Source organism: Bacillus sp. KS1, assembly GCF_020075515.1.
Classification (GTDB): Bacteria; Bacillota; Bacilli; order Bacillales; family Bacillaceae; genus Bacillus; species Bacillus velezensis.
Genome location: NZ_JACAWW010000004.1, coordinates 228,788 through 344,130, shown reverse-complemented (window position 1 = coordinate 344,130; position 115,343 = coordinate 228,788). Strand labels below are relative to the sequence as shown.

111 protein-coding genes, 1 other RNA gene, 2 pseudogenes, 1 riboswitch and 1 other annotated feature (2 of these 116 running past the window's edge) are annotated in these 115,343 nt (G+C 47.6%); of the genes and pseudogenes, 81 read left to right on the top strand and 33 right to left on the bottom strand.

Annotated elements, in window-relative coordinates:
- The 5 genes from HWY38_RS02100 to HWY38_RS02080 form a co-directional block, all read left to right on the top strand.
- Nucleotides 1-146 carry the 3' end of a FadR/GntR family transcriptional regulator gene (locus HWY38_RS02100; protein WP_017418877.1) on the top strand. The gene continues 574 nt to the left of window position 1, outside the view, so the window shows 146 of its 720 coding nt (coding positions 575-720); its start codon lies beyond the left edge, outside the window; its stop codon occupies nt 144-146.
- A 30-nt stretch (nt 147-176) separates the two neighbouring features.
- On the top strand, nt 177-1,367 hold the full coding sequence (locus tag HWY38_RS02095) for a PLP-dependent aminotransferase family protein (protein ID WP_224181165.1): 1,191 nt from the start codon (nt 177-179) through the stop codon (nt 1,365-1,367).
- A 183-nt stretch (nt 1,368-1,550) separates the two neighbouring features.
- Nucleotides 1,551-2,267: a (Fe-S)-binding protein gene (locus tag HWY38_RS02090; RefSeq protein ID WP_224181164.1), complete on the top strand. Its 717-nt coding sequence runs from the start codon at nt 1,551-1,553 to the stop codon at nt 2,265-2,267.
- Between the two features lie 27 nt (nt 2,268-2,294).
- Entirely contained in the window at nt 2,295-3,725 is a 1,431-nt protein-coding gene (locus HWY38_RS02085) for a LutB/LldF family L-lactate oxidation iron-sulfur protein (protein WP_007407375.1), read from the top strand.
- Complete coding sequence (locus HWY38_RS02080) at nt 3,725-4,447, top strand: lactate utilization protein C (RefSeq protein WP_224181163.1); 723 nt, start codon at nt 3,725-3,727, stop codon at nt 4,445-4,447. The genes HWY38_RS02085 and HWY38_RS02080 overlap by 1 nt, the downstream gene beginning before the upstream one ends.
- A 201-nt stretch (nt 4,448-4,648) precedes the next feature.
- Here HWY38_RS02080 and HWY38_RS02075 read toward each other — a convergent pair.
- A pseudogene (locus tag HWY38_RS02075) lies at nt 4,649-5,134 on the bottom strand (T7SS effector LXG polymorphic toxin); the annotation flags it as partial.
- A gap of 400 nt (nt 5,135-5,534) precedes the next feature.
- On the opposite strand from HWY38_RS02075, the gene HWY38_RS02070 reads away from it, so the two are divergent.
- Nucleotides 5,535-6,305, top strand: coding sequence for a putative immunity/bacteriocin fusion bifunctional protein (locus HWY38_RS02070; RefSeq protein ID WP_045208954.1), 771 nt, complete (start codon nt 5,535-5,537; stop codon nt 6,303-6,305).
- A 118-nt stretch (nt 6,306-6,423) separates the two neighbouring features.
- A complete protein-coding gene (locus tag HWY38_RS02065; protein WP_045208953.1) occupies nt 6,424-6,708 on the top strand; it encodes a hypothetical protein in 285 nt (94 codons plus the stop codon).
- Nucleotides 6,709-7,034: 326 nt separating this feature from the next.
- On the opposite strand, the gene HWY38_RS02060 is transcribed toward HWY38_RS02065, so the two are convergent.
- The 3 genes from HWY38_RS02060 to HWY38_RS02050 form a co-directional block, all read right to left on the bottom strand.
- Nucleotides 7,035-8,363, bottom strand: coding sequence for a GntP family permease (locus HWY38_RS02060; protein ID WP_042635503.1), 1,329 nt, complete (start codon nt 8,361-8,363; stop codon nt 7,035-7,037).
- A gap of 26 nt (nt 8,364-8,389) precedes the next feature.
- Nucleotides 8,390-9,934, bottom strand: a complete 1,545-nt coding sequence (gene gntK, locus HWY38_RS02055) for a gluconokinase (protein ID WP_224181162.1) — start codon at nt 9,932-9,934, stop codon at nt 8,390-8,392.
- A 172-nt stretch (nt 9,935-10,106) separates the two neighbouring features.
- On the bottom strand, nt 10,107-10,964 hold the full coding sequence (locus HWY38_RS02050) for a MurR/RpiR family transcriptional regulator (RefSeq protein WP_224181161.1): 858 nt from the start codon (nt 10,962-10,964) through the stop codon (nt 10,107-10,109).
- Nucleotides 10,965-11,465: 501 nt separating this feature from the next.
- Here HWY38_RS02050 and HWY38_RS02045 point away from each other — a divergent pair.
- The 3 genes from HWY38_RS02045 to HWY38_RS02035 all read left to right on the top strand — a co-directional run bounded on the left by HWY38_RS02045 (nt 11,466) and on the right by HWY38_RS02035 (nt 14,060).
- On the top strand, nt 11,466-12,353 hold the full coding sequence (locus HWY38_RS02045) for a Cof-type HAD-IIB family hydrolase (RefSeq protein WP_012118493.1): 888 nt from the start codon (nt 11,466-11,468) through the stop codon (nt 12,351-12,353).
- Nucleotides 12,350-13,018 (top strand): YczE/YyaS/YitT family protein, encoded by a 669-nt coding sequence (locus HWY38_RS02040; RefSeq protein WP_224181160.1) that lies wholly within the window; start codon nt 12,350-12,352, stop codon nt 13,016-13,018. Before HWY38_RS02045 ends, HWY38_RS02040 begins: the two co-directional genes overlap by 4 nt.
- 67 nt (nt 13,019-13,085) lie before the next feature.
- The gene (locus tag HWY38_RS02035) at nt 13,086-14,060 is read left to right on the top strand and encodes a LacI family DNA-binding transcriptional regulator (RefSeq protein ID WP_224181159.1); all 975 of its coding nucleotides are present in this window, start codon (nt 13,086-13,088) and stop codon (nt 14,058-14,060) included.
- Between the two features lie 29 nt (nt 14,061-14,089).
- Here HWY38_RS02035 and HWY38_RS02030 read toward each other — a convergent pair whose 3' ends face one another.
- Nucleotides 14,090-15,397, bottom strand: coding sequence for an N-acetylglucosamine-6-phosphate deacetylase (locus HWY38_RS02030; RefSeq protein ID WP_224181158.1), 1,308 nt, complete (start codon nt 15,395-15,397; stop codon nt 14,090-14,092).
- A gap of 681 nt (nt 15,398-16,078) precedes the next feature.
- Nucleotides 16,079-16,318 (top strand) — a binding site (T-box leader).
- 61 nt (nt 16,319-16,379) lie between these two features.
- Between HWY38_RS02030 and HWY38_RS02025 the strand changes: the two genes are divergently transcribed.
- A complete protein-coding gene (locus tag HWY38_RS02025; protein WP_007613881.1) occupies nt 16,380-17,720 on the top strand; it encodes an amino acid permease in 1,341 nt (446 codons plus the stop codon).
- Nucleotides 17,721-17,754: 34 nt separating this feature from the next.
- Here the strand turns inward: HWY38_RS02025 and HWY38_RS02020 are convergent, their stop codons facing one another.
- Nucleotides 17,755-18,672: a DMT family transporter gene (locus tag HWY38_RS02020; protein WP_224181157.1), complete on the bottom strand. Its 918-nt coding sequence runs from the start codon at nt 18,670-18,672 to the stop codon at nt 17,755-17,757.
- A gap of 97 nt (nt 18,673-18,769) precedes the next feature.
- Between HWY38_RS02020 and HWY38_RS02015 the strand changes: the two genes are divergently transcribed.
- On the top strand, nt 18,770-19,648 hold the full coding sequence (locus tag HWY38_RS02015; protein WP_218791385.1) for a LysR family transcriptional regulator: 879 nt from the start codon (nt 18,770-18,772) through the stop codon (nt 19,646-19,648).
- A gap of 34 nt (nt 19,649-19,682) precedes the next feature.
- On the opposite strand, the gene HWY38_RS02010 is transcribed toward HWY38_RS02015, so the two are convergent.
- Nucleotides 19,683-20,090 (bottom strand): hypothetical protein, encoded by a 408-nt coding sequence (locus HWY38_RS02010; protein WP_140957664.1) that lies wholly within the window; start codon nt 20,088-20,090, stop codon nt 19,683-19,685.
- 321 nt (nt 20,091-20,411) lie between these two features.
- Between HWY38_RS02010 and HWY38_RS02005 the strand changes: the two genes are divergently transcribed.
- A complete protein-coding gene (locus HWY38_RS02005; RefSeq protein ID WP_007409952.1) occupies nt 20,412-21,419 on the top strand; it encodes an LLM class flavin-dependent oxidoreductase in 1,008 nt (335 codons plus the stop codon).
- A 35-nt stretch (nt 21,420-21,454) separates the two neighbouring features.
- On the opposite strand, the gene HWY38_RS02000 is transcribed toward HWY38_RS02005, so the two are convergent.
- Complete coding sequence (locus tag HWY38_RS02000) at nt 21,455-22,543, bottom strand: GntR family transcriptional regulator (RefSeq protein WP_038459907.1); 1,089 nt, start codon at nt 22,541-22,543, stop codon at nt 21,455-21,457.
- A gap of 256 nt (nt 22,544-22,799) precedes the next feature.
- Here HWY38_RS02000 and HWY38_RS01995 point away from each other — a divergent pair, with 256 nt between their 5' ends.
- The 17 genes from HWY38_RS01995 to HWY38_RS01915 all read left to right on the top strand — a co-directional run bounded on the left by HWY38_RS01995 (nt 22,800) and on the right by HWY38_RS01915 (nt 42,463).
- Nucleotides 22,800-24,194, top strand: coding sequence for a sugar porter family MFS transporter (locus tag HWY38_RS01995; RefSeq protein ID WP_032876389.1), 1,395 nt, complete (start codon nt 22,800-22,802; stop codon nt 24,192-24,194).
- A gap of 264 nt (nt 24,195-24,458) precedes the next feature.
- The gene (gene cggR, locus HWY38_RS01990) at nt 24,459-25,493 is read left to right on the top strand and encodes a gapA transcriptional regulator CggR (RefSeq protein WP_003151607.1); all 1,035 of its coding nucleotides are present in this window, start codon (nt 24,459-24,461) and stop codon (nt 25,491-25,493) included.
- 33 nt (nt 25,494-25,526) lie between these two features.
- Complete coding sequence (gap, locus tag HWY38_RS01985) at nt 25,527-26,534, top strand: type I glyceraldehyde-3-phosphate dehydrogenase (RefSeq protein ID WP_003151611.1); 1,008 nt, start codon at nt 25,527-25,529, stop codon at nt 26,532-26,534.
- 322 nt (nt 26,535-26,856) lie between these two features.
- A complete protein-coding gene (locus HWY38_RS01980; protein WP_022553807.1) occupies nt 26,857-28,041 on the top strand; it encodes a phosphoglycerate kinase in 1,185 nt (394 codons plus the stop codon).
- A gap of 25 nt (nt 28,042-28,066) precedes the next feature.
- Nucleotides 28,067-28,828 (top strand): triose-phosphate isomerase, encoded by a 762-nt coding sequence (gene tpiA, locus HWY38_RS01975; RefSeq protein ID WP_003151618.1) that lies wholly within the window; start codon nt 28,067-28,069, stop codon nt 28,826-28,828.
- On the top strand, nt 28,821-30,356 hold the full coding sequence (gene gpmI / locus HWY38_RS01970; RefSeq protein WP_003151620.1) for a 2,3-bisphosphoglycerate-independent phosphoglycerate mutase: 1,536 nt from the start codon (nt 28,821-28,823) through the stop codon (nt 30,354-30,356). The genes tpiA and gpmI overlap by 8 nt, the downstream gene beginning before the upstream one ends.
- Nucleotides 30,357-30,383: 27 nt before the next feature.
- Nucleotides 30,384-31,676: a phosphopyruvate hydratase gene (eno, locus tag HWY38_RS01965; protein WP_007409956.1), complete on the top strand. Its 1,293-nt coding sequence runs from the start codon at nt 30,384-30,386 to the stop codon at nt 31,674-31,676.
- Between the two features lie 168 nt (nt 31,677-31,844).
- Nucleotides 31,845-33,125: a M28 family peptidase gene (locus tag HWY38_RS01960; RefSeq protein WP_224181412.1), complete on the top strand. Its 1,281-nt coding sequence runs from the start codon at nt 31,845-31,847 to the stop codon at nt 33,123-33,125.
- 265 nt (nt 33,126-33,390) lie between these two features.
- On the top strand, nt 33,391-34,725 hold the full coding sequence (locus HWY38_RS01955) for a nucleotide sugar dehydrogenase (protein ID WP_003151628.1): 1,335 nt from the start codon (nt 33,391-33,393) through the stop codon (nt 34,723-34,725).
- A gap of 48 nt (nt 34,726-34,773) precedes the next feature.
- Complete coding sequence (locus HWY38_RS01950) at nt 34,774-35,904, top strand: DegT/DnrJ/EryC1/StrS family aminotransferase (RefSeq protein WP_014305849.1); 1,131 nt, start codon at nt 34,774-34,776, stop codon at nt 35,902-35,904.
- Complete coding sequence (locus HWY38_RS01945) at nt 35,901-36,830, top strand: NAD-dependent epimerase/dehydratase family protein (RefSeq protein WP_224181156.1); 930 nt, start codon at nt 35,901-35,903, stop codon at nt 36,828-36,830. The genes HWY38_RS01950 and HWY38_RS01945 overlap by 4 nt, the downstream gene beginning before the upstream one ends.
- The gene (locus tag HWY38_RS01940; RefSeq protein ID WP_224181155.1) at nt 36,796-38,061 is read left to right on the top strand and encodes an aminotransferase class V-fold PLP-dependent enzyme; all 1,266 of its coding nucleotides are present in this window, start codon (nt 36,796-36,798) and stop codon (nt 38,059-38,061) included. Before HWY38_RS01945 ends, HWY38_RS01940 begins: the two co-directional genes overlap by 35 nt.
- Nucleotides 38,062-38,072: 11 nt before the next feature.
- The gene (locus tag HWY38_RS01935) at nt 38,073-38,954 is read left to right on the top strand and encodes a GNAT family N-acetyltransferase (RefSeq protein WP_224181154.1); all 882 of its coding nucleotides are present in this window, start codon (nt 38,073-38,075) and stop codon (nt 38,952-38,954) included.
- Nucleotides 38,927-39,685 (top strand): WbqC family protein, encoded by a 759-nt coding sequence (locus HWY38_RS01930; protein ID WP_038459888.1) that lies wholly within the window; start codon nt 38,927-38,929, stop codon nt 39,683-39,685. The genes HWY38_RS01935 and HWY38_RS01930 overlap by 28 nt, the downstream gene beginning before the upstream one ends.
- A complete protein-coding gene (locus HWY38_RS01925) occupies nt 39,648-40,325 on the top strand; it encodes a PIG-L deacetylase family protein (RefSeq protein WP_224181411.1) in 678 nt (225 codons plus the stop codon). The genes HWY38_RS01930 and HWY38_RS01925 overlap by 38 nt, the downstream gene beginning before the upstream one ends.
- A 7-nt stretch (nt 40,326-40,332) precedes the next feature.
- A complete protein-coding gene (locus HWY38_RS01920) occupies nt 40,333-41,253 on the top strand; it encodes a sugar phosphate isomerase/epimerase family protein (RefSeq protein ID WP_224181153.1) in 921 nt (306 codons plus the stop codon).
- Nucleotides 41,228-42,463: an MFS transporter gene (locus HWY38_RS01915; protein WP_224181152.1), complete on the top strand. Its 1,236-nt coding sequence runs from the start codon at nt 41,228-41,230 to the stop codon at nt 42,461-42,463. The genes HWY38_RS01920 and HWY38_RS01915 overlap by 26 nt, the downstream gene beginning before the upstream one ends.
- A 43-nt stretch (nt 42,464-42,506) precedes the next feature.
- Here HWY38_RS01915 and HWY38_RS01910 read toward each other — a convergent pair whose 3' ends face one another.
- The gene (locus tag HWY38_RS01910) at nt 42,507-42,968 is read right to left on the bottom strand and encodes a GNAT family N-acetyltransferase (RefSeq protein WP_007613857.1); all 462 of its coding nucleotides are present in this window, start codon (nt 42,966-42,968) and stop codon (nt 42,507-42,509) included.
- A 132-nt stretch (nt 42,969-43,100) separates the two neighbouring features.
- On the opposite strand from HWY38_RS01910, the gene HWY38_RS01905 reads away from it, so the two are divergent.
- Entirely contained in the window at nt 43,101-44,891 is a 1,791-nt protein-coding gene (locus HWY38_RS01905; RefSeq protein WP_224181151.1) for a zinc ribbon domain-containing protein, read from the top strand.
- A gap of 39 nt (nt 44,892-44,930) precedes the next feature.
- Here HWY38_RS01905 and HWY38_RS01900 read toward each other — a convergent pair whose 3' ends face one another.
- Nucleotides 44,931-45,641: a zinc ribbon domain-containing protein gene (locus HWY38_RS01900; RefSeq protein ID WP_088461684.1), complete on the bottom strand. Its 711-nt coding sequence runs from the start codon at nt 45,639-45,641 to the stop codon at nt 44,931-44,933.
- Between the two features lie 437 nt (nt 45,642-46,078).
- On the opposite strand from HWY38_RS01900, the gene HWY38_RS01895 reads away from it, so the two are divergent.
- Complete coding sequence (locus tag HWY38_RS01895; protein ID WP_007409973.1) at nt 46,079-46,711, top strand: NAAT family transporter; 633 nt, start codon at nt 46,079-46,081, stop codon at nt 46,709-46,711.
- 20 nt (nt 46,712-46,731) lie between these two features.
- Here HWY38_RS01895 and HWY38_RS01890 read toward each other — a convergent pair whose 3' ends face one another.
- Complete coding sequence (locus HWY38_RS01890; protein WP_014418904.1) at nt 46,732-47,289, bottom strand: GbsR/MarR family transcriptional regulator; 558 nt, start codon at nt 47,287-47,289, stop codon at nt 46,732-46,734.
- Nucleotides 47,290-47,549: 260 nt separating this feature from the next.
- Here HWY38_RS01890 and opuCA point away from each other — a divergent pair, with 260 nt between their 5' ends.
- The 4 genes from opuCA to opuCD are packed head-to-tail and all read left to right on the top strand — an operon-like array spanning nt 47,550 to nt 50,986.
- The gene (gene opuCA, locus HWY38_RS01885) at nt 47,550-48,689 is read left to right on the top strand and encodes an osmoprotectant ABC transporter ATP-binding protein OpuCA (RefSeq protein ID WP_003151651.1); all 1,140 of its coding nucleotides are present in this window, start codon (nt 47,550-47,552) and stop codon (nt 48,687-48,689) included.
- Nucleotides 48,690-48,709: 20 nt separating this feature from the next.
- Nucleotides 48,710-49,363, top strand: a complete 654-nt coding sequence (locus HWY38_RS01880; RefSeq protein ID WP_003151654.1) for an ABC transporter permease — start codon at nt 48,710-48,712, stop codon at nt 49,361-49,363.
- Nucleotides 49,364-49,400: 37 nt separating this feature from the next.
- Nucleotides 49,401-50,294 carry an osmoprotectant ABC transporter substrate-binding lipoprotein OpuCC gene (gene opuCC, locus HWY38_RS01875; RefSeq protein WP_224181410.1) on the top strand — a complete coding sequence of 298 codons (894 nt, stop codon included), beginning with the start codon at nt 49,401-49,403 and terminating at the stop codon, nt 50,292-50,294.
- Nucleotides 50,295-50,311: 17 nt separating this feature from the next.
- A complete protein-coding gene (gene opuCD, locus HWY38_RS01870; protein WP_012118473.1) occupies nt 50,312-50,986 on the top strand; it encodes a glycine betaine/carnitine/choline/choline sulfate ABC transporter permease OpuCD in 675 nt (224 codons plus the stop codon).
- Nucleotides 50,987-51,020: 34 nt separating this feature from the next.
- On the opposite strand, the gene HWY38_RS01865 is transcribed toward opuCD, so the two are convergent.
- Nucleotides 51,021-51,554, bottom strand: a complete 534-nt coding sequence (locus HWY38_RS01865; RefSeq protein ID WP_025285285.1) for a GbsR/MarR family transcriptional regulator — start codon at nt 51,552-51,554, stop codon at nt 51,021-51,023.
- Nucleotides 51,555-51,839: 285 nt separating this feature from the next.
- Between HWY38_RS01865 and HWY38_RS01860 the strand changes: the two genes are divergently transcribed.
- The 9 genes from HWY38_RS01860 (at nt 51,840) to HWY38_RS01820 (ending at nt 59,683) form a co-directional block, all read left to right on the top strand.
- Complete coding sequence (locus HWY38_RS01860; RefSeq protein ID WP_014418902.1) at nt 51,840-52,985, top strand: betaine/proline/choline family ABC transporter ATP-binding protein; 1,146 nt, start codon at nt 51,840-51,842, stop codon at nt 52,983-52,985.
- A gap of 16 nt (nt 52,986-53,001) precedes the next feature.
- The gene (locus HWY38_RS01855) at nt 53,002-53,655 is read left to right on the top strand and encodes an ABC transporter permease (RefSeq protein ID WP_224181150.1); all 654 of its coding nucleotides are present in this window, start codon (nt 53,002-53,004) and stop codon (nt 53,653-53,655) included.
- A 14-nt stretch (nt 53,656-53,669) separates the two neighbouring features.
- Nucleotides 53,670-54,587, top strand: a complete 918-nt coding sequence (locus tag HWY38_RS01850; RefSeq protein ID WP_374761541.1) for an osmoprotectant ABC transporter substrate-binding protein — start codon at nt 53,670-53,672, stop codon at nt 54,585-54,587.
- 18 nt (nt 54,588-54,605) lie between these two features.
- Nucleotides 54,606-55,283 (top strand): ABC transporter permease, encoded by a 678-nt coding sequence (locus HWY38_RS01845; RefSeq protein WP_224181149.1) that lies wholly within the window; start codon nt 54,606-54,608, stop codon nt 55,281-55,283.
- A gap of 110 nt (nt 55,284-55,393) precedes the next feature.
- Complete coding sequence (locus tag HWY38_RS01840) at nt 55,394-56,107, top strand: lantibiotic protection ABC transporter ATP-binding protein (RefSeq protein WP_224181148.1); 714 nt, start codon at nt 55,394-55,396, stop codon at nt 56,105-56,107.
- Nucleotides 56,104-56,838: a lantibiotic immunity ABC transporter MutE/EpiE family permease subunit gene (locus HWY38_RS01835; protein ID WP_224181147.1), complete on the top strand. Its 735-nt coding sequence runs from the start codon at nt 56,104-56,106 to the stop codon at nt 56,836-56,838. Before HWY38_RS01840 ends, HWY38_RS01835 begins: the two co-directional genes overlap by 4 nt.
- Complete coding sequence (locus tag HWY38_RS01830; protein ID WP_224181146.1) at nt 56,835-57,605, top strand: lantibiotic immunity ABC transporter MutG family permease subunit; 771 nt, start codon at nt 56,835-56,837, stop codon at nt 57,603-57,605. Before HWY38_RS01835 ends, HWY38_RS01830 begins: the two co-directional genes overlap by 4 nt.
- Nucleotides 57,606-57,626: 21 nt before the next feature.
- Nucleotides 57,627-58,289, top strand: coding sequence for a response regulator transcription factor (locus HWY38_RS01825; protein WP_007613820.1), 663 nt, complete (start codon nt 57,627-57,629; stop codon nt 58,287-58,289).
- Nucleotides 58,280-59,683, top strand: coding sequence for a sensor histidine kinase (locus HWY38_RS01820; protein ID WP_224181145.1), 1,404 nt, complete (start codon nt 58,280-58,282; stop codon nt 59,681-59,683). Before HWY38_RS01825 ends, HWY38_RS01820 begins: the two co-directional genes overlap by 10 nt.
- Nucleotides 59,684-59,767: 84 nt before the next feature.
- Here HWY38_RS01820 and HWY38_RS01815 read toward each other — a convergent pair whose 3' ends face one another.
- The 3 genes from HWY38_RS01815 to HWY38_RS01805 form a co-directional block, all read right to left on the bottom strand.
- Entirely contained in the window at nt 59,768-60,085 is a 318-nt protein-coding gene (locus tag HWY38_RS01815) for a winged helix-turn-helix transcriptional regulator (protein ID WP_007613812.1), read from the bottom strand.
- Between the two features lie 81 nt (nt 60,086-60,166).
- Nucleotides 60,167-60,598, bottom strand: coding sequence for a helix-turn-helix domain-containing protein (locus HWY38_RS01810; RefSeq protein ID WP_003151674.1), 432 nt, complete (start codon nt 60,596-60,598; stop codon nt 60,167-60,169).
- Nucleotides 60,599-60,622: 24 nt separating this feature from the next.
- Nucleotides 60,623-61,033: a helix-turn-helix domain-containing protein gene (locus tag HWY38_RS01805; RefSeq protein WP_003151677.1), complete on the bottom strand. Its 411-nt coding sequence runs from the start codon at nt 61,031-61,033 to the stop codon at nt 60,623-60,625.
- A gap of 190 nt (nt 61,034-61,223) precedes the next feature.
- Between HWY38_RS01805 and HWY38_RS01800 the strand changes: the two genes are divergently transcribed.
- The 8 genes from HWY38_RS01800 to HWY38_RS01765 all read left to right on the top strand — a co-directional run bounded on the left by HWY38_RS01800 (nt 61,224) and on the right by HWY38_RS01765 (nt 67,404).
- Nucleotides 61,224-61,409 (top strand): helix-turn-helix domain-containing protein, encoded by a 186-nt coding sequence (locus HWY38_RS01800; RefSeq protein WP_087920807.1) that lies wholly within the window; start codon nt 61,224-61,226, stop codon nt 61,407-61,409.
- A gap of 123 nt (nt 61,410-61,532) precedes the next feature.
- Nucleotides 61,533-61,763 carry a preprotein translocase subunit SecG gene (gene secG / locus HWY38_RS01795; protein ID WP_003151681.1) on the top strand — a complete coding sequence of 77 codons (231 nt, stop codon included), beginning with the start codon at nt 61,533-61,535 and terminating at the stop codon, nt 61,761-61,763.
- Nucleotides 61,764-61,881: 118 nt separating this feature from the next.
- Nucleotides 61,882-62,622 (top strand): alpha/beta hydrolase, encoded by a 741-nt coding sequence (locus HWY38_RS01790; RefSeq protein ID WP_007409986.1) that lies wholly within the window; start codon nt 61,882-61,884, stop codon nt 62,620-62,622.
- Between the two features lie 18 nt (nt 62,623-62,640).
- Nucleotides 62,641-64,974 (top strand): ribonuclease R, encoded by a 2,334-nt coding sequence (gene rnr, locus HWY38_RS01785; RefSeq protein WP_021494134.1) that lies wholly within the window; start codon nt 62,641-62,643, stop codon nt 64,972-64,974.
- A 139-nt stretch (nt 64,975-65,113) separates the two neighbouring features.
- On the top strand, nt 65,114-65,584 hold the full coding sequence (gene smpB, locus HWY38_RS01780) for an SsrA-binding protein (RefSeq protein ID WP_003151688.1): 471 nt from the start codon (nt 65,114-65,116) through the stop codon (nt 65,582-65,584).
- Nucleotides 65,585-65,752: 168 nt separating this feature from the next.
- Nucleotides 65,753-66,115: a transfer-messenger RNA gene (gene ssrA / locus HWY38_RS01775) on the top strand.
- 74 nt (nt 66,116-66,189) lie between these two features.
- Complete coding sequence (locus HWY38_RS01770; protein ID WP_015240594.1) at nt 66,190-66,495, top strand: barstar family protein; 306 nt, start codon at nt 66,190-66,192, stop codon at nt 66,493-66,495.
- 114 nt (nt 66,496-66,609) lie between these two features.
- A complete protein-coding gene (locus HWY38_RS01765; RefSeq protein WP_032876460.1) occupies nt 66,610-67,404 on the top strand; it encodes an SDR family NAD(P)-dependent oxidoreductase in 795 nt (264 codons plus the stop codon).
- Between the two features lie 38 nt (nt 67,405-67,442).
- Here the strand turns inward: HWY38_RS01765 and HWY38_RS01760 are convergent, their stop codons facing one another.
- Nucleotides 67,443-68,333: a LysR family transcriptional regulator gene (locus tag HWY38_RS01760; RefSeq protein ID WP_224181144.1), complete on the bottom strand. Its 891-nt coding sequence runs from the start codon at nt 68,331-68,333 to the stop codon at nt 67,443-67,445.
- Between the two features lie 150 nt (nt 68,334-68,483).
- On the opposite strand from HWY38_RS01760, the gene HWY38_RS01755 reads away from it, so the two are divergent.
- The 10 genes from HWY38_RS01755 to azoRB all read left to right on the top strand — a co-directional run bounded on the left by HWY38_RS01755 (nt 68,484) and on the right by azoRB (nt 76,372).
- Nucleotides 68,484-69,023, top strand: a complete 540-nt coding sequence (locus HWY38_RS01755; RefSeq protein ID WP_044801832.1) for a GNAT family N-acetyltransferase — start codon at nt 68,484-68,486, stop codon at nt 69,021-69,023.
- Complete coding sequence (locus HWY38_RS01750; protein WP_224181143.1) at nt 69,020-69,832, top strand: amino acid ABC transporter substrate-binding protein; 813 nt, start codon at nt 69,020-69,022, stop codon at nt 69,830-69,832. The genes HWY38_RS01755 and HWY38_RS01750 overlap by 4 nt, the downstream gene beginning before the upstream one ends.
- Before the next feature lie 25 nt (nt 69,833-69,857).
- Nucleotides 69,858-70,670 carry an amino acid ABC transporter substrate-binding protein gene (locus HWY38_RS01745; RefSeq protein WP_224181142.1) on the top strand — a complete coding sequence of 271 codons (813 nt, stop codon included), beginning with the start codon at nt 69,858-69,860 and terminating at the stop codon, nt 70,668-70,670.
- A gap of 22 nt (nt 70,671-70,692) precedes the next feature.
- Nucleotides 70,693-71,415 (top strand): amino acid ABC transporter permease, encoded by a 723-nt coding sequence (locus HWY38_RS01740; protein ID WP_224181141.1) that lies wholly within the window; start codon nt 70,693-70,695, stop codon nt 71,413-71,415.
- 15 nt (nt 71,416-71,430) lie between these two features.
- Nucleotides 71,431-72,138 carry an amino acid ABC transporter permease gene (locus HWY38_RS01735; protein ID WP_224181140.1) on the top strand — a complete coding sequence of 236 codons (708 nt, stop codon included), beginning with the start codon at nt 71,431-71,433 and terminating at the stop codon, nt 72,136-72,138.
- A complete protein-coding gene (locus HWY38_RS01730) occupies nt 72,135-72,914 on the top strand; it encodes an amino acid ABC transporter ATP-binding protein (protein ID WP_224181139.1) in 780 nt (259 codons plus the stop codon). Before HWY38_RS01735 ends, HWY38_RS01730 begins: the two co-directional genes overlap by 4 nt.
- Entirely contained in the window at nt 72,911-73,918 is a 1,008-nt protein-coding gene (locus HWY38_RS01725) for an LLM class flavin-dependent oxidoreductase (RefSeq protein WP_224181138.1), read from the top strand. The genes HWY38_RS01730 and HWY38_RS01725 overlap by 4 nt, the downstream gene beginning before the upstream one ends.
- An 11-nt stretch (nt 73,919-73,929) precedes the next feature.
- Complete coding sequence (locus HWY38_RS01720; RefSeq protein ID WP_224181137.1) at nt 73,930-74,217, top strand: glutaredoxin family protein; 288 nt, start codon at nt 73,930-73,932, stop codon at nt 74,215-74,217.
- The gene (locus HWY38_RS01715) at nt 74,214-75,542 is read left to right on the top strand and encodes an LLM class flavin-dependent oxidoreductase (protein WP_224181136.1); all 1,329 of its coding nucleotides are present in this window, start codon (nt 74,214-74,216) and stop codon (nt 75,540-75,542) included. Before HWY38_RS01720 ends, HWY38_RS01715 begins: the two co-directional genes overlap by 4 nt.
- A 194-nt stretch (nt 75,543-75,736) precedes the next feature.
- Nucleotides 75,737-76,372 carry an FMN-dependent NADH-azoreductase AzoRB gene (gene azoRB / locus HWY38_RS01710; protein ID WP_003151719.1) on the top strand — a complete coding sequence of 212 codons (636 nt, stop codon included), beginning with the start codon at nt 75,737-75,739 and terminating at the stop codon, nt 76,370-76,372.
- Nucleotides 76,373-76,416: 44 nt separating this feature from the next.
- Here the strand turns inward: azoRB and HWY38_RS01705 are convergent, their stop codons facing one another.
- Nucleotides 76,417-77,457 carry an oxidoreductase gene (locus tag HWY38_RS01705; protein WP_224181135.1) on the bottom strand — a complete coding sequence of 347 codons (1,041 nt, stop codon included), beginning with the start codon at nt 77,455-77,457 and terminating at the stop codon, nt 76,417-76,419.
- Between the two features lie 137 nt (nt 77,458-77,594).
- Between HWY38_RS01705 and csoR the strand changes: the two genes are divergently transcribed.
- The 6 genes from csoR (at nt 77,595) to HWY38_RS01675 (ending at nt 84,154) form a co-directional block, all read left to right on the top strand.
- On the top strand, nt 77,595-77,900 hold the full coding sequence (gene csoR, locus HWY38_RS01700) for a copper-sensing transcriptional repressor CsoR (protein ID WP_003151723.1): 306 nt from the start codon (nt 77,595-77,597) through the stop codon (nt 77,898-77,900).
- A 75-nt stretch (nt 77,901-77,975) separates the two neighbouring features.
- Nucleotides 77,976-78,182, top strand: coding sequence for a copper chaperone CopZ (copZ, locus tag HWY38_RS01695; protein ID WP_015240581.1), 207 nt, complete (start codon nt 77,976-77,978; stop codon nt 78,180-78,182).
- Nucleotides 78,183-78,265: 83 nt separating this feature from the next.
- Nucleotides 78,266-80,695 (top strand): heavy metal translocating P-type ATPase, encoded by a 2,430-nt coding sequence (locus tag HWY38_RS01690; RefSeq protein ID WP_224181134.1) that lies wholly within the window; start codon nt 78,266-78,268, stop codon nt 80,693-80,695.
- A 149-nt stretch (nt 80,696-80,844) separates the two neighbouring features.
- The gene (locus tag HWY38_RS01685; protein WP_224181133.1) at nt 80,845-82,956 is read left to right on the top strand and encodes a heavy metal translocating P-type ATPase; all 2,112 of its coding nucleotides are present in this window, start codon (nt 80,845-80,847) and stop codon (nt 82,954-82,956) included.
- A gap of 117 nt (nt 82,957-83,073) precedes the next feature.
- Complete coding sequence (locus HWY38_RS01680) at nt 83,074-83,745, top strand: DsbA family protein (protein WP_032876501.1); 672 nt, start codon at nt 83,074-83,076, stop codon at nt 83,743-83,745.
- Nucleotides 83,735-84,154, top strand: a complete 420-nt coding sequence (locus HWY38_RS01675; protein ID WP_007410015.1) for a disulfide oxidoreductase — start codon at nt 83,735-83,737, stop codon at nt 84,152-84,154. The genes HWY38_RS01680 and HWY38_RS01675 overlap by 11 nt, the downstream gene beginning before the upstream one ends.
- Nucleotides 84,155-84,187: 33 nt before the next feature.
- Here HWY38_RS01675 and HWY38_RS01670 read toward each other — a convergent pair whose 3' ends face one another.
- Nucleotides 84,188-84,988: a zinc-dependent metalloprotease gene (locus HWY38_RS01670; RefSeq protein ID WP_007410016.1), complete on the bottom strand. Its 801-nt coding sequence runs from the start codon at nt 84,986-84,988 to the stop codon at nt 84,188-84,190.
- A gap of 222 nt (nt 84,989-85,210) precedes the next feature.
- On the opposite strand from HWY38_RS01670, the gene HWY38_RS01665 reads away from it, so the two are divergent.
- The 5 genes from HWY38_RS01665 (at nt 85,211) to HWY38_RS01645 (ending at nt 94,416) form a co-directional block, all read left to right on the top strand.
- Complete coding sequence (locus HWY38_RS01665) at nt 85,211-85,819, top strand: trimeric intracellular cation channel family protein (protein WP_032876509.1); 609 nt, start codon at nt 85,211-85,213, stop codon at nt 85,817-85,819.
- 191 nt (nt 85,820-86,010) lie between these two features.
- Nucleotides 86,011-88,326 carry an RNA polymerase recycling motor HelD gene (helD, locus tag HWY38_RS01660; RefSeq protein ID WP_224181132.1) on the top strand — a complete coding sequence of 772 codons (2,316 nt, stop codon included), beginning with the start codon at nt 86,011-86,013 and terminating at the stop codon, nt 88,324-88,326.
- A gap of 174 nt (nt 88,327-88,500) precedes the next feature.
- Nucleotides 88,501-90,309: an assimilatory sulfite reductase (NADPH) flavoprotein subunit gene (locus tag HWY38_RS01655; protein WP_224181131.1), complete on the top strand. Its 1,809-nt coding sequence runs from the start codon at nt 88,501-88,503 to the stop codon at nt 90,307-90,309.
- Nucleotides 90,310-90,336: 27 nt separating this feature from the next.
- Nucleotides 90,337-92,052, top strand: a complete 1,716-nt coding sequence (cysI, locus tag HWY38_RS01650) for an assimilatory sulfite reductase (NADPH) hemoprotein subunit (RefSeq protein WP_224181130.1) — start codon at nt 90,337-90,339, stop codon at nt 92,050-92,052.
- A gap of 348 nt (nt 92,053-92,400) precedes the next feature.
- Nucleotides 92,401-94,416 carry a Na+/H+ antiporter gene (locus HWY38_RS01645; protein WP_224181129.1) on the top strand — a complete coding sequence of 672 codons (2,016 nt, stop codon included), beginning with the start codon at nt 92,401-92,403 and terminating at the stop codon, nt 94,414-94,416.
- A 36-nt stretch (nt 94,417-94,452) separates the two neighbouring features.
- Here HWY38_RS01645 and HWY38_RS01640 read toward each other — a convergent pair whose 3' ends face one another.
- Nucleotides 94,453-94,938: a stress protein gene (locus HWY38_RS01640; protein WP_224181128.1), complete on the bottom strand. Its 486-nt coding sequence runs from the start codon at nt 94,936-94,938 to the stop codon at nt 94,453-94,455.
- A 221-nt stretch (nt 94,939-95,159) separates the two neighbouring features.
- Between HWY38_RS01640 and HWY38_RS01635 the strand changes: the two genes are divergently transcribed.
- Nucleotides 95,160-95,990 (top strand): aldo/keto reductase, encoded by an 831-nt coding sequence (locus HWY38_RS01635; protein ID WP_007410023.1) that lies wholly within the window; start codon nt 95,160-95,162, stop codon nt 95,988-95,990.
- 32 nt (nt 95,991-96,022) lie between these two features.
- Here the strand turns inward: HWY38_RS01635 and HWY38_RS01630 are convergent, their stop codons facing one another.
- The 7 genes from HWY38_RS01630 to modA all read right to left on the bottom strand — a co-directional run bounded on the left by HWY38_RS01630 (nt 96,023) and on the right by modA (nt 102,655).
- Nucleotides 96,023-97,168 carry an ABC transporter permease gene (locus HWY38_RS01630; protein ID WP_224181127.1) on the bottom strand — a complete coding sequence of 382 codons (1,146 nt, stop codon included), beginning with the start codon at nt 97,166-97,168 and terminating at the stop codon, nt 96,023-96,025.
- 1 nt (nt 97,169) lies between these two features.
- A complete protein-coding gene (locus HWY38_RS01625; protein WP_224181126.1) occupies nt 97,170-98,264 on the bottom strand; it encodes an ABC transporter permease in 1,095 nt (364 codons plus the stop codon).
- A 23-nt stretch (nt 98,265-98,287) separates the two neighbouring features.
- Complete coding sequence (locus HWY38_RS01620; protein ID WP_015240573.1) at nt 98,288-99,223, bottom strand: ABC transporter ATP-binding protein; 936 nt, start codon at nt 99,221-99,223, stop codon at nt 98,288-98,290.
- A 119-nt stretch (nt 99,224-99,342) separates the two neighbouring features.
- On the bottom strand, nt 99,343-100,446 hold the full coding sequence (locus HWY38_RS01615) for a sensor histidine kinase (protein ID WP_024085790.1): 1,104 nt from the start codon (nt 100,444-100,446) through the stop codon (nt 99,343-99,345).
- A 5-nt stretch (nt 100,447-100,451) separates the two neighbouring features.
- Nucleotides 100,452-101,099: a response regulator transcription factor gene (locus HWY38_RS01610; protein WP_224181125.1), complete on the bottom strand. Its 648-nt coding sequence runs from the start codon at nt 101,097-101,099 to the stop codon at nt 100,452-100,454.
- Nucleotides 101,100-101,193: 94 nt separating this feature from the next.
- Nucleotides 101,194-101,877, bottom strand: coding sequence for a molybdate ABC transporter permease subunit (modB, locus tag HWY38_RS01605; protein WP_088461657.1), 684 nt, complete (start codon nt 101,875-101,877; stop codon nt 101,194-101,196).
- Nucleotides 101,858-102,655 (bottom strand): molybdate ABC transporter substrate-binding protein, encoded by a 798-nt coding sequence (gene modA, locus HWY38_RS01600; protein WP_029325841.1) that lies wholly within the window; start codon nt 102,653-102,655, stop codon nt 101,858-101,860. Before modA ends, modB begins: the two co-directional genes overlap by 20 nt.
- 117 nt (nt 102,656-102,772) lie before the next feature.
- Here modA and HWY38_RS01595 point away from each other — a divergent pair, with 117 nt between their 5' ends.
- Nucleotides 102,773-103,699 (top strand): substrate-binding domain-containing protein, encoded by a 927-nt coding sequence (locus HWY38_RS01595; RefSeq protein ID WP_044801810.1) that lies wholly within the window; start codon nt 102,773-102,775, stop codon nt 103,697-103,699.
- A gap of 30 nt (nt 103,700-103,729) precedes the next feature.
- On the opposite strand, the gene HWY38_RS01590 is transcribed toward HWY38_RS01595, so the two are convergent.
- Nucleotides 103,730-105,586, bottom strand: coding sequence for an LTA synthase family protein (locus HWY38_RS01590; RefSeq protein WP_224181124.1), 1,857 nt, complete (start codon nt 105,584-105,586; stop codon nt 103,730-103,732).
- Between the two features lie 42 nt (nt 105,587-105,628).
- The gene (locus tag HWY38_RS01585; RefSeq protein ID WP_003151759.1) at nt 105,629-106,111 is read right to left on the bottom strand and encodes a metal-dependent hydrolase; all 483 of its coding nucleotides are present in this window, start codon (nt 106,109-106,111) and stop codon (nt 105,629-105,631) included.
- A 183-nt stretch (nt 106,112-106,294) separates the two neighbouring features.
- Here HWY38_RS01585 and sspJ point away from each other — a divergent pair, with 183 nt between their 5' ends.
- Entirely contained in the window at nt 106,295-106,435 is a 141-nt protein-coding gene (gene sspJ / locus HWY38_RS01580; protein ID WP_007410034.1) for a small acid-soluble spore protein SspJ, read from the top strand.
- 122 nt (nt 106,436-106,557) lie between these two features.
- A riboswitch (Lysine riboswitch) is annotated at nt 106,558-106,738 on the top strand.
- A 110-nt stretch (nt 106,739-106,848) separates the two neighbouring features.
- Nucleotides 106,849-108,261 carry an amino acid permease gene (locus HWY38_RS01575; protein WP_007613722.1) on the top strand — a complete coding sequence of 471 codons (1,413 nt, stop codon included), beginning with the start codon at nt 106,849-106,851 and terminating at the stop codon, nt 108,259-108,261.
- Nucleotides 108,262-108,312: 51 nt separating this feature from the next.
- On the opposite strand, the pseudogene HWY38_RS01570 reads toward HWY38_RS01575, so the two are convergent.
- A pseudogene (locus HWY38_RS01570) lies at nt 108,313-109,226 on the bottom strand (class I SAM-dependent methyltransferase).
- 146 nt (nt 109,227-109,372) lie between these two features.
- Entirely contained in the window at nt 109,373-110,311 is a 939-nt protein-coding gene (locus HWY38_RS01565) for an iron-hydroxamate ABC transporter substrate-binding protein (RefSeq protein ID WP_224181123.1), read from the bottom strand.
- A gap of 247 nt (nt 110,312-110,558) precedes the next feature.
- Here HWY38_RS01565 and HWY38_RS01560 point away from each other — a divergent pair, with 247 nt between their 5' ends.
- From HWY38_RS01560 to HWY38_RS01550, 3 genes are read left to right on the top strand one after another with little or no spacing between them, the layout of a single operon-like run.
- Nucleotides 110,559-111,596 (top strand): FecCD family ABC transporter permease, encoded by a 1,038-nt coding sequence (locus HWY38_RS01560; RefSeq protein WP_029973587.1) that lies wholly within the window; start codon nt 110,559-110,561, stop codon nt 111,594-111,596.
- Nucleotides 111,596-112,606 carry a FecCD family ABC transporter permease gene (locus tag HWY38_RS01555; RefSeq protein ID WP_224181122.1) on the top strand — a complete coding sequence of 337 codons (1,011 nt, stop codon included), beginning with the start codon at nt 111,596-111,598 and terminating at the stop codon, nt 112,604-112,606. Before HWY38_RS01560 ends, HWY38_RS01555 begins: the two co-directional genes overlap by 1 nt.
- 18 nt (nt 112,607-112,624) lie before the next feature.
- Nucleotides 112,625-113,428, top strand: a complete 804-nt coding sequence (locus tag HWY38_RS01550; protein ID WP_150941415.1) for an ABC transporter ATP-binding protein — start codon at nt 112,625-112,627, stop codon at nt 113,426-113,428.
- Between the two features lie 37 nt (nt 113,429-113,465).
- Here the strand turns inward: HWY38_RS01550 and HWY38_RS01545 are convergent, their stop codons facing one another.
- From HWY38_RS01545 to HWY38_RS01535, 3 genes are all read right to left on the bottom strand, one after another.
- Nucleotides 113,466-113,888 (bottom strand): YrvL family regulatory protein, encoded by a 423-nt coding sequence (locus HWY38_RS01545; RefSeq protein ID WP_224181121.1) that lies wholly within the window; start codon nt 113,886-113,888, stop codon nt 113,466-113,468.
- 64 nt (nt 113,889-113,952) lie between these two features.
- Complete coding sequence (locus HWY38_RS01540) at nt 113,953-115,113, bottom strand: oxalate decarboxylase family bicupin (RefSeq protein ID WP_007410043.1); 1,161 nt, start codon at nt 115,111-115,113, stop codon at nt 113,953-113,955.
- A 117-nt stretch (nt 115,114-115,230) separates the two neighbouring features.
- Nucleotides 115,231-115,343, bottom strand: partial view of a YvrJ family protein gene (locus tag HWY38_RS01535; protein WP_012118419.1) — the 3' portion only. It continues 43 nt past the right edge of the window; the window shows 113 of its 156 coding nt (coding positions 44-156); the start codon falls outside the window, past its right edge; it ends in the stop codon at nt 115,231-115,233.

The window sequence follows — 115,343 nt, the reverse complement described above, 5'->3', positions numbered from 1 at the left end:
CGAGCGTGCAGCGATTGTATGAAGAGCACGAACGCATTTACAGCGCCGTCGCCGCCGGAGACGCGGATGAAGCGGAAGCCGCGATGACCGCGCACCTGACGAATGTGGAAGAAGTGCTGGGGGCTTATTTTGAAGAAAATGTATAGAAGCTGACTTGTGAAAGGGGATAACATCACATGCAGGCCGAATCTTTTTTTTCTGACCATGTAAAGAAAGCTCTGACAAACGATCCTCCCGGGGAATGGATGCCGGCAGTTCCGAAAGCGTGCATCCCCCTGCATTCCGGCTATCCCGATCCCGCACTCGTTCCTGATAAGGAGCTGAAAGAAGCCGCCGCCCGCCTTCTGGATGAGGAGCGTGATCTGCCGCTGCATTATATGGGAAGCCCGAGGACGTCCGTTTTAAAAAAGCAGATTCAAGAACGGGCAGCCATCCGCGGTATTCACTGCCGGGATAATGAGCTGCTCGTGACGTCAGGCGCCTGTCAGGCGATAGATCTGGCTGCACGGGTTTTCCTCGATGAACAAACCGCCGCTGCCGTTGAAGCGCCGGTCTACATGGAAGCGCTCGAGATTTTTAAAAATTATACACCGCATATCATGAGCATTCCGACAGATCAAGAGGGCCTGCAAACAGAAACATTAGCGTTCATGCTTGAGGAAAGAAAACGAAAAGGGCTTCTGCTTCCCCGTCTTCTCTACACGATACCCGCTTTTCAGAATCCTGCGGGAACCGTAATGTCAGCGAAGCGGAGAACACGCCTGCTTCAGCTTGCCGAAACATATGATTTTCTCATCTTGGAGGATGATGCATACGGCGAGCTCGGATTCACCGATATTCCGCCGCCCTTAAAAGCCATGGATCAAAACGGCCGGGTGCTGTACGCCGGTTCATTATCAAAAGTCATCGCCCCGGGTATGAGGATCGGCTGGATTGCAGGGGACGCCGCATTCATCACGGCATTGTCATGGTTAAAAAAAGACTTAGGCCACCCGTTTTCCCAAGCGGTGACCGCCGTCTATCTGGAACAAACGAATGTTGAAAAACGGCTCGCCGTCTTGCGGGAAGCATATCAAACCAAACGTGACGTTTTGCTCGCCGCATCAGAGAGATATCTTCCGAAATCCGCATCCTGGCACGTGCCTGAAGGCGGTTACTTTGTATGGGTGAAAGCGCCGGGAGCGGATACATCCGCAATGCTGGCGAGGGCTCTTTCTCACGGCGTTTCCTATGTACCCGGTAAATATTTTTTTCTGCATCAGGAAGACGGTGCCGAATATCTTCGCCTGTCGTTCAGTTATGCCGGTAAAGCCGCGATAAAAGAGGGTGTGCAAAAACTGGGACGTCTGCTGGAAAACGGGATGTAGAGCAGCTCGAGGAGCTTTCGGGCTTCTCTTTTTTTTGTCCCCTTCAGCGCATCGGACGAAAGGATTTTTCAGAAAAACCTTCCAATCCATATTCAGAATAGTGTAGGATATTCATAGAGCTTTTCCTAAAAACAGGTCATCAGATGACCGGATCACATATTGAGGATGAAAGAGGGGTTCATCATGAAAGTCTCATTATTTGTCACGTGCCTTGTGGATATGTTCCAGACCAATGTCGGAAAGGCGACGGTTGAGGTGCTGGAACGGCTCGGGTGTGAGGTGGATTTTCCCGAGGGGCAGATTTGCTGCGGGCAGCCCGCATACAACAGCGGGTATGTGACGGATGCGAAAAAAGCGATGAAGCGGATGATTACCGCGTTTGAAGAAGCGGAGTACGTCGTCAGTCCGTCAGGTTCCTGTACGACGATGTTCCGTGAATATCCGCATCTGTTTCAGGACGATCCGAAGTGGGCGGCAAAAGCGCAGCAGCTTGCGGACAAAACATATGAGTTAACAGATTTTATCGTCAACGTTCTCGGGGTGGAGGATGTCGGGGCGGTGCTGCAAAAAAAAGCGACAGTCCATACATCGTGCCACATGACGAGGCTGCTCGGCGTGTCGGAGGAGCCGATGAAGCTTTTGCGCCATGTCAAGGGGCTCGAGCTGACCGCGCTTCCCGGAAAGCACCAATGCTGCGGATTCGGAGGAACATTTTCTGTGAAAATGGCGCAAATCTCTGAACAAATGGTGGATGAGAAGGTCGCCTGCGTGGAAGACACGGAGGCCGAGGTGCTGATCGGGGCGGATTGCGGATGTCTGATGAATATCGGAGGGCGTCTTGACCGTAAGGATAAAAACGTCAGAGTCATGCACATCGCCGAAGTGCTGAACAGCAGATAAGACGAGAATCAACAAGGGGGGAAAATCATGGCGATGAAAATCGGTACCGCCGCTTTTAAAGAGCGGGTATCAGAAGGAATAGATAATGAGTTTATGAGAGGAGCCGTCTCCGGAGCGCAGGAACGGCTCAGGACAAGAAGGCTTCAGGCGGCCGAAGAATTGGGAAACTGGGAGGATTGGCGTTCCCATGCGGAAGAAATCAGACAGCATGTGCTGGACAATCTTGATTTCTATTTGGAACAGCTCGCCGAAAACGTCGCCAACAGAGGCGGACATGTCTTTTTCGCCGAAACGGCGGAAGAAGCGTCTTCCTATATCCGCGATGTCATCCGGCAGAAAAACGCCAAAAAAATCGTAAAATCCAAATCCATGGTGACAGAAGAAATCAATATGAACGAAGTGCTTGAGGAAGAGGGCTGTGAAGTCACAGAAACGGATCTCGGCGAATACATTCTCCAGATTGACGACCACGATCCGCCGTCACATATCGTTGCTCCCGCTCTTCACAAAAACAAAGAGCAGATCCGTGACGTGTTTAAAGAGAGACTCGAATATAAACAGACGGAAAAACCGGAAGAGCTCGTCATGCACGCGCGCAGCGTTCTCCGGAAAAAATTTCTCGAAGCGGATGTCGGCATTACAGGCTGCAACTTTGCAATCGCGGATACCGGATCGGTCAGTCTCGTGACGAACGAAGGAAACGGCCGCCTTGTGTCCGCGCTGCCGAAGACGCAGATCACCGTGATGGGAATGGAACGGATCGTTCCTTCATTTTCTGAGTTTGAAGTACTTGTCAGCATGCTGACGAGAAGCGCCGTCGGCCAGCGGCTTACAAGTTACATTACGGCGCTGACGGGACCTCGTCAGCAAGGAGAAGCTGACGGGCCTGAGGAATTCCACCTCGTGGTTGTGGACAACGGGCGTTCCCGCATACTCGGCACGGAATTTCAATCGGTGCTGCAATGTATCCGCTGCGCCGCCTGCATCAACGTCTGTCCCGTGTACCGGCATGTCGGCGGACACTCGTACGGGTCCATCTATTCGGGTCCGATCGGCGCCGTCTTATCACCTCTTCTCGGCGGATATGACGAATACAAGGAGCTCCCGTACGCATCTTCCTTATGCGCGGCCTGTACGGAAGCGTGTCCCGTTAAAATTCCGCTGCACGAGCTGCTGCTCAAGCATCGGCAGAACATCGTGGAAAAAGAGGGCAAAGCGCCGATCAGCGAAAAACTGGCGATGAAAGCCTTCGGGCTCGGCTCGTCATCCCCGTCCCTTTATAAAATGGGATCGAAATGGGCGCCTGCCGCCATGACGCCGTTTACGGAAGATGACAAAATATCAAAAGGGCCGGGGCCGTTAAAAGAATGGACGGCAATACGGGATTTCCCGGCGCCGCATAAATCGAGATTCAGAGATTGGTTTAAAGACCGGGAAAAACAAAAGGGGGAAGAATGATGATGAAAGGGACGGTTACACATCAGGAATCCTTTTTAAACCGGATCGCCGAAAGTCTGGGCAGAGAGCGCAGGAAATCAGGCGTGTCCCTGCCTGAATGGAAGTATCAGCCACAATATCAAACGCATGCTGACTGTACGGAAGACGATCTTGTCACGATGCTGAAAGACCACTGCGTCAACATTCATACCGAACTGATCGAAACGGATGCAGCCGGGCTTTACGACGCTTTGCGCACGCAGGTGAACCGCTTTAAAGGAGGGCCTGTCATCATTCCGAAGGACAGCCGGTTTGAAACGTACGGCTTGCAGACCCTTATGACAGAAGAGTGGCCGGACGAAGGGATTCCCGTTTGGGAATGGGACGCGGAACAAGGAGCGAAAAATATTGAAAAAGCGGAACAAGCGAATGTGGGCATCACATTCAGCGAGATCACGCTTGCGGAATCAGCCACCGTCGTTTTGTATGCGTCAGAGCATGCCGGCCGTTCCGTCAGCCTGCTTCCGACCACCTATATCGCAATCATCCCGAAATCTTCCATTGTGCCGAGAATGACACAGGCCAGCGATATACTGAAACAGCAGATCAGAGACGGCGTCACCGTTCCTTCCTGCATCAACTATATTACTGGACCGAGCAACTCGGCCGATATCGAAATGGATTTGGTTGTCGGCGTCCACGGACCCGTTAAAGCCGCTTATATCCTTGTGAATGACCGATAAAAAAACAAACCCCGGTTTTCTGATATGATCCCCTCATAGCAGACAGAAAAAAGAAAGCATACTGATCTGTCTGCAATGGAGGGGGTTTTTTATGGGGAAAATACGTAAAACTTATGATATTCACTTTAAGAAAAAAGTTGTTGATCTTCACCTAAATGATGGGATGGGTTATCAGACAATCGCCAGAGAAATGAACATTGAAGTAACAAGTGCTTCGTCCACGCTTCCTAATTTATCGACTGTTTTTTTACGTTTGTCCTCTGCATCTGCAAGTTCGTCTTTGAAGTCTTCTGTCGAGAACAATTCAAGCGGAAGAATATCATTGATATCAAGCAGGATACCTTTCATCGCTTTCTTCTGTTCAGACATAATGGATTTTGACTTGGTGCAGGCGTTAGCCAGCTCGTGTTCCAGCAAGGATTCTTCTATGTATGCGTCAGACAAGCTGGCGTCCTCTAAAGCGCCTGAAATGCTTGTCAAAAAAGCAATTTTCATATCAATTAGATCAATCCAATTGTCAGCCACATCAGCGTGATCTTGATAAAATACTTTGATGTTGTCAGCGCCTTTTCCGGAAAACTCACTGTCATCTAAGTCAGCTACGGCTTTGAAGGCTTTTTTAAGATTGACCATCTGGCTTCTTAATTCTTTGTATTCTTTTGCCCGTTTATCTGCCTCTGATAGCAGTGTTTTTGGCTTCCAATACTTTCATATTCATATCCTTTTGTTTAAATGGATCAACAAGATCTTACCATGGGGCAATGAAGAAACAGACGAAATGTGATACAAAAGTAAGAAATGATCAATTTGATCCGTGTTATTTTATCTTTTGCGATCTTTTGTTTTGAAACCGACGCCGATGTCTCAGCAATTTCACCTGATGTATGGGTTTTCTATGATTGTATTTACGAACGAAAAGAAAGTGCATATAGACAGTTTTTTGACAGTGAAAATAAAGTCCGCTTATTTTAAAAGAGACATTTTTGAAAATTTAATAGAATTATCTGTTTTTTTGTTGATTTCAAATTGGGAATAAGTTACAATCTTCATGTAATCACCTAAAATATGGAAAAGTGGGAGGTATTTGATGGGTAAGAAAGGCTTTTTTTCACTGTTAATGGCTTTCACACTTACATTAGTAACGATTTTTTCTTTTAATACTAGTGTTAAAGCTAATTCAAATGTTTTAGGGAAAGCAAAAACAAATTGTACGTCATGCCAATCAGGGGTTCCTGAGTCATCGGGACCATTAGAAGATCAACAAAAAGCAAAAGAAATTGTCTATGCCTCAAAGGAATTCAAACAAAACAAGTTGGTGAAAAAACCAAAAAACAGCTTCTTTGGACTTTCAAATGAACAAAATGAAGAGATTGTAAATGTAAAAGAAGGCATGGCTGTGGTAACAATTCCTGTTGATGATATGGAGTCTGGATTAACATCAGCACAATATTTTGTTGATCTGAAAACTGAACAAATATTCGATACCATTGAAACTTACATTACATTTGATGAATCAGAAAAACTTCTTAATTTACAAATAAAACAATCCGGTAAAGTTGTCGAAGATGTAAACTTAACAGAAGGCGGAAAAGTCAAACTGGATAATGGAACAGAAGTTTCTGTAGAAGATTACTTAAAGGATTCAAAAGATTCTGCGGAAGAAACAAAAGCATCAACTATGATGAGCTGCAGAGCGGCTGTATCTTGGTTATATGATATAGCAAATGGAGGCTCTTGTGCTCTTTCTTGCTTAAGAATTGCGGCCATCAACCTAGCAATTGGTATTGGTTGCGGAACAGTTTGTGTTATTATCAAGCACAACTCAAAAAGCAAAGCAATAAAATTAATTTGCGGATAATTAAGGAGGGGGGGAAGAAATACCCCTCTTTTTTATCATTATAACGATGCATTGAAAATGATTAGGCGCATATTATAAGATTTAGGAAATATTGTTATAAGGTGGTTTTGAACAACTCATGAACAGTATTCAAAAAGAAACTGAAAAGAGCAATGCATCTAGGGACTGGTTGATTTATATCACAGTATCAGTAATCTTTTTAATAGCAGTATCGATATTTAGCTTTTTTGAGTCGGAAGTTGATTTTAACGTTATGGCTCTCCGATTATTTGATGCTTTGATCAGCTGTATCTTGGTTATAAACGGTCTTTATTTTATGCAGAAAAACAAAGGGATAGCGGTCGTTTCCTTCCTTTTAGGAATAATTAATCTAGGGATATTAGCTGTTCTTTTGTTTCGTTAAAGAAAGAAGAGCCCAGCGTATAGTGATATGATCCCCTCATAGCAGACAGAAAAAAGAAAGCATACTGATCTGTCTGCAATGGAGGGGATTTTTTATGGGGAAAACACGTAAAACTTATGATCTTCACCTAAATGATAGGATGGGTTATCAGACAGCTGAAGCAGTTCAAGAAGCAGTATGTAAATATATTCATTTTTACCAACCATCAACGGTTCCAAAAGAAGTGAAACAACCTGAGCCCATATCAATACAGGACTCAGGCTGCTTCGTGTCTTTTTAACACTGTCTGCTTGACAGGGGTCACTTCATGCGGCCGGGGTTTGTTTTTATATAAACGCGTTAATGATCATGATAAAACAGATCGCACTGACAGAAATAATCGTTTCCATCGCCGTCCATGTCAGGAACGTTTCTTTTACCGTCATTCCGAAATACTCTTTTATGAGCCAGAAACCGGAGTCATTGACATGTGACAGAATCAAAGAGCCCGCTCCCGTTGCCAAAACGAGAAGCTCGCTGCTGACGCCCGGCATGACAGATGCAATCGGAGCAACAATGCCGGCCGCCGTCATCATGGCGACAGTCGCTGAACCTGTGGCGACACGGATGACCGCCGCGATGGTCCAGCTTAAAAGAACGGGAGAGAAGCTTGAGTGCTTCGCCATGTCAGCGATATACGTGCCGACGCCTGAATCAATCAGGACGTTGTTAAAAGCGCCGCCGGCTCCGATCACAAGCAGAATGGAAGCGATCGGTCCCAGACAGTCATTGCTGAATTTTAAAATGCTTTCCCTGTCAAAGCCCTGATAAAAACCAAGGCTGAAAAAGGAGTAAACCGTGGCGATCAAAAGCGCCGTGACAGGGTCGCCGATAAATTTAAAAGTTTCATAGAGCGTGTTTTTTTCCGGAAGCGCAATTTCGGCAAGCGTTGCCATAAGCATCAGGATCACCGGTACCAATATCGTAAACAATGTATTTGCGAATCCCGGAAGCTTGCGTTTTTCATTCCGTTCAATAAATTGTTTTTTCAACAGTTCGGGAACGGGTTTGTGAATGCGCTTACCAATCCATTTTCCGTAAAGCGGCCCCGCGATGATGGCAGTCGGAATGCCGACGATTAAAGAAAACAAAATCGTTTTTCCGACATTGGCGTGATAAATGCCGACAGCTGCCATCGCCGCCGGGTGGGGCGGAACCAATCCGTGCACGACGGAAAGCCCCGCAAGGAGCGGAATCCCGATCGTCACTAATGAAACCCCGGTTTCAATTGCAATCGTAAACAAAAGCGGCACGAGCAGGACGAAGCCGACCTGGAAAAAGACCGGGATGCCGACGATAAAAGCGACGGCCATCATCGCCCAATGCACTTTCTTTTTGCCGAAGCGGCCGATCAGGGTGTGGGCGATCCGCTCCGCACCGCCTGATTCAGCCATCATTTTTCCGAGCATCGTACCGAGGGCCAGCACGATCGCAAGCAGCGACAGCGTATTGCCGAGCCCGGTTTTCATCGAAGCGATAATGTCCGGCAGATTCATGCCCGTTGCGAAACCGACAAGGATGGATGTAATCAGCAGACTGATAAACGGATTTAATTTAGCGACCGTAATCAATAAGAGTAAAACGATAATAGCGGCAATGACAATAAACAGTAACATGACCTTTTCACCCTTTCAAAGAAGAATTAACGGCTTTGTTTGAGCTGAAATTCACTGATGACGTCAAATTCATCTTTGAGCTTGTCATACAGCCGCTCGTATAAGTAAAACAGCTCAATATATGTTTCGCTGTTTTTGACGTTCGGTTCATGGCGGTGAGAAATTCTGATCCAGTCCTGAACATCCTCGATCCGTTCCATTTCGCCAAGGCTGTGCAAAGCGAGGACGGCCGCTCCGAGCGCCGAGGCTTCGTAACTTTCCGGAACGAGGACTTCCCGTCCCATCGTATCGGACAAAATCTGCCTCCACAGCGGCGATCTCGCAAATCCTCCCGAAGCCCGCACGTCTTTTGAGGGGCCCGCCAAATCTCTCAGTGCGATACCGATTGAAAAGACGCTCATGATGACGCCTTCCAGCACCGCTCTGATAAAATGCTCCCGTTTATGGCGGAGGCTGATGCCGAAAAACGTTCCGCGGGCATTCGGATTCCAAAACGGCGCGCGCTCCCCTGATAAAAACGGCAGAAACAGCAATCCCTCAGAGCCTGCGGGCACTTTATCAGCGATATCAATCATTAAATCATACGGATCAATGCCGAGCCGCTTCGCCGTTTCGACTTCCGGAGAAGCGAATTCGTCTCGAAGCCAGCGCAGCATAATGCCTCCGTTATTCGTCGGGCCTCCGATGACCCAATGCTTGTCAGTCAGCGCGTAACAGAATGTCCGCGCTTTTTCATCCGTAATCGGCGCATCCGTCACCGAACGCACGGCTCCGCTTGTTCCGATCGTAACGGCCACTTCGCCTTTGCCGATCGCGCCGACTCCAAGGTTGGCGAGCACGCCGTCATTTGCGCCGATAATAAACGGTGTATCCGCATGAATGCCCATCCGTGCAGCGATTTCCGGCGCAAGGCCGCGCAGCTGATGAGTGGTCGGCACGATGTCCGACAGCTGATCTTCCCGGATTCCGGCAATCCGGAGCGCTTCTTCATCCCAGGAAAGCGTATCTAAACGGAACAGCCCCGTTGCCGAAGCGATCGAATAATCGACGACATAAGTTCCGAAAAACTCGTGCAGAATATATTCTTTAATACTAATGAATTTGGCGGTTTTCGCGAATGTCTCCTTGTCCTGTTCTTTCATCCACACAATTTTGGAAAGCGGAGACATCGGGTGAATCGGCGTACCCGTTCTTTTATAAATATCAAAACCGTTCATCTCTTTTAAAATCCGTTTTGATTGCTCGGCGCTGCGGTTGTCCGCCCAAATGATGCTTTTGGTCAGCAGGCCGCCGTTTTGATCGACAGCTATCAATGAGTGCATGGCGGTGCTGATGCCGATTGCAAGCAGATTGTCAGGGCTCAGTCCGGCCTTTGTGACGGCGCCCCTGATGCTTCCGATCACCGCTTCCAAAATGTGCTCAGGATCCTGCTCGGCCCATGCCGGCTTTGGCTGTATTAAATCATAGTGAACCGAATGCTTGGCTAACACTTTGCCTCTTGGTCCGAACAGAACGGCTTTCGTACTGGTCGTGCCGATATCCAGACCGATAACAGCTTGGGTTTCCTTCATAATATATCCCGCCTAATCTGATTGAATAATAAGATAGATTGATAATGTATGCCCTTACAAAGTCAATTATAGGAATAATTTTTTTATAAATCAACGATGAAGAAGAAAAATTTTTTCATAAAATTGCCTCAATTCCCGCTGTATCGGCATTTTCTCTTTTGAAAAATAAATATTACAAACGTTTGTGCGCGATCATTTTTCTGATTTGCTGCAAGTTGGCGAGCGTTTTCTCCTGCCGCAGCCGGGCCGTGGCGAAATACAGTGTATCAATGACCGACAGCTGGGCAAGCCTTGCGGACATTGCTTCCGTTCTGAAAGCCGTCTCCCTTGTTGAGGTATACAGCACCACGTCGGAAATCTGGGTGAGCGGCGACTTTTGGTAGCTTGTAATGCCGATCGTGCCGGCGCCGAGCGATTTGGCCGTTTTCACCGCGTCGAGCACGTCCTTGTTGCTTCCCGAATGAGAAATGCCGATGACTGCGCTTTCGGGACCGAGAAGACCCGCTGACATCGCCTGAAAGTGAGAATCCGTGTGCGCGATGCAATTTATACCCGTACGCATAAATTTATGATACGCGTCTGTGGCGATCAGCCCGGAACCGCCGTTTCCGTAAAATTCGATTCTGTCTGCGCGGTGGATCATTTCTGCCGCTTTTTCAACGTCGGCCGGATCTAATAAATGAAAGGTATCGGTCAGCCCGGAAATGTTTGTGCGGAAAACTTTCTGGATGATGACTTCGATATCGTCGTCGGGGCTCATTTCTTCATGAATGTGCTGCACCGGCTCCTGAACGATCTCCTGAGCAAGCGCGATTTTTAAATCCTGATAGCCGGAAAAACCGAGCCGTTTGCACAGCCTGAAAATCGTCGCTTCAGAGCTTTTCGTTTTTTCCGCCAGCTGAATGATGGAAAGGTGAATCACGTCTTTCGGTTCCTTCACGATATGGTCTGCAATCGCTCTCAATTTTGGCGACAAACCTTTGCTGGCCGCCTGAATCTTCCCGATGCTGCTTGAATTCACAGGGGTCATGCTATAACCTCCCTACTCGAATGTAAACGCATACTTTTATGATAAAGCAAGTTCTGTCATAAGGGAATCAGGTTTTGTTTTCTTTACCGCAAATGAAAGAAAAGAGAAAAGTATATCGGGGACATCGCCTCAATGACACTTCATACATCCGATTTTTACAAAAAGTGATCGTTCTCTGGAAAGTGCCGGTGCCAAGTCGCCGGCCATAAGTCAAACTCATGATGGTAAGCTGCCCTGTTACAGTCCAGTTTCTAGTGAGTTGCCAGCGCTTGAAGTTCCAGATGAGTTTCTTCAAATTAGTGTTCCGCCATTAGCAGTCAGTTCTTTATTAACTGGATTGATCAAAAGAGAAGGATCGTTAAGCAGGAGAACACTTGAGAAGCACAGGTCTAATCAGCTTCTGGAGAAAAACTTCAAATTAATATAATAATCTAATTGCTCTGAAACGCGTACCATACATTATACTTTCAATGATTTTTAAACTCTGAGGAGGAAATTCACATGAAAGTAATTGCAATTGACTTAGATGGCACGCTGTTATCAGAGAACTTAACTATCCAAGAACAAGATGTAAGAGCTTTAAAGCTTGGACAAAAACAAGGTCATCTTGTAACAATCGCTACAGGGAGAGCTTTATTTGATGCAAAACACATCATCAATAAATATGATTTGGATTTTCCGATTATTGCTTCAAACGGCGCTCAAATTGATGTGGGAAATCAGGTCATATTCGAACATTTTATGGATTCAGATGTAATCCAACCTATCATCACATGGTTAAATAAAGAAGAAATCTATTATCAGCTCTATTTATCTGACAAAATTGCCGTATCAAATCAAGGAATTCAGCAGCTTGAAAAAGAACTTTACAATACAGTAATGGAAGAACCTCATTTTAATCAAGAAGTATTTTGGAATTCTATTAAAGCTCAAATCCATCAATACGGGTTAGAGGAAATACCGGGTACAATTGACCCTATCGATTATCGGTATGTCATAAAATGTATGATCGTTTCGCCAAACCAAAGAAAATTAAAAAAAGCTAAAGAATATTTTGGACAACTGAAGGAGTGTGCCGTAACGAGTTCAGGAGCATTCAATCTTGAAATCACAAGTGCAGGAGTAGATAAAGGAGCGTCATTAAATAAACTTTGTGAACATTATGGAACGGATGCGCGGAATGCAATCGCAATAGGTGATAATTTAAATGATCTGCCTATGTTTCATGCAGCAGGAATAGGGATAGCCATGGGAAATGCAGATAAGAAGCTTATTCAATTGGCTGCTTTTAAAACGTTATCGAATGATGAGTGTGGTGTATCTTATGCTTTTGATCATTACATTCTGACGAAAGAAGAAGACCCTAAACCGCGGAGTATACAGCCATGAGCCATTTTGTGAAAAGATGTTTAATCTATATTGCCGGATTGTTTATTTTATCCGTAGGGGTTGTATGTATGATTAAATCTAATACCGGGATTGCCCCCTGGGATGCTCTGAACGTGGCTTTATCAGAACTCATTGGCCTTACAATCGGGTCATGGGTTTTCATTATCGGAGGAATCCTTATCTTTATAAACAGCCTCATAAAAATGCGGTTTCCTAATCTAGCCGGTTTTATTCCGATTGTTATTATTGGAAGTTTTGTTGACCTTTTAAACTTAAAGGTTCTTTCGTTCTTAAAAACAGATGCTGTAATTCTTCAATGGAGTTTATTTTTGATAGGGTTGTGTATATTGGCTATGGGAATCGCTATTTATTTAAGAGCATCTTTTCCTTCGATACCGAATGATGAATTAATGTTGGCTATTACTGAACGCACAGGTTGGGGTATTAATATTACAAAGACGATAGGGGAAGCTTTAGCTTTTGTGCTTGCAATCATTCTTCAGGGGCCGATTGGGATAGGAACCATCATTGTGCTGCTATGTCTGGGGATATTAGTAGGTTTATTTGACAAACTATTACACAAGATGGGGAAGCCCCGTTCTATTTATAGTGTGGGACAGGAAGGCGCACATATTCATGCAGGCCATGATAAAACTATTAATTAAATGATTTTTCCCCTTGTGTTATTCAGTGTGAAATCCTGATAACGCTGTCTAAGAAGGAGTAACAGTAATGACAAACATTACAGAGATAGCAAAGAAAGCGAACGTTTCTCGGACAACAGTTTCTAGAGTTCTCAATAATCATCCTTATGTAAAACCTGAGAAGCGGGACGCTGTGTTAAAAGCTATGAAGGAATTAAATTATGTACCAAATTTCAACGCGATTAACCTATCCAGGGGGAAGACAAATGTATTCGGAGTCATTGTTCCTAAAATCAACCATCCGTTTTTCAGTAAACTGATTGCGGGAATAGGCGAAGAGTGTAATAAACATAATTACAGTTTGCTTGTGCACCAATCAAATAACGATCCTGAACAAGAAATGGAGTTTTTTAACAGATTGAAATACAAACTTATTGACGGTCTTATTTTGGGATCCTGTGTAAGCCCCCATCACGTACTCGACGAGATATCTGGGTTTGGCAATATTGTTTCCTGTGAAGCTTCTGCAAGCAAACAGGTTGCACATATATTTATTAATCATGAGTCAGGAATCAAAATGGCAATTGATCATCTGCGAAATCAAGGACATCAATCCATTGGTCTATGTATAGGAAATCCTAAGAGCGGTGTTGGCATAAGCAGAAAAAAATCATTTTTTCACTTTCGAAATGAATACGAATTGAAATGGAGTGATAATTGGTACTTTGAGGAACAGTACACTATTGAGAATGGTATAGAAATAGCAAAATTATTACTAAATAAGTCACCTCGTCCTGCGGCAATGGTTGTAGGAAGTGATTATGTTGCGGCGGGGATCATTTATGAAGCGAAAAGACAGGGAATACGAATACCTGAAGAACTGGCGGTTATAGGATTTGATAATCAGCCGATATCTAAGGTAATAGAACTTTCAACGATACATCAACCGATTAAAGAGTTGGGACAAACAGCAGCAAATTTATTATATAACTTAATGAATAACAAAGATGTTCCCAATATAAATAAGTTGAACCTAAAACTTATTAAAAGAAAGTCAACTTAAAAAGACCACTTTATGGTGGTCTTTTTTGCTTAGCGCAGAATCAGCTCTGGGGCAGGCGCTTTGAAATGAGCTCTTTTTTTCGTTTCATCTATAAAACTGAAGGGCTTCATGGATAGGTTTTCAAGTTCATTTAGGAAGTGACAAGCTTTTAATGGTACAAATGATGTCATATTCCATACAACTTCCTCATTAAAACCTATAGCACGAATATTATGCATAAGCCGATCAATTGTGTAAGACCCTGCCGCTACATACCCTTTTCCTTGATACCATAGATTATTCCCTTCAATTTTCTCCAGTGATTGGCCGCACATGGAATCTGTGTCAATGCGATCTGTCATTGCTATAATACCCTTAGAGCCAACAAGTTCTACAACCCGCCGTGCAACTTCTAAGTCTACATGTTCACTATCAAAATTCATACAAATGGTTAATAGACCTTCTTTCGCGGCTCTCATCAAAGTACCGGGAACTTCTCCGACAAGTGTGTTTATATTATCTATGTTCCATTTATCTAACCGAGCATTTTTTAACCCCTCTAATCTATGTACTCTTTCTTGGGGTGTTCTCCAGGTGTGTTTAAAATTGTTTGGCATATCATTAAACAAATGATCTGTTAAAACGGCATCTGATCCAGTGTAATTGCTGCGTTTTTGCGCTGTATCTATAACTTTCATTATAAGTTCAGAGGTTTCCTCCGGGTATGCTTTTTGGAAGTGACCCAGCGCCGGTTTTACTCCAGCCTCCACAAGTGTATCTACAATCCATTCTAAACTCGGATGTTCTTCGGTGATATATTTCTTTAGATAGGAGTTTTCAGTCATAGCATCTGGGGACAGTACAGTATAAATAAGACCGTATTCTCCGCAAGAAGCGATCTTTTCCCATTCTTCTTTTAAGGGTGCCCAATTCCCTTTTTCCGGTGTGCCTGCAAAGCTGGCCAATAATGGTCCTTCTAGTGAAATACCTAAAATATTACGGTAACGTCCCTTTCTCTTTTGTGTATGGAACTCTTTCATAAAGGCTGCAAATTGATCTAATTGATTATGAGGAAGAAAAATAGAGGGTACACAGAAAATCCCTTCTATTTCAGCTAGTGTATTGATCTTTTCAATATCTAATTGATCTAAATTGCTAAAATCATAGTGACCGATTCCATGACAATGAAATTCTACTGGAAGAGATGGAACTAAATAAGAACCTGATTTCTTAAAAATTCCTTCTCCTCCAATGTCGAAGTTCAGCCATTCGTTATTACTATAGGTTATATCAGCGATTTTCATTACTCCATTTGTTTCAAGGTAAGCTGGGCTGTTAAATGATGTGCTAGACTGCATAGGAAACTCCTCCTGGAAATGTTTATTTAGTATTCAGTGAAGACACATCATCATCTTAAAGTATGAAACCCGTACCATATCAACCCTTTATTATCATTTTTTGTAAAAAAATAGGTGTCTTATTCATCTTTCTACACCTGATTTTCTCGTTATTGTTATTTGTATCCTGAAAATCTCCTTTAAAAACTCAAAAACACTAGCTGTAACGCCACTAATGCTTCTATACAGTTTCGTGTTACGCCAACTAGTGTTCTCCACGAGTTTAATTTGTGGAATTGGTTTCATGTCAACAGCTTTAATAAATGGAATATGACTTCCGGGTATAGAACCTTGTGGAGTCATTGGAATTGAACTATTAGAAATGAAATGTGTACAGTTACTAAGCTGGGATACCAGCATAAGAGTAAAACCTTTCATCTTTCTGCTAACTTTTTGCCGCTCAGTCCATATATCGTAGAAAACCTTTCGTCGGAATTTCTGTTTGAACAATATATAAAGTGCTGATTACGCCATATTAGGGGCCGGCTCACCCCGCATATGAATATAAACATGGTCAGTCAAAATGTCTTATATAGGTGATAAGAAAACCAGCTGCAAAAATTAGTATTGACTTTGAAAATAGAAGACTGTATATTATGTTACTATATTCAGAAAATAAAAACTCAAGAGATTCATTTAACATAAAACACTGTGAACGGGAGCAGTAAAAGAATCCAGTCAGAAAAAGAGAGCCGCGGGTTGGTGCAACGCGGACTGATTGTTCTTTGAACTCGCCCGGAAGTGGCAGGGCGGAACGGAATTGTCGGAATATTCCCTATGTCCTAACGGCTGACCTTCGTTAAAAGGTTTTTAAGCTGGATTCCGGACATTCGGGATCAACAAGAGTGGTACCGCGGCTGCCTGAGGCACGCCGTCTCTTTTCCCAAAGAGGCGGCGTGCTTTTTTATGTGATGAACACTTTTTGCGAGAGGGCGTGTGATAGATGGAAAAGGACAAGCAAACGTTAAAACGGACGATGTCGTCCAGACACATTATGATGATGGCGCTTGGAGGCGCAATCGGGGCTGGGCTCTTTAAAGGCAGCAGCACGGCGATTGATGAAGCGGGGCCATCCGTGTTATTGGCCTACCTCCTCGGCGGAATCATTCTGCTGTTTATTATGCAGGGGCTGGCCGAAATGGCAGTCAGAAACAAACATGCAAGGACGTTCCGTGATTTGGTTCAGCAGTCTCTCGGGTCGTACGCTGCATACTTTTTAGACTGGATCTATTGGAAAATGTGGGTGCTCAATATTGCCGCGGAGGCGGTCGTAGCCGCCATTTTCATTCAATATTGGCTGCCGGAATGTCCGATATGGATATTGGCTTTGATCATTTCCATTGTGGTGACGGTCGTAAACATGCTTTCTGTGAAACTGTTTGCCGAGACGGAGTACTGGCTCGCGCTCATTAAAATTACAGTGATTGTCATCTTTATTTTATGCGGGATTCTGCTCTTATTTTTCTCATTCGGCAATCACACGGCGCCGGGGCTGTCTCATTTAACGGATCACGGAGGGTTTTTCCCGCATGGAGCGGGGGGCGTCATTACGGCGATGCTCGTCGTGATCTACTCATACGGCGGAACGGAAATCATCGGCGTCACGCTGGCGGAGACAAAAAATCCCGAAAAGGTGATCCCGAAAGCTGTCCGAAGCACGTTAACGCGGATTGTCGCTTTTTACTTGCTGCCGTTTTTCATCATCGTCAGCCTGATTCCTTGGAATCAAGTCAACAGCGTTCCAGAAAGCCCGTTTGTCATAGTATTTAAGATGATAGGGATTCCGGGTGCCGACCATATTATGAATGCCGTCATTCTTCTTGCGATTATCTCGTCTATGAACTCGGGACTGTACGGATCATCCCGCGTCTTGTTTACACAGGCTTCTGACGGCCGGGTGCCGAAAATCTTTTCAAAACTGTCGAAGAAAAAGGTTCCCGTTTATGCGATTCTGACTTGTACGTCATTTTTATATGTAGGCGTCCTGATTTCTTTATTCGCAGGAAGCCAGACGTTTAATTATTTGATGGGTTCCCTCGGCTATACCGTGCTGTTCATCTGGCTGATTATCGGATTCGCCCATTTGAAATCAAGAAAACATTCAACAGAACAACCGGCTTATTACGTCAAATGGTTCCCGTACACGACATGGTTCGCGGTGCTTGCGCTTTTAGCCATCTTGGTCGGCGTGATTGCCACGACATCCATCGTCATTACATGCATCACTGCGGCCATCTATCTCCTCATTACGGCTGCGTATCTTGTGAAAGGGAGACGTCAATAAATAAAAAAACTCTTGCCCCGCGGCAAGAGTTTTTTTATTGAACGGCCTTTTTTTCTGCGGCCAGAACAGGTGTTTTCAGTTTCTTCGGTGTTATATTCACAAAACAAATGCTTGTGACGATCAGAAGCAGTCCGGCTAAAAGGCTGACGGTCAGCGGCTCATGCAGGAATATCGAGCTGACGGTAATGGATATGAGCGGGATCAGGAAGGTGTAAGAGGCAACCTTGCTTGCTTCCCCTGAACCGACAAGCGTAAAAAAGGCGAGCCAGCCGAGCGCGATAACAAAAACTGAAATGAACAGAAGGCTGAGAATGAACGGAGCTTTCCATTGAATCGCTGAAAAGCTTTCCGAAAAATGGCCGGAGCTGACAAGCAGCACGCCGCCGATCAGAAGCTGAAGAGCGACCATCCAGATAGAGTCCGCGCGTCCGCCCGTTCTTTTCACATATACCGTGCCGAGCGCCCAGCTGACCGCAGAGCCTAAGGCCAAAAGAATGCCGGCGATGGAAATATGGCCTCCGAAACCGGCTGCGCTGATGACGGCGACACCGGCAAAGCCCAGAATAAGACCGGCTATTTTTAAAGGATACATCGATTCCCCGAGCCACAGCCAAGAAAAAACGCCCATTAACACCGGCTGGAAAAACACGATGGCTGAAAATAAGCCGGCAGGCAGGTAGTTCAAGCCGACCGTTTGCAGGCCGTAAAATAAAGTAATATTTAAAATGGCAGAAATAAGATAGATCGGCCACGTTTCTTTAAAACGCAGCTTTTTAAAACGGGGCAGCGCAACCATTAATAATAGAATGCCGCCGATCAGCGTGCGGATTCCGGCAAACAGAAGAGGCGGCGAATAGGCAAGCGCGGCCTTTGTCAGCGGCCAGTTAATTCCCCATACCGTGACTAGAAACGCCAGCATAAGAGCCGTCTGTATTTTCGAAAGCTGTTTCACGTCGTTCACTCCTTGTAGAACAATTCCATCATATGATACGGTAATCAGTAAGATAAATAAAATGAATCTTTTTTATAAGGAGCATAAGTAAAACGTTATGACGATTACACAACTGCGGGTTTTTGTTCAAATCGCTGAAACGGGAAGCTTTACGAAAGCGGGGCAGGCGCTGAATATGACGCAGCCCGCCGTCAGCCATGCCATCTCGGCGCTTGAGTCAGAGCTCGGCATCAAGCTGATCATCCGCGAGCGCCGCAACGGCGTAAGGCTCACGGACACGGGCGGAAAAATTCTCGTTCATATCAGAGAGGTGCTCAAAGGCATAGAAAAAGCCGAGCAGCTGGCGGCCGCGGAAAGAGGGCTTGAACAGGGAACGATTCACATCGGCACATTTCCGGCCGCTTCCGCTTATTTCATTCCAAAGCTGATCAGCGTGTTTAAAAAACGGTATCCGAAGCTTGAGTTGGTGCTTCATGAAGGAACGGTTAACGAAGTAAAGGAATGGCTCCGCTCCCGGGTAATAGATGTGGGGATCACTCTTTTTCCTACGGAAGACATGGAATATCTGCCGCTGAAAAAAGATAAAATGGCCGTCGTGCTTAGAAATGATCACCCGCTTTGCTGCTGTGAGTCAATCACTCTGAAAGATCTTGACCGCCAGCCGATGATCATCTGTGACGGAGGATACGAATCACCGTTTATTGATATGTTTAAGGAGGCAGGATCTGTGCTGACTGCCGCATTCACTGTTTACAACGTCAATACGTCCATCAGCATGATCAAAGAGGGGCTGGGAATTGCGATATTATCACAAATGTCTATGTCAGGAATATCGCTGCCGGAAAATGTCGTGACAAGGGAACTCAATCAGGCGGTGTACCGTGATGTTCTGCTTGCCGTTCCTTCTATAAAGGAGGCTTCATTGGCGGCAAAACTTTTCATTCAAATCGCACAGGAACTCACAAAGAACGAATAAAAAAAAGACCCTAATCATCATAGGGCCCTGAATCTTATCGGTTAATTTTAAAAGAGTTAGTCGTATTGACGACTTTTGCACCGTTAAAAGTGGCTTTAACTCGATAATAACCTGTCTTGCACCCTTTTAAAGAGAATGACTTAGTTACGTGATCTTTGAAAGCGAAGCTTGTCTTTTTACAAGTCGTCCATTTATTACCTGACTTCCGTTGTAAGTAAAGGTTTCCTTTATTTGTATGGCCTCCAGGATAGGGTGTGGATAGAGTGAAATCGACAGTTTTTGCTTTTTTAGTATAGTAAGAGGCATCAGTAAATCCTGATACATTTAAGTTTTGTCTATCGCCAGACCAAAAATCTGCAGCGAAAGCACTAATACTACCAGTGAAAATAATAAATGTTACCAATAAAGAAGTAACAACAGTCATTAAAATGTTTTTTTTCAACTTATTTCCTCCTATTTATTAATTTCAATATAAACCATAATATAGCATAATAATTGTAAGTTCAAGTGTATTATTGTTATTTTATGGTTTAATTTATAGGGGAAACTAAAGCTGACTCTCTTTATTCGTAATGCTATGGTTTATTTTTGTAAATGATTAATAGAATAAAACTATTACACTTATTTGCATTATATTGGTGGGACTATGATTGTTCGAAGATCATCGAATCAAATTGTTTAACTCACGAGAAAAGCTGTGGTAAGGTGTGTGGTAGAGACCTTGTTTAAGATCTGCTTACACTAAACCATAAAGGAGAAAACGATGGCTGAACATACATTGAAAGATACTGCGTTTTCCGTATTGAATTTATCGCCGGTCGTACAGGGGGGAACGGTTGCTGAATCGTTCCGCAACAGCATGGATTTAGCGCGCCGCGCCGAGGAGTGGGGCTATAACCGCTATTGGCTTGCGGAGCATCATAATATAGAAGGCGTCGCCAGCTCGGCAACGGCGGTGCTGATCGGCCACATCGCCGGCGGCACGAAAAAAATCCGCGTCGGTTCTGGGGGTATTATGCTGCCGAATCATTCTTCACTTGTGATCGCGGAGCAGTTCGGAACCCTTGAAACGTTATATCCGGGGCGGATTGATCTGGGGCTCGGACGCGCGCCGGGGACCGACCAATTAACGGCGAGAGCCTTACGAAGAAACATAAACAGCGGGGAAGATTTTCCGGAGCAGCTTGAAGAATTGAGAAATTACTTCAAACCGACAGGCAATGTGCGCAATCAAGTCCGCGCCATTCCGGGCGAAGGGCTGGACGTGCCGATCTGGCTTTTGGGCTCAAGCGGCTTCAGCGCGCGTCTTGCGGGAGAGCTCGGGCTTCCGTTCGCCTTTGCGGCTCACTTCTCACCGAAAAATACCGTGCCCGCTCTTGAACTGTACCGCAGCTCCTTCCGTCCGTCAGACGTACTGGATCAACCGTACGCGATGGTCGGCGTCACCGTCATTGCCGCCGATACGGATGAAAAGGCGGAGCATCTGGCAACATCGCATTATCAAAGATTTTTAGACCTCGTCCGCGGCACGCCGAACCAGCTGAAGCCTCCTGTTGAAGACATGGATCAAATCTGGTCGCCGTATGAAAAAGCGATGGTCAATGAACAGCTCAGTTCAACGATTGTCGGCGGACCGGAGCGTGTGAAGGAAAAGCTGGAAAGCTTCATCCGGACAACACAGGCGGATGAAATCATGGTGAATTCAGAAAGCTTTGAGCATGCCGACAGAATGAGATCATTTGAAATCATCGCCGAATTAAAAAACAGCTGAGCAAAAAAAGCAATGTGCCGCGCACATTGCTTTTTTTATTCGCCGATCCGCTTGACTGAATTCCGGATGACGAGTTCCGGTTCATACACGACGTCATCCTTCTTCGGCTTTTTATGTTCTAAGCAGTCGATGACATATTTTGCCGCCGCTTTCCCCATAATGGATTTCGGATGCTTGACAGAGGTGAGCTTCACCTCGGAAATCTGGGCGAAATGTGAATCGTCATAGCCCATGACCGATACGTCATCTGGCACCTTTAACCCCAATTCCCTGAGAAGATTAATCGTCTTCAGCGCAATTTCGTCATTGTAGCAAAGAATGGCCGTCGGATATGACCCGCTGTTTTGCTCAAGGGTATGCTTAATTTTTTGGAGAAGCACGGTTTCTTTTTCCTCAGTCGTGTAAGTCACGATCATGTCCGGAGACGGGAAAATCCCGCGCTCCCGATGCGCCTGAAGATAGCCGTTCATCCGTTTGACGCCCTGCGTGTCATCCGCTTTAAAGATTCCCATAATGTGCGTGTGGCCGAGGGACATGACGTATTCGCAAGCCATCATGCCGCCTTTGACATCATTGACGGAAAAGCTCGGTGCGGCCAGCTCCGCATAAGAGGCGTTAATCATGGCAAACGGAATGCCGTTTTTCTCCAGATTGAGATAGTAGCCGATGTTGGGCGTCTGCAGCGCGCTTTTTGTAGGCTCGACAATCAGCCCGTCTATATTTTTGGACAGCAGGTTTTCAAGGCCGCGCCGCTCACTTTCTGTATTGTTGTTGGTGCTCGTCAGCAGCATGGAATAGCCCTGTTCGCTTAAATAAGATTCAATTCCCCTGATGATGCTGGGAAAAATATAGTCTGATATGTACGTTGTAATGACGCCGATCGTTTTGTTTGAATGCATGGCTGATTTCGCCGTGCGTGAAGCGACAAAGGTGCCTCCGCCCTGAACGCTGTACAGCAGCCCTTGCGAGACCAAATCTCCGATCGCCTTTCTGATGGTATGGCGGCTGACGCCGAACTGCTGCATCAGCTCATTTTCCGTAGGCAGCTTTTCGTCCGGCTGTATTTTTCCCTGATTCAGCCATGAACAAATTTCTTCTTTTACTTGAGCATATTTCGGTAGCATATCAATTCCTCCAAAATGTATACGGACAAATTCCAGTATAACATAGTAAGCCCTTTCATCAAGCTGTAAAAATAATTGACAGATTATGAAAAACTGCTTATTCTTTATTTGTACGTACTAATTTTCCTCATTTTTAGATAAAATTCTTTATAAGTGCGTACAAATGTGGCGGTTCTGAAGAAAACAAAGCATCATCAAGCGCCGCACTTTGTTTTGTAAGCGTTTTTATTCTATTATTCGCGGGAGGGTAAAATTCATGAAGAATCACCCGGCACCAATTGGCTCAAATGTACCTGTCACTCGGCAGCATTCCAAGTGGTTTGTCATTCTCATCTCATGCGCGGCCGGACTGGGAGGGCTTTTGTACGGTTATGACACGGCGGTGATTTCCGGCGCCATCGGTTTCCTGAAAGATTTGTACCGCTTAAGTCCTTTTATGGAAGGGCTCGTGATTTCAAGCATTATGATCGGCGGTGTTTTCGGCGTCGGGATTTCCGGATTTTTGAGCGACCGTTTCGGACGGAGAAAGATTTTGATGGCAGCGGCGCTGTTGTTTGCGGTGTCAGCGGTTGTCTCTGCGCTTTCTCAAAGTGTGTCTTCCTTAGTGATCGCCAGAGTCATCGGCGGTCTGGGAATCGGCATGGGCTCCTCGCTTTCTGTCACGTATATTACCGAAGCCGCTCCGCCGGCCATACGCGGCAGTCTGTCTTCACTGTATCAGCTGTTTACGATATTAGGGATATCCGGCACTTATTTTATTAACCTTGCCGTCCAGCAGTCCGGCTCGTATGAATGGGGAGTGCACACCGGCTGGCGGTGGATGCTCGCTTACGGCATGATTCCGTCCGTCATCTTTTTTATCGTGCTGCTTATCGTGCCGGAAAGTCCGCGCTGGCTTGCGAAAGCGGGGCGCCGGAATGAAGCCCTCGCCGTGCTGACGCGCATTAACGGCGAGCAGACCGCGAAAGAAGAAATCAAACAAATCGAAACGTCTTTACAATTAGAAAAAATGGGGTCATTGTCTCAGCTGTTTAAACCGGGGCTGAGAAAAGCGCTTGTGATCGGGATTCTGCTGGCTTTATTCAATCAGGTCATCGGCATGAACGCAATTACGTATTACGGGCCGGAAATTTTCAAAATGATGGGCTTCGGACAGAATGCGGGGTTTATCACGACATGCATCGTCGGTGTCGTCGAAGTGATTTTCACCGTCATCGCCGTTCTTTTAGTCGATAAGGTAGGCCGGAAAAAGCTGATGGGGGTCGGATCTGCCTTTATGGCGCTGTTCATGATCTTAATCGGGGCAGCCTTTTATTTTCAGCTGGCGAGCGGTCCGGCTTTAGTCGTCATCATATTGGGATTCGTCGCCGCTTTTTGCGTATCAGTCGGGCCGATTACGTGGATCATGATTTCGGAAATCTTTCCGAACCACCTCCGCGCACGCGCCGCCGGTATTGCGACGATATTCTTATGGGGGGCCAACTGGGCGATCGGCCAGTTCGTGCCGATGATGATCAGCGGGTTAGGGCTCGCGTACACCTTCTGGATATTCGCCGTCATTAATATTCTCTGTTTCTTGTTTGTCGTGACGATCTGCCCTGAGACGAAAAATAAATCATTAGAAGAAATAGAAAAACTCTGGATAAAATGAAAGCGTTTCACGACAAAAGTCCGCTCCAGCGGGCTTTTGTCTGTCACCTTCATTCCGTTTCTGTATATAATGACTGTATCAAGGAGATACTGGTAAATCCTGCGAAGAATGTCGAGGAATTGACCTTTAACAGTTGAATTAACAATGTCATCCTGTTAAAATAATTAAAGAAAGCAGACATAATTTTTTTTGGCTATGATGGGACGTTTTTTGTCATAGCGGGACATTTTTTGTCCAGTATGAATAGGAAGGAACGTTTGAGTCATGAACCAGTTAATACAAGCTCAAAAAAAATTATTGCCTGATCTTTTGCTTGTGATGCAGAAAAGATTTGAAATCTTGCAGTATATCAGGCTTACCGAACCGATCGGCCGCAGAAGTCTTGCAGCCAGTCTCGGATTGACCGAGCGCGTTCTCAGAAGCGAGGTTCAGTTTTTGAAAGAACAGAATCTCATCGATATTAAAACAAACGGCATGACAATGACGGAAGAGGGCTATTCACTGCTTTCGATTCTGGAAGATACGATGAAGGATGTTTTAGGATTGACGCTTCTGGAAAAGACATTAAAAGAGCGGCTTAATCTGAAAGACGCCATTATCGTTTCCGGAGACAGCGACCAATCTCCTTGGGTCAAAAAAGAATTAGGGAGAGCGGCCGTTGCATGTATGAAAAAGAGATTTTCAGGCAAAAATATCGTCGCTGTAACCGGCGGTACGACAATTGAAGCCGTCGCCGATATGATGACGCCGGATTCAAAAAACCGCGAGCTCCTGTTTGTGCCCGCAAGAGGCGGTTTAGGCGAAGATGTGAAAAACCAGGCGAACACCATATGCGCGCATATGGCGGAAAAGGCTTCAGGCACTTATCGGCTTTTGTTCGTTCCCGGACAGCTGTCACAAGGCGCCTACTCATCTATTATTGAAGAACCTTCCGTAAAAGAGGTGCTTCACACGATTAAATCAGCGAGTATGCTCGTTCACGGAATCGGCGAAGCTAGAACAATGGCGGAGCGAAGAAACACGCCTTTGGAAGATTTGAAGAAAATAGATGACAATCATGCGGTGACAGAGGCATTCGGCTACTACTTTAATGCGGACGGAGAAGTCGTTCACAAGGTGCATTCAGTCGGAATGCAGCTCGATGACCTCGATGCCATTCCCGACATTATCGCGGTAGCGGGCGGATCATCAAAAGCAGAAGCAATCGAAGCTTATTTTAAAAAGCAGCGAAACACGGTTCTCGTCACGGACGAAGGAGCCGCAAAGAAGTTATTAAGGGATAACAGTCCCTCAATATAAATATCTCTCACTTATTTAAAGGAGGAAATAATCATGGCAGTAAAAGTCGGTATTAACGGTTTTGGTCGTATTGGACGTAACGTATTCCGCGCAGCATTAAACAATCCTGAAGTTGAGGTAGTAGCGGTTAACGATTTAACAGACGCTAACATGCTTGCTCATCTTTTACAATATGATTCCGTACACGGAAAATTAGATGCAGAAGTTAAAGTTGACGGCAGCAACCTTGTTGTTAACGGCAAAACAATCGAAGTTTCTGCTGAGCGCGATCCTGCGAAACTCAGCTGGGGCAAACAAGGCGTTGAAATCGTAGTTGAATCTACTGGTTTCTTCACAAAACGCGCAGACGCTGCGAAACACTTAGAAGCAGGCGCGAAAAAAGTGATCATCTCTGCACCTGCTAACGAAGAAGATATCACAATCGTTATGGGTGTTAACGAAGACAAATACGATGCGGCTAACCACCATGTTATCTCTAACGCATCTTGCACAACAAACTGCCTTGCGCCGTTTGCAAAAGTACTTAACGACAAATTCGGCATCAAACGCGGTATGATGACAACTGTTCACTCTTACACAAACGATCAGCAAATTCTTGATCTTCCGCACAAAGACTACCGTCGTGCGCGTGCAGCAGCTGAAAACATCATTCCTACATCAACTGGTGCTGCTAAAGCAGTTTCCCTTGTTCTTCCTGAACTGAAAGGCAAACTGAACGGCGGAGCTATGCGTGTGCCGACTCCAAACGTTTCTCTTGTTGACCTAGTTGCTGAACTTAACAAAGACGTAACGGCTGAAGACGTAAACGCAGCTCTTAAAGAAGCGGCTGAAGGCGATCTTAAAGGAATCCTTGGCTACAGCGAAGAGCCATTAGTATCCGGAGACTACAACGGCAATGCTAACTCTTCTACAATCGATGCTCTTTCTACAATGGTTATGGAAGGCAGCATGGTAAAAGTAATCTCTTGGTACGATAACGAAAGCGGCTACTCTAACCGCGTTGTTGACCTTGCAGCTTACATCGCAAAACAAGGTCTTTAATTCATAGCTCCCGGAAAGGGCCGGACTTGGTTCTTTCGGACAGAAACGCTATAATGAAAGCGGACAAGGGAAGGGGACGGACTCCCTTTCCCTTTTTCCATGAGAACCGGCTTTCAGAAAGCGCCGGATTGCTGCAGAACGTCCGCGTTTTGAAGTTTCCGCGGCACTTTCGTTTTCTGAGCCGCCTGCCCTGGCTCAGAAGACGATCTGCCCCGTGCCCGGAAGCTGCAATCTGCCCCGCGGCGGAAGCATCATGAGGCGGGTTTCACGTTTCACGTTTTTCGTGCTATGCAAACCATTTTGAAGGAGGATCTCCTAAGGCATGAATAAAAAAACAGTAAAAGACATCGACGTAAAAGGCAAAGTCGTATTCTGCCGCGTTGACTTTAACGTTCCAATGAAAGACGGGGAAGTAACAGACGATACTCGTATCCGCGCTGCGCTTCCAACAATCAAACACCTTGCAGACCAAGGCGCGAAAGTCCTTCTTGCGAGCCACTTAGGCCGCCCGAAAGGCGAAACGGTTGAGGAGCTTCGTTTAACTCCTGTCGCTGCACGCTTAGGCGAACTGCTCGGCAAAGAAGTGAAAAAAGCGGATGAAGCTTACGGCGATGCTGTAAAAGCACAAATTTCTGATATGAAGGACGGAGACGTTCTTGTATTGGAAAACGTACGTTTCTACCCTGGTGAAGAGAAAAACGATCCTGAGCTTGCTAAAGCATTTGCTGAGCTTGCGGATGTATATGTCAATGACGCATTCGGTGCTGCCCACCGTGCTCACGCATCTACAGCCGGAATTGCCGAGCATCTGCCGGCGGTTGCAGGATTCCTGATGGAAAAAGAGCTTGACGTTCTCGGCAAAGCCGTGACAAATCCTGAGCGCCCGTTTACGGCAATCATCGGCGGCGCGAAAGTAAAAGACAAAATCGGCGTAATCGAAAGTCTGCTTGATAAAGTGGACAACCTGATTATCGGCGGAGGTCTTGCTTACACATTCGTAAAAGCGCTTGGATATGAAGTCGGTAAATCTCTTCTTGAAGAAGATAAAATCGAACTTGCAAAATCATTCATGGACCGCGCGAAAGAAAAAGGCGTTAAATTCTATATGCCGGAAGACGTTCTCGTTGCTGATGATTTCTCTAACGATGCAAACGTTCAAATCGTGCCGATCTCTGAGATCCCAAGTGATTTAGAAGCGATCGACATCGGAACGAAAACCCGCGAAACGTATGCTGAAGTTATCAAAAACAGCAAACTTGTCGTATGGAACGGACCGATGGGCGTATTCGAAATCGACTTGTTCGCTCAAGGCACAAAAGCAGTGGCTGAAGCATTGGCAGAGGCAAACGATACATACTCTGTCATCGGCGGAGGAGACTCTGCGGCAGCCGTTGAAAAATTCGGCCTTGCTGACAAAATGAGCCATATCTCAACAGGCGGCGGCGCATCCCTTGAATTCATGGAAGGCAAAGAGCTTCCAGGTGTAGCTGCGCTGAACGATAAATAAAAACTGCTATAAGGAAGTGGAACAGATGAGAAAACCAATTATAGCCGGTAACTGGAAAATGAACAAAACACTCGGCGAAGCTGTCAGCTTCGTTGAAGAAGTGAAATCTTCCATTCCAGCAGCAGACAAAGCGGAAGCCGTTGTTTGCGCACCAGCTCTTTTCTTAGAAAAGCTGACTTCTGCTGTTAAAGGAACTGACCTGAAAGTCGGCGCCCAAAACATGCATTTTGAAGAAAACGGTGCGTTCACAGGTGAAATCAGCCCGGTCGCTCTGAAAGACCTTGGCGTGGATTACTGCGTCATCGGCCACTCTGAGCGCCGTGAAATGTTCGCTGAAACTGATGAAACAGTTAACAAAAAAGCGCATGCCGCTTTCAAACACGGCATTGTGCCGATCATTTGCGTAGGTGAAACGCTTGAAGAGCGCGAAGCCGGAAAAACAAATGATCTTGTTGCCGATCAAGTGAAAAAAGGTCTTGCGGGTCTTTCTGAAGAGCAAGTTGCCGCTTCCGTTATTGCGTACGAGCCAATCTGGGCAATCGGAACAGGCAAATCTTCTACAGCGAAAGATGCTAACGACGTCTGCGCGCATATCCGTAAAGTCGTTGCTGAAAGCTTCAGCCAGGAAACTGCTGACAAGCTCCGCATTCAATACGGCGGCAGCGTAAAACCTGCAAATATTAAAGAATATATGGCAGAGTCCGATATTGACGGTGCTTTGGTCGGCGGCGCAAGCCTTGAACCGCAGTCATTCGTTCAATTATTGGAGGAAGGTCAATATGAGTAAAAAACCAGCTGCACTCATCATTCTTGATGGGTTCGGATTACGCAATGAAACAGTCGGAAACGCAGTCGCACAAGCGAAAAAACCGAATTTCGACCGTTATTGGAACCAATACCCTCATCAGACGCTGACGGCATCAGGCGAAGCAGTCGGACTGCCTGAAGGACAGATGGGGAACTCTGAAGTCGGTCATTTGAATATCGGCGCAGGACGTATTGTGTACCAAAGCTTAACACGCGTGAACGTTGCCATCCGCGAAGGCGAATTTGAACGCAATCAAACGTTCCTTGACGCCATCAAAAATGCGAAAGACAACGACAAAGCGCTGCACCTGTTCGGCCTTCTTTCTGACGGAGGCGTACACAGTCATATCAATCATTTATTCGCGCTGCTGAAGCTTGCGAAAAGTGAAGGACTGACGAAGGTGTATATTCACGGTTTCCTCGACGGCCGCGATGTAGGTCCGCAAACAGCGAAAACTTACATTCAGCAGCTGAATGAGCAGATCGAAGAAATCGGTGTCGGCGAAATCGCCAGCATTTCCGGACGCTACTACTCCATGGACCGCGACAAACGCTGGGACCGTGTGGAAAAAGCGTACCGCGCAATGGCTTACGGCGAAGGCCCGTCTTACCGCAGCGCGATGGATGTAGTCGACGATTCTTATGCGAACGGCATTCATGATGAATTCGTCATTCCGTCCGTCATCACAAAAGAAAACGGTGAACCCGTTGCGAAAATTCATGACGGCGATTCTGTGATTTTCTATAATTTCAGACCAGACCGCGCCATCCAGATTTCAAACACGTTTACCAACAAAGATTTCCGCGATTTCGACCGCGGTGAAAATCATCCGAAAAACCTGTATTTCGTCTGCCTGACTCACTTCAGTGAATCTGTTGACGGATATGTGGCTTTCAAACCGGTAAACCTTGACAATACGGTCGGTGAAGTATTAGCACAGCACGGGTTAAAACAGCTTCGCATTGCAGAAACTGAAAAGTATCCGCACGTTACGTTCTTTATGAGCGGCGGCCGCGAAGAAGAATTCCCGGGCGAAGAGCGCATCCTCATTAACTCGCCGAAGGTCGCGACATATGACCTGAAGCCTGAAATGAGCGCGTATGAAGTGAAGGATGCTCTTGTAAAAGAAATCGCGGCTGACAAGCACGACGCGATCATCCTGAACTTTGCAAACCCTGACATGGTCGGCCACTCCGGAATGGTCGAACCGACGATTAAAGCAATTGAAGCAGTGGACGAATGCTTAGGCGAAGTGGTTGACGCCATCATCGCTAAAGGCGGACATGCCATCATTACCGCTGATCACGGTAATGCGGACATTCTGATTACAGAAACAGGCGAACCGCACACTGCCCATACGACAAACCCAGTCCCTGTCATTGTGACGAAAGAAGGCGTGACGCTGCGCGAAGGCGGAATCCTAGGCGACCTCGCACCAACGTTATTAGACCTTCTCGGTGTTGAAAAACCGAAAGAAATGACCGGAACATCTTTAATTCAAAAATAAGCGTAAATCAAAAGGAGAGACAAACTCATGCCATACATTGTTGATGTTTATGCACGCGAAGTCCTTGACTCCCGCGGCAACCCAACAGTTGAAGTTGAAGTATATACAGAAACAGGAGCTTTCGGACGCGCATTAGTGCCAAGCGGAGCTTCTACAGGTGAATACGAAGCGGTTGAGCTTCGTGACGGCGACAAAGACCGTTACCTTGGAAAAGGCGTGTTAACTGCTGTTAACAACGTAAACGAAATCATTTCTCCAGAGCTTCTCGGCTTTGATGTAACTGAACAAAACGCAATCGATCAGCTTTTAATCGAGCTTGACGGAACTGAAAACAAAGGCAAACTCGGTGCGAACGCAATCCTTGGCGTATCTATGGCTTGTGCGCGCGCAGCTGCTGATTTCTTACAGATTCCTCTTTACCAATACCTTGGAGGATTCAACTCAAAAACGCTTCCTGTACCGATGATGAACATCGTAAACGGCGGAGAGCATGCTGACAACAACGTAGACATTCAAGAATTCATGATTATGCCTGTAGGCGCGCCTAACTTCCGTGAAGCGCTTCGCATGGGCGCTCAAATCTTCCACAGCCTGAAATCAGTTCTTTCTGCTAAAGGAATGAACACAGCTGTAGGTGACGAAGGCGGATTCGCTCCGAACCTTGGTTCTAACGAAGAAGCACTTCAAACAATCGTTGAAGCAATCGAAAAAGCCGGCTTCAAACCTGGCGAAGAAGTGAAACTTGCTATGGATGCTGCATCTTCTGAGTTCTACAACAAAGAAGACGGCAAATACCATCTGTCTGGCGAAGGCGTTGTGAAAACATCTGCTGAAATGGTTGACTGGTACGAAGAAATGGTTTCTAAATACCCAATCATCTCTATCGAAGACGGACTTGACGAGAACGACTGGGAAGGCCACAAACTTCTTACAGAGCGTCTTGGCAAAAAAGTTCAGCTTGTCGGTGACGACCTTTTCGTTACAAACACGAAAAAGCTTGCTGAAGGTATCAAAAACGGCGTAGGCAACTCTATCCTGATCAAAGTAAACCAAATCGGTACATTGACTGAAACATTCGATGCGATCGAAATGGCGAAACGCGCGGGCTACACTGCCGTTATCTCTCACCGTTCAGGTGAAACTGAAGACAGCACAATCGCTGACATCGCTGTGGCAACTAATGCAGGACAAATCAAAACAGGTGCTCCGTCCCGTACGGACCGTGTTGCGAAATACAACCAGCTTCTTCGCATCGAAGATCAGTTGGCTGAAACTGCTCAATACCACGGTATCAACTCTTTCTATAACTTGAATAAGTAATGGAATGGACGCCGGGAGATATTCTCCCGGCGTTTTTTTATGCTCCCGGGTTTTTCCCTCCTTTTTCATCATCTTCATTTGGTCAATAATATTCATTTTTCCCCTTTTTAAAGGAATCAGTGTTCTTCAATCGAAAGGGAAGAGGTGTTAATAAGAGGAGGGATTATGATGAAATTTTCATTTATGTCAGCCGCGGTGGCAGCAAGCGTCATATGGGGCGCGTCTGCCGGGCCGATGTCCGAAACCCGTGGTTATTCAGCCGTGACCGCGCCGGTTTTTGATGCTGATGAGGCATTGGACACTATGCATGATCTGAGTGAAACCATCGGACCGCGGGAAACCGGAACTGCGAAAGAAAAGGAAGCGGCTGAATACATATCGAATCGCCTGCGGGCACAGGGCGCCAGTGTCAAAGTACAGTCATTTCCATTGAAAAAGTACTTTTCAGGTTCAGTCACAGCGGGAGATCATGAATTCCCGCTCCGCTCCGCTGATCAATCCGCTGTTGAAAAAGAGCTGAGAATTGAGGGAGGGATTTTTGACGGCGGCTGCGGATCACGCGATGACGTAACAGGAGCCAAAGGAAAGATTGCAGTGATACGCGAAGGAAAGATCCCCGTTTCTCAAAAGATCAAACATGCCGAACAAGCGGGAGCCAAAGCAGTCATTATTTATAATCAGACAACAAAACCGCTCGCCGTCCGTCCGCATACCGATAAAGGAATCACGATACCGGCGGCGGGTATGAAAAAAGAAGACGGTGAAGCACTGCTGCAGGAAAAGCAGGCAGTCATTCAATTTAAAAACTATAAAAACCGCACCTCACAAAATATTATAGGAACGCGCAAAGCGGCACAGGCCAACTCTTCTGATGCTGATATTATATATGTCACAGCGCATTATGACAGCGTAAAAGGCGCGCCCGGAGCGGATGATAACGCCTCAGGCACATCTGCCGTTCTGGAAATCAGCAAGCAATTCACACACATACCGAAAGACAAAGAGATCCGCTTTATCCTGTTCGGTGCAGAAGAATTATGGTCTGCGGGTTCATCTTATTACGTCAGTACACTCACGAACAATGAAAGAAAGCACAGCCAGGCCAATTTTAATGCCGATATGATTGCGACTGACTGGGAAGAAGCGAGTCAAATGTGTGTCACGACTCCTGACGGCAGGGAAAACCCGAGCGTCCGGTACGCTGAAAAAGCCGCTGAAAAATCCCGGTTGGTCAAGCCAAACCTGATTCAGCTCGGTTACTCAGACCATGTCTCTTTTTATGAAGCGGGGATTCCGTCGGCTAACTGGATTTGGCTCAGCCCCGATACACAGGAGCCGGGGCCCTGGTATCACACTGAGAATGATAATATGAAACACATCAGCAAAGAACGGCTAGAGAAAGCTGGAGCACTCGTTTCCGCGGCAGTAACTGAGGCAATGAAGGAATAAAAAACAGGCTTCGGCCTGTTTTTTTATATTATTTTCTGTATATTCTATCAATTAAGGGAGATTTTCTCACTCGTTACCAGATATATACCATTTAACAGGATTTTATTTTACAAATAAAAGAAAAATAAATAGATAATACCTAATTCACAAAAGGATGTAAAACTCATTTATCAAATTTTAACTTTTGTTATAATTGCGATATCGATCGATATTTGTTTTAAATTGTAAAAAACAATACTCTTTTCTATCTATTAGGGGGCGAAAAATGAATACTGTCACAAAAGAAGCCAGCAACCTTGGTCAAAAACGGCTGTTACATCTGATTGAAACGAAGCAGGCGATAGTAGGCGTGTTAGGCATGGGATATGTGGGATTTCCTCTTGCGCTGGAATGTGTCGATAAAGGATACAATGTGATCGGATTTGACAAAAACAGTGAAAAGGTTTCCTTGTTAGCCGCCGGAAGCAGCCATATTCAAGATATAGAGGACGGCAGACTGAACTCGGCTTTACAAACAAAACGCTTTCAAATCAGTGCCGACATGTCGCTCATCCAAAAATGCGACATCATTGTGATATGTGTGCCGACACCCCTGAACAAAAAAGACAAGATCCCCGATTTAACCTACATCGACAGTGCAGTTGACAGCATGATCGCTTATGGAAGGCAGCATCAGCTTTTAATTTTAGAAAGCACCACCTATCCCGGAACAACGAAAAAAAAGATTGCCGACAGAATGGCATCAAGCCGCGGCATGAAAATAGGAACAGACTTTTTTACGGCTTATTCTCCGGAAAGAATCGATCCGGGCAACAGGCAATATGAAGTTTCAGATATTCCTAAAGTAGTCGGCGGAACCACACAGACTTGCACAGAACTTGCCTCAGCGTTTTACAACACCATTGTTACAAGCATTCACCCGGTCACCTCACCCGAAGTAGCTGAAACAGCTAAACTCCTAGAGAATACTTATCGTTATGTCAATATAGCTCTTATCAATGAAATGGCGCTTAATTGCCGTGAACTTGATATTGATATATGGGAAGTCATCTGCGCGGCGGACACGAAGCCGTTCGGCTTTCAAAAATTTATCCCTGGCCCCGGAGTCGGAGGCCATTGTATCCCGATTGATCCTTTTTACTTCAAATGGATCGCGAATGAAAAAGGGCTGCAGACAAAATTAATTGATCTGGCGGACGAAATCAATTCTAACATGCCGATTTCTGTCTCTGACTATGCTTTGAAACTGGCGGGCAAAGACAAATGCAGCATCTTAATAATAGGGGCCGCTTATAAAAAAAATACAAATGACCCGCGTGAATCCTCAGTGTTTACGATAATGGAAGAATTGATGGACAAGGGATGCGCGATTGATTATCATGATCCGTTTATCAGCGAGATCCGCTTGAATGACGGAAGCCGCAAACAATCTGTCCCTTTCACAAAAGAACAAATCAATCAGTACGACGTCATCATCATTCATACAGATCACGATGTAATCGACTACAGTATTTTGAAGGATGCCTCACCGATTATCTTTGACACAAGAAATGTATGCAGGGAAAAATCAGCCGACAATTGCAGAGTTGTCACTTTATAGGAGGGAACGGTCATTAGTAATCGATTTATCTCTTTTCACAGACCTGATATGACAAACGAAGAAATCGCAAGCGTAACCGAAACGATTCAGTCGGGCTGGATTTCGAAAGGCCCGAAGGTAATCGATTTTGAAAAAAAGCTGGGAGAATGTATTGGAGCCGAACACGTCATCAGCTGTAATTCAGGAACCGCTGCCTTACATATGGCTTTATTGGCGCTCGGTGTGGGAGAAGGCGATGAAGTCATCGTGCCGAGCTTCACGTTCTGTTCCAGCGTCAATGTCATCCTGCACGCCGGAGCCGTTCCTGTGTTTGCGGATATATGCGAGAAAAGTCTATGTGCCGATCCTGAAGATGTCAGGAAGAAAATAACGCCGCGCACAAAAGCGGTAATTGCGGTTCATTTTGCCGGCTATCCGGCTGATCTGGAAAACTTGCAGTCCATTTGTAAAGAAAACGGATTGTATCTGATTGAAGACGCCGCTCATGCGCTCGGTACAAAATATAACGGAAGCATGATCGGCACTCACGGTGATGCCGTGTGCTTCAGCTTTTATGCCACCAAAAATATTACAACGGGGGAAGGCGGAGCCCTCGTCATGAAAGACGAACAGGCCGCAGAAAGAGCGAGGCTGTACGGCTGGCACGGCATCACAAAAAATGCCTGGAACCGGTACGGTGAAAAAGGCAGCTGGAGATACGACGTGTTACTGCCGGGTTTTAAATATAATATGACGGATATTCAGGCCGCGCTCGGTCTGGTTCAATTGAAGCGCGCAAACGAAATTCAAGAAAAACGGGCACAGATCGCTCAATTTTATGTACGTGAACTGTCGGGCCAATCTGACAAAGCAGCGCTTCCGCTTTCTGACATTCCGAACGGCATAACGCACTCATGGCATTTATTTATTTTGCGGATCCGAGAGAACGGCGGCATGGACAGAGATCTGTTTATTGAGAAAATGAAAGAAAAACAGATCGGGCTGAGCGTGCACTTTATTCCCGTGCATATGCATCCTTACTATCAAAAACATTTTCCGGCCGAGCTTCCGGTTACTGAACGTGTTTTCCGGGAGATCGTGTCACTGCCTCTTTACAGCCAGTTATCAGATGAGGATTGCAGCTATATTGTCAAGTCTATAAAAGAAGTTTTGACTATCAGCCAGGAGGTAGGATCATGAAACATATTGCGATTATCGGAGGAGCCGGTTTTATCGGAAGCGAATTGGCGGCATTATTACAGGCTAAAGGTTATCACACCATTATTGCAGACCAAAAAGAGCCGGCTTTTGACACTGAATACCGCCAAACGGATATCCTTGACCGGACGTCCCTCCGCGAATCACTGCAGGGAGCGGATGCGGTTGTCCATTTGGCGGCAATGGTCGGTGTAGACAGCTGCCGAAGCAATGAAGAAGACGTCATACGGGTTAATTTTGAAGGAACGAAAAATGTCACCGAGGTATGCGGTGAATTGGGAATCAGCACACTTCTTTTCTCATCGAGCTCAGAAGTATTCGGAGATTCACCTGATTTTCCTTATACCGAGACAAGCAGAAAGCTTCCGAAATCGGCTTACGGAAAAGCCAAACTGCAATCAGAGGAATATTTGAGAGAACAGGCTTCCGACGAGCTTCATATTCGGGTCGTCCGGTACTTTAATGTATACGGGCCGAAACAGCGCGAGGATTTTGTCATCAACAAGTTTTTCAGCCTGGCCGAGAATGGCTCTGAGCTGCCTCTTTACGGGGACGGCGGACAAATACGCTGCTTCAGCTACATCAGTGATATCGTCACCGGAACTTATCTCGCGCTCATTCATGAGGGAGCCGTCTTTGAAGACTTTAATATCGGGAACGACCAGCCGATCACGATAAAAGAACTGGCTGAAAAAGTCAATGTGCTTTCAGGCAGAGAGAAGGATAACTATCTGTTTAAAAAGCTGGGCGAAGACGGCGTGAGGGGAAAAGACATCGAGATTTTTAAACGGGCGCCGTCAATCGAGAAGGCGAAACGTTTGCTCGGTTACGCTCCGAAAGTAAGTCTGAATGAAGGCCTGGAGATCATTAAAGATGAGAGACACAAGCACAAACTTTCACTTTCCTAAAAACCCGGAAGTGGTCAAATATCCCGTTTATCCGGGTCAGTTTTCCGTCAGCGGCCGTCTGCGCGCGGTGAAGCACTTGCTTACTGCCGGACAAAGCGGACTGACTGAAAAACTGGAAAAACGTTACGGGAAAGGGATTGTGCTGACCTCCAGCGGCAGTGCGGCACTGGTGCTCGCATTAACTTATTCGGGAGCCGGGCCGGGGAAAGAAGTGATTTTCTCATCCTTCAGCTGCCCGAATGTCATTGATGCCGTGCTGCAATCCGGTGCGGCGCCTGTGTTTGCGAAGCTGGATGAGCAGCTATCCTTATCGTTTGAGGATGTCAAAAAAAAAGTGACAAGGCAGACGTGTGCGGTTATCCTCACGCATGTATACGGCCGGAGAGAAAATACCGCTATCATTGACTGGGCGAAGGAAAACGGAATTGCTGTCATTGATGATGCCGCTCAAGCCATGTTTACAAAACAAGCGGATACATTTGCCGGCGGTTTGGGCGATTTCGGCATTTTAAGCTTCGGCCCCTCAAAGCCGCTTGCGAGTATCGGAGGCGGCGCGTTAATCGCGCCGAAAGAATGGCTTCGGCAAAAAGCAAATCTCCCGATGGAACAGCGCAGCCAAGTGGCAGCTGACTATCGAATTTATATCAGAAATCAAAGAATCCAAGCTGTAATGAAACGGAAACGGCATCATCCTATTTCATATATGTTTAGAAAAGCGGGCGCCATGCCTTCCATGAAAGCCACAAAGCTCGAAGCTCTGCCGGATAAACCGGCTGTTGTACCCGTGCTTCGCATGCATCCGGCAAGGGAAGCCATTATTGATGATCAGCTTTCACGTATGGATCAGCTTGTAACAGCTTCGCTCCGAAACTTAGAGACGGCGGGAGAAATCTTTGCAAAGGCGGGAGAAACAAACGGCATAAGAATGATCCAGCCCCAAGAAGGAGAACATCTGAATTATTTAACGATTGTATTTCCCCGGGATGAAGAGCGGTACGGGTGTTCCGTTTATTTAGCTGAAAGAGGCATCCAAACATGCTGGAACTATCTTCCCCTCGGACGTATTCCGATTTATGAAACATACGCGGGGGAAGGCGGGGAAGACGGGGAAGACCCGCTTTGGAAGAGAGTTCTTTCTCTGCCGTTTAAACCCCCTCTTCAAAAGGAGCAAGTCAGATATATAGCCGAATCCGTTTTATCATATTATGAGCAAAAGAATAAGACTGAATAGTGGTGATAACTATGCAAAAAACAGCAGTATACACGACCCGCCAGGCATGGGATCGGGCCGCTGACATGTATCAGGCGGGATTGTTTCAAAGCTATGATTGGGGAATCCTCATGGAAGAGCTTCCCGGCACGTCATTTCACCCTGTCAGACTGACAACGGACGGAGGACAAGTCATCTATCTTCCGCTTTTTGAACAGAAGGGCGTATTATCCGGCAATATGATCGGATACGGCGGCGTTATTTCAGATCGACCCATCCCATTTGAATGGCTTCAAAGTGAAATCCAGACCATATTCGGCCGGAACATATCCCGGATGCTGCTGCCGTACGGTCAGACTTCTTTTACAGAAGAAATCGGGGAAGGGTGGACGGAAAAGACAACACGGATCCTTACGCTTCCGGACACGTTTGACGAACTTTGGACGGGCATTTCCGGAAAAGCCCGGACAGCAGTCAGATACGCTGAAAAAGAGAATATTGTCACCCGGCTGATCGGGCGAAAAGAACTTGGCGCGTTTTATGACCTCTACAAAGAGCATACGTCGGCAATCGGCGCGGCTTATGTGCTGAGCCAGGGCTTTTTCCAAAAGCTGCTTGACACGTTTGCGGACCGAATGTTTTGGGTCGGAGCATATCAGGATGAGACGCTGATCAGCAGCAGTATTTTTCTCTATGACCGCTCTCATTTCTATTATTGGCAGAATATAAACAGCCTGGCGGGGAAAAAAGCGCAGGCTTCTTACTTATTGATGCGTGACGCCCTGCAATTCGCCATTTGCCGCAAGCTTCAATGGGCTGATTTTGGCTATTCACACAGTAAAGAAATCGCAAGACCGAAACGATATTGGGGAGCTGAAGAAAAACAATGCCGACTTTTTACGAAACCGGAATGAAAACAATAAGCGGCCATCAATCCAGTTATCTGCCGTGGTACGGTTTTTTTGAAAAAATGTATAAGTCGGATCTGTTTGCCATTCATGACACAGCTCAATTTGAGAAAAAAGGATTTCTCAACCGCAACAGAATCAAAACGCCGCAAGGCCCCAGATGGCTGACGGTGCCTTTGCAGATGAAACAATATAAAGACATAGAGCTTCGGCATATGAAAATCGACCAGACACAGGATTGGCGGAAAAAACATTGGATGGCGATTAAAATGAACTATGCGAAAGCTCCATATTTTGAGCGGTACCAGCATTTTTTTCAAGATGTCTATCAGCGGGAGTGGGAATATCTCCATGATTTGAATATGCACATCATTGAATTTTTCCGAGAAGAGCTGCGAATTGAAACGCCGCTCTGTTATGTCTCTGAGCTTGAATGCCGGAAGGAGAAAAAAAGCGATTTTGTTTTAGCGCTTTGTCAGGAGCTGGGAGCGGACCGTTATTATTCAGGCAGTCAGGGTTCCGACTATTTAATAGAAAGCGATTTTGAAAGAAACGGAATTGTCATTGAGTATCAGCAGATCCGACATTTTGGCTATCCTCAATTATTCGGGGAGCATATCCCTCACCTCTCCATGCTTGATATGCTGATGAACTGCGGAGCGGATACAGCCGAAATGTTAGTCAAAGGAGGGCAATATGATGAAAGTAATGGTATTTGCAGCGCATCCCGACGATGAAATTATCGGCGTCGGCGGCACGCTCGCCAAACATGTCCGCCAAGGTGACAGCGTGTCGGCAGTCATTATGGCGGAAGGCAAGTCATCAAGAAAAACGGATTACAAAAAGCCTGAAGATTCCGTTATGGAGCATTCTAATCAAGAAACGGAGCAGGCGCTCAGCACTTTGGGCATCCATGATTTTGTCAGGCTGAACCTTCCTGATAACAGAATGGATTCAATGGATTTGCTGGATGTCGTGAAGGAAGCGGAGAAACAAATCAATCGTTTTCAGCCTGACATTGTGTATACCCAGTACGGCGGTGACATTAATATTGACCACTCCGTCGTATTCAGAGCGGTCATGACGGCAACCCGTCCGCTTCCCGGTCATACGGTAAAACGGGTTTTTGCCTATGAAACATTGTCTTCGACGGAATGGAATTACTGTCAGAAGGATCAGTTTCATGCCAATTTCTTCGTTAATATTGAAAACGAGCTTGAAACGAAATTGAAATCGATGGCGTGTTACGGCTCCGAGCTCAGAGACTTCCCTCATCCCCGCTCTTTGCAGGCGATCGAACATAATGCCCGTGTGTGGGGAGCAAAATCGGGTTTTACAGCTGCGGAAGCGTTTATGCTTGTGAGAGGAACATGGTGACTGTCCTATGATTGCTCAAATTCCGTTTTTCGGACTTGATCCGAAGCAAATCGATGAGAAATGGGTGGAAGCGGGATACGGTCTGGAAGCGAATATTTTTGACGGCCATTCCTTTGGGGAAGCGGATTATCTCAAAACATTCAATCAGACGCTGGAATATGCGAAACAGCTTGATCCTTCATTATTGACGCTGCATTTCCCGACAGATCATGCCGATTATGTGAATGAAGATCACATCAAAAAACAGCTTTATCACTTTGCGGAGCTCGCTGTGAAATACGGCGCCAAAGGCATAACCGTTCATGCGAATCAATTTATGACGGTTGAGGAATTTCAAGTCTATGACCTGGAAGGAAACCGTAAAAAAATCGTTGAGTTTTTCGCGGAGTTTGATGAGCGGCTGAAAGGGACGGACATTTGGATCGGTGTGGAAAACCTTCCGATCATCGGGAATCTGGGAGAGGATTTTGATCCGATTTTCATTTATCCTGAGGATTTTACAGAGCTGGTGCAGCTGGATCTGAAGCATGTCGGTATTACGTGGGATCTGTGCCATTGGGCGATTACCTATCAGACTCACTTGTCTTCCGCCCTTATGTTCAGAAATGATCAGCTGAAATATCCCGATTTCTTTCAGTTTCTTTCGATAAAAGAGAGCATTAAGCATTATCACTTCAGCTCATTTCGCCAGCTTGCGTTCCCGCATGGGGGCGTCCGCTGTTTTGAGGGCCGCCATCCGAGTGAAGGGACGATCGCTGAGGAGCTGCTGAGACGGGCTGCAGATACTTTGCAGGAGCTTTATCGGAATCAAGATACCGGCATTGTATTTGAGGTGATGGAAGAGGATTATACGGAAAGACGGGAATCATGGAGAACGCTGGAATGGTTCGGCGGTGTTTCTGATGACGAGGATCAAAAAAGGGTCTGATATGACATATCGAACACCGAACTATGCAAAGCTTTGGTGTGCACAGGTGTTTTCTTCAGCGGCGGACGGGGTCTGGCTCATTGCTCTGCCGCTGCTAGTGCTGGAATTGACCGGCAGCAAAATTCTTGTCGGCGTTATTTCTTTTATCGAACTCGTGCCGCTGACATTTGGCGTGCTGGCGGGACCGCTGATTGATTTATTCCGAAAAAAGACGATCTTGTATTTGTGCAATACGGGCCGGGCCGTCATCATGATCCTCTTGGCGGTGCTCAGCGCGAACGATTTATTAACCGTGTGGATAGCCGGGGTGTGCGCCTTTTGTCTATCTCTGCAATCGATGCTGTTTGCGCCGGCGAAAGTCGCGATCATTCCGCTGCTCGTCCGCAAACAGCATCTTGATCAGGCGACATCTCTGATCAATACGAGTGACTTGATCGGACTCATCGTCGGAAAATTGATCAGCGGGATCATGATTGCGGCTATTCCGTTCGGGCTGCTGTTTGCCATAAACGGAACTGCTTTTTTTATCTCCGCGGCATTTATCGCGTTCATTCGTATTTCAGAACAGCCCAATGAAAAAAGCAACGGAACTGAAGATGTAAAATCCGGTTACAGAATGCTGAAAGGAAATGCGGCATGGCTGACATCGGTCGGATACTTTTTCGTCGTAAATCTCGTCATTGCCGGCCTTATTTCAGTAATGGGGCCGATTCTTGCTGTGGAGCGTTTCCAGCAGAACTATTCTGTATGGTTTGCCGTCATGTATTCAATGTTTCAGGCGGGGATGCTTTTGGGCAATCTGGCCGTATTTTTCAAATGGAATACAAAACGCTTGAACCGGCTGTACCCGCGGACGTTAACGGCAGCGGGACTGCTCATTATGCTCCTGTTTTTTCCCCTTCATGGGTTTGAGTGCATCATCTTCCTGGTGCTTGGCATTATCATCTCGTATATTGATGTGCAAACGGTGCTGTATTTCCAAAAGACGGTTCCGGCTGCATATTTCGGAAGGGTCTTTGCACTGATTTTTTCCATTGTCAAAATGGGTGAACCGCTGTCGGCCGCTGTCTACACAGGGCTTCTGCTGTTGATGAATGCGGATTATATTTTTGCGGCGGTCGGACTGACCCTTACGATCGTTTTTGCTAATTTTTCAGTCAGACAAGGGAGTCAAAGAAATACAGAGAAACAAGCGGATCAATCCGTCTGAATGGTAAACGAAGGGGCGCCGATGTCAGCCGGCGCCCTTTTTATCATAAATCCAAATAAAGCCGTATCATATCCCGGCATTGAATGCCGTTTTCAAAAATGTCTTCATCATAATGCCTGATAAAAAAATCATGGTCGACAGCCTGAATGCGGAATCCGCATTTTTGATAGAGTGACAGCTGATGAATACTGGAATTTCCGGTGCCGATTTCAATCGTGTCAGCTCCCGATTGTCTCGCTTTTTCAATGGCATCTTGCACCAGCTGTTTTCCGAATCCCCTGTTCTGCAGCGATTCTTTTACCGCGATGTTTACGATTTCTATCGTTTTAGGCCTTGTTTGCAATAAAACGTAAACCCCTGCAAGCTCGTCTGACGTCCAAGCCGTATAGCATTCTCCTCTTACAAGATAATCATCGACAATCTCCCTCGACGGATCGGCCAGCAGCAATAGTTCATACAGCGCTTCATCCGGCTCCGCGGCTTTTCGGATGCTCAGTTTTTGCATGTCCGTTTCTCCTCCTCCGTTATGATCGACAGCTATTTTTTCAAAATAACTCCAAAATCATTCTACTTTATTATAAAATATGAAACATAGGAAAAGTTATACAAGTTTTGCAGATTGAATAGGAGGAAAGTCATGTTTTTTTGTAAGTATTGCGGCCAGCAGAACAACGAAGAGGCGCATTTCTGTAAAGAATGCGGAAAACCGATCGGGAAAGGAAGCCGGCTGGAGCGGCAGGCAGCTGTAAGAGCGGCTGAACCTGCTTCACAAATGAGAAAGCCGATCCCTAAAAAAACGCTCTTTATATGGGGCGGCATTGCCGCAGCGCTGATCTTATTGATTGCCGCATATAAAACCGGAGCCTGGCTGACATCTGAAAAAAGGCTCACAGATCAATTCGAACAGGCGGTTCATGACGGGGACACGAAAAAGCTCGCAGCCCTGCTCACTCCTTCAGACAAAAAACTGAAGCTGAATGAGACCAATGTCAAACCGCTCCTTGCATACGCAAAGAAACATGATGAACTGCTGGCATCGCTTCGCGGCAATTCATCAGAAAAAGATGCGGTATACGTCAAAAAAGAGGGTAAAACCCTTCTTTTGTTTGACCATTACGAATTGAAAGTCGATCCGGTTTATTTCCGCGTCACCAGCAATTATAAAGGCGCCGATCTTTATATCAACAGCGAGAAAACAGGTACGGTCAAAAAAGCCGATGAAACCCAAATCTTCGGTCCGTATGCACCGGGTGTCTACACGGCGGAAGCCAAGCTTAAAAATGAGACGGTTGACGTTGTCAAAAAGCAAGAGGCAGAGGCGGCCGGCAGCCGGAATGTTGAGTTTGACCTGCCGTTAGACGCCGAGGATGTGACATTCACTCCGGCAGACAGCTTCAAAAGCGCGAAAGGCGATCTGCTGATAAACGGCAAGTCCGTCCATAAAGATCCGTTTACATCCGTTACATACGGTCCGCTCTTAACTGACGGTTCCATGACAGCCGCCGTGGAGGCTGATTTTCCTTGGGGGAAAATGAAAACTGCCGATGTTCCGATCAACAGTACTGATGTGGACTTAACGCTTATCCCGGATCAAGATACACAACAAACAATCATGGACACGATTGTCAAAACAACGAAGCAGTATACAAAAGCGATGGCAGACGGAAATACCGATCAGATGACCGAGGCTGGTTCCGCCTGGAAAGAGCAGACGAAAGAAGTGGTATCCGGCATGAAGAGTTCCGGCACCTTTTTGAAGGATCAGTATAAAGAGACAAGCTTTGATCTGGATTCATTTGCGATTTCTCAAGAGAACGGCCGCTGGCAAGTAACTGTTACGGGTAAAGAGCTTCATGAGTCTGCTTATTTCGACGGGAATACGAAGCCTGATATGGAAGAGGCTGAGCCGAGCTTTCATTATGTACTCTCATATGATACAAAACATAAAAAATGGGTTTTCGAAAAAGCTGACCCTGCCTCAGATTCTTCTGGGACAAATGTAAAAAAAATAAAAATCGACCAGCCGAAAACCTATACATCAGCATGGGCATCTTCCAAAGGAAACACAGCTTCAGACAGCGTGACAAACGAGCAAGTCACATCGTTTATGACTGATTACCTGACAAATCAATCAAGCGCCGTCAGCCTTAACAATTTTGCCATCATGGCGGGCAATTTAGAAGAGGGGAGCCCTTTGTATGCAGATCAGCAGAAACTGGTCAAAAAACTGCACAGCGAGGGGACGACCGAAGTATTTAATGAAGTGAATGTCAAAAGCTTTTCACAGAAAGGCTCTCATCTGACGATTCATACGTACGAGGAGTTTTATATTACGAAAGCCGGCGGCAGCCCGAAGCTCAGAACATACAATTGGACGTATGGCGGCGTTGTTAAAGACGGAAGAATTTATTTAACATCCATTCAATAAAAAAACCCCCGCGCCAATCAGGCGGCGGGGTTTCCGTTTTTAAAAGAAGAAATAATTCATGAGTTCTTTTATATAATGCTTGATCGTGAATTGAAACGTTACGCAAATGATCAAATAGATGACGATAACAGAATAAATGATATCCGCCTTAGTAGTGAGCTGATGCTGATAGCTCGCCAGCATGAGCGGAGGCACGGCAAACGCCGCTCCTAAAAGACCGACAGCCAGAATGGTAAAGCAAACGGTTGTATGAAGCAGCATAAAAATGAGAGCAAGAAGCAAAATAGCTGTAAACGGAATCAAAAATGCTCCGAATCTGGACAGAGAATCTTTAAATGACACCTGCGCGCCGCCGGCCTTTAAAGCGATAAAAATCAAGAGATACAGGCAAAAAACGCATAATGCAAAGGTAAGCGCCGGTTTGATCACAACCGCGATAAAACTGACGTCACGAAAGCCGTCTGATAAGAGAATATAAAACATAATCGGCGTCACCAGGCAGAAAAGCACCATGTTGATGATGCTGCTGACAAGCTGTTCGCCGCCTGTCGTTTTACATGTTTGGTACGGTCTCTTTAACACATCAAGCACGAATAAGGCAAATTGCTTTGAAGCCTGCTTAGCCGCGGCGCCGGCCTGAGCGGCCTGGCCTTGCGTTTGGCCTGCGCCTCCCTGCCCGGACTGGGGCGCCCCGCACTTTTCACAAAACTTTCCGCCATCAGTTTGATGGCCGCATTGAGAACAATACATTCTAAAACTCCTTTTACAAGTAATATAGGGATTTTGTTCAATATTTACATTATAAAAGAAAATAGGGCGGATGTAACGGAGTTTTCTAAAGATATACAAATCACTTTTTCTATGAATTGATAATAGAGAAAAAGTACCCGTTATGGTAGAATTTTAATGAAGCTGATGGATATCATGTCTCTCGGCGCATTGATTCAGAGTAAAAAAGGAAATTAACGCATGCTAAAAAAATTGAAAATGCTTTATCGGCTGTTGAAATTCGGAAAAGGCTTATGGAGATAGCAAACAGAAAAAACCGTCCTTACAAGGACGGTTTTTTCTGTTTCCGGATCGTCCGGCTGAGGTTATAAAAAGCAGACCCCGGGGTAAAAACCATGCATAAGAAACAGCGGAGAACAAAACATAACTCAATAACGGCAAGTCATAAGGAGGTACGCATGTTTTCATTCATCATTCATGTCTTCATTTCACTGTTTGCAGTCTCCAATCCCATCGGAAACGTGCCGATTTTTCTTTCACTGACGGAAGGGTACTCGGAGAAAGAACGGACAGCGATCGCGCGCAAGGCTTCCGTGCTGTCGTTTATCATCTTGGCGGCTTTTTTAATCTTCGGCCATCTGATCTTTAAACTGTTTGACATTAACATTCATGCCTTACGTATCGCGGGCGGCATTTTTATTTTCGGCATCGCTTATAATCTTCTGAATGCGAAGAAATCTCATGTACAGTCCCTTCATCATGAAGAGAAAGGGGAAAGCAAGGAGAAAGCCGATATATCTGTGACGCCTTTGTCGATTCCGATTATCGCCGGACCCGGTACGATCGCGACGGTGATGAGTCTGTCGGCCGGCCATGGCGGCATCTTCCATTACATCAGCGTGCTTATCGGCATTGCGGCCGTCATCGCGATGACGTTCATCTTCTTTCACTATTCATCTTTCATCAGCAATAAGCTCGGGAAAACCGAAATGAACGTCATTACCCGACTGATGGGGCTGATTTTGGCGGTGGTGGCGATCGGCATGATCGGCGCCGGTCTGAAAGGCATGTTCCCGATATTGGTTTCCTGACTTAAAAAAGCAGCGCCCGGTTATCTTCGGGTGCTGCTTTTTTCTATTTTCGGCACATGCTGAAACACTTCTTCACTCTCAAAAAATTCTATCAAACGGCTCAGCCAGTCATAATAATGGAGCCAATCCGTCAGTTCATCCAAAAGCTGACGGGCTTTTTCTTCAATATCGGGACTGAGATTTTCCGATTCCAGAAGCTCAGTCAGCTCGCGGTTCAGCTTTTTATAGAGCATTTTATTTTTGCTGACCGCCTTTGTCCAATTTGCCGTAAACAGGGAGATAAACGTCTGGTAATAATCACGCTCCACGTCGTAAAGGTCTTTCCGAACGCCTTTTTCAAACACTTTTTCAGCCAGATTGGCATCGGTCATTTCGCGGACCACCTGGCTCATCCTCGTTTTGCTCATCCCGGTTGCCTCTGACAGCTCATTTAACGTCATCGGCTTGCGGTTCATATAAATAATACCGAGCACACGTCCCAGTGTGGCCGGCATTCCGAATGTATGCATATTCTCGGCGATTCTCTCAATGAGATGCTCTTCAGCATGCCCGATGATATCAAGAGCGTTTTTTTCCACGGCTGATCATCCCTTCACTGGCTTTTCATGCTGACAATATATCATATTTTTTACAGTTGATGAAAAAGATGATGCGGCAGGATATGCGAGCTATCGGGAGCGATTGTAAGAACATCCGCATTGTCAGCGGGATAACATGAAAAAACACGTATATTGTATATAATTTCAACACATTGTAAACTTTTTATTTTACAAATTTCATCTTATAATAAAGATTATACTTTTCAGAAAAATAACGGAACCCTTCGGAGGTGCACGGATTGCTGAGATTAGAAAATGTATCGAAAGTCTATAAAGGCGGAAAAAAAGCTGTCAACAGCATTGATTTAAATATCGAAAAAGGCGAGTTTATTTGTTTTATCGGGCCGAGCGGCTGCGGAAAAACGACGACGATGAAAATGATTAACAGACTGATTGAGCCGTCATCCGGAAAGATTTTTATCGATGGCGAAAACATTATGGAGCAGGACCCGGTGGAGCTGAGACGGAAAATCGGCTACGTCATTCAGCAGATCGGACTTTTCCCTCATATGACCATTCAGCAGAACATTTCTCTCGTGCCGAAGCTGCTGAAATGGCCGGAACAAAAGCGGAAGGAACGGGCGCGGGAGCTTTTGAAGCTCGTCGATATGGGCCCGGAATATTTAGACCGCTATCCTCACGAGCTGAGCGGCGGACAGCAGCAGAGAATCGGCGTGCTGCGCGCCCTTGCAGCGGAACCGCCTCTTATTCTTATGGATGAACCGTTCGGAGCGCTTGATCCGATTACGCGGGATTCCCTTCAAGAAGAATTCAAAAAACTGCAGAGAACATTGAATAAAACGATTGTGTTTGTAACCCACGATATGGATGAAGCTATTAAGCTGGCTGACCGGATCGTCATTTTAAAAGCGGGAGAGATCGTTCAGGCCGGCACTCCTGATGACATTCTCCGGAATCCAGCTAATGAGTTTGTCGAAGAATTTATCGGCAAAGAACGGTTATTGCAATCAAGACCGGATATTGAACGCGTCGAGCAGATGATGAACAAAAAGCCTGTCACCGTTACGGCGGACAAAACGCTTTCGCAGGCGATACAGGTGATGCGGGAACACCGTGTCGATTCCCTGCTTGTCGTTGATGACCTGAATGTGCTGCAAGGATATGTCGATGTCGAAATCATTGATCAGAACCGGAAAAAAGCGAGCCTCGTCGGCGACGTGCTCCGCTCTGATCTGTATACGGTCGAGCAGGGGACACTGCTGCGCGATACCGTACGCAAAATTTTAAAGCGCGGAATGAAATATGTACCCGTCGTTGATGAACAAAGGCATTTAGTCGGAATTGTCACGAGAGCGAGCCTTGTCGACATCGTTTACGATTCAATCTGGGGCGAGGAAGACCAGCTGGTGACAGGCTGACAAGGGGAGGAACGCTTACAATGAATGAAATGATCAAGTTTTTGCAGACGAACGGCGGAGAACTGTTATATAAAACGTGGGAGCATTTATACATTTCGATCATCGCCGTCATATTAGGCATTGTCGTCGCCGTTCCGCTCGGAGTGGCGCTGACGAGAATGAAAAAGGGCGCAGGCGCCGTCATCGGCGCCGTCAACATTGTGCAGACCTTGCCGAGTCTCGCGATACTGGCGTTTTTTATCCCGCTGTTAGGCGTGGGAAAGGTGCCCGCGATCGTCGCGCTGTTTTTCTATTCAGTGCTGCCGATTCTCCGGAACACGTATACCGGCATTCAAGGCGTAAACAAAAATCTGCTGGAATCGGGAAAAGGCATCGGGATGACGGTCTGGGAGCAGATCAGGCTTGTGGAACTGCCGCTTGCGGTTCCGGTGATCATGGCGGGCATCCGCACATCCACCATTTATCTGATCGGCTGGGCGACGCTTGCTTCCTTTATCGGGGGCGGCGGGCTCGGAGACTATATTTTTATCGGCCTGAATCTCTATCAGCCTGAATATATTATCGGCGGCGCCGTGCCGGTCACCATTTTAGCCATTATCATTGATTATCTGCTGGCGGCGACGGAACGGAAGGTGACGCCGAAAGGGCTGAAAGGGCTGAAGGAAGTATCATAAGGAGTTGGCTGTTTTGAAAAAAAACCAAAAGAGATGGATGTGCGCACTGGCGCTGTCAGCTGCTCTGCTTCTAGGCGGCTGTTCCCTTCCCGGCCTGAGCGGGGCTTCCGATGATACGATCAAAATCGGGGCGCAAAGCATGACGGAATCAGAAATTATCGCCAATATGATCGCACAGATGATTGAGCACAATACAGACTTGAATACGGCATTAATTAAAAACCTCGGATCGAACTATGTCCAGCAGCAGGCGATGCTCGGCGGTGAAATCGATATCGCCGCGACGCGCTACTCGGGAACGGATTTAACGAGCACCCTCGGCATGGAAGCGGAAAAAGACCCGAAAAAAGCATTATCCATCGTCCAGAAGGAATTTGAGAAACGCTTCCATTACAAATGGTTTGATTCTTACGGATTTGAGAACACATACGCTTTTACCGTCACGAAAGAACTTGCGGAAAAAGACCATTTAGACAAAGTGTCCGATATTAAGAAGTATGCGGATCAATTTAAGCTCGGTGTAGACAATGCGTGGCTGAAAAGAAAAGGCGACGGCTATAAAGGCTTTACCGACACGTACGGCTTTGAATTCGGCACAACCTATCCGATGCAGATCGGACTTGTATACGATGCCGTGAAAAACGGGAAAATGGATGCCGTCCTCGCCTATTCAACGGACGGACGGATTAAAGCGTACGATCTGAAAATTTTAAAAGACGACAAGCAGTTTTTCCCGCCGTATGACTGTTCGCCGGTCATTCCCGACAGCGTGCTGAAGCAGCATCCTGAACTGAAGGGCATTGTGAATAAACTGATCGGCAAAATCGATACGGAGACGATGCAGGAATTGAACTACGAGGTGGACGGCAAGCTGAAAGAACCGTCCGTCGTCGCTAAAGAATTTTTGGAGAAACATCATTATTTTGAATAAGAAATGAGGTGGGGCAAATGGAAGTGCTGCAGCAGCTCGGCACTTATTATTCTCAAAACGGCGCCTATGTGCTTCAGGAGTTTTACCGCCATTTTCTCATGTCGGTATACGGCGTTTTATTTGCGGCGATCGTCGGGGTTCCGCTCGGCATCTTCATTGCCAGGCACAGAACATTAAGCGGCTGGGTATTCGCGGTGACAAACGTGATTCAGACCGTGCCGGCGCTTGCGATGCTTGCGGTGCTGATGCTCGTCATGGGGCTCGGCGCCAATACGGTGATATTGTCGCTGTTTTTATATTCGCTTCTTCCGATCATCCGGAATACGTACACGGGAATCGCCAGCATTGAACACGCTTATCTTGAATCGGGAAAAGCGATGGGCATGACCAAATTTCAGGTGCTCCGCATGGTGGAGCTGCCGCTTGCGCTTTCCGTCATCATGGCGGGCCTGCGGACGGCGCTCGTCATCGCGATCGGCATTACGGCAATCGGTACGTTTGTCGGCGCGGGCGGACTCGGTGACATCATTGTCAGGGGTTCAAACGCCACGAACGGAACCGCGATTATTTTGGCCGGCGCCATTCCGACAGCGCTGATGGCCGTTATCGCAGATCTTGTGATGGCGTGGCTGGAGCGGGCGCTGAGTCCGGTGAGAAAGAAAAAACGAACCAAAGCGCCGAATGCGGCATGAAAAAAAACGCCTTGCGGGTCAGGGCGTTTTTTTCTTATGGCTTCGGAACATGCTTGAAAATTTCTTCGCTTTCAAAAAAATCGATCAGACGGCTGATCCAGTTGTAGTAATCAAGCCAATCCTTTAATTCTTTCAGCAGTTCGTTGATTTTTTCCTCAGCTTCTTCCGGTACTCCGTTTTCAAGGACGGCTGTCAGTTCGCGGTTCAGCTTTTTATGCATCATTTTATTTTTGCTGACGACCTTGCTCCATGTGGCCGTAAACAGCGTAATAAAGGTTTGGTAATAATCCTGCTCGACGTCGTATAAATCTTTGCGGACGCCTTTTTCAAACACTTTTTCCGCCAGATTGACGTCAAGCATTTCACGGACCGCCTGACTCATTCTCGTCTTGCTCATGCCGGTCGCTTCTGATAATTCAGTTAAGGTCATCGGCTTGCGGTTCATATAAATAATGCCTAAAATGCGCCCCACCGTCGCGGGCATTCCGAATGTATGCATATTTTCAGCGATTCGTTCTATCAAATGATCTTCAGCTTGTTCGATTACGTGTAACGGATCTTTCTCCAACAGTTTCAATCCTTTCAGTCAGCAATCCCGATGTCAATATACCACATTTTTAAACCGGCGGAAATGCTCTTCCGAGAGAATTTGGCAGTAATCCGGAGCAATAAGAAGAACTTTGCCGGTCAATACGGGTTAATCAGTGCTTACACAACCTTTATATATAATATGGACAAATTGTAAACTTTTTAATTTACAAAGTTTAATTTATAATGGGAAACGTTCAATTGTCTGAAAAGTTAAATTTGAATTTAACGAATTGAATAAACTTAATTATGGAGGTGTGAGTGTTTGCTGACATTAGAAAATGTCTCGAAAATGTATAAAGGCGGGAAAAAAGCCGTCAACAGCATCAACCTGAATATCGCCAAAGGTGAATTTATTTGTTTTATCGGACCGAGCGGCTGCGGCAAAACGACGACGATGAAAATGATCAACCGCTTAATTGAACCGACAGAAGGCAGAATCCTGATAGAGGGCCGAAACATTATGGAACAAGACCCGGTGGAACTCAGAAGAAGCATCGGCTATGTCATCCAGCAGATCGGGCTGTTTCCGCATATGACCATTCAGCAGAACATTACCCTCGTTCCGAAGCTTTTAAAGCATCCTGCCGAAAAACGGAAGGAACGGGCGCGGGAGCTTTTAAAGCTCGTTGATATGGGACCTGAATATTTAGACCGTTACCCTCATGAACTGAGCGGAGGACAGCAGCAGCGAATAGGTGTATTACGGGCACTTGCCGCAGAGCCGCCGCTCATCTTAATGGATGAACCGTTCGGGGCGCTTGACCCGATTACGAGAGATTCCCTTCAGGAAGAATTTAAAAAACTGCAAAAAACCTTACATAAAACCATCGTATTTGTTACCCATGATATGGACGAAGCCATCAAGCTTGCGGACAGAATCGTCATTCTGAAAGCGGGAGAAATCGTCCAGGCCGGAACGCCTGATGAGATTCTCAGATTTCCGGCGAATGAATTTGTTGAGGAGTTTATCGGCAAGGAACGGCTGATCCAATCATCCAGCCCTGATATTGAACGGGTGGAGCAGATCATGAATCCCGATCCTGTGACGGTAACACCTGAGAAAACACTGTCAGCCGCCATTCAGCTGATGCGTGCCGAGCGGGTGGATTCGCTGCTCGTCATTGATGAAAAGAACGTTCTCCAAGGTTATGTCGATGTGGAGATGATTGACCGCAAACGAAGACAGGCGGTAACCGTCGCGGAAGTACTTGAACGGGATCTGTACACGGTCAGAAGCGGCACTCTGCTTCGCGACGCCGTCCATAAAATTTTAAAAAGAGGCATGAAATTTGTGCCGGTCCTTGATGAAGCCGGCCGTTTAACGGGAATCGTGACAAGGGCAAGCCTCGTTGACATCGTCTATGACTCCATCTGGGGAGAAGAGAATCAGCTCGCGGTGATGTCATGAGGAGGCTTCAATTGATATGAATCAGACCGTGCAATTTTTACAGGCAAATGGAGGAGAGATGCTTTATAAAACATGGGAGCATCTGTACATCTCATTAATCGCCGTCATGGCGGGCATTCTCGCCGCCGTTCCGCTCGGCGTCCTGCTGACGAGGATGAAAAGAGGAGCCGGCGCCTTCATCGGCATCGTCAACATCATTCAAACCTTGCCGAGTCTTGCCATTCTTGCGTTTTTTATTCCGCTTTTAGGCGTAGGAAAGGTCCCGGCCGTTGCGGCGCTGTTTTTCTATTCCATGCTGCCGATTCTCAGAAACACGTATACGGGGATTCTCGGCGTCAATCGGCATCTTCTGGAATCGGGAAAAGGAATCGGCATGACGGCATGGGAGCAGATCAGGCTTGTAGAGCTCCCGCTTGCCGCTCCGGTCATCATGGCGGGCATCCGGACGTCTTCGATTTATTTAATCGGCTGGGCGACGCTCGCTTCCTTTATCGGCGGAGGCGGGCTGGGAGATTACATTTTTATCGGCTTGAACCTTTATCAGCCGGAGTATATTATCGCAGGCGCTGTTCCGGTCACAATGCTGGCGGCCGCTGTCGATTATATGCTGGGGATGACAGAACGGAAAGTCACGCCTGACGGGCTGAAGAGCATAAAGGATGCTTCATAAGGAGGAGGTCTCTCATGGGGAATAGATGCAAAAAACGGCTGCTCGCAATCGCCTGTATCGGCATGCTGCTCCTTGGCGGATGCTCGCTCCCGGGGTTGAGCACCGCATCGGAGGATACCATTAAAATCGGCGCGCAAAGCATGACCGAATCAGAAATCATCGCGAGCATGCTCGGGCAGATGATCGAACATCACAGCGGGTTAAAAACATCCGTTATTAAAAATCTCGGCTCCAATGCCGTACAGCAGCAATCCTTGATCAACGGTGATATTGATATCGCCGCTACACGCTATACAGGTGACGCGCTGACCGGGACGCTTCGCATGGAGCCGGAAAAAGACCCGGAAAAAGCGCTGCGGCTCGTTCAGCGTGAATTTCAAAACAGATATGACATGAAATGGTTTGATTCTTACGGCTTTGATAATACATACGTCTTTACCGTTTCCGGACAGCTTGCCCGCAAGTACCATTTAGAATCGGTATCCGATGTCAAAAAAGAAGCGTCTCATCTGAAATTCGGCGTAGACAACTACTGGATGAAGCTGAGAGGCAACGGATATCAGGATTTTATGAAAACGTACGGAATGTCATTTGAAGGCACGTATCCGATGCAGATCGGCCTCGTTTACGACGCGCTGAAAAGCAGGAAGATGGATATCGCGCTCGCTTATTCCACCGACGGAAGAATCATCGCTTACGGACTGAAAACGCTGAAGGATGATAAGCGGTTCTTTCCTCCGTATGACTGTTCACCCGTCGTTCCGGATCATGTATTAAAAGAGCATCCCGAACTGGAGGGCGTGATCAATAAAATGATCGGCGCGATTGATACAAAGATGATGCAGAAAATGAATTACGAAGTTGACGGCCGATTAAAAGAGCCGTCAGTCGTGGCTAAGGAATATTTAGAAAAACATCATTACTTTGAATAACGGAAAGGAGATGTGCGGATGGACACGATGAAGGAGCTGTTTGCGTATTACGCTCAAAATGGCAGCTATGTTCTGTATGAGTGCTGGCGGCACTTTCTCATGTCGGCGTACGGCGTCGTTTTCGCCGCCGTTTTCGCCATTCCGGCCGGAATTGTGACAGCAAGGCACGGGCGTCTCGCCGGCTGGGTGTTTGCTGTGGCGAACGTGATTCAAACCGTTCCGGCGCTTGCGATGCTCGCCGTCCTGATGCTCGTCATGGGACTCGGCGCCAATACGGTCATCACGGCTTTGTTTTTGTATTCCCTGCTGCCGATTCTCAGAAATACGCACACGGGCATTATCAATATCGAGCACGCTTATCTCGAGTCGGGAAAAGCGATGGGTATGACGAAATACCAAATCCTTCGTATGGTGGAGCTGCCGCTTGCGCTTTCCGTCATTATGGCGGGTCTTCGAACGGCGCTCGTCATTGCCATCGGCATCACGGCGATCGGCACCTTCGTCGGGGCGGGCGGCCTCGGCGATATGATCGTCAGAGGGTCGAACGCGACAAACGGAACCGCCATTATTCTGGCGGGCGCCATCCCGACCGCGCTGATGGCGGTAGCCGCAGACCTGCTGATGGCGTGGCTGGAACGAGCCCTCAGCCCTGTGAAAAAACAAAAAAGAAAGCTGATCGTACGCTCAGCCTCATGAAAAAAAGCATTCTTCCGCGTGAAGGATGCTTTTTTTGATTTCTTGATTAAATTTTGATAACTGCGCTGTAAAGTCTTACATATCAAATAACAAAGCAGAGGGGTAATCAAATGAGCAACATCTTAGAAACGAGACAGCTGCAAAAATCATTCGGCAGACAACAGGCAGTGGCTGATGTGTCTCTATCAGTAAAGCGCAACAGTATATACGGCCTGCTCGGTCCGAATGGCGCGGGAAAATCAACGACACTTAAAATATTGACCGGCATGCTGCAGCAAACATCCGGCGAGGTTCTGTTCGACGGACATACATGGAAGCGCGAAGATTTGAAAAGCATCGGTTCCCTGATTGAAGCGCCGCCGCTTTACAGCAACCTGACAGCCGCTGAAAATCTGAAAGTCCGCTGCGTTATGCTCGGACTGCCTGATTCAAGGATTGCGGAAGTGCTGGAAATCACGGGATTAACGGGAACCGGAAAAAAGCGTGCCGGACAATTTTCCATGGGGATGAAACAGCGTCTCGGCATTGCGTTAGCATTATTAAACCGTCCGTCGCTTTTAATTCTTGATGAGCCGACAAACGGATTGGACCCGATGGGAATTCAGGATTTGCGGGAATTTATCCGCTCCCTGCCCGGACAGGGAATAACGGTTATTTTATCAAGCCACCTGTTATCAGAAGTCGAGCAGATCGCAGACCATATCGGAATCATCAGTGACGGCGTTTTAGGATATCAGGGAGAAATCAGCCGGGAAGACGATCTGGAGCGGCTGTTTCTGGAGGTTGTCAAATCAACACGGGAGAAAGTGGGGACTGGGAAATGATTCAGTACATGCAGGCGGAACATCTTACATCTAAAAGAACATTTATCAGAAAGCTGATCATTCTGATTCCGCTTCTGAACACGGCTTTTTCTTTTCTGCTGAATACGGCTTATTTTATGACGGGCACGTTCAATTGGTGGGCGGTTATTTTCATGCCGCTCATGATTGCTCTATTGTGCGGTTTATCTGTTAAAAAAGAGAAAAAATCTGCGAATGACCGTGCGGTGTACTCACTGCCGGCTGACTTGAAGAGCATATGGTTCTCGAAAATAAGCTTGATCGCGCTGTATTCACTCCTGTCGCAAATCGTCTTTTTCATCATCATGTTTTTGCTTGGCCTTGTATTTCCGGGAATTGCTGCGCTGCAGCTGAAAGGCGTTGAAGCAGGCTCCCTTTTATGGCTAACGACGCTTTGGGAAATTCCGTTCTGCTTATGGATTGCCAGACAGTTTGGGTTTACGGCAGTCATCCTCATGAATATGATGGCCGCCTTTGTTTTTGGTATTGTGCCGGCGTCCGGTTCATTGTGGTGGCTGAGCCCATGGAGCTGGTCAGTCCGGGTGATGTCACCGATTCTCGGGATCCATCCGAACGGAATTCCGCTTCCCGCAAACAGCGGCTTATTAAACGGAAACGTAATCATTCCGGCTATTATTCTTTCTATTCTTTCTTTTATCGCAATAAGTTTTGTTTCCGCCGTGTCTTTTTCAAAAGGGGGAAACCGGTCATGACCGTGCTTTTACGATATATGTGGGCCGATGTATTAAAAATGAAGCGCACGCCGCTCATATGGATGCATGTTGCGGCGCCGGTTTTATGCGCGGGATTTTTCCTTTTGTATATGTATGGAAGGGTTCATGAGCCTTATATGCTGTACAGTGTGTTTTTCAGCGCGATTGCCGTTTTATACCCTTTAATCATCAGTATTGTCTGCGGCATGTCTGCCTCCGTCGAGGAACAGGCGGGCCATTTTCAGATGATGCTGGCGGTTCCGTATTCTAAAATCGTCAGTTTTGCGGGCAAGCTGCTTCTATTGCTGCTCTTGAATGTGTTATCGATAGTTCTCGCCATCTGTCTTTATTTGGCGGGGATGAAATTTGTTCTTCACATCAATGACCTCCCGTATCTTCTCTTTTTAAAAGGAGGGGCGTGGCTGATTGCCGGCAGTATTCCGCTTTATATGATGTCTTTTTTTGTCGGCATAAAGTACGGCATGGGACCGTCCGGGCTTTTAGGAGGTGCGGGATTATTAATGGCGGCGCTCATGAATACGGGACTTGGCGATATCATATGGCGTTTTGTTCCGTGGGCGTGGAGCGTGCGGCTTTCAGGCCTTGCAGGACTGCTGCATTTTGACAAAGTCAAAAAAGAGTTCCTCCCTTATGTAAGATACGATATGAGATTCGGAGAAATAATGTTATATTTTTCTATAGTGATATTATGTCTGGCCGGCCTCTATTGGTGCAGAAGGTGGGAAGGGCGGCGTTCATATGAATAAAGGCAAGGAGCGATTCGGCCGGTGGCAAACATTTTAGCAATTGATGATGAAAAAGATATTCTCGTTCTGATCAGAAACATTTTACAGCGTGATCAGCATACAGTAACGATTCTGGAAAAAGCGGAGGATCAGTCATTGGATTTTTTTCAAGGCTATGATTTGATTCTTCTCGATGTCATGATGCCCGGAACGGACGGGATTGAACTCTGCCGGCGGATTCGGCCGCTGGTGGACAGCCCGATCCTGTTTTTAACGGCAAAGTCTGACGAAGAATCCATTGTGAAAGGCCTCATGACAGGCGCTGATGATTACATCACAAAGCCGTTCGGCGTACAGGAATTGATGGCAAGGGTAAACGCACATGTCAGAAGGGAACGGCGTGAAAAGCATCAGACGAAACGGCTGATATCAGGCTTCATGTTTGATTTTGACAATAAAGAAGTATGGATTGATGACCGGAAACTGCCTCTTACGAAAAACGAATATAAAATCGTTGAATGTCTGGCACAGCATAAAAACAGAACATTCTCACGGGAGCAGATTTACGAGGAAGTGTACGGCTTGGACGGCGATGCGCTCTATTCAACCATTACGGAGTTTATCAGAACCATCCGGAAAAAATGTAAAGAACACGGGGCTGATCCGATCAAAACGGTGTGGGGTGTCGGATACAAATGGGAATAGCAAAAGGAAAATCCAGCATCCGCAAAGAGCTTGTCAAATTTACCATCACGCTGTGTCTGAGCACGATGGGGGTGGCGGCATTATGTGTCGCCTTAAATGCCATTGCCATGAATGCCGGAGCGATCCTGCCCGCAAACTACAGCGAGCATGAGGCGGAACAGATCAAACCCCGCCTGAAATCAGCGGAAAAGATAACCGAAGACATGATTCCCGCAGGTATGACATACGCCGTTTTTGATAAAAAAACAAAGCGGATGACAAAAGGAACGATGACGGAACAAGATGCGGCCAACGCCAGAAAAAAGATTCAGCATCAGCCGTATTTTAATTATGCTCAAAAAGGATTCATGGTGATAAATCGGAAAGATGAATACGGCGTTCTCCAATATTCACTCAGGTCTGAATTTCAGTCGCCGCTGTTAAGGCGCTATCTGCCGAATTATGAATGGACGGGGCTTACGATTCTGATCACTTTGCTTCTTTTGACCGTTTTTATCGTGACGACGCGTTTTGCCAATCAGCTGAGACGGCATTTCAGCACACTCAGCTCCATTACGGCAAGCATTCAAAAACAGAATTTAAATATCAATCCAAAAAGGTCGCGCATAAAAGAATTTGACGATGTCATTGACTCTCTGCTGAAAATGAAAGACGCGCTTCAGGCATCTCTGGCGGCGCAATGGGAGGCGGAGCGGATCAAGAAAGAACAAATCGGCGCGCTTGCGCATGATATTAAAATTCCGGCAACGATTATTAAAGGAAATGCCGAGCTGCTTCAGTTAACAGAACCTGATGAGGAGCAGGCGGAATATGCGCAGTATATTCTGGATGCCGGTAACAAAATCGAGCATTATGTCGGGCAGCTGATCCAGCTTTCCAAAGCGGAGGAGGCAGTTGCCGTTCATGTGGAATATACCGACCTCAAAGAGTGGATTCAAAACATATATCGTGACGCGGCGGCGCTTGCGGGGCCGAAACAGATTGATCTCGTCCTCAGCGAACGGGGAATTGACCGAATAGAAGCGCCGATCGATCATGAGCTGCTCCACAGGGCGGTCATGAATATCGCGGCAAATGCCGTCGACTATACGCCGGAAGGAGGGGAAATCCGTGTGGACGTCCTGTGCACCGATTCCGCCCTCCATCTTGCCGTATCCGACAGCGGAAGCGGGTTCGCGCCGGAAGCGCTGAAAAGAGCGACACAGCTTTTTTACACGGAGGATAAAAGCAGACATTCGGCGGGGCATCACGGCATGGGGCTTACATTCGCCCATCATGTCGTACATCTTCACCACGGCGAATTAATACTTGAAAATCAGGAGTCTGGAGGAGCCCGGGCGGAGATTCGAATTCCGCTGGAAGGCGTCAGACAAAAACAAGCCCTGCACGCCTGAGGGCTTGTTTTTCTGTTTAAGAAAAGCAAAAATAAAAACGGCTGTCCGTTTGAGAGATCAGCCGCTTATGCGGAAAAGAGTTTATTAGGAAGGATCAATCCATTGTGAAGACCACTTGGAAATTTCCTCTAAAATAGGGGCTAATGCGCAGCCTTTTTCCGTTAATGAATACTCAATGCGGACAGGCGTTTCGGGGATAACATCCCGTTTGATGACACCTTCTGTTTCAAGTTCTTTCAGACGTTCTGACAAGACTCTTCCGCTTAAATTCGGAAGCGCCGCTTCAATTTCGCTAAATCGCTGCTGTCCGTTCAATAACTGAAAGACGATTAGAGCCACCCAGCGTTTACTTAGGATGTCGACCGCTTTTTCGAATCTGGGGCACATTTCTGATTGGTTCATGCTTTTTCACCTCGTCTTCAGCTATTATACCGCAAAATCGGAGGGAACGTACGTCTGGCGCTTGTTAAGTTGAGGAGAGGATCAAAAAGAGGATGAGGAATCCGGGGAGCGCTTTTTCGCTTCAGCCGCGATAAAATCAAAGTATTTGCTGACGCTTTCAATATCTTCTTTTGTGAAGTGCTGCCACTTTTTGCTGTCAAACAGCGGCAGATGCTCCGCGCCTCTGTCAACGGCGGTCTGATAGATGGCGCAGATGGATTGATAGCTTTCGGAGGTTTCGCGGATTTCCTCCTGAAATGCCTTGATGTGTCCGGCCCGCGCCATTAACTCTTCGTACGGAATTTTTAATGTGTCCGCCAATTTTCGGATGGTCGCGGGTTTAGGAATGCCGCGGTGCCCGTTTTCAATTCTGGAAATGGTCGCCGAGCTGACGCCGGAATAGACGGCAAGCTGATTGACGGTAAGCTTCCGGGCGCGGCGCAGCTCTCTTAATTGCTTTCCGAATGTGTTCAATAAGATCGCCTCACATGTGCAAAGTCATGAGTCTTCGTTTGTTCTTTTTTTGGCTTCCGCCGATAAGAACGCAAAGTATTTATCAAGCAGAACCAAGTCTTCTTTCGACAGGTGCCGCCAGTTCTCCCGCTCCAAAAGGGATAAATCATGCAGCTCATACGTTTCGGCTTTTTCCAGCAAGGTGCAGCCCGTGTCGTACGGGGCTCTCGTTTCCTGGACGGTCTCTATGTATCCCGCCGTCTGCATCAGTTCCTCATACGGGATTTTTAACGCATCTGCGAGCTTTTTAATGGTTGCAGGTTTCGGCACCCCGCGTTTGCCGTTTTCAATCCGCGAGATTCCCGCGGCGCTGACGCCTGAATACGTTGCCAGCTGGTTCACTGTCAGATGCCTTTTCTCCCGCAATGTCCGCAATTGTTTCCCGAAGCTTTCCACAGTCTCTCCCCCTCCCGCGGTCTATTTATATTCTAGTATGTTTATTGACTAAAGGGAATAGCCAGGCTGGAAAAGACAAAAGTTAACAAAAGCCGTATCTTATGTATAAGAAAGAAAGTATTTGACAGAACGGAAGGTGAAGAAAGTGGTCGAAAAGATACAGATCAGAAGAGATTATGTGCTGCAGTATATGGTCAATAATGACTACTCGTTAAACCAGCTCGCCCTGGAGATCGGAATATCTCCCGCCACACTGAGCCGTGTACTGAATGGAGAGCGGAGGCCGGGCCAGCTGGTCATCGGAAAAATGCTCTATTACTTTGACATGAAATTTGAAGATCTTTTTTACTACGACTTTGTTGACAAAAGTCAATGATGATGGAAGATTCAAACGCATTTCCGTTTTTCTGACATGATGTGCACCGATACGGCGTGACATGCCTTTGTTTTTCATGTAAAATAGAAGCAATGTAGGCCAGTCAGTCTGGAGGTGTATGGGATGCACACATTATTGATTACCTTATTGGTTATCGTCAGTATTGCACTTATTATTGTCGTATTGCTTCAAACCAGCAAAAGCGCCGGATTATCGGGTGCAATTTCAGGCGGGGCGGAGCAGCTTTTCGGAAAACAGAAAGCAAGGGGCCTTGATCTGATTCTTCACCGCACAACCGTTGTGCTGGCAGTCTTGTTTTTCGTGTTGACGATTTCGCTGGCGTATATCGTATAAGGCAATGTTTGTATAAGGTCTGATTTAATATCAGGCCTTTTTCTTGTTGAGAGACGGCGTTTGTTTCTCGCAAAACTGTGGAAAACTAAATTGAATGTGCAAAAAAGGGGTTATGAGCATGAAAATTGTGACACCAAAACCATTTACATTTAAAGGCGGAGACAAAGCGGTGCTTCTGCTGCACGGATTTACGGGAAATACGGCAGACGTCAGAATGCTCGGCCGCTACTTGAATGAGCGCGGCTACACTTGTCACGCGCCTCAATATAAAGGGCACGGCGTTCCGCCGGAAGAGCTGGTACATACGGGGCCTGAAGATTGGTGGAAAGACGTCATGGACGGTTATGAATATTTACGGTCTGAAGGCTATGAAAACATTGCGGCCTGCGGACTGTCGCTTGGCGGGGTTTTTTCATTGAAATTGGGTTACACTGTACCCATAAAGGGAATTGTTCCTATGTGTGCGCCGATGCACATTAAAAGTGAAGAGGTTATGTACGAAGGAGTTCTCTCCTACGCGCGCAATTATAAAAAATTCGAAGGAAAACAGCCGGAGCAGATTGAAAAGGAAATGAAGGAGTTTGAAAAAACACCGATGAATACGCTCAAATCGCTTCAGGAGCTGATTGCCGATGTGCGCAAAAACGTCGACATGATCTATTCCCCGACATTTGTGGTTCAGGCACGGCATGACCATATGATTAATACAGAAAGTGCGAACATCATTTACAACGAGGTGGAAACGGACGACAAACAGCTGAAATGGTATGAAGAATCAGGCCATGTCATTACGCTCGATAAAGAACGGGACCTCGTTCATCAGGATGTGTACGAATTTTTAGAGAAACTCGATTGGTAACAAACAGGAGGTCGAATAATGGAAAAAGAAGCGTTTATGGACCGTCTTCTCGCGTTTATGAAGGAAGAGGCGTACAAGCCCCTTACCGTTCAGGAACTCGAGGAGATGCTGAACATCACGGAAGCAGATGAATTTAAAGAGCTGGTAAAAGCGCTGGTGGCGCTCGAGGAGACGGGACAGATCGTCCGCACCAGAAGCAACCGCTACGGGCTTCCGGAAAAAATGAATTTAGTAAAAGGAAAAATTTCCGCGCATGCAAAGGGATTCGCGTTTCTATTGCCGGAGGATACCTCTTTAAGCGATGTGTTTATTCCGCCGAATGAGCTGAATACGGCCATGAACGGCGATATCGTCATGGTGCGGCTCAATTCCCAGTCAAGCGGATCGAGACAGGAAGGCACGGTCATCCGCATCCTGGAAAGAAGCATCGACCGCGTCGTGGGCACATACACAGAAACGAAAAGCTTCGGCTTTGTCATCCCGGATGATAAGAAAATCACGAGTGATATTTTTATTCCGAAACATGCCAATAACGGCGCTGCGGAAGGCCATAAAGTCGTCGTCAAACTGACAAGCTACCCTGAAGGCAGAATGAACGCCGAAGGAGAAATCGTTGAAATACTCGGCCATAAAAATGATCCGGGCATCGATATTTTATCCATCATCCATAAGCACGGCCTGCCGGGAGATTTTCCGGCTGAAGTGATGGAGCAGGCAACAAGCACGCCCGATACTATCGATGAAAAAGACATTAAAGACCGCCGTGATCTCCGCGATCAGGTCATTGTCACCATTGACGGCGCCGATGCGAAGGATCTGGATGACGCCGTCACTGTAACAAAGCTTGATAACGGCAGCTACAAGCTCGGCGTTCATATTGCCGACGTCAGCCATTACGTCACGGAGAATTCCCCGATTGACAAAGAAGCGCTGGAAAGAGGGACAAGCGTGTACTTGGTTGACCGGGTCATTCCGATGATTCCGCACAGACTGTCTAACGGAATCTGTTCTTTAAATCCGAAGGTCGACCGGCTGACGCTTTCCTGCGAAATGACAATCAACCAGCAGGGACAGGTGACAGAGCACGAGATCTTCCAAAGCGTCATTAAAACGACGGAAAGAATGACCTATTCAGATGTCAACCGGATTCTCACAGAAGACGACGCCGAGCTGAAAGAAAGATACGAGCCGCTCGTCCCGATGTTTAAAGACATGGAACGTCTGGCGGAAATTCTCCGGGCGAAACGGATGGACCGCGGCGCCGTAGATTTTGATTTCAAAGAAGCGAAGGTGCTCGTCGATGAGGAAGGCGCCGTTAAAGACGTCGTCATCAGAGAGCGCTCAGTAGCGGAAAAGCTGATCGAAGAATTCATGCTTGTCGCAAACGAAACGGTGGCCGAGCACTTCCATTGGATGAACGTGCCGTTTATTTACCGGATTCACGAAGAGCCGAACGCCGAAAAACTGCAAAAGTTTCTGGAGTTCGTCACGACATTCGGTTATATCGTCAAAGGGAAAGCCGGAGACATTCATCCGCGCGCGTTGCAAAGCATTCTTGACGAAGTGCGGGACCGTCCGGAAGAAACGGTGATTTCAACCGTCATGCTCCGTTCCATGAAGCAGGCGAAATACGACCCGCAAAGCCTGGGCCATTTCGGGCTGGCGACTGAATTTTATACGCACTTCACATCGCCGATCCGCCGCTATCCTGACTTAATCGTTCACAGGCTGATCAGAACGTATTTGATCAACGGACAATCGGACGAAGCGACTCAAGAAAAGTGGGCCGAACGCCTTCCGGAAATCGCTGATCATACGTCAACGATGGAACGTCGCGCCGTTGATGCCGAGCGGGAAACGGACGATCTGAAAAAAGCGGAATATATGCTTGATAAAATCGGCGAGGAATTTGACGGCATGATCAGTTCCGTCACGAATTTCGGAATGTTTGTCGAGCTGCCGAATACGATTGAAGGGCTTGTGCACGTCAGCTTTATGACGGATGATTATTACCGTTTTGACGAGCAGCATTTCGCCATGATCGGTGAACGCACGGGCAACGTTTACCGGATCGGAGACGAAATCACGGTCAAAGTCGTCGACGTCAATAAAGATGAGAGAAACATCGACTTTGAAATTGTCGGCATGAAAGGCACCCGCCGTCCGAGAGAAACAACAGGCGACCGCAGAAAACGCGGCAGACCGGCGCGGAAACGCGTGTTAAACAGCAATACCCCGGCTTCACCGCCGAAATCGGAGGAAAAAGGGGAATGGTTTACAAAACCGAAGAAGAAAAAGAAAAAACGCGGTTTCCAAAACGCGCCGAAACAAAAACGCAAAAAGAAGAAGTAAATGCGAAAAGCAAATGGGGCAAAATGCTCTGTTTGCTTTCTTTCGCAAGCCGCATTTTCATTGTCGCGGAACGCTCCTTTTGCTAAAATAAAGCGTATCGCACACATGAACGGTTTTTGCGGAGAGAGGAGGATAAGGCATGCCAAAAGGATCAGGCAAAGTATTATCGCAAAACAAAAAAGCAAACCATGATTACTTTATAGAAGAAACCTATGAAACAGGCATCGTGCTGCAGGGAACGGAGATTAAGTCCATCCGCGCCGGCCGCGTAAACATGAAGGATTCCTTTGCGAAAATCGAGCGCGGCGAAGTGTTCCTACACAACATGCACATCAGCCCGTACGAGCAGGGAAACCGTTATAACCACGACCCGCTTCGGACGAGAAAGCTTTTGATGCACCGGAAAGAAATCAATAAGCTGATCGGCCTGACGAAAGAGAAAGGCTATTCCCTCGTGCCACTGAAGCTGTACTTGAAAAACGGCTTTGCCAAAGTGTTAATCGGCCTCGGAAAAGGGAAGAAAACATACGATAAACGCGAAGATTTAAAACGAAAAGACGCCAAAAGAGAAATCGAAAGAGCGTTCAGAGACAGACAAAAAGGCTTCTGATGCCTGAGCCTTGATGTGATGATATGCCCTGTGCTATACTGTTCACACATCAGATTCACAGGCTGTTTATTGAAGACATTCCCAATTGAATTTGTCTGTGATCATGATATAATAACAGTACAGCCAGTTGAGCAAGAGCTTGATAGATCTCCCGTATACCCTTAACAAGGGGACGTTACGGATTCGACAGGGATGGATCGAGCTTGAGCTGCGAGCCGAGAGGCGATCTCGTTAACACGCACCTAAATATAACTGGCAAAACTAAAAGTTTTAACCAAAACTTAGCACTAGCTGCCTAATAAACGCAGCGAGCTCTTCCTGACATTGCCTATGTGTCCGTGAAGAGCACATCCAAGTAGGCTACGCTTGCGTTCCCGTCTGAGAACGTAAGAAGAGACTGACAGACTAGCTCTCGGAAGGCCCGCCCGCAGGCACGAAGACGAGTGAAACACGAAATATGCAGGCTACGCTCGTAGACGCTTAAGTAATCGATGTTTCTGGACGTGGGTTCGACTCCCACCGTCTCCATACATAACAGAGGAACCGCAGTGCCGTCACATGACGCACTGCGGTTTTTTCATGCCGAAAAAAAGGAGTGAATGTAAATGGAAATCGTCATCATAGACGGAAAAGATGTTACAAGCACAGAAGCTTTACACCGAATCTTAAAAGATCAATTAGATTTCCCGGACTTTTATGGTGAAAATCTGAATGCCTTATGGGATTGTCTGACAGGCTGGATCGAACTTCCGCTGACTTTGGTGTGGAAGAATTTTGAGGCCAGTCAAAAGGCATTGGGTTCGGATGCTGATGATGTCTTGGAGCTGTTTCAAGAGGCTCAAGAGGAGTTAGGGAATCGGTTTGTCATTCAAATCGATCAGCCGTCAGCCGGGACAACGGACAGGCACTAAAAAGTGCGTACTTCCCCTCATCCATTTTTCTATCCGATAATAGGGACGGAAGGTTTCAGGCTTTCGATTTCTGTCCATATATAAGAAGAGACTTGCGATAGGGAGGAATGAATGATGGATTTGCAGTTGAAAGGGAAGACGGCGCTTGTGACGGGATCTACGTCAGGCATCGGGAAGGCGATTGCGGCTTCGCTGATTGCAGAAGGTGCGGCCGTGATCATTAATGGCCGCCGTGAAGAAAAGGTGAACGAAACGATCCGGGAACTAGAGAAACAGACGCCGGATGCCCGTCTCTATCCGGCCGCATTTGATTTAGGCACGGCGGAAGGATGCGGCGCGATTTTTCAGCAGTACCCTGATGTGGATATTCTCGTCAACAATTTAGGAATCTTTGAACCTGCGGAATACTTTGATATTCCTGACGAAGAGTGGCTCCGGTTTTTCGAGGTGAATATCATGAGCGGCGTGCGGCTGACACGCCGGTATGCAAAGCGGATGATTGAGCGTAAGGAAGGGCGGGTGATCTTTATCGCGAGTGAAGCGGCCGTCATGCCTTCTCAGGAAATGGCCCATTACAGCGCTACGAAAACGACGCAGCTGTCGCTGTCACGCAGTCTGGCCGAGCTCACGGAAGGGACGAATGTGACGGTGAATACAGTCATGCCCGGCTCCACGAAAACAGAGGGCGTCGAAACAATGCTCGAGTCGCTTTACCCCGGTGAAAACCTGAGTGCGGCGGAGGCGGAGAGACGATTTATGAAGGAGAATCGTCCGACGTCCATCATTCAGCGGTTGATCCGTCCGGAAGAAATCGCTCACTTTGTTGCCTTTTTAAGCAGCCCGCTGTCGTCTGCCATTAACGGATCTGCATTGCGGATCGACGGCGGCTTGGTGCGGAGCATTATATAAGATGAATGTACAAAAACCCCCGTAAAGCGGGGGTTTTTTTAATGCGGATCACGCTGAAAGCGGCCGATGATCCTGCTGATTAAATCTTTTGTGGCGGAGTCAAAATGCTCTTCTTTTTGGTTTGTCAACAGCCCGACCGGCGGTGAAATTGTTAAGTTATGGATCGGAATGACCTTCGTGCCCTCGATCGGCTCTGAGTGCGCCGTCGCCGTAAAGATTGAGACACCGATATGTTCCCTGACATAGTATTGATGAGCCATGCTGCTTGTCAGCTCCATTTTTCGATACCGGCTGCCGATGGCCCGCTGCAGGTGCTGTTCAATTTGAATCCGGATCGGGCAATTGGCGGGCGTAAAAATCAAACATTCATTTTCTAAATCCTCGAGATTAACGCTTGCTTTGGCGGCAAGGGGATGTCTGTCTGACACGATGACATTGAGCGAGTCATGGAAAAACGGATCGAAATAATTTTCCAGAATCAGCTCCGGCTCGCCGCATACGGCAAAATCAATGGCGCCCTCCAGCAGTTTGCGGCTGCATGTATTGGCATCATCCACGCTTACATTGACCGACATATCAGGATAATCATGTAAGAAACCCCGCAGTACGGCAGGGAAGATCAGGCTTGCCGTCGGTTCGGATATGCCGATCTGAATAAGGCCGGCCTGGCCCTGTCTGATATCGGCCAGAGTATGGTCAAGCACCTCGTATTGCGCGAGAAGCTGCCCGGCCCGCTCATGAAACAGCCGCCCCGCCCTTGTCAGCTTCAGCTTCTTTCCCCGTTCAAACAGCTGCGCGCCTACATCCTGTTCCAGCTGTTTAATCCGCATTGAAATCGTCGGCTGTGAGTAGTTCAGAATTTCGGCGGCCTTATAAAAGCTGCCTGACTGTACGATCGTATGAAACGTTTTAATGGTGCGTAATTCCAACGAAATCCCCTCCCGGCTGTTCATTAATTTTCTTGAACTTTTCCTTTACTTTTTTTGATTAGTCAAATAAATCAGTTTGCTTTATAGTATAAACAATCAAAGCTTAGTAAACAAATTGGAATTATATATTTTGCGGGGAGAGTGACCGGAATGAGTGAAGACATATTTCGATTGGCTGAGAAAAAGGATGCGCCGGAGTTTTTAGAGCTGCTGTACAGCGCGTTTCAGCCGATCCGCAATTTGGAGATTGACTGGCCGTCGGCGCGGGCCGACATCGATATGGTAACAGAAAATATTGAAAATCATTCAGCCGTCGTGCTCGAACGGGACGGACGGCTTCTTTCAACCATTACGATCCGTTTTCCGTGGGAGAGTGACACGCCTCCGTCAAAATATCCGTTCGTCTGGTGGTTTGCGACGCTTCCTGAGCTGAAGGGGCAGGGCATCGGCAGCAAACTTTTGACTTATGTGGAGGAACACGTGCTGCGGGATACGCTGAAGGCCCCGGCCATCACGCTCGGCACTTCGGCGCGCAAGCATCCCTGGCTTGTGGATATGTACAGACGGAGGGGGTATGAAGTGTATTTTGAGCAGGAGAAAGACGGAGACATCGGAGTCATGATGAGAAAGGTGCTCATACCGGAGCGGTTTGACGCGTCTCTGTTAGGCGCACCGAGCTGGGCGCAATGATAAAAAAACGGATCAGAGCCGGCTGTCTGCTTCTGCTGCTCGGCGTGCTGGCCGGGTGCGGGCAAGGAGAAAGCACAAAAGCGGGGAGCGGCGTGCAGACCGTCATTGTCGGCACGGGAACTGATTTTCCGAACATTGCTTTTATGGATGAAAAAGGCGAGCTGACCGGCTATGACATTGAAGTGATGAAAGCCATTGATAAACAGCTGCCGCAATACAAATTTGTCTTTAAGACGATGGATTTTTCGAATCTGCTTACAAGTCTTGCAAACCGGAAAATTGACGTGATCGCGCACAATATGGCGAAAAATAAGGAACGGGAGAAACGCTTTTTGTATCACAAAATCCCGTATAACTACTCGCCGATGTACATCACGGTGAAGGCGGATAATGACGCGATACACACGCTCCGGGATTTAAAAGGGAAAACCGTGATCGTCGGCGCGACGTCAAACGCGGCGGATTATATGACGGCATACAACAAAACCCACGGCAGCCCGATACATTTGAAATACGCCGGGCAGGGCGGCAATGACACAGCGAACCAAATGGAGACAGGACGCGCTGACGCCACCGTATCCACGCCGTTTGCCGTCGAATTTCAAAATAAGACGCACGCGTTCAAACAAAAGACGGTCGGTGATGTGCTGCTGGATACCGAGGTGTATTTTATGTTCAATAAAAACAGCCAAACTCTGGCGGATGATACGGACCGGGCGATTCAAAAGCTGGAGAAGGACGGCACATTGAAAAGGCTGAGTGAAAAATGGCTCGGCGCGGATTATTCAAAATCAAGTTTCACGAAATAACTGAAGCAGAAAACGGGGCGATCACATGAAAATAAGACTGGCGGTCATGTCATTAACAATTGCCGCAACGGCGGCGTTATCAGCCTGTGGCGCGGGCGGGGAGGCGGCATCAGGCAATCAGAAAAACGTGAAGAACATCACGGTCGGCACGGGAACTCAATTTCCGAATATTTGCTTTATTGATGATAAAGGCAAATTGACGGGCTACGACGTTGAGCTGGTGAAAGAGCTTGACAGGCGCCTGCCGGACTATCGTTTCACCTTTAAAACGATGGATTTCTCCAACCTGCTTGTCAGTCTCGGCCAGCATAAAGTCGATATCGTAGCCCATCAAATGGAAAAAAGCGCCGAACGGGAGAAAAAATTTCTGTTCAATCAAGTCGCATATAACAACTTCCCGTTGAAAATCACGGTGCTTCAAGAAAACGGGAACATTAACGGCATTGATGACTTGAAAGGGAAGCGGGTTATTACGAGTCCGACGTCAAACGGTGCGCTTGTGCTGAAGAAATGGAATGAAAAACACGGCAGTCCGTTTGAAATCGCTTATGCCGGCCAAGGCTCCAACGATGCGGCCAATCAGCTGAAATCCGGCCGCGCCGATGCGACGATTTCAACGCCGTTTGCCGTCGATTTCCAAAACAAAACGAGCGCGATCAAAGAAAAAACAGTCGGCGGGGTGCTGTCAAATGCCAAAGTGTTCTTTATGTTTAACAAAAATGAACAAACGCTGAGTGATGACATTGATAAAGCCCTTCAGGAAATCATTGATGACGGCACGCTTAAAAAGCTGAGTGAAAAGTGGCTCGGTGCGGATTATTCAAAGGAGCAATATTAAGTGAAAAAGAGAGGGATCGGCAATGGAAAAAGCGTTTGATATCAGTATGATCTCATCCTTTGTGCCGACATTGCTCGGGTATTTGCCCGTCACGCTGTATATATTGGCGGTGTCTTTGCTGTTCGGCTTTCTATTGGGGCTGCTTTTGGCGATGCCCCGCATCTATCGCATTCCCGTTTTGAATCAGTTTGCGAAGCTGTATATCTCTTTTTTCAGAGGAACGCCCATCATGGTGCAGCTGTTCATTGTATTTTACGGTATTCCGGCGCTCACGGCGCTCGCCGGAATTGATACCTCCAAAATGGACCCTTTGTATGCGGCCATCGCCACGTACGCGCTGAGCAGCGCGGCAAGAGCGGCCGAAATCATCAGGGGAGGTGTGAACAGCGTCGACCGCGGGCAGGCGGAGGCGGCGTTCAGCATCGGGCTGAACGGGGAGCAGACATTCCGGCGCATCATTCTGCCGCAGGCGCTTGTGCAGGCCTTTCCCAACATCGGGAATATGGTGATCGGTTTCTTAAAAGATACATCACTCGCTTTTTCGATCGGGGTGATGGATATGTCGGGCAGAGGACAGACCTTGATTACATCGAGCAATCATTCTTTAGAAGTGTATATCTCGCTTTCTGTTCTGTACTATGCGGCCGCCCTTTTATTTGAATGTGTCTTCAGATGGGCCGAAAAACGAATCAAGAAAGATGAGACGCGCCTTGTGACGGTTTTTGACATGAGCGCGCACGGCTGAAAAGGAGGGAGAACAGTGGAGCTGGACATTCCATTTATCGGCACTGCGATCAAACAAATGATGAAAACCGTTCCGCTTACATTGGCAATGACGGTCATTCCGATTATTGCGGGATTTTTCATAGCTCTCGGCAATATCATGGTGCGTATATTCCGCATCAAATGGCTGCTGGCCTGCTCAGCGTTTTACGTGTCTTTTTTCCGCAGCACCCCGGCAATTCTCCATATCATGCTGATTTATTTAGGGGTTCCGCTGATTGCCGATCAATTCAGCCGCGCGTTTCATCTCGGCTGGTCGGCCAATCAGATTCCGGTCGCCGTGTTTGTCATCATGGCACTGTCATTAACGGCAGGCGCTTATATGACGGAAATTCTACGATCCGGGATCATGGCCGTCGATACGGGGCAGGCGGAGGCGGCATATTCAATCGGCCTGACGCGGGGACAGATGATTCGGCGCGTGGTTCTGCCGCAGGCGTTCATGAAATCGCTGCCGAACTTCACCAATATAGGCATCGGCTTTTTGCATACCACTTCCATCGCGGCCATTGTTGCGGTGCCTGAAATTACAGGAACGGCGACGATTGCGGCATCCGATAACTATGCGTTTCTGGAAGCATTTATCGGGGCGGCCGTGATTTATTGGGGATTAACGCTGATTCTCGAAGCTGTAAACAGTCTGGCGGAAAAAAGGGCAGCCAGATATCAAGGAGGCGCATTATGATCGAAATCCGAAACATTCAAAAACATTTTGGCAGTCATCACGTGTTAAAGGGGATCAATTTAAGTGTCCGGAAAGGAGAAGTCGTGACCATCATCGGCCCGAGCGGTTCCGGGAAAACCACTTTTCTGCGCTGCCTTAATTTACTTGAGCGGCCGGATGAGGGCGCCATTTCGCTGCACGGTGAAGTCATTAACTGCAAAAAGCCTGCTAAAAAAGACATTCTCAGACTGAGGAAACAGACGGCGATGGTTTTTCAGCAATATCATTTGTTTTCGCATAAAACGGCGATTCAAAATGTCATGGAAGGTCTGACGGTCGCAAGGAAAATGAAAAAACCAGATGCGTACGCCATTGCCGAGCGGGAACTGGCCAAGGTGGGGCTCCAAGATAAATTGCACGCCTATCCGAATCAACTGTCGGGAGGCCAAAAGCAGCGGGTCGGGATTGCCCGGGCGCTTGCCATTCATCCTGATGTCATGCTGTTTGACGAACCGACCGCAGCCCTCGATCCGGAGCTTGTCGGCGAGGTGCTCGAGGTGATGCTTAACATTGTGCGGACCGGCGCCACCATGATCATTGTCACACATGAGATGGAATTCGCCAGAAGAGTGTCCGACCGAATTGTGCTTATGGATGAAGGAGCAATCGTGGAACAAGGAACGCCTGAGGAAGTCTTTTACAAGACGAAAAAAGAAAGAACGAAGAAGTTCCTCCGCCGCGTGCTGCCTGATTACGGTTATGACATAAAAGAGCGCATAAAGGAGCCTGTCGTATGATTCGTTTAAGCATTTTGGACCAAAGTGTCACCGCGGAAAACCAAACCGCAGAAGAAGCCTTGCGGCAAACGGTGAAATTGGCTCAGGAGGCCGAACAATACGGATATGACCGTTTCTGGGCGGCGGAGCATCATAACAATGAAGAGATAGCGGGATCAGCGCCGGAAATTGTCCTGGGGTATCTTGCCGCAAGTACGAAAAAAATCCGCCTCGCGTCCGGCGGGGTGATGCTGCAGCATTACAGTCCTTATAAAGTGGCGGAGCAGTTCCGGGTACTGTCCGCCCTTGCTCCCGGCCGTGTGGCGCTCGGTGTCGGCAAAGCGCCCGGCGGATTTCAGCTGTCAACCGATGCGCTGCAGCGGGAGCTTATCCAGCCCGCCCGTTTGTTTGAAGAAAAGCTTGAGGAGCTGACTCATTTCATCCGAAATGATTTTCCAGACTCGCACCGCTACGCGTCATTGCGTCCGGCGCCGCATACTGAGTATGCGCCTGACATCTTTTTGCTCGGCGGCAGCGCGGAAAGCGCGATATCCGCGGCCAAACTCGGCATTTCCTTCGTTTTCGCCTATTTCATAAACGGTGAAGAGGCTGCGTTAGAAAAAGCGCGCCACGCCTTTGACGAGCATCTGCCGAAAGGGTCGAAGGCGGAATTTCACCTTGCGCCGATGGTATTTACCGCGCATACAAAAGCAGAAGCTGAAAAACACGTGGTATCGCGTGAGTCGGTCAAAATCATTCTCGAAGACGGCAAAAAGGTGAATGTCGGTTCCCGGGAACAAGCGAAAGCGTTTCTTGAACAAGTCACGCAGCCGTATAAGCTGATTACACAAAAGACGGGTGTGATTGCCGGGACAAAAGAAGAGACAGCCGCCGAGCTGAGACGATTATCGGTTCAATACAGCATTACTGATTTTGTGATTTTGTCGCCTATTAAAAATGCTGAGGAAAAACGATTGTCTTATCGGCTGTTAAGCGAAGCGGTGCAGCCGGCCCCACAATTATAGGAGGGATGAACATGAGTCATGAAGTAAACGTAGTGGTCTGGAGCAAACAGGGCTGTTCCTATTGCGATAAAGTGAAAGGATATTTGCGGGAAAAGGCCATTGCGTACGAAACAATTGATGTGACGGAGCGGGACGAATTGCGTGACGTGCTGCAGACGAAATACGGCATCCGTCATGTCCCCGTCGTTGAAATCGGCAGCGGTGACAGCCGTGCGTATCAGGCCGTTACTCAAGTCGGCATTGAACATGTAGAACGGGCGCTTGCCGATTATGAGGGGAAAAAGGGGGAGAGAAAATGAGCCGGACGGATCTTATTCAATTCGGAGCCATGATTCACGGTGTCGGCGGCACAACGGACGGCTGGCGTCATCCCGACGCCGATCCGACAGCAAGCACGAATGCGGCGTTTTACAGGCAAAAAGCGCAGACTGCTGAAAGAGGGCTGTTCAGCTTTGCTTTTATTGCGGACGGCTTGTTCATTTCTGAAAAGTCCATCCCGCATTTCTTAAATCGGTTTGAGCCGATCACTATTTTATCGGCGCTTGCCGCCTCTACAACCCATCTTGGTTTAATCGGCACATTTTCCACATCGTTCACTGAGCCGTTCACCATCGCAAGACAGCTCATGTCTCTTGACCATATCAGCGGCGGCCGGGCGGGCTGGAATCTCGTCACTTCTCCGCAGGCGGGGGCTGCGCGCAATCACAGCAAGGAAAACCTTCCCGACCACAGCCGGCGCTACGCCATCGCCCAGGAACATGTGGACGTGGTGCGCGGTCTGTGGAATTCCTGGGAAGAAGATGCCTTCGTCCGCAACAAAGAAACCGGGCAATTTTTTGACCCTGACAAACTGCATCGCCTGTATCACAAAGGCGAGTATTTTCAAGTGGAGGGTCCGCTGAATATCGGCCGGTCCAAACAGGGAGAGCCGGTCGTTTTCCAAGCGGGGTCTTCAGAAACCGGCCGGTCGTTTGCCGCGAGGAATGCAGATGCAGTCTTTACGCACTCCAATTCACTTGAGGAAACGAAGGCTTTTTATGATGATGTGAAGAAGCGGGCGGCGGATTACGGCCGGGACGCTTCCAAGCTGCGGATCTTTCCGGGAATCAGTCCGATTATAGCCGGCTCACAAGAAGAAGCAGAAGCGAAATACCAAGAATTCGCCGAGCTGATTCCCATAGAGAACGCTGTTAAGTATGTGGCCAGATTTTTTGACGATTATGATCTGAGCCGGTTTCCATTGGATGAGCCGTTTCCTGATTTGGGCGACGTCGGGAAAAACGCGTTTCAAAGCACGACAGACCGTATCAAAAGAGAGGCGAAAGCCCGGAATCTTACGCTGCGTCAAGTGGCGCGCGAAGCCGCGTTTCCGCGAACCCATTTTATCGGCACACCGGAACGTGTGGCGTCATTAATTGAAACATGGTTTCAGCGGGAAGCGGCGGACGGGTTTATCATTCACTCTGACATCCCGGGCATGCTTGAAGCCTTTGTGGATCATGTCATACCGATCCTCCAGGAAAAGGGGCTGTACCGAAAAAGCTATCCGGCCGATACACTGCGGGGGAATCTCGGATTGGATATTCCGGCCTGCAGACCCAATCCGATTTTGAGCAGAAACTGAGGTTTCTGCTTTTTCTGCTGCTTGCCATTCCCGTCATTACAGCCTTTTTTAAAAAAATATACTGATTTCAAGATATTATTGTTGCTAAATGATTTTTTTGTAACTATAATTATTACAGAACTGATCAGTATAAAAAAACATTCATATTTCATAATAAATGTGTGTGTAATCTGAAAACGAAAGGGCTGTTTACAATGGCAAAAGTACTTTATATCACTGCTCATCCTCATGATGAAAAGACATCTTACAGCATGGCGACAGGAAAAGCGTTTATCGATTCTTATAAAGAATCAAACCCGAATGATGAGGTTGTACATATCGACCTTTACAAAGAGAACATCCCTCATATCGACGCGGATGTATTCAGCGGCTGGGGAAAACTTCAATCCGGCACAGGTTTTGAAGAGCTTTCTGAAAACGAAAAAGCGAAAGTCGGCCGTCTGAACGAGCTGAGCGATCAATTCGCGTCAGCTGACAAATACGTATTCGTCACACCGCTTTGGAACTTCTCATTCCCGCCTGTTATGAAAGCGTACCTTGATTCTGTGGCTGTAGCCGGAAAATCATTCAAATATACAGAGCAAGGCCCGATCGGTCTGTTGACTGACAAAAAAGCGCTCCACATTCAGGCGCGCGGAGGCTATTACTCTGAAGGGCCGGCGGCTGACATGGAAATGGGCCACCGTTACATCGGCATCATGATGAACTTCTTCGGCGTTCCTTCTTTCGACGGATTAATCGTTGAAGGCCATAATGCTGAACCGAATAAAGCACAGCAAATTAAAGAAGATGCGATTGCCCGCGCGAAAGAAGCCGGAAAATCATTCTGATCTTAAAAAAACCTCCCCGCCGTACGGCTGGGAGGTTTTTTATATTAAAGGGCAATCGTCCGTTTTTGTTCGCTGCTTCTCATCGCCGCTTCAATGACACGGATGACATCGATGCCTTCTTTTGCCGTAACGGGAAGCGGTTTTCCGTTTAAGATGCTGTCTGCCAGCAGTTTGTAGTACGTAAGGTAAGAGCCGTTCTCAGAGGGGATTGTTTCTGTATGCCTTTTTTCATCCGCTGCGGTTGTCAGCTCTCCGAAGTTGTCAGGATCATCGGCGCCCCAGCTGTCGTCAACCGGCTTTTTGCCCGCTGAAAGCGCGTCTTCCTGTCCGTCCATTCCGTATTTGATAAAGCTTGCATTCCGTCCGTGAATCTGATAGCGCGGGCCGCTTGCCGCATTCATGGAGCCGGATTGAAGAATGACCTGAAGCTTGCCGTAATGGAGCGCGGCCAGAAAACAATCAACAGTTTCACTATTGTCCCGCTGCTTCATCACATGTGCGGTGACGGATTCCGGCATTCCGAAAAGCAGAAGTGTCTGGTCAATAATATGTGAACCGAGATCATACAGCGTTCCCGTGGCGGGTCCGTTTTTTTCGCGCCATCTTTCTTGTACAACCGGATTGTACAGATCGTAGTTGACTTGATATGTATGAATGTCTTGAAGCGCCCCGTCCCGAATCAGCTTTTGTATTGTTAAAAAGTCATTGTCCCACCGCCGGTTGTGGTACACGCTCAGTAAGACGCCTTTATCTTCAGCCGTTCTTCTCAGTTCCTCCGCTTCTGCTGAAGTCGCCGTCATCGGTTTTTCCACGACGGTGTGTTTTCCCGCCAGGAGACATTTCATCGCTGATTCATAATGCATTCCGCTCGGTGTCGTAACAATGACGAGGTCAATGTCAGGATCACCGGTAATGTCTTCAATCGCCCGCACGACTTCAGCCCCCGGCAGATCACGTTTGACCTCCTCCGTTCTGGAGGTCATGACTTTTTTGATCTGATAATCATCAAGGACGTCCAAAAGCGGCGCATGAAAAACTTTGCCCGACAAACCATATCCCAATATGCCAACCTGTATCGTTTTCAATGAACTTCCCCCTCATGATATGTGATAACATTATATACCCCGCGGGAGTACTGGTAAAACTTGTGTGTTGAAAATTTTTTACACCGGATTTTCAAGTCTGTATAATGAAGATAACGAAGAAAAAACCGAGGTGGAAAATGGACAAACATACCGAGCATCAATCGTTAAATCATAAAAGCGCCAAAGAAAAAGACCAGATCCTGAACCGGCTGAAACGGATTGAAGGCCAAGTCAGGGGCATTCAGAATATGGTGGATAACGAACGATACTGCGTGGATATTCTCGTGCAGATTTCAGCCGTACAGGCGGCCATGCAGAAAGTCGCGTTTCATCTGCTGGAAGATCATGCCCATCACTGCGTAGCCGGCGCCATTGAAAGCGGAAACGGGGAGCAGGCGATTGCCGAGCTGCTTGATGTTGTGAAAAAAATCGCAAAATCGTAAAATAAAATGTTTTGAAATACCCTACAGGGGTATGGTAACATGAAGAAGAAAAAACAAGACGTGGAGGGAATCATCATGGAACAAAAAACACTGCAAGTCGAAGGCATGTCCTGTCAGCACTGTGTCAAAGCGGTAGAGACCGGAGTAGGAGAACTGAACGGAGTGACGGCGGTTCAGGTGAAATTGGAAGCCGGACAGGTGGATGTGACGTTTGATGAGAACAAAGTCTCCGTATCAGATATAAAAGACGCGATTGAAGATCAAGGTTATGACGTCGTATAGGATTTATCGCGCTGCGGAAACGGGCGCGGTTTTCTTTTATCAAATTTATACCCCCCTGGGGTTTATGGAGAGAGATGAGGACATTGAGTGAACCGAAAGAAATGACCATTCAAGTGGGGGGCATGACATGCGCCGCCTGCGCTTCAAGAATTGAAAAAGGGCTGAAGCGGATGGACGGCGTCAATGACGCTTCCGTCAATCTTGCGCTTGAGACCTCAAATATTTCTTATCAGCCTGACAAAATTGAAGCTGGCGCCATAAAAGAAAAAATTGAAAAACTCGGCTATCATGTCGTGACGGAAAAAGCCGATTTTCAGATTGAAGGCATGACATGCGCCGCTTGCGCCAACCGGATTGAAAAGCGCCTGAACAAAATAGGGGGAGTTGACAGCGCACCGGTGAATTTCGCCCTGGAAACGGTCACCGTTGAATACAATCCGAAAGAGGTGACACCGAAAGAGCTGAAAGAGACCGTGGCAAAACTCGGCTACAGATTAGACGAGAAGAAAGCGGTTGATGGAGACGGCGGATTTTCCCAAAAGGAGAAAGAGCAGCGAAAACAGCTGATCAGACTGATATTTTCTGCCGTTCTCTCCTTTCCGCTTCTATGGTCGATGGTCAGCCATTTTTCTTTTACTTCTTTTATCTGGATGCCGGATATCCTGATGAATCCGTGGCTGCAATTCGCGCTTGCCACCCCGGTGCAGCTCGTCATCGGCTGGCCTTTTTATATGGGAGCGTACAAGGCGCTGAGAAACAAAAGCGCCAATATGGATGTTCTCGTTGCGCTCGGAACGACGGCCGCTTACGCATACAGCCTGTACATGACGATTGCGTCTCTCGGACGAGACGGACATGTTGAGGGGCTTTATTATGAAACGAGCGCCATTTTGCTGACTTTGATTTTGCTTGGAAAGCTTTTAGAGATGAAAGCGAAAGGCCGCTCATCAGAAGCGATTAAAAAGTTAATGAAGCTTCAGGCGAAGACGGCGGCGGTTGAGCGGGAAGGGAAGGTACAGGTGATTCCGATTGACGAGGTCCGGACGGGGGACATCGTATATGTGAAACCGGGAGAACGCGTCCCTGTCGATGGCGAAGTGATTGAGGGCCATTCCGCGATTGATGAATCGATGATTACGGGAGAGAGCATGCCTGTCGATAAGTCTCCCGGAAGCACTGTCACCGGGGCGACGATCAATGCAAACGGCTTTCTCAAAATCAGAGCGGTGAATGTCGGGAAAGATACCGCGCTTGCACACATTATTAAAATCGTAGAAGAAGCCCAAGGATCAAAAGCCCCCATTCAGCGGCTCGCGGATCACATTTCAGGCATTTTCGTCCCGATTGTGCTGGGGCTGGCCGTGCTGACTTTTCTCATTTGGTATGTATGGGCGGCGCCGGGACAGTTTTCTGAAGCGATCGGCAAATTCATCGCCGTGCTTGTTATTGCCTGTCCGTGCGCACTCGGGCTCGCCACTCCGACGAGCATTATGGCGGGCTCCGGCCGCGCAGCTGAATTCGGCATTCTTTTTAAAGGCGGTGAGCATTTAGAAAAGACCCAGCGTCTGACGACAATCGTACTGGATAAAACAGGAACGGTGACAAACGGCAGACCGGTTCTGACAGATGCCGTACCGGCAGAGGGAATGAACGAAGAGGAACTCCTGCGGCTGGCGGCGGCCGCCGAAACGGGATCAGAGCACCCGCTTGGAGAAGCCATCGTGTCAGGAGCCGAAAAACGGGGGATTGCCATCCCGAAAATCACCCGGTTCCAAGCCCGGATCGGTTCCGGAATATACGCCGAGGCTGACGGCAGAACGATTCTTGCCGGATCAAGACGGCTGATGGAATCAGAACACATTGAACATGAGGCGCTGCTTCCGCACATGGCCCGCTTGGAGGCGGAAGGGAAAACGGTAATGCTTATTGCGGCAGACGGCAAAGCGGCGGGGCTTATCGCAGTCGCCGATACAATCAAAGAAACATCTCCGGCCGCGGTGAAACGTCTGAATGATATGGGGCTTGACGTCATCATGATGACCGGTGACAACAAAAAGACCGCGGAGGCCATTGCAAAAGCCGCGGGTATCGGCAGCGTGATCGCCGAAGTGCTTCCCGAACAAAAGGCGGCGGAAATTTCCCGGCTGCAAAAAGAAGGCAGGCGTGTGGCAATGGTCGGTGACGGCATCAATGATGCTCCGGCGCTGGTTGTGGCCGATATCGGAATGGCCATCGGCACCGGCACAGATATCGCAATGGAAGCGGCGGATATTACGCTGATCCGCGGTGACCTGAACGGCATTGCCGACGCCATCGGCATGAGCAGGCTGACCATGAGAAACATCAAGCAGAATTTAGGCTGGGCATTGGGATACAACAGCATCGGCATTCCGATTGCGGCGTCCGGCTTTCTGGCCCCATGGGTGGCAGGCGCTGCCATGGCGTTCAGCTCAGTATCGGTCGTGCTTAATGCTTTGCGTTTACAGAAGGTGAAAAAAGACAAAATGGGCTGAGGCCTGTTTTGTCTTTTTTATTGACACTTTATTCAAAGCCTGCATATAATAGAGAAAACAAATATATGAGTATATGTTCATATATATAAAATCGTTTAGCTGTATTGATGTTATGGGAATCCTATTACGGAAAGTAGGGTGAGTCGAAAATGAAAGCAGCCAAAGGTGAATTTGTATTAGACGGACTTGATTGCAGCAACTGTGCAAAAAAAATAGAAAACGGCGTAAAAGCCATTGACGGCATCGACGGCTGTGCTGTCAATTTTGCGGCAAGCACCATCACGGTCTCAGCCGGCGGCAAAAACGAGCAATGGATGAAAGATGAGGTTGCGAAAAAAGTAAAGTCCATTGATCCTCATGTGACCGTCCGTGCGAAACATGAAGACAAACCCGGCGAGGATGAGTACCGCAAAAAGCTGCAGCTGATGTTAGTGAGATTGGCAGCGGGAGCCGTTTTGGCCGTCATCGCTTACTTCGCGCACACGGGCGCCGTCCTTGAGTTTCTGCTCTTTTTTGCTTCATATTTGATCATCGGCGGCGATATCGTAGCCAGAGCGGGAAAAAACATTGTCCGCGGCCAGGTATTTGATGAGCATTTTCTGATGGCGCTTGCCACGATCGGCGCATTTGTAATTCATCAGTATCCGGAAGGCGTCGCGGTCATGCTGTTCTACCAAATCGGTGAATTGTTTCAGGGAGCGGCCGTCAGCCGATCCAGAAAATCGATCAGCGCGTTATTGGACATCCGTCCTGAGTACGCCAATGTGAAAACGGAAAACGGCATGACTGCCGTTCCGCCGCAGGACGTCAAAGTCGGACAGGTCATCGTCGTGAATCCCGGAGAACGGATTCCGCTGGACGGAAAGGTGCTGAGCGGTTCTTCGATGGTTGATACATCCGCTTTAACGGGCGAATCTGTGCCGAGAAAAGCGGAGCCGGGGCAAGATGTGATGGCCGGATTTATGAATCAGAACGGCGTGCTGCATATTGAAACCTCTAAAGGATATGAAGACTCTGCCGTGTCAAAAATATTGGATCTGGTCGAAAATGCGGCCGGACGTAAAGCGAAAACGGAAAACTTTATTACGAAGTTTGCCAAGTACTATACACCGGCCGTTGTCATTGTTGCGGTGCTTCTCGCCTTTTTACCGCCGCTTCTCGTGCCTTCAGCCGCACTATCCGACTGGGTGTACCGCGCGCTGATTTTCCTTGTGATTTCTTGTCCGTGCGCACTCGTCGTCTCCATTCCGCTCGGGTTTTTCGGCGGTATCGGAGCTGCGTCTAAAGCAGGGGTGCTCGTGAAAGGCAGCAACTATTTAGAAGCGCTCAATCAGGTGGCATACGCCGTGTTTGATAAAACGGGAACCTTAACGAAAGGCAATTTCGCCGTTACTGATATCAAACCGGCGGCAGGGTTTACAAATGACAGCCTGCTTCATGCGGCCGCGCTCGCAGAAGCCCATTCCAATCATCCGATTGCTTCTTCCATCCGTGAAGCTTACAATCAACCGCTCGCGGCAGACGAGATTGAAGAATATGAAGAAATACCCGGACACGGCATTCGGGTGAAAACCGGCGGATCAACGATTTTGGCCGGAAATCAAAAACTGATGGCAAAAGAACAAATCGCTTTCGGTACAGCTGAAAATAACGGAACCGTCGTCTATGTCGCCGTTGATCAGCAGTATGCGGGGGCGATCGTGATCGCCGACGAAATCAAAGAGGACGCCAAACAGGCCATTGCCAATTTAAAAGCGCTCGGCGTGAAGCGGACAGTGATGCTGACGGGTGATTCCAAGCAGACCGGAGAAGCTGTCGGCCGAGAGCTCGGTATTGATGACGTGTACACAGAGCTTTTGCCGGGTGACAAGGTAGACCGCGTCGAAGAACTTGAAGCGGTGCTTTCACCGAATGAAAAACTGATGTTTGTCGGTGACGGGATTAATGATACGCCTGTGCTTGCCAGAGCTGACATCGGAGCTGCCATGGGGGCTCTCGGCTCTGATGCCGCCGTCGAAGCGGCCGATGTCGTCTTGATGACAGACCAGCCGTCAAAAGCAGCCGAAGCTATCCGGATTGCACGCCGCACACGCCGGATCGTCTGGCAGAACATCGGATTTGCTTTAGGCGTAAAAATCATTTTTCTCCTGCTTGGCGCATTCGGATTCGCCACCATGTGGGAAGCGGTCTTTTCAGATGTAGGCGTCACGCTGATCGCTGTTGCCAACGCGATGCGCGTCATGAGAGTGAAAGAGGAATAATTGTCAAAGATAATTCGTTTTTCAGGGTTTTCTTAAACAAGGTTGTCTTGGTAAAATAGAGAAGCGGGCCATCCGGCATCCGCTTCTTTTTTATTTTAAAAACAATGAGGTGTCTGAGTGAAAAAGAAACAATCGTCTGCGAAATTTGCGGTGATACTGACGTTAATCGTTGTCGTTTTATTTGCGGCCATCGTAATTATTAACAACCAAACGGAAAAAGCGGGCGAAACAGTCGCCGAACAGCCTTCCATTAAAGGACAGCCCGTGCTTGGCAAAGACAGCGCGCCTGTTACGGTAGTTGAATTCGGAGATTACAAATGTCCGTCATGCAAAGTATTTAACAGCGATATCTTTCCGAAAATCAAAAAAGATTTTATCGATAAAGGCGACGTGAAATTTTCATTTGTGAACGTCATGTACCACGGAAGCGGCTCGCGTCTGGCGGCTCTTGCTTCAGAAGAGGTGTGGAAAGAAGACCCGGCATCATTCTGGGCATTCCATGAAAAGCTGTTTGAACAGCAGCCGTCAAGCGAACAGGAATGGGTCACGCCTGCATTGCTTGAAAAAACGGTCAAAAGCACCGCGAAAAAGGTTGATCCTGACAAGCTGAAGGAAAACCTTGATAAAGAGACATTTGCAAAAGAGCTGAAAGCTGACACTGACCTGAATGATAAATTAAACATTACGGCGACACCGACGATTTACGTAAATAACAAAGTGATTAAAGAATTCTCTAACTATGATGAGATTTCAAAAACGATTAAGAAAGAGCTGAAAAATGAAAAATAGAATCGTATTTTTATATGCTTCTTGGGTGATAGCTCTTGCTGCCATGCTCGGCAGCCTATATTTCAGCGAGATCAGAAAATTCATACCGTGCGAGCTGTGCTGGTATCAAAGAATTCTCATGTACCCGCTTGTCCTGATTTTAGGAATCGCCACCTTTCAGGGTGACACGCGCGTGAAAAAATATGTGCTGCCGATGGCCGTCATCGGCGCGTTTATATCGATCATGCATTACCTTGAGCAGAAGGTGCCCGGTTTCAGCGGCATCAAGCCGTGTGTCTACGGCGTGCCTTGCTCATCTGAATATATTAACTGGTTCGGTTTCATTACCATTCCTTTCTTGGCATTGACGGCATTTATTCTCATTATTATCTGCATGTGTTTTGTCAAAACGGAACGCACGGCAAAATAAAGAGCCTGCTCCATGGGAGCGGCTCTTTTTCTATTATTTGTACCAAGCTTTGTTTGTCGCAATCTGTCTGTTATGGGAGCTGTCCCAAATATCAACGGAATAGGCATAATCATAATTCATGACGCAGCGGATGCCGCTGCCTTGGGCGTCATGCTGAAGTCCGAAGTTATGGGAAAACTCGTGCTGTGCCGCTTTCGCCGTGTTGGCCGTTCCTTGATCAAGGTTCACGCTGAAAGCCGGGCCGCTCGGTTTGCCGTTATATACATACGCGATACCGCCGGCGTCAAAACTTGATTTTGCGGTAAAACCGACGACAAAATGATAATTTTGATTTCTGAAGCTGCCTTGGAGATTCGATAAAATCTGAGAACTGTTTGAGCCGGAAGAATTCCAAGCCTGCACGGCCTGTACGACGAAATCAATGTTGTGATCACGGTTAAAAGCGACATCCGCCTGCTCCACGATCTGGACGATTCGCGTTTGCCAGTCGCTGTATTTGGCGCGGTATTCAGCGTCCGCCACCGCCAAAACTCTGACCTTCTGAGAGCCCGTGCTGGCTTTAGTTGAGGCTTTATCCTGACTGACATTGGCATTAAATCGTTTCGTGCCGACCTGCTTTCCGTTTTCATCCAGAATTTTTGTGTCAACCGTCTGTTCAACTTGGACCGGGCCCTTCAAATCTTTAAAATGATCGGCTTTCGGAAGCGGGTCCGTATACACCGTTTTCGCCGGCTCCGCATGAGTGTGCGAATGCGTATGGCTTTCGGCTGACGGCAGGCCGGGAATTAATCCGGCGGCCAATAAAACAGGAAAAACAAGTGAACTGATTTTCATCTCATAACCCCCTTTTTGTTAGAGAAAGTATTCAATGAAACTTCCAATAAACCTCCCAAAATAGTATAAAATAGGTAAATATTCTTGCTCCCAGCCGTTGCGGGTGGGGTTGTCCCGGGTTAGGAATCAGAATCTTTCAAAAATAAGGTTGATTTTAAGAGAAAGCGATTATAAAATCTAATGGTCGTCAGAAAATTTAACAAATAAAAAGGAGCATATGGAATGGCCTGGGAGCTGCTTAGTGTAATCGGCATCATTGCGTTTGCGGTCAGCGGAGCAATTGTTGCGATGGAAGAGGAGTATGATATTTTAGGCGTATATATTTTGGGGATTGTAACGGCGTTCGGCGGTGGAGCCATCCGAAACCTGCTGATCGGTGTTCCGGTCTCCGCCTTGTGGGAGCAAGGCGCGTTTTTTCAAATCGCTCTCGCATCAGTTACGATTGTCTTTTTGTTTCCGAAGCTGCTGTTAAGACATTGGAGTAAATGGGGCAACCTATCCGATGCCATCGGGCTTTCGGCGTTTGCCATCCAAGGCGCTTTATATGCCGTGAAAATGGGCCATCCCCTCAGTGCGGTGATTGCGGCAGCGGTGCTGACCGGCAGCGGGGGCGGCATCATACGGGATTTGCTCGCGGGCAGGAAGCCGCTTGTGCTCAAGGCGGAAATTTATGCAGTCTGGGCCGCGCTCGGAGGGTTAATCGTCGGCTTGGGCTGGCTGGGAAATTCGTTTGGGTTGTACGTTCTGTTTTTCGTGCTTGTTGTTTGCCGCGTTTGTTCCTATATGTTTAAGTGGCAGCTGCCAAACCGTTCTTTTCGTTTAGATAACTAACATCAAAAAAACCGATTTCAAAGCGAAATCGGTTTTTTTGCATATAAATAACCCATATCTTGATTGATATTGGGTGAATGTGCTAAGATGAATTGTATTTGCCTATTTTATTATATATTAACTATATGTATCCGATTTTATTTTACAGTATTTCGTATGTGTTTGTCAACTATTTTCTGGAGGTGCCGTTCATGAATCAGCAGGATAAGGAATGGAAGGAAGAGCAGTCAAGAATAGATGAAGTGCTGAAGGAGCTCCGCAAAAAAGAGCGGTCTCTGGAAGCCTCATCGGGCGGATTAAAGCAGGATATTGTGGGCTTGAGAAAAACGTTTTGGAATGATGTCACCGTGAATATGGATGATGCCCATGAAGCGGCTGAGACATTTTCAAGCATTAAACAGCAGGCGGAAATGCTTTCAGAACGTGAACGGACGCATCGGCTTCAATACCGGCAGCTTCAAAAAATCCAAAAGCTGAAAACCTCTCCTTACTTCGGCCGTGTCGATTTTACGGAAAAAGGAGAGCCCTCTCCCGAGCGGATTTATATCGGGCTGACTTCTTTGATGGATGAAAACAACGAGCAATTTCTCATTTATGATTGGCGCGCACCCATCTCATCTCTCTACTATCAATATTCCCCGGGAAAAGCCCGCTATGAAGTTCCGGAAGAAACGATAGAGGGAGACATCACACTGAAGCGGCAGTTTATCATTAAAAACGGGACGCTTAAAGCGATGTTTAACACGGATATGACGATTGGTGACGAAATGCTGCAAGAGGTGCTGAGCGGTCATTCCGGACAGCATATGAAAAACATCGTGTCAACCATCCAAAAAGAACAGAACGAAATCATCCGGGATGAAAAAAGCAAATATCTCATCGTTCAGGGAGCCGCCGGGAGCGGGAAAACATCCGCGGCGCTTCAGCGGGCCGCTTACTTGCTGTACCGCGGGCGCGGGGTGCTTGATGCCCGTCAGATTGTATTGTTTTCCCCGAACATTTTGTTCAACAGTTATGTGTCCGCCGTATTGCCGGAATTGGGAGAAGAGAATATGGAGCAGGCCACCTTTCAGGAATATATCATCCGCCGGCTCGGACGAAAGTTTGATTGTGAAAGCCCGTACGAGCAGCTTGAATATTGCCTGACTGAACAAAATCAGGACGCACTTTCCGTAAGGCTCGCAGCCATTGCTTACAAAGCGTCACCAGCTTTTCAGGCCATGATTGACCGCTATGCCGGCTCGCTTTCCGGCTCGGGCCTGATGTGTAAACAGATCAGCTTCCGGGGAGACATCCTGATTTCAAAAGAACGGATTGAAGCCTATTTTTATTCGCTTGATCAGCAGCTGCCGATTCCGAACAGAGCGGAGCTGACGGCGGAATGGCTTCTCGCGGAAATCAGCGCTCTCGAAAAAAAGGAGCGTAAGAAGGAATGGGTCTTGCAGGAGAGCGAGCTGCTTGATAAGGAAGACTATGCCGAGGTTTATCAAACACTCAAGAAGCAGGCGGCAGATGATGAACCTGCATTTGACGACCATCAGCGCGAACAGCGCCTGCTCGGCGCCATTATTGTCGGCAAAGCCTTTAAACCGATTAAGCAGGCCGTCAGACGGCTCGGCTTTCTCGATATAAAACGGATGTATCTCCGGCTGTTTTCAGACTGGGGAGCTTATGAAAAGCCCGATTATTGGGAGGGCATCGGCGCTTTGACCAGAAACGCATTTGCAGAACGGTCACTTCCGTATGAAGATGCCGCTCCGTATCTGTATTTGCAGGATCTGTTAGAAGGAAAAAGAAAAAACACACAAATGAAGCACGTCTTCATTGATGAAGCGCAGGATTATTCCCCATTTCAGCTCACGTATATTCAAAGCATCTTCCCAGCGGCAAAGATGACGGTGCTCGGTGATGTCAGCCAGTCGATTTATGCCCACACCATTACGGGCCCTTCTTCCCTCGCCGGCGGCTTTCGCAATGGTGCAGAAAAGTATGTCAGCCTGAAACGGACTTACAGATCGACGCGGCAGATTGTTGAATTTACGAAAGCGCTGCTGGCTGACGGCGATGACATTGAGCCTTTTAACCGGAACGGGGAAAAACCGCGTGTTTTGCGGACGGATACAGAAAAAGCGCGGCAGGAACAATTGGCGGATACAATCCGGGAGCTCAGACAAAAAGGCTGGGAGACGGTCGCCGTCATCTGCAAAACGGCCGCGGAAGCCAAAAAAGTATTTCAGGCGGTCAGCGCCGGGAGCGGTGTCCGTTTGATCAATAAAGAAAACCAGCCTTTTCAAAAAGGGGTATGCGTCATTCCCGTGTATTTGGCAAAAGGCATTGAGTTTGACGCCGTCATTGCCGCTGACGCCTCTGCTGCCCAGTACAAAAGCGAACATGACCGTAAGCTGTTATATACGGCCTGTACGCGCGCGATGCATCATCTGACCGTATTGTCTCCGGGAGAACCCTCTCCTTTTATAAAAGAAGTGCCCGCCGGCTTATTCGTGTAAGCCCTTTGCCAAGTGCAAAGGGCTTTTTATCATTAGTAATCTTAATCATTGTCATCATGATTATATATTTTACTTACATACAAACTTTCGGTAAAGTTTCAATTAGAATATTATTTTGACAATTCCTATAGAAATAACGTACGTTACGTTTAATTCCTTGTGAGGTGGATATCGTTGCAACTTCAGGTCATGAACAGTCCGTTTAATCAGGAGCAGGCAGAGCTCCTTAACCGCCTTCTGCCGACCTTGACAGAATCACAGAAAATCTGGCTGAGCGGTTATTTGGCTGCGGCCCGGTCCGAATCCGGTGAAACAGCCGCACCCGCTGCTCCGGCTCCAGCAGAAAGCACGGCAGTTTCAAGAGAAGTGACCGTATTATACGGATCGCAAACGGGAAATGCGGAAGGTCTTGCGAAACAGACGATAAAGACGCTTGAGGAACGGGGATTCCAGGTCACCGTCGCGTCGATGAACGATTTTAAGCCGAATAATCTGAAAAAAGTAAACAATTTACTGATCGTGGTGAGCACGCACGGAGAAGGCGATCCGCCGGATAACGCGCTGGCTTTTCATGAATTTCTTCACGGCAGACGCGCGCCGAAGCTTGAAGCGCTCCGTTACTCCGTTTTGGCGCTCGGGGACAGCTCGTATGAATTTTTCTGCCAGACTGGCAAAGAGTTTGACGAGCGTCTTCAAGAGCTCGGCGGCACCCAGCTTGCGCCGCGGGTTGATTGCGATCTTGATTATGATGAGCCGTTTTCGGAATGGCTTGACGCGGTCATCGGCGGTTTGAACGAAGGAGCGGGAAATCAAACAGCCGAAGCGCCTGCCGAGACGCCGGCTCTCGGTGAATCCGTTTATTCCAGAACGAACCCGTTTCGGGCGGAGGTTCTTGAGAACATCAATCTGAACGGACGCGGTTCGAATAAAGAAACACGCCATCTCGAGCTTTCGCTTGAAGGGTCGGGCCTCGCGTATCAGCCCGGAGACAGCCTCGGCATCTATCCCGAAAATGATCCGGCGCTCGTTGATGAGCTGATCAATGAGCTGAAATGGGACCCAAAACAGGAAGTGGCGGTGAATAAACAAGGAGAGCGTCTCCCTTTGAAAGATGCGCTTACTTCTCATTTTGAAATAACCGTCTTAACAAAACCGTTCCTGCAAAAGGCCGCACAGTTTACGGCTGACCAAAAGCTGAGTGAACTTCTGGCCGAAGGAAACGAAGAACAGCTGAAAGCGTACATCAACGGCCGTGACCTGCTTGATCTCGTCCGGGATTTCGGGCCGTGGGAAGCTTCCGCCGAAGACTTTCTTTCCATCCTGCGTAAAATGCCGGCCCGGCTCTATTCGATCGCAAGCAGCTTAGAAGCGAATCCGGAAGAGGTGCATCTGACAATCGGAGCGGTCAGGTATGACGCGCACGGCAGAGAACGAAAAGGCGTCTGCAGCATTCTGTGTGCGGAAAGACTCCAGCCGGGAGATACGCTTCCGATTTACATTCAGCACAACCAAAACTTCAAGCTGCCGGACAATCCGGATACACCGGTCATTATGGTCGGGCCGGGGACAGGCATCGCGCCGTTCCGTTCCTTTATGCAGGAGCGTGAAGAAACCGGAGCTGAAGGGAAAACATGGCTGTTTTTCGGGGATCAGCACTTTGTCACTGATTTTCTGTACCAGACGGAATGGCAAAAATGGCTGCAAAACGGTGTTCTCACAAAAATGGACGTCGCTTTTTCCCGGGATTCAGAAGAAAAAGTATATGTGCAGCACCGCATGAAAGAACAAAGCAAAGAGCTGTATGAATGGCTGCAGCAGGGAGCCGCCGTATACATCTGCGGTGATGAACAGCATATGGCGCATGACGTGCACCAGGCGCTTCTCGATATTATTCAGGAAGAAGGCGGCATGAGCCGTGAAAAAGCGGAAAGCTTCCTGGCAGACATGCAGCAGAAAAAACGCTATCAGCGTGACGTATATTGATTTTGGTTTGAAAGGAGCTTATTCAGCATGGTGAACAACATTTTAAAAGCGCCGGAAGGCCCTCCAAGTGATGTTGAGGAAATTAAAGAAAAAAGCGATTATTTGCGCGGCACATTGAAAGAAGTCATGCTCGACCGGATTTCGGCCGGCATCCCCGACGAAGACAACCGGCTGATGAAGCATCACGGAAGCTACTTGCAGGATGACCGCGATCTCCGTAATGAACGTCAAAAACAAAAGCTTGAACCGGCTTATCAGTTCATGCTGCGCGTTCGGATGCCAGGCGGCGTGTCAACTCCGGAACAATGGCTTGTCATGGATGAACTGGCGCAAAAATACGGAAACCATACATTGAAGCTGACAACGCGTGAGACGTTCCAAATGCACGGAATTTTAAAATGGAACATGAAAAAAACGATTCAGAAAATCAATGCGGCGCTGCTTGATACCATTGCGGCCTGCGGAGATGTCAACCGAAACGTCATGTGCGCTTCAAATCCGTACCAGTCTGAAATTCATGCGGAAGTATACGAATGGTCGAAGAAATTGAGCGATGACCTTCTTCCGCGCACGAGAGCCTATCATGAAATCTGGCTTGATGAGGAACGTGTGGCGGGCACTCCTGACACGGAAACGGAACCGATGTACGGGCCGCTGTACCTGCCGCGGAAATTCAAAATCGGAATCGCCGTGCCTCCGTCCAATGATATCGATGTCTTTTCTCAAGATCTCGGCTTCATTGCCATCGTGGAGGAAGGCCGTCTTATCGGATTCAACGTTGCAATCGGCGGCGGTATGGGAATGACGCACGGCGATACGGCCACTTATCCGCAGCTTTCAAAAGTCATCGGCTTCTGCAAACCGGAGCAGCTGTATGATGTAGCGGAAAAAACCATTACGATTCAGCGCGATTACGGAAACCGTTCCGTCAGAAAGAACGCCAGATTCAAGTACACTGTTGACCGTCTCGGGCTGGAAAACGTAAAAGCCGAGCTGGAAAACCGCCTCGGCTGGCAGCTGGATGAAGCGAAACCTTATCATTTTGACCATAACGGCGACCGTTACGGATGGGTGAAGGGTATAAAAGGGAAATGGCACTTTACGATGTTTATCGAAGGCGGCCGCGTCACGGACTATGAGAATTATAAGCTGATGACGGGATTGCGTGAAATCGCCAAAGTCCATACGGGAGATTTCCGTCTCACCTCTAATCAAAACCTGATTATCGGCAATGTCTCGAGCCAGAAAAAGAATCAAATCAGCGCATTAATCGAGCAATACGGTCTGACAGACGGCCGGCAGCATTCCGCCCTCCGCCGCAGTTCAATGGCTTGCGTCGCGCTTCCGACATGCGGGCTCGCCATGGCCGAAGCCGAGCGGTATCTGCCGAAATTGATTGATAAGATTGAAGACATTGTTGACGAAAACGGGCTGCGGGATGAAGAAATCACCATCCGTATGACCGGGTGCCCGAATGGCTGCGCCCGCCATGCGCTTGGCGAAATCGGATTTATCGGAAAAGCGCCCGGAAAATATAATATGTATTTAGGAGCGGCGTTTGACGGCAGCCGTTTGAGCAAAATGTACCGGGAAAATATCGGTGAAGAGGAAATCCTGAGTGAGCTTCGCACCATTCTCCCGCGCTACGCGAAAGAGCGTGAGGAAGGCGAACACTTCGGCGATTTCGTCATCCGCGCGGGTATCATTAAAGCGACGACAGACGGCACGAATTTTCACGAATAAGATGAGCACTTAAAGCCAAGGATAGAGACACACTGGCGGTGCGTTCTCTATCCTTTACTAAGCAGCATAAACGCTGCACCGCGTCATGAAACGGATGACGCAGCTTGCGAAAAAGCCTGTTTTCAGAGAAAACAGGCTTTTTCTTTTTCCGGAAAAAATGTAGCTGAAGGCAAAAAAAGTTCGCCGTGAGCACGTTATGAGAAATTTTAAATAAAAACGGGTAAAATAAAAGAAGAATGGTTGCGTGCGGAAAATATATTGAATCTGCCCGATCATCGGCTCCGGCCTTTGGCAAAGGCAGAGAACAGGCAATAATGATATGATGCAGCAGATGAAGGAGGTCATGCTTTGGACATATTTTTATTCGTACTCGTACTTTTAACCATCATCGCGATCTCAAATATCGTAAATCGGTTTGTCCCCTTTATCCCGGTGCCTCTGATTCAGGTGGCGCTCGGTATCATTGCGGCGTCATTTCCGCAGGGGCTTCATTTTGAACTGAATACCGAATTATTTTTTGTTTTGTTTATCGCTCCGCTGCTTTTTAACGATGGAAAACGGACGCCGCGTGCGGAACTTTGGAATTTAAGAGCGCCGATTTTGCTGCTTGCGCTCGGGCTCGTGTTTGCCACGGTGATTGTCGGCGGTTACACGATTCATTGGATGATTCCGAGCATTCCGCTGGCTGCCGCGTTCGGGCTGGCGGCGATACTGTCACCGACTGACGTTGTCGCAGTCAGCGCGCTGTCAGGGCGAGTGAAGATGCCAAAAGGCATTCTGCGTCTCCTTGAAGGAGAAGGACTGATGAATGACGCATCCGGCCTGGTCGCTTTTAAATTTGCGATTGCGGCTGCCGTGACGGGCGCATTTTCGCTGGCGCAGGCCGCCTTCAGTTTCGTTCTGATTTCAGCCGGCGGTTTACTCAGCGGTGTCGTCATTTCTTTTTTGATTATCCGTTTCCGGCTGTTTTTGCGCCGACTCGGCATGCAGGATGTCACGATGCATATGCTGATTCAAATTCTGACGCCGTTTGTCATCTATCTCGCGGCTGAAGAAATCGGCGTTTCCGGCATTTTAGCTGTTGTGGCCGGCGGCATCACGCATGCGGTGGAGCAGGACCGTCTTGAATCAACGATGGTCAAACTGCAAATCGTCTCTTCAAGTACGTGGAATATTATTTTGTTCATTCTGAACGGTCTTGTTTTCGTTATTTTAGGTGCGCAAATACCGGATGTGGTTTCTGTCATCTTTAATGATACCGCGTTTAACAATATGATGGTCATCGGGTACATTATCGTCATTACGCTGACGTTAATGATTCTCAGGTTTTTGTGGGTGCTGTTTTTTTGGAACGGCAAGTGGTTTTTTAACAAGGATCAGAGCATTTATAAACCCGGCCTGCGCTCGACCCTGCTGATTTCGGTTTCAGGCGTCAGGGGAGCGGTCACGCTTGCGGGTTCCTTTTCCATTCCTTACGTGCTCTCTGACGGCTCACCGTTTCCTGAACGGAATTTGATTCTCTTTTTAGCCGCGGGTGTTATTATGTGCACATTGGTACTGGCGACAATCGTACTGCCGATTTTGACAGATAAGCCGGAAGACAATGTGAAAGAGAAGAAAGTCAAATTGCTGACAGCGAGACGGAAGCTGATAAAGGCTGCCTTAACGGCCATTAAAGAAAATATGAATGAGACAAACAAAACGGCTTCTTTTGCGGTTATTGCCGAATACAATGAGAAAATGAAAAATCTCAGATTTCAGCAGTCCACCGTCAAAAACCGCACGAAAAAAGATGAGCGGAAAGTCCGCGCCCAAGGGATACAGGCTGAACAGGAAGAACTGCTGCGGCTGATTGAGCGGGGCGAAATACCGGAAGAAACGGCAGACAGCCTTCAGGAACGGTTTGATGAACTGGAAGTGCTGTATACGAATCCGTTTAAAGTCGGCTTATCTAAGAAAAAGCTGAAACGCCTGATGTACTGGATCTTTTTCGGTGAACAAAAAAAGCCGGAAATGTCGATTTTAAATGAAGAAGGCCTCATCCGCACCACAAGGGTTAAAACGGCAAAAGCGGCCATTGAAAGCCTGAAAAAACACATGACTGAAGAAAATAAAGAGGTGACGCTTGCCGTCATTTCCTTTTACAATCACTTGATTTTCAGGCTGGGGCACTCGTATCACGAACAGAGTCCGACCCGCCGTTTTGAAAATCAAAAACTCGAAATCAAACTGCGGGCCGTGCAGGCCATCCGCAACGAAATCCAAACATTATTCGAAGAGCGGGAAATTTCCCGCGATATGTCACATGAGCTTCGCCAATACATCAATGATGTGGAAGCGGCCATGCTTGACGGAGGTGAATAAAAAAAGTCCGGCATCTGTTCGCCGGACTTTTTTTGATTACGGACGATGGAATTCGACGTGATCGCCGTCGCGGTCAAACCAGCCTCTGAAGGCCCAGTTGATCCAGCCGCCATCACCTTTGTTGGTGAAGCTTCCGTCTTCAAACACCCAAATGCCGTACGTGATGCCGTCATAAACGGCGGAACCGTAAAACTGAACGCCGTTAAAATGATCTTCATATTCCTGGCTTAAATTAAACACCATGACGTTATATTTTTGTCCGGAAGCGTAGAATGAAGATTCCATTAAGTTTTTGACGAAGCCGTCACGGTTTTGCGCCGACTTAATCGCGTCAGCAATCGAATTGCCGATGCCGAGCAGGTCAACGTCAATGTTTAATCCGACATCTTTTGCTGAGACATCTGATGTTTGCTGCGCCATGTTTTGAGGGACCGGGGGTTCTTTTGCGGATACAAAGGACAGAGGAGTCAGAGACAAAGCGGCGCCAAGGGCAACGGACATCGGGATACGCATACGTTTCATATGATTTCCTCCTTCAATTGTGTGGTGGCTACAGTAGCGATTTACCCGGACAGTTACCCGGTTAACCTGAATTTTTGAAAAATAGGAAAATAATAACGTCAGTGGTGCTTGGGCACTAAAGATGGTTTTTGTGATAACGATGAGCGTATAATTGGTTTCTTACAGCGGAAATGTGAGATAATAATAACCGTTTACATAATGACTAGAAAGGATGGTTCAACGTGGCAAAAAGCTTAAAAGATACTGTAAAGCTTCATAATGGCGTTGAAATGCCGTGGTTCGGCCTTGGCGTGTTCAAGGTGGAAAACGGAAGCGTAGCGGCGGACTCCGTCGAAGCGGCAATCAGAAACGGCTACCGCAGCATTGATACGGCGGCTATTTATAAAAATGAAGAGGGTGTCGGTGAAGGCATCAGAGCTGCGGGCGTTGCCAGAGAAGAGCTGTTCATCACGTCAAAAGTGTGGAATGAAGATCAAGGATACGAAACGACACTTGACGCGTTTGAGAAAAGCCTTGAGCGCCTCGGCCTCGATTACCTCGACCTTTACCTGATTCACTGGCCGGGCAAGGATAAATATAAAGACACATGGCGCGCTCTTGAAAAGCTGTACAAAGACGGCAAAATCCGCGCCATCGGCGTCAGCAACTTCCAAGTGCATCATTTAGAAGAGCTGCTGAAAGATGCTGAAATCAAGCCGATGGTCAACCAGATTGAATTCCACCCGCGCCTGACTCAAAAAGAAGTAAGAGATTTCTGCAAAGCGCAGGGCATTCAAGTGGAAGCTTGGTCTCCATTGATGCAGGGACAGCTCCTCGATAACGAAGTGCTGTCTCAAATTGCGGAAAAACATAACAAATCGGTTGCTCAAGTGATTTTGCGCTGGGATCTTCAGAACGAAGTCGTTACCATTCCGAAATCGATTAAAGAGCACCGCATCATAGAAAATGCCGATATTTTTGATTTCGAACTTTCACAGGAAGAAATGGAAAAGATCAGCGCATTGAACAAAGACGAGCGTGTCGGCCCGAATCCGGACGAGCTTCTGTTCTAAGAAAAAACAGCCCTTGATGGGGCTGTTTTTCTTTACATAAATGTCTGTGTCTGACGTTTTACGCTGAACCTGTATGCGGCTATTAATAACAGGGCGGCGGCGAAGGCTCCCAAAATGATGACGTTCAGCATCAGGCTTTGGAACGTGCGGCCGTGCTGCAATTGATCGACCGTATCGAGCACCCAGCGCTGAGGCAGAAATTCGGCGATTGTCTGCACCGTTTTCGGCATAATATTGCTCGGAAAGAAGCAGCCGGCGAGCAAGCATGTCGGCACGACGATCAAATTCAAAAGCGCCGATGTTGAAGCGCTGCTGTTGGAAAAACCGACGGCAATAAAGGCGATTCCGATCGCGCTTAATGCAAACAGCATCATCAGGATGAACAGCTGCCACAGCGGGAATGACGGATGAATATGAAAAGCGGCGCCCATAAAGAGAACGGCGAATAGAATTTGGACGGCCATGATAATGATATTCACCGTCGCGTTTGCCAGTACATACTGCTTTGATGTGATCGGCGTTGACAGAAGCCTGTAGTACGTCCTGTTTTCCCGCTCTTTAATCATCAGTTCCGTCAGGTTGCCGGCGGAATAGAGCATAATGATAATGAGATACCCGATGACTGAGTAGGTCATTTCTTTATGGTTCGATGTATCTTGTAAAACAGCGGACTCCGTTTGAATGGGAGAATGCTTGAAATCGGCGTACATCGCCTGAAAGGCTTTCGCGTCTCCGCCGGAAGATTTGCCGATTGAGGCGGCGCTGTTCATATAATTGTACAAATAAGAGCTGATATATCCGGTGACCTGGGCGCCTTTCAGCGAAGTCATGCCGATGTGAGCCGGTTTCCCGTCTTTTACGCTTTGGGAGAAGCCTTTTTCAAACGTAATGAGCGCCTCCATTTTTCCTGAAGCGATCTTGGATGAGGCGGACGCAGCCGTTTCCTCCGAAATCTTCACATGATCCAGTCCTTTTAAAAACGTGACCGTATCCTGTGCCACTTCTCCGCCGTCCTGATTGAGAATGCCGATATTGAGCGTTTCGGCTCCGCCGTTGGCATTGGTCATGAAGGAGAGGAAGACGCCGATCAGCGGAGCCCCGATATAAAGAATGAGCTGTTTTTTGCTTTTTGTAATCCCTTTGAGAGTGTGCGCAAACAGCCACCAGAAGTTTTTCATATTACAGTCCCTCCCGTCTTTGAAACGTAAATGCGGCGATCAGCAAAAAGAGTGCCGCCAATGCTGTATTTAAACCGAGTGCAGGCCATGCCGCTGATACATCATTTGCGTAAATGATGTTGTTAATCGCCTTATTGATCCAGGATAAAGGCGACAGGGCGGAAATTCCTCCGCCTTCATATTTGTAATAGGCGCCGCCGATAATGGACATCACCTGAACGATGATGACGGTGATTAATCTGGCGCTTTCGGGTTTTCTGGTCAAATAGCTCAGGCTGAGCCCGAAGCTGACGGCCAAAAGAATTTCAGAAACGAGAATCAAAAGCACAAGGCCCATGTGGCTGCCCCAATTCGCTTTTAAGATAAATTTGCTGAAGGCGACAACGGCAAGAATCGTCAGAACATTCACAGCCAAAATGCCGAGCATCTTTCCGAGAAAGATATCGCTTTTCCGGAGCGGGGCGGCGATCAGGCGATCTGCGGTGTGCCGTATTCTTTCCCCGCGGAATAAGCTGCTTGCAAAAATCGAGGCGTACAGCCCGATCATTGTCGTCATGGATATCGCGTAAAAATCTTTCGCTTTCGGTTCTTTCGTTTTGTGTAAAGACGTCTGCTTCATATAATCGCTTTTGATTTGTCCGGCGGAAGGCGTCTTATGCGCCTTGTAAGCGGCGGCGCCTGCTTTGTATTGATTGGTAAAAGCGGTCAGCATGCCTTGGACGATCGTGCCGTTTATGCCGCTCCGGTCATTTGTAAAGACTTGAAAACCGGTGTTTTTTACAGTGACGAAAGCATCCGCCTGATTTTCTCGAACCTCGTTTTTGCCTTTTGCCTCCGTGTCCGCTTTTTGAAAATAGACATGCTCTTTTTTTGCGGCTTTCATAAACTCAGTAAAATCATGAGAAAGAGGGCCGTTTGACTGGTCCGTATATACAACCTTGATGTTCCCGACCGTCACCTCTGAATCAAAGGCGTTTGATAATGCCGCAGTAAAAATCAGCATGAAGACGATCGGAAAAGCAAGCATGAAAATAAAAGTCCGTCTGTCGCGGAAGCTGATTTTGATTTCTTTCCCGGCGATGTGCAGAATATTCATTTGCAATCCTCCTTTCAGTGAGGTCAGTCGCGCAGGCTTCTGCCTGTCAGCGTGAGAAATACCGTTTCTAAGTCAGGGGCCTGTTCCTGCAAGGAGCGGATTTCAATTCCTTTGTCCATGAAGTACCGGATCAGGCGGTTTAAATTGTTGACCCCTGTGTCAGAGCTGATTTTCACGCTGTTTTCTTCCAGTGCGGCGGCTCTGACGCCGGGCAGCTCCTGAATATCGCCGAGGCTGATGCCGTTTCCGGATGACAGCTCAATCACGACGTCCTTCGTGTCGGTAATGATGGAAGTCAGCTGTTCTTTTGTGCCTTCTGCGATGACTTTTCCGTGGTCGATGATGGCGATGCGCGTGCATATTTCTTCCACTTCCTCCATGTAGTGGCTCGTGTAAATGATCGTGCAGCCCATTTCATTGAGCTTTTTCACTGATTGCAGAATATAATTTCTTGATTGCGGATCAATGCCGACCGTCGGTTCATCCATGATGATCAGTTTCGGCCGGTGGGCAAGGGCGCAGGCGATATTAAGCCGGCGTTTCATTCCCCCGGAAAAATGCTTCGGCAAATATTTGTGTTTATCGCTCAAGCCGACGAATGTCAGGGCTTCCTCGACCCGTTCTTTCAGAGCCGCCCCTCTCAGGCCGTACAGACCTGCGAAGAACTTCACATTTTCATAGGCGTTTAATTCCTCGTAAATCGCGAGGTCCTGAGGGACGATGCCGATATTCATTTTCGTTGCTTTGCTATATTTGAAAATATCTTTTCCGAGAAACAGAATGTCTCCGCCTGAAGGTTTTAAAAGACCTGAGATCATATTGATCGTCGTGCTTTTTCCGGCTCCGTTTGCGCCGAGAAACCCGAAAATCTCACCTTCTTTTACGGCAAGCGACATCTGGTCAACGGCGGCATAATCACCGAATTTCTTACTCAGCTGTTTGAGCTCCAAAATGTTCATGTTTCCACCTCTATGTCTTATGATGCTCTTATTATAAAAAAAAGAATGAACGGCCGTTAGTGCAGCTGTTCATTCCTTTGACATGAGAATCTTCATATTTTTCACATGAAAACATTCACTTATTCAACCGGAAGCAATGTCGTGACGGAAAAACCGGCCGTGCCGTCAAAAATAACGGTTCCGTGCAGGACGGCCGCCCGTTCTTCCATACCGAGCATGCCGAGGCCTTTTTTAAAGCGGACAGCGCCGTTTCCGTTATCTTTCACTTCCGCTTTCACGGCTTTATTCAGCACATGGATATCAATGAAAATCTGCGTGGCATCGGCGTATTTCATCGCATTGGTTAAAGCTTCGGTTACGTTTTCCTGAATGACTCTCCAATGCATTTGCGTCAGCCTGTCCAAATCGCCTTGATGCGTAAACGGAACCGGCATCCCGTTTTTGGCCGAAAATTCATCAATAAACGTTCTTAATCTGTGAATGCCCATTTGTTCAGCGGGCGGTTTCATATTTTTCAGCGTTATGCGGATATCCTCTATGCCCTCTTTGGAAATGGTAATGGCGTTTTGGAGCAGTTCAGCCGCTTTGTCCGGATGGGAGCCGAGCATCCGCTTCGCCGCTTCCATCTGAATGAGCGCGCCGGTCATGGAATGGCCGATTTTGTCATGGATGGCTTGGGACAATCTGTTTCTTTCCTCGAGTTTGCCGGTGTACTCCGATTGTTTGATATATTCTGTGCTGCTGTGCAGCTGTTTCGTCAGTTTTTCAATGCTTGAGCGCATGCTGTCCGACTGTTCTTCATATTTCTTCAGCCGATTGCCGGACCGGGCGGCCAAAACGAAAATCGCCAGACAGAACAAGGTTATGACGATATAAGTCGGAAGGTCGCCGTACGGGATAAATAAAAACGGCAAAAACACGAGCAGGCAGAACACATAGCGGTGAACCGGATATTCGGCAAGAACCGCAAAAATGGCGGGCGGCAAAAGAAACAGAAACGCCGGATGGCCTAAGGCGGAAAGCCAAGCGGTCAATGCCAGCGTCATGAGGGTGATCCCGCGCCTCCAAGCGGGCGGCCTGATCATGCAGACCGCGATGCCCAAAGACAGATAAAGCAGCAGAAACAAGACGGCGTACGGCGTGTAAGGGCGGTCTGCCGATACGAACAAAAAAGCCGTATAAAAAATGGCGATCAGTCTGCTCATCAGCATCCAAAAATCCATACCGTTCAACGCCCGTTATCCACCTTCCCGGTGATATAAAAAATGGCAATCTGCGTTCTGTGCTCAAGCCCCGTTTTCCCTAAAATAGATGAAATATAATTGGCCGTCGTCCCTTCAGAAATGAAAAGCTGTTTTGAAATTTCCCTGTTCGACAGTCCTTTCGCAATAAGCGACATGATGCTGAGCTCTCTTTCAGTAAACTGGCTTTCATCAATCTGATGCGCGGCTTCCGCCGGCCGGGAAAGGCTGTCTTTTATTTTATCCAGTACGGTGTCCTGAAGAATGCTGTGCCCGTTGAAGACGCTTTTGATCGCATCGCGGATCCGTTCCGGTTCGGTATTTTTTAATAAATATCCTTTCGCGCCGTTTTTAATCGCTTCTAAAATATACTCATCGTCGTCAAATGTCGTCAGGATCATCGGCTTCGTATCCGTTTCCTCCGCGATCCGTTTTGCGGCTTCGACGCCGTTCATCACCGGCATGCGGACGTCCAACAAGGCGATATCGACGGGATTGTGTTTACAATACTCTGCCGCCTCGAGTCCGTTTTCCAACGTTGCCGATACAGTAAATTCCTCATATGTATGCAAAATGATTTTCATTCCTTCTCTGATGAAAGAATTATCATCCGCGATAATGACATTAATCTTCATGGCCGCACCCTTTGTGTGTTTTTTGTTTCATTATATACCATCCGATTTTAAATCAAAAAGCCTCCCGGCGAAAGGTGCGCGGAAGGCGGAGCGGTCAAGCGGGTTTTTTCAATTGGATGAAAAACAGCATCAGAAAAGAAATGATCACAATACAGATCACCCACACCCAGGCGAGTGTTTCATTGCCGGAGTCCATCGCGACGTAAATCGCTGTCGGCAGCGTTTGGGTGACGCCGGGAATATTTCCCGCAAACATTAAAGTCGCCCCGAATTCACCTAGCGCCCTTGCAATACTGAGAATGCTTCCGGTCAAGAGGGAGGGAAAGGCAAGCGGGACGGAAATACGGGTGAACACCTGCCACCTGCCGGCTCCGTCTACTTTCGCCGCTCCCTCGATGTCGGCATCAACCGCGGCGAAGCCCGTTTTAGCGGACTGATACATAAGCGGGAAGGCGACAATGGCCGAAGCGATCACCGCGGCCGACCACGTGAAAATGACGGGCTGGTGAAAAATCCGCTCAATCGCCCGGCCGAAAAAGCTGTGTTTTCCGAAAATGATAATGAGAATGAAGCCGACAACGGTAGGCGGAAGAACGAGCGGGAGCATAAACAGCGTCTCCACAGCCGTTTTTCCGGGAAATCGCGCTTTCGCCATCCAGGCGCCGGCAAGCGTTCCGAGAATGATGACGGCGATGCCCGACGCCAAAGCCACCTGAAACGACAGTACGACTGGGGTGAAAAATTCCGAAGCCGTAATGTTACTTGGCAGTAAATCCATATTTCTTAAACACTTTCATCGCTTCATCCGACTGCAGATACTGATAAAACGCTTCTGCTTCTTTACGGTGCTTTGTATCCTTGACAATGCCGAGCGGATACACGATCGGATCGTGCGTTTTCGCCGGCGCTTCATCGGTGATTTTCACCTTTTTCGAAATCAGCGCGTCTGTTTTATAGACAAGCCCGGCATCGACATTTCCGGTTTCAACATAAGAAAGCACCTGCCGCACGTCTTTTGCATAGACGACTTTATCTTTTACCTTGTCCCACAGGGATAATGCCGTCAATGACTGTTTGGCGTATTGTCCGGCCGGAACGGATTCAGGTGTGCCGAGCGCGATTTTTTCCGAGCTGTCTTTTTTCAGGTCATTCAGGTGTGTCAGGTGTGCGCTGTTTTTCTCAGGCACGATCATGACGAGATCATTTTTCAAAAGATCCGTGCTGTCCTTTTTATCGATATCTCCGTCATGAACGAGCTTTTCGAATTTATCTTCGGCTGCCGAGAAGAATAAATCAGCTCCCGCGCCTTGCGAAATTTGTTTTTGCAATGTGCCTGATGATCCGAAGTTGTCTTGAATGGTTACGTTTGAATGTGATTTTTCGTAGTTGGTCTGGATTTCTTCAAGTGCATCCTGAGCGCTGGCTGCCGCAGAAACGGTGAGCGTGACTTTTTCGTTTTGTCCGCCTTTGGACGATTGTCCGGATGAGCAGCCCGCAGTTGCGAGGAAAACGGCCATAGCCGCAGTTGTGAGTAGTGTCGCTTTCTTTTTCAACATTGTGCACCCCTTATAGCTAAATATCATTAGATCAAACTAATTATAACGCAATTGTACGTGATGGTGCGGTTTTTTTTCAATATCTGAACAGTTATAATAAAAACGGAGCGTGATAATATGACAGAAGCCACTTCCTATACAATAGAAGAAGTTGCGGGCCTTTTGAAGGTCTCCAAACTGACAGTATATGATTTGATAAAAAAAGGACTCATTCCGGCGTACAGGGTCGGAAGACAGATGAGGGTCGATGAAGAGGACTTAAAACAATATAAAGCAAACATGAGAATGTCAAAAAAGCCATCCGCAGCAGAAGCGCCTGACCCGTCCCGCGGGCGGGAGCCGGAAAAAAGGCAGTCCGTTATCATCAGCGGGCAGGATGTGTCGATGGACCTCCTCAGCAAACAGCTGGAACAAACAATACAGGCGGCTCCGCTCCGTAAGTACAGCGGCAGTTTGAACAGCCTGATCGAGATGTACCGCGGGGCTTGTGACATCGTCAGTCTGCATTTGTACGATGGGGAGACGGGGCAGTATAACATCCCGTATGTGAAGCGCATTCTTTCAGGGGAGCCGTTTGCGCTTTTTCATGTCGTACTTCGTCAGGCCGGATTATATGTGAAAAAGGGCAATCCGCTGAACATTCAGGGCTTTCAGGATTTGAGCCGAAAGGATGTCCGTATCGTCAACCGCGAAAAAGGATCAGGCGCGAGGGTCCTGCTGGATGAACAGCTCAGATCATTCGGCATTACGCCGAATGATGTCGCCGGCTACCATGACATTGTCACGGATCATCTGTCAGCGGCTTCACAAGTATCAAGCGGAAAGGCGGATATCGGAGTCGGGTCGCAGCATGCGGCGCATATGGCAGGCACGGACTTTATCCCGGTGATCAGTGAACAGTACGATGTGGTTGTGTTAAAACAAAACCGGGAGCTTGTTCAAAGCGTGCAGGACATCCTCAATTCTGAGGAATTCAAGTCTCAGCTTTCTCAATTATCCGGATATGATACGAAAATGACCGGACGGCTCATATATGAAACATGAAAAATCCCTCCATATAACGGAGGGATTTTTTTATTGCTTATAAAACCGCAAAAGGTCGCCGTTTAATATTTTATCGGAAAGCATCAGCTCTTGTTCCGCTTTTTCTTTCTCATCGCTGCACGCGCTCATGTCAGAAAGCGGTTCGCCCGTTTTACGGCTGTAACACGTATTTTTCGTATAAATATGATCATCCGTGATAAAGCTGCCGTTTCTCAGCACTGCAAACGGGGTCCGCTCTCCGGAAAACAGATCATTGCCGAACTGAATGCTGCCTTTCGTTTCAATGCCGAGCAGGTGAAGCAGCGTCGGCCTTACATCAACCTGTCCCGCGGCGGAAGCAATCGTTTCCGGCTCACGGTCGGTCACCCCGGGAATATGAATGATAAACGGCACGCGCTGAAGCTGAACCGTATCAAACGGAGTGATTTCCTCTTTCCCTAATAATTCGGCAAGTCCTTGATTATGGGCTTCGGATATACCGTAATGATCTCCCATCAGGACGATCATCGTGTTGTCATACAGGCCTTCTTTTTTCAGCTTCTTGAAAAAGTGTTTCAGGGCCTCATCTTCATAGCGGACCGTCGTCACATAGCGGTTTAATAACTCGCTGCTTGTGTCCGGTTCCTCAATGAGCTGATCCTGTTTTTCAATTTCAAAAGGAAAATGGTTGGTCAAAGTAAGCAGGCTAGCGTAAAACGGCTGCGGAAGCTTCTTTAATTTTTTCGCTGACTGTTCGAGAAACTCCTTATCCTTCAGGCCCCAGCCTGTTGAATTTTCCTGTGTCACCTTAAATTCATCCGCATCGAAAAAACGGTCAATTCCGAATGCCCCGTACATCTCATCCCGGTTCCAAAAGGCCTTATGATTGGCATGCAGAACGGCTGAATAGTATTGATGATCTTTTAACATATGGTACATCGTATTGAACCGGTGGCCGCTTTTTGTGAAAAAAACGGCGCCGCTTGAGGACGGATACAGCGAATTCGCAGCAATGAATTCTGAATCTGAGGTTTTTCCCTGTTCAGTCTGCTGATAAAAATGAGTGAAGTCATAACTTTTTTTCCGCAGTTTATTTAAAAACGGGGTAATCTCCCGTCCGTTGACCCGCTCATCCATTACAAAACGCTGTGTTGATTCGAGCGTAACAAAAATCACATTACGCCCCTTGGCAAGCCCGAATTTTGAATCGGACGGCCTGCTGTAGTCGGCTTGAGTGTAATTTGCGACCGCCGCAAGGCTGTCTTCATCAGCAAACGCTTTAGCCCCTGCATTCAGCGTCTGCGAAATGGTGTCATACAAATGAAAGTGGAACAGGCCGATTCCTTTTACGAGCGCTTCACGATCAAAAGGGTGCTTGAACAGCTTCGGCTGCTCGGCCTCAGACAGTGCGAGGTTGCACAGCATGAGGCCGGCTGATGCCCACGCATACGCTTTAACGGTACGGGCGCCCGCTTTTCCTTTATCGGCTTTATGCCTTTTACCAAGGTAAAACAAAACCGCAATATCCAAAAATAAAGCGATGTAAAGCGGGTGAAACAGCTCTTGGACGCTGCTCCCCATATCGCCCATATTGCTCGCCTGAAACAAAACCGGTATGGTGATAAAATCGATATAAAACCCGTAAAACACCGTATTCGCGATTAAAATTCCCGTCAGCACCACATTCGCCGCAAGCAGAAAGATCCGCTGTTTTTTTTCTGTCAGCAGCAGGGCGATGCCGAACAGCGGCACAATGAAGCTCAGCGGATTAATGAGAAGCAGACATTCCTCAAGAACCGAATTGTTCTGCAGATCAAAACCGAGCTTATAAACGGCATAGGTTTTCATCCACATGAACAGGATGGACAGGCATAAAAACCGATGATTGCTGAAAAAGGTTTTCTTCATATGTATGACTCCTCACCCTAAAAGCGAAAAGACGCTTTTTGTTTAAGAGATGCGGCCGTGAACCAGTTCGTATAAATAATAGCAGGATACAATCGTTAAGCCGGCCAGCACAAGCTGCTCCGAAAAGCTCCCCGTTCTCATATAAAGGGGAAGACGGAAGCGGATGGCGGACGGAAACAGCAGTTTAATGCCGTTGACGGTCCATGCGTCAAGCACAAGATGGCTCGCCATTCCGATCATCAGTCCGGCGGAAATGCTCGGATTCGGAATATAGGTTGCCGTAATGAAAAACATAATAAGCATAAACAGCAGGCTGTGTGTAAACGTTCTGTGGCCGAACACCGTGCTTACGATTTTGGACAGAACGGGCAGCGTCCTGCCGATTTTGCTTTTCGTATGGCATATGTCGGGAATCAGCGCCCCGAGGGCACCCGCTGAGGTCATAAGGACCGGATCATACCCGTAATAATACGCAATTGCGGAACAAGAAGCGATGCCTCCCATGATGTGTGTTTTTCCTGTCATTTTTCGCTTCTCCTTTTTATTTTTGCCAAAATCCCCTGAATTACAAATATATCAAGAGAATGCATGTTTGATCAACAAACTTTACCTGTTCCGCCAAAAGGAAGGAGACGCGGATTCCGCATATTCTGCCGCGGAAAAAGACACATTATAGGTGTACCTATATTTGATAAAGAGGTGATACAGATGGCTTTCTTTAACAAAGAAAAAGGAAAAAACAGCGATAAAAACAAAAATGTCATTCAAGGCGCGCTTGAAGACGCCGGTGCAGCTCTGAAAGACGATCCGCTTCAAGAAGCTGTTCAAAAGAAAAAAAACAACCGCTGACCATATAAGACGGGTAGGGCGAATGCTCTATCCGTTTTCCATCTAATTTTTCCCTTTGACAGATCTTTTTATCTCTGATAACCTCTGAGTAGAATTGAATGATAAAAATCCTCACTCTTTCTCGGTGAGGTAGAGGTTGCGCTTGATGATGAGTCGCACATGCCAGGCTGATAGGGGCCGCAAAACATGTGTTAAAGGCATCAGCGCCGAAGTGTAAAGAAAGCCGATCCTTCTTTATGCTGGGACTGTATCTGAATAAGTGCAGGACTGCCGCGTGCTTTTTCGCGGAGGGCTATCCGGAGATCAAGGGTGTGTGTGTTTCTTTAAGCATGGACTTTTGTTCAGGCTTTTTTTGCGTGTAAATATGATCTCGGGGTCTGGTCCGTACGAATGAACAACCAGGAGGTACAGGAATGGAACAGACGAAAAAATGGGGTTTTTGGTTATTAACGGCGTTTGTCGTAGGAAATATGGTAGGCTCGGGCATCTTTTCGCTTCCGAGTTCGCTCGCAAAAATCGCGAGCCCGTTCGGCGCCACATCGGCATGGCTTTTAACGGGAGCCGGTGTGTTAATGATCGCGCTGGTCTTCGGCCACTTATCCATCCGCAAGCCTGAGCTGACGGCGGGACCGCAAAGCTATGCGCGTGCGCTGTTCAGCGATCGGAAAAAAGGGAATGCAGCGGGCTTCACGATGGTGTGGGGCTACTGGGTGGCGAGCTGGATCAGCAACGTGGCGATCATCACGAGCCTTGCCGGATATTTAACATCATTTTTCCCGATTTTAACGGATAAGCGTGAAATGTTTTCGATCGGCGGTCAGGCGGTTACGCTCGGCCAGCTGCTGACGTTTGCCGTATGTACGGTTTTATTATGGGGCACTCACACGATTCTCGTCACCAGCATTAACGGTGCGAGTAAATTAAATTTCGTCACGACGTTTTCAAAAGTATTAGGATTTATCTTCTTTATCATTGCAGGTTTATTTGTGTTTCAAACGTCGTTTTTCGATCATTTTTATTTTCCGGTTCAAACAGGTCCTCACACAGTTGAGGGAATCGGCGGGCAGATCCACAATGCGGCGATTTCAACATTATGGGCGTTCGTCGGAATTGAATCGGCAGTCATCTTATCCGGGCGCGCCCGTTCGCAGCGCGATGTGAAACGCGCCACTATTACCGGATTATTGATCGCGCTTGGCATCTATATCATCGTAACATTGATTACGATGGGCGTGCTTCCGCATGGTAAGCTTGTCGGCTCGGAAAAACCGTTTGTTGACGTATTGTACGCGATCGTCGGCAATGCGGGAAGCGTCATCATGGCGATTCTGGCGATTTTGTGTCTGTTCGGAACGATGCTCGGCTGGATTCTTCTCGGCTCTGAAGTTCCGTATCAAGCGGCGAAATCAGGAGACTTTCCGGCTGCTTTTGCAAAAACGAATAAACAGGGAAGCCCGGTTGTGTCGTTAATCGTAACGAACGTGATGTCACAGATCTTTATCTTTTCAGTTATTTCCCGGACGATCAGTGACGCGTTTACGTTTTTAACGACGGCGGCGACGCTCGCTTATCTGATTCCGTATCTCGTATCAGCGTTTTACAGCCTGAAGCTCATTTTTACGGGTGAAACGTATGACGAGATAAAGGGTTCAAGAGTAAGAGACGGTATCATCGCCATCCTTGCCTGCATTTATTCTTTTTACGTCATTATTACCGGAACGGCCGATTTAACGACCTTTATTCTCGGTATCGGGCTGTTCTTCGTCGGTTTGCTGTTATATCCTTTCGTCTCAAAGAAATTTGCAAACAACAGACAATCGGTATGACAAAAAGACATCTCACGTCTGTGAGATGTCTTTTTTGTTTGCGGCGGCGGGTTACGTTTTGACGGCGTGTATATAATGAATGGTCTCGAATGCGGTTAAATGGTCAGTGCGTCCGCTGAAAAAACGGTCATTGACGTCCGCCGGAGATAAATGTTCATAAATAAGCAGACCTGATGATTCTAATATTTTTTCGATTTCTTTATAACTGAAACACGATAACATCGGTTCTCCGCTTGCTGCAGCCATTTTCACCATGTTTTCCACTCTGTTTGACAGTCCTCTTACTTCAAAGAGGGACTCATCTGCATAATCAAACACGATAGAGCTTCCCGGCGGGACTTCGGCAAATAATTGTGTGAGCAGGTGGGCGAGATGCTTTTTCGTAAGAAAGTATGACACACCGAGCAGGCTGAAAAAGGTTTTTTGGCGTGAAAAACCTTCCTGATACAGACGGCTGAAAGAAAGCGAAGCGGCGAAGTCCATCGGTACAAAATGTAGATGATGGGAAATGCCGAGCTTCAGATGTTTCAATCTGTTTATTTTGTCTTCCTGTGAAGCGGGATGATCGATTTCAAATAAGTCTAAGCCGTTTGTCACCTCAGGATGCCTGAAACAAAAAGTATCCAGCCCCGCGCCAAGGATGACATACTGTTTGGCCCCGAGCTTCACTTCATTCAAAAGCACTTCTTCACAATATGCGGCACGGGCTAACGGTGTAGGAGACAGCTGGACTTGAGTCACCCATTTTAAATGTCATCCGGTTGGCCTTGAAGCCTCTGGGCCATGTCTTTGCTGAAAAATGATATACCTTGAATCAGATGATCGCGGATATCCGAATGCTCTTTTTCAGAAATCAGATCTTGTGCCATAAAATCATCAAATATCACCGGGGTGTCGTGTTTACTGTGGTACGCCCTTCCGAAAGCGGACAGCAGGGAAGTCATACTCGCCTTGTTTTCTTTCATATAAAGATCCTCCGTTATTTACATCAATTTCCGGCCGGGAGAATCTTATTATACATGTTAATCCAAAAATGTAAATTATAGCTTAAATGAATTTTTTTGTCAAGTTTTAAGCGTAATAAAAAGCCGCTGTGACAGCGGCTTCGGGGTTACTTCGTTAAGCTTTTTGTGATGTAGTCGAGCTGGCCTTCAAGTGAGATCGGGTCTGAGAAATAGAAGCCGATCGGATCAATGCGGTAGACATGGTTTTGTTTGACGGCATCGAGGTTCTTCCAGATTGAGCTGTCAAGCACGCCTTTGTCGTCACCGCCGGCCTGCCATGGCCCCATAAAGATGTAGTCTCCCGCGAAGTCAGGCAGTTTCTCGAGTGAAATGCTGGCGTAGCCCGGCCCTTGATTAATGGCTTTTTCCTGCGTCAGTTTTGTGGCCTTCAGCCCGAGTTTGTCATAAATGATGCTTCCGCCGCGGCCGAAGTCTTTACCGAATACATAGATGTCTTTTCCGTTTGTCTGCATGATGGAGATGGTTTTTGAGCCGACCGCTTTTTGAACCTTTGTTTTAGCGGCAGCGGTTTTCTTATCCCATTCAGCCAGCCATTTGTCTGCTTTATCTTCAGTGCCTGTCATTTTCGCAAACTCTTTGAATTGATCAATATTGCTGAGCTTGTCATATTTAATGGCGATTGTCGGCGCGATTTTTTCCAGTTTTTCAATATCGGCGCCTTGTGTCGTCCAGACAACGATTAAATCCGGCTTTAAGTCAATGATTTTTTCAACGGACGTGCCGTCGCCGATGTTTGTCACACCTTTTGTTTTCCCTTTGTAATAAGGGTTTTTAAATACGTTTTGCGGCGCGCCGACAACATTGACGCCGAGCTGTTTGAAGTCGCCGTAGTAGCCGTCAGCCATGACGACGACCCGTTTCGGGTGCTTCGGAATTTTAATATTGCCGTTTTCGGCTTTATACGTGATGGTTTCTTCTTTTTCAGAAGAACCTTTCGTGTCTGAAGAATTGCCGCATGCGGCCAAAGCGGCGATGAGCAGCATGGCAATCAGCGCTGCGCCGATTTTCTTGTATGTATGGAACATCTGACATTCCTTCTTTCATAAAAATTAGTGATAAAGAGAATCATTATCAGTGTGATTATATCACTGCTTTCATAGAGAAGCACGCTCTTTTTTAAGAAAAACTTTCTTTTTTTATATGAAATTAGGTCTATTAAAAGAGAAGATAAAAGTGCTATACTGAAACAAGTCATTGATAATCATTATCATTACCATTCTTGTTTTGAGAAAGGAAGAACGAGTGTTGGGTCTATTGAAAAAGAAACAGACAATGACGGCTCAAGGGGCATCAGGGAGTGAAATCCAGTGGACGGCGCGTTCATTCCGGGCGGCTGTGCTGCTGTGTGCCGGTATTGCGGTTTTATTGATCGGCGCGGCTCTGTCTGTTTCCATCGGAGCTGCCGATATTCATCTGCGGACGGTGTGGGATGCTCTCTTTCACTTTCAGCCGCAAAATACATCTCATCAAATCATACGCGATCTGAGGCTGCCGAGAACCGCCGCCGCCGCGCTCGTCGGGGCTTTTTTAGCTGTGTCCGGGGCGATTATGCAGGGGCTGACGCGGAACCCGCTTGCTGAGCCTTCCATTATGGGCGTGACGTCGGGGTCAGGATTTGCGATCGCATTGGCATTTGCTTTTTTTCCGGGGCTCTCTGCCGCTGGACTTGTTTTGTGGTCCTTTGCGGGAGCGGGAATCGGAGCGCTTATTGTGTTTGGCATCGGCCTGTTTTCAAAAGGCGGTCTGACACCGGTGAAGCTCGCGCTGGCCGGTACGGCAGTCGGCTATTTCTTAACGGGGCTTTCAAGCGCGATTGCGATCCGTTTTGATGTCGCCCAGGATGTGAAGTTCTGGTACGCCGGAGGAGTCGCTTCCGTGAAATGGGAAGGCGTGCAGCTGCTGTTGGCGGTCGGGGTTATCGGACTTTTGCTGGCATTTCTGATTGCGCGCTCAGTGACGGTGCTGAGCTTGGGTGAGGAGCTGGCCAAAGGGCTCGGGCAGTACACATCGCTTGTGAAAGTAATCGGAATGTTTGTCGTTGTCCTCTTGACGGGGGCTTCAGTCTCAGTCGCCGGAGCCATTTCTTTTATCGGCTTGGTGATTCCGCATATCACCCGATTTTTAGTCGGGGTAGATTACAGGTGGATCATTCCCTGTTCGGCGGTATTCGGCGCCGTTCTGTTAGTCTTCAGTGATATTGCCGCAAGACTCGTCAATGCGCCGTTTGAAACACCGGTCGGCGCTTTAACCGCCCTTATCGGCGTTCCCTTTTTCTTTTATTTGGCGCGCAGGGAAAGGAGAGGGCTGTAATGAATGTAAAATCGAAAAAAACGCTGGCGGTCATGGCCGTTACGTTTTTGCTCATATGCATCGTCTTTTTTATCAGCTTAAACATGGGGGTGATCCGGATTGCGCCTCTTGATACGCTGCGTGTCTTTTTCGGACAGGGGGATGCCCGGGATCAGCTCGTTTTATTTGAATTCAGACTGCCGCGCATGGTGCTGTCATTGCTGGTCGGCGCCGGAATCGCGGTTTCAGGCGCGATTTTTCAAAGCGTGTCTCAAAATGACTTGGCGGAGCCGGGCATTCTCGGTATTAACGCCGGGGCGTCTTTGGCGGTCGTTTTGTTTATCTTCTTTTTCCAAGGATCAGCTGTTGATTTAAGTATGGCCAGTACATGGCTGCTTCCGGTGAGCGCTTTGGCGGGGGCTTTTCTGGCTGCTCTGCTCATCTATGTGCTGGCTTGGAAAAAAGGCGTTTCGCCTGTCCGGCTCGTTTTGGTCGGGATCGGCGTCAATGCGGGGTTTAATGCGCTGCTCTTGATTTTTCAGCTGAAAATGGATCCGCGGGATTTCATGCAGGCGCTTGTATGGATTTCCGGTTCGATTTGGAACGCCAATTGGAAAATGGTGCTGTCCATTTTGCCGTGGCTGCTGGTTCTTTTACCGTTCAGCCTCTATAAAGCCAGGTATTTAAATGTGCTCCAGCTCGGTGATCAGCTGGCGGCGGGGCTTGGCACCCGGGTTGAAAAGGAGCGGCGCGTTCTGCTGATGTGCGCCGTTGCCCTGACTGCGTCATGTGTTGCGGCAGCCGGCGGAATCGCTTTTCTCGGACTCATTGCGCCGCATTTGGCCAGAAGGCTTACCGGCCCGCGCCACCAGACGCTTATCCCGGTTTCGGCTTTAATCGGCGCATTTTTATTTCTGCTTGCTGATACGCTGGCGAGAAATGTGCTTGCACCGTCCGAAGTTCCCGTCGGCCTGGTGATTTCCGTGCTCGGAGCGCCGTATTTTGTATATTTGCTGATGAAAACGAAATAGAGGAAGGAGACTGCCGCGATGAACTCATTATCGGCGGAACAGCTTACTGTCGGTTATGGCGACCGTTTGATAGCGAAAGAATTGGATATCGCCATACCGAAAGGAAAAATTACAACGCTGATCGGTCCGAACGGCTGCGGAAAATCGACGGTTCTCAAAACGATGTCAAGAATTATGAAACCGAAATCCGGCGCCGTCTATTTAAACGGACAGGCAATCATGCAAAAATCCACGAAAGACATCGCCAAGGAAATGGCAATTCTTCCGCAGACGCCTGAAGCGCCGAGCGGGCTGACGGTGTACGAACTTGTTTCTTACGGCAGGTTTCCACATCAGTCCGGAATGGGCCGTTTGAGTGATAAAGACCGTGACATGATCAAATGGGCGCTTGAAGAGACAGGGATGGCCGAATTTTACGACCGGCCGATCGAAGCGCTTTCCGGGGGGCAGCGGCAGCGTGTGTGGATCGCCATGGCGCTCGCTCAAGAAACGGAGCTGCTGCTTCTTGATGAACCGACCACTTATTTAGATCTCGCTCATCAGCTTGAAATTTTGCAGCTGCTGGACAAATTAAACAAGGAGCAGGGCCGCACCATCTTAATGGTCATTCATGATCTGAACCATGCCGCCCGTTTTTCCCATTACATGATCGCCCTGAAAAAAGGGCGCGTCATCAAGGAAGGAACGGCGGAGGAAGTCATGACTCCCGGCATATTGGAAGACGTTTTTCAGATTGACGCACAGATTGTAAAAGATCCGCGCACGAACAAACCGGTCTGCTTAACCTACGATTTAATCCGGAATGAAAACGCAACGGTATAATGAAAAAAAACGCAGAGCCATTCCGGCCTGCGTTTTTTTATTGCGCCCGGGGCTGCTTTTGTCCGGAGACGCATTTATCCAAAACGAAAAAAACCCCCGCCACTATCAGCTCCTCCGTCGTTGACAGCCAAATCTTTTCAATCAGTTTATCCGTCGTATACGCGGTCATCCAGAGGAACAGCAGCTGAACGGTGCTGGCTAAAAGGAGAAAAGGCAGCCTGCCCGTCCCAAAAAAGGTAAAGCTATGTATCATCAGGCGCTCAAGCGGTTCAAAACATAAACCGAGAAAAATAAAAAGCACGGAAAAAAGCAGGACGTACGCCATCGATCCGTAGCTCGTCCCGGCTAATGAAAATACGGCCATCATCACGATAAAATACCCGAATAATACGGCAGCGGCTGCCAGGGCATACCGGAGCACATGAAGAAAAAACATTTTCATCCCGTTTTGATTGATCATCTGTTCAGCTCCTTTTCACACAGAGGAGACTTGCAGAGACGGAACTCTGCAAGTCGATGTATCTTCAGCATTTCTTTTTGACGACAGGGTGTTTCTCTTTCGAAAGAATATCCGTAAAGTCTTTGCCCAGATCCAGATGCTGCTGGACGAATTTCTCAGGAAGCATGGCAAGCCATTGGTTCAGGGACACATCGGCATAGTGGTCATCCTTGAAGATTTCCAGGAAGACGAGCGGCTCATCTCCCAAATTCTCCACATAGTGGCCCATTGCGAACGGAACGTAACCGACATCCCCGGCCTGATAGTTAAATGTTCTCGCATGGCCGTCCGATGCAAAAACCGTCATCCGTCCTTTACCGGAAATATAATACTGCCATTCATGCGTATTCGGATGCCAGTGCAGCTCTCTCATTGCGCCCGGTTCGACCACGACAAGCGCTGAAGCGATCGTTTTGGACACTTTAAAGTTTGTGGAATCCGCGATATATACTTTGCCGCCGTCCGTCTCAGCGGTCGGGCCTTCATCCAGCAGGCGGTAAGTGAACGGATAAGGCACTTCACCGTTCGGGCCTTCCACAATGTCATCTTTCAGCTTCCCGGGAACCGGCTCTTCAAAGATGTATTTTTCTTTCCCGGGCAGGCCGGCGAGGTCTTTTTCTGAAACACCGAAGTTGTTGGCGATGACATCAAGCGGTGTATGGGCAAGCCAGTCAGTCACTTGGAATGTGCTGTTTTCTGAGAAAGAACCGTCATCAAAAACCAAGAGGAATTCACAGCCTTCTTTCAGCGCCTGAATGGAGTGCGGCAGGCCTGACGGGAAGTACCACAGATCTCCTTCCTTCACGTCATCGATAAAACTGCGTCCCTGTTCATCAACAATCGTGACCCGCGCTTTACCCGTCAGCATATATGCCCATTCCGCTTCTTTATGCCAGTGCAGCTCACGGATGGCGCCCGGTTTTAAACGCATGTTGACAGATGCCAGATTTTCAGAAATCGGCAGCTCGCGAACGGTCACCTCACGCGCGTATCCGCCCTTTTCCAGCCGGTTGTGCACATCTGAGAAAGAGAATTTCATATTATCCACTGTGCCGTGATCCGTTTCCGGCGGCGTCAGCATATCCGGATTTTGGCGGTCTCTTTCAAGGTTGCGCGGAATCGTGACGGTCGCCCCTTTGTCTCCTCTGATCGGCTGCGGGATATTGCAGTTGTTTTCTTTTGACATGTAAATCGTCTCCTCTCAAGCTTTGTTTTTTCAGAAAGAGAATGTGAAAGGCCTTTCGTTTTCCCTTCTGCTTTGTTAAGTGATGCGTTCCGATGAAAAGTCAACTTCGTGTGAAAATTAATTTTTCATTTTCTGATCTTTCAGTTCCGTCATCAGTTCGATCAGGGCGTCAAACTTCTTCTCAAACCGTGTGAGAAGATACATGGCAATCAGAGCCGGAAAGCCGAGAT

Excerpts from the sequence above, each read along its gene's own strand:
- secG (WP_003151681.1), top strand. The coding sequence starts at position 61,533 with ATGCACACATTATTGATTACCTTATTGGTTATCGTCAGTATTGCACTT.
- HWY38_RS01640 (WP_224181128.1), bottom strand. The coding sequence starts at position 94,938 with ATGAAACGTATGCGTATCCCGATGTCCGTTGCCCTTGGCGCCGCTTTG.
- HWY38_RS01815 (WP_007613812.1), bottom strand. The coding sequence starts at position 60,085 with ATGAACCAATCAGAAATGTGCCCCAGATTCGAAAAAGCGGTCGACATC.
- HWY38_RS02005 (WP_007409952.1), top strand. The coding sequence starts at position 20,412 with ATGGCTGAACATACATTGAAAGATACTGCGTTTTCCGTATTGAATTTA.
- HWY38_RS02080 (WP_224181163.1), top strand. The coding sequence starts at position 3,725 with ATGATGAAAGGGACGGTTACACATCAGGAATCCTTTTTAAACCGGATC.
- cysI (WP_224181130.1), top strand. The coding sequence starts at position 90,337 with ATGGTGAACAACATTTTAAAAGCGCCGGAAGGCCCTCCAAGTGATGTT.
- sspJ (WP_007410034.1), top strand. The coding sequence starts at position 106,295 with ATGGCTTTCTTTAACAAAGAAAAAGGAAAAAACAGCGATAAAAACAAA.
- HWY38_RS01595 (WP_044801810.1), top strand. The coding sequence starts at position 102,773 with ATGACAGAAGCCACTTCCTATACAATAGAAGAAGTTGCGGGCCTTTTG.
- HWY38_RS01665 (WP_032876509.1), top strand. The coding sequence starts at position 85,211 with ATGGCCTGGGAGCTGCTTAGTGTAATCGGCATCATTGCGTTTGCGGTC.
- HWY38_RS01540 (WP_007410043.1), bottom strand. The coding sequence starts at position 115,113 with ATGTCAAAAGAAAACAACTGCAATATCCCGCAGCCGATCAGAGGAGAC.
- HWY38_RS02070 (WP_045208954.1), top strand. The coding sequence starts at position 5,535 with ATGGGTAAGAAAGGCTTTTTTTCACTGTTAATGGCTTTCACACTTACA.
- rnr (WP_021494134.1), top strand. The coding sequence starts at position 62,641 with ATGGAAAAAGAAGCGTTTATGGACCGTCTTCTCGCGTTTATGAAGGAA.
- HWY38_RS01670 (WP_007410016.1), bottom strand. The coding sequence starts at position 84,988 with ATGAAAATCAGTTCACTTGTTTTTCCTGTTTTATTGGCCGCCGGATTA.
- HWY38_RS02050 (WP_224181161.1), bottom strand. The coding sequence starts at position 10,964 with ATGACCCCTGTGAATTCAAGCAGCATCGGGAAGATTCAGGCGGCCAGC.
- HWY38_RS02095 (WP_224181165.1), top strand. The coding sequence starts at position 177 with ATGCAGGCCGAATCTTTTTTTTCTGACCATGTAAAGAAAGCTCTGACA.
- HWY38_RS01590 (WP_224181124.1), bottom strand. The coding sequence starts at position 105,586 with ATGAAGAAAACCTTTTTCAGCAATCATCGGTTTTTATGCCTGTCCATC.
- HWY38_RS01940 (WP_224181155.1), top strand. The coding sequence starts at position 36,796 with ATGAGAGACACAAGCACAAACTTTCACTTTCCTAAAAACCCGGAAGTG.
- HWY38_RS02025 (WP_007613881.1), top strand. The coding sequence starts at position 16,380 with ATGGAAAAGGACAAGCAAACGTTAAAACGGACGATGTCGTCCAGACAC.
- HWY38_RS01945 (WP_224181156.1), top strand. The coding sequence starts at position 35,901 with ATGAAACATATTGCGATTATCGGAGGAGCCGGTTTTATCGGAAGCGAA.
- HWY38_RS02045 (WP_012118493.1), top strand. The coding sequence starts at position 11,466 with ATGAAAGTAATTGCAATTGACTTAGATGGCACGCTGTTATCAGAGAAC.
- HWY38_RS01615 (WP_024085790.1), bottom strand. The coding sequence starts at position 100,446 with ATGGATTTTTGGATGCTGATGAGCAGACTGATCGCCATTTTTTATACG.
- HWY38_RS01725 (WP_224181138.1), top strand. The coding sequence starts at position 72,911 with ATGATTCGTTTAAGCATTTTGGACCAAAGTGTCACCGCGGAAAACCAA.
- modA (WP_029325841.1), bottom strand. The coding sequence starts at position 102,655 with ATGTTGAAAAAGAAAGCGACACTACTCACAACTGCGGCTATGGCCGTT.
- HWY38_RS02065 (WP_045208953.1), top strand. The coding sequence starts at position 6,424 with ATGAACAGTATTCAAAAAGAAACTGAAAAGAGCAATGCATCTAGGGAC.
- HWY38_RS02040 (WP_224181160.1), top strand. The coding sequence starts at position 12,350 with ATGAGCCATTTTGTGAAAAGATGTTTAATCTATATTGCCGGATTGTTT.
- HWY38_RS01770 (WP_015240594.1), top strand. The coding sequence starts at position 66,190 with ATGGAAATCGTCATCATAGACGGAAAAGATGTTACAAGCACAGAAGCT.
- HWY38_RS01955 (WP_003151628.1), top strand. The coding sequence starts at position 33,391 with ATGAATACTGTCACAAAAGAAGCCAGCAACCTTGGTCAAAAACGGCTG.
- HWY38_RS01625 (WP_224181126.1), bottom strand. The coding sequence starts at position 98,264 with ATGAATATTCTGCACATCGCCGGGAAAGAAATCAAAATCAGCTTCCGC.
- HWY38_RS01550 (WP_150941415.1), top strand. The coding sequence starts at position 112,625 with ATGAACTCATTATCGGCGGAACAGCTTACTGTCGGTTATGGCGACCGT.
- HWY38_RS01995 (WP_032876389.1), top strand. The coding sequence starts at position 22,800 with ATGAAGAATCACCCGGCACCAATTGGCTCAAATGTACCTGTCACTCGG.
- HWY38_RS01830 (WP_224181146.1), top strand. The coding sequence starts at position 56,835 with ATGACCGTGCTTTTACGATATATGTGGGCCGATGTATTAAAAATGAAG.
- HWY38_RS01740 (WP_224181141.1), top strand. The coding sequence starts at position 70,693 with ATGGAAAAAGCGTTTGATATCAGTATGATCTCATCCTTTGTGCCGACA.
- HWY38_RS02060 (WP_042635503.1), bottom strand. The coding sequence starts at position 8,363 with ATGTTACTGTTTATTGTCATTGCCGCTATTATCGTTTTACTCTTATTG.
- HWY38_RS01545 (WP_224181121.1), bottom strand. The coding sequence starts at position 113,888 with ATGATCAATCAAAACGGGATGAAAATGTTTTTTCTTCATGTGCTCCGG.
- HWY38_RS01755 (WP_044801832.1), top strand. The coding sequence starts at position 68,484 with ATGAGTGAAGACATATTTCGATTGGCTGAGAAAAAGGATGCGCCGGAG.
- HWY38_RS01555 (WP_224181122.1), top strand. The coding sequence starts at position 111,596 with ATGAATGTAAAATCGAAAAAAACGCTGGCGGTCATGGCCGTTACGTTT.
- HWY38_RS01855 (WP_224181150.1), top strand. The coding sequence starts at position 53,002 with ATGAATCAGACCGTGCAATTTTTACAGGCAAATGGAGGAGAGATGCTT.
- HWY38_RS01960 (WP_224181412.1), top strand. The coding sequence starts at position 31,845 with ATGAAATTTTCATTTATGTCAGCCGCGGTGGCAGCAAGCGTCATATGG.
- modB (WP_088461657.1), bottom strand. The coding sequence starts at position 101,877 with ATGGATTTACTGCCAAGTAACATTACGGCTTCGGAATTTTTCACCCCA.
- HWY38_RS01820 (WP_224181145.1), top strand. The coding sequence starts at position 58,280 with ATGGGAATAGCAAAAGGAAAATCCAGCATCCGCAAAGAGCTTGTCAAA.
- HWY38_RS01630 (WP_224181127.1), bottom strand. The coding sequence starts at position 97,168 with ATGAAAAACTTCTGGTGGCTGTTTGCGCACACTCTCAAAGGGATTACA.
- HWY38_RS01675 (WP_007410015.1), top strand. The coding sequence starts at position 83,735 with ATGAAAAATAGAATCGTATTTTTATATGCTTCTTGGGTGATAGCTCTT.
- HWY38_RS01925 (WP_224181411.1), top strand. The coding sequence starts at position 39,648 with ATGAAAGTAATGGTATTTGCAGCGCATCCCGACGATGAAATTATCGGC.
- opuCC (WP_224181410.1), top strand. The coding sequence starts at position 49,401 with ATGTGCGCACTGGCGCTGTCAGCTGCTCTGCTTCTAGGCGGCTGTTCC.
- HWY38_RS01800 (WP_087920807.1), top strand. The coding sequence starts at position 61,224 with ATGGTCAATAATGACTACTCGTTAAACCAGCTCGCCCTGGAGATCGGA.
- HWY38_RS01835 (WP_224181147.1), top strand. The coding sequence starts at position 56,104 with ATGATTCAGTACATGCAGGCGGAACATCTTACATCTAAAAGAACATTT.
- azoRB (WP_003151719.1), top strand. The coding sequence starts at position 75,737 with ATGGCAAAAGTACTTTATATCACTGCTCATCCTCATGATGAAAAGACA.
- HWY38_RS01720 (WP_224181137.1), top strand. The coding sequence starts at position 73,930 with ATGAGTCATGAAGTAAACGTAGTGGTCTGGAGCAAACAGGGCTGTTCC.
- HWY38_RS02090 (WP_224181164.1), top strand. The coding sequence starts at position 1,551 with ATGAAAGTCTCATTATTTGTCACGTGCCTTGTGGATATGTTCCAGACC.
- HWY38_RS02085 (WP_007407375.1), top strand. The coding sequence starts at position 2,295 with ATGGCGATGAAAATCGGTACCGCCGCTTTTAAAGAGCGGGTATCAGAA.
- cggR (WP_003151607.1), top strand. The coding sequence starts at position 24,459 with ATGAACCAGTTAATACAAGCTCAAAAAAAATTATTGCCTGATCTTTTG.
- HWY38_RS01845 (WP_224181149.1), top strand. The coding sequence starts at position 54,606 with ATGGACACGATGAAGGAGCTGTTTGCGTATTACGCTCAAAATGGCAGC.
- HWY38_RS01920 (WP_224181153.1), top strand. The coding sequence starts at position 40,333 with ATGATTGCTCAAATTCCGTTTTTCGGACTTGATCCGAAGCAAATCGAT.
- HWY38_RS01750 (WP_224181143.1), top strand. The coding sequence starts at position 69,020 with ATGATAAAAAAACGGATCAGAGCCGGCTGTCTGCTTCTGCTGCTCGGC.
- HWY38_RS01585 (WP_003151759.1), bottom strand. The coding sequence starts at position 106,111 with ATGACAGGAAAAACACACATCATGGGAGGCATCGCTTCTTGTTCCGCA.
- HWY38_RS01565 (WP_224181123.1), bottom strand. The coding sequence starts at position 110,311 with ATGTTCCATACATACAAGAAAATCGGCGCAGCGCTGATTGCCATGCTG.
- HWY38_RS01935 (WP_224181154.1), top strand. The coding sequence starts at position 38,073 with ATGCAAAAAACAGCAGTATACACGACCCGCCAGGCATGGGATCGGGCC.
- HWY38_RS02030 (WP_224181158.1), bottom strand. The coding sequence starts at position 15,397 with ATGCAGTCTAGCACATCATTTAACAGCCCAGCTTACCTTGAAACAAAT.
- HWY38_RS01685 (WP_224181133.1), top strand. The coding sequence starts at position 80,845 with ATGAAAGCAGCCAAAGGTGAATTTGTATTAGACGGACTTGATTGCAGC.
- HWY38_RS01930 (WP_038459888.1), top strand. The coding sequence starts at position 38,927 with ATGCCGACTTTTTACGAAACCGGAATGAAAACAATAAGCGGCCATCAA.
- HWY38_RS01850 (WP_374761541.1), top strand. The coding sequence starts at position 53,670 with ATGGGGAATAGATGCAAAAAACGGCTGCTCGCAATCGCCTGTATCGGC.
- helD (WP_224181132.1), top strand. The coding sequence starts at position 86,011 with ATGAATCAGCAGGATAAGGAATGGAAGGAAGAGCAGTCAAGAATAGAT.
- opuCD (WP_012118473.1), top strand. The coding sequence starts at position 50,312 with ATGGAAGTGCTGCAGCAGCTCGGCACTTATTATTCTCAAAACGGCGCC.
- HWY38_RS01610 (WP_224181125.1), bottom strand. The coding sequence starts at position 101,099 with ATGAAGATTAATGTCATTATCGCGGATGATAATTCTTTCATCAGAGAA.
- copZ (WP_015240581.1), top strand. The coding sequence starts at position 77,976 with ATGGAACAAAAAACACTGCAAGTCGAAGGCATGTCCTGTCAGCACTGT.
- gap (WP_003151611.1), top strand. The coding sequence starts at position 25,527 with ATGGCAGTAAAAGTCGGTATTAACGGTTTTGGTCGTATTGGACGTAAC.
- HWY38_RS01905 (WP_224181151.1), top strand. The coding sequence starts at position 43,101 with ATGTTTTTTTGTAAGTATTGCGGCCAGCAGAACAACGAAGAGGCGCAT.
- HWY38_RS01730 (WP_224181139.1), top strand. The coding sequence starts at position 72,135 with ATGATCGAAATCCGAAACATTCAAAAACATTTTGGCAGTCATCACGTG.
- HWY38_RS01900 (WP_088461684.1), bottom strand. The coding sequence starts at position 45,641 with ATGTATTGTTCTCAATGCGGCCATCAAACTGATGGCGGAAAGTTTTGT.
- HWY38_RS01575 (WP_007613722.1), top strand. The coding sequence starts at position 106,849 with ATGGAACAGACGAAAAAATGGGGTTTTTGGTTATTAACGGCGTTTGTC.
- HWY38_RS01765 (WP_032876460.1), top strand. The coding sequence starts at position 66,610 with ATGGATTTGCAGTTGAAAGGGAAGACGGCGCTTGTGACGGGATCTACG.
- eno (WP_007409956.1), top strand. The coding sequence starts at position 30,384 with ATGCCATACATTGTTGATGTTTATGCACGCGAAGTCCTTGACTCCCGC.
- smpB (WP_003151688.1), top strand. The coding sequence starts at position 65,114 with ATGCCAAAAGGATCAGGCAAAGTATTATCGCAAAACAAAAAAGCAAAC.
- HWY38_RS01980 (WP_022553807.1), top strand. The coding sequence starts at position 26,857 with ATGAATAAAAAAACAGTAAAAGACATCGACGTAAAAGGCAAAGTCGTA.
- HWY38_RS01915 (WP_224181152.1), top strand. The coding sequence starts at position 41,228 with ATGACGAGGATCAAAAAAGGGTCTGATATGACATATCGAACACCGAAC.
- HWY38_RS01715 (WP_224181136.1), top strand. The coding sequence starts at position 74,214 with ATGAGCCGGACGGATCTTATTCAATTCGGAGCCATGATTCACGGTGTC.
- HWY38_RS01910 (WP_007613857.1), bottom strand. The coding sequence starts at position 42,968 with ATGCAAAAACTGAGCATCCGAAAAGCCGCGGAGCCGGATGAAGCGCTG.
- HWY38_RS01560 (WP_029973587.1), top strand. The coding sequence starts at position 110,559 with ATGACGGCTCAAGGGGCATCAGGGAGTGAAATCCAGTGGACGGCGCGT.
- HWY38_RS01745 (WP_224181142.1), top strand. The coding sequence starts at position 69,858 with ATGAAAATAAGACTGGCGGTCATGTCATTAACAATTGCCGCAACGGCG.
- HWY38_RS01950 (WP_014305849.1), top strand. The coding sequence starts at position 34,774 with ATGACAAACGAAGAAATCGCAAGCGTAACCGAAACGATTCAGTCGGGC.
- HWY38_RS01620 (WP_015240573.1), bottom strand. The coding sequence starts at position 99,223 with ATGAACATTTTGGAGCTCAAACAGCTGAGTAAGAAATTCGGTGATTAT.
- gntK (WP_224181162.1), bottom strand. The coding sequence starts at position 9,934 with ATGAAGGAAACCCAAGCTGTTATCGGTCTGGATATCGGCACGACCAGT.
- HWY38_RS01880 (WP_003151654.1), top strand. The coding sequence starts at position 48,710 with ATGAATGAAATGATCAAGTTTTTGCAGACGAACGGCGGAGAACTGTTA.
- HWY38_RS02000 (WP_038459907.1), bottom strand. The coding sequence starts at position 22,543 with ATGCTACCGAAATATGCTCAAGTAAAAGAAGAAATTTGTTCATGGCTG.
- HWY38_RS01790 (WP_007409986.1), top strand. The coding sequence starts at position 61,882 with ATGAAAATTGTGACACCAAAACCATTTACATTTAAAGGCGGAGACAAA.
- HWY38_RS02035 (WP_224181159.1), top strand. The coding sequence starts at position 13,086 with ATGACAAACATTACAGAGATAGCAAAGAAAGCGAACGTTTCTCGGACA.
- csoR (WP_003151723.1), top strand. The coding sequence starts at position 77,595 with ATGGACAAACATACCGAGCATCAATCGTTAAATCATAAAAGCGCCAAA.
- HWY38_RS01895 (WP_007409973.1), top strand. The coding sequence starts at position 46,079 with ATGTTTTCATTCATCATTCATGTCTTCATTTCACTGTTTGCAGTCTCC.
- gpmI (WP_003151620.1), top strand. The coding sequence starts at position 28,821 with ATGAGTAAAAAACCAGCTGCACTCATCATTCTTGATGGGTTCGGATTA.
- HWY38_RS01840 (WP_224181148.1), top strand. The coding sequence starts at position 55,394 with ATGAGCAACATCTTAGAAACGAGACAGCTGCAAAAATCATTCGGCAGA.
- tpiA (WP_003151618.1), top strand. The coding sequence starts at position 28,067 with ATGAGAAAACCAATTATAGCCGGTAACTGGAAAATGAACAAAACACTC.
- HWY38_RS02015 (WP_218791385.1), top strand. The coding sequence starts at position 18,770 with ATGACGATTACACAACTGCGGGTTTTTGTTCAAATCGCTGAAACGGGA.